The organism is Agrobacterium sp. 16-2014-1-2a, from assembly GCF_053522705.1.
Genome location: NZ_JBNWBX010000001.1, coordinates 1,229,055 through 1,343,547, shown reverse-complemented (window position 1 = coordinate 1,343,547; position 114,493 = coordinate 1,229,055). Strand labels below are relative to the sequence as shown.

The 114,493-nt window shown below is 59.0% G+C and carries 106 protein-coding genes and 1 tRNA gene (2 of these 107 only partly in view); 67 read left to right on the top strand and 40 right to left on the bottom strand.

Features of this window, described 5'->3' with window-relative positions:
• From ACQZ45_RS06740 to ACQZ45_RS06660, 17 genes are all read right to left on the bottom strand, one after another.
• Positions 1-65 carry the start of a flagellin N-terminal helical domain-containing protein gene (locus tag ACQZ45_RS06740; protein WP_003515057.1) on the bottom strand. The gene continues 1,273 nt to the left of window position 1, outside the view, so 65 of the gene's 1,338 nt are visible here — the first part of the coding sequence; the start codon lies at positions 63-65; its stop codon lies beyond the left edge, outside the window.
• Positions 66-327: 262 nt separating this feature from the next.
• Positions 328-1,671 carry a flagellin N-terminal helical domain-containing protein gene (locus ACQZ45_RS06735; RefSeq protein ID WP_035252026.1) on the bottom strand — a complete coding sequence of 448 codons (1,344 nt, stop codon included), beginning with the start codon at positions 1,669-1,671 and terminating at the stop codon, positions 328-330.
• A gap of 591 nt (positions 1,672-2,262) precedes the next feature.
• Complete coding sequence (locus ACQZ45_RS06730) at positions 2,263-3,273, bottom strand: flagellin N-terminal helical domain-containing protein (protein ID WP_003515059.1); 1,011 nt, start codon at positions 3,271-3,273, stop codon at positions 2,263-2,265.
• A 372-nt stretch (positions 3,274-3,645) separates the two neighbouring features.
• Positions 3,646-4,383: a flagellar type III secretion system pore protein FliP gene (fliP, locus tag ACQZ45_RS06725; protein WP_003515060.1), complete on the bottom strand. Its 738-nt coding sequence runs from the start codon at positions 4,381-4,383 to the stop codon at positions 3,646-3,648.
• A complete protein-coding gene (locus ACQZ45_RS06720) occupies positions 4,380-4,880 on the bottom strand; it encodes a flagellar basal body-associated FliL family protein (RefSeq protein ID WP_111799329.1) in 501 nt (166 codons plus the stop codon). The genes fliP and ACQZ45_RS06720 overlap by 4 nt, the downstream gene beginning before the upstream one ends.
• 28 nt (positions 4,881-4,908) lie before the next feature.
• On the bottom strand, positions 4,909-5,625 hold the full coding sequence (gene flgH / locus ACQZ45_RS06715; protein ID WP_003515062.1) for a flagellar basal body L-ring protein FlgH: 717 nt from the start codon (positions 5,623-5,625) through the stop codon (positions 4,909-4,911).
• Positions 5,622-6,158, bottom strand: coding sequence for a MotE family protein (locus ACQZ45_RS06710; RefSeq protein WP_003515063.1), 537 nt, complete (start codon positions 6,156-6,158; stop codon positions 5,622-5,624). The genes flgH and ACQZ45_RS06710 overlap by 4 nt, the downstream gene beginning before the upstream one ends.
• Positions 6,155-7,276, bottom strand: coding sequence for a flagellar basal body P-ring protein FlgI (locus ACQZ45_RS06705; protein WP_003515077.1), 1,122 nt, complete (start codon positions 7,274-7,276; stop codon positions 6,155-6,157). The genes ACQZ45_RS06710 and ACQZ45_RS06705 overlap by 4 nt, the downstream gene beginning before the upstream one ends.
• The gene (gene flgA, locus ACQZ45_RS06700; RefSeq protein ID WP_013635474.1) at positions 7,273-7,761 is read right to left on the bottom strand and encodes a flagellar basal body P-ring formation chaperone FlgA; all 489 of its coding nucleotides are present in this window, start codon (positions 7,759-7,761) and stop codon (positions 7,273-7,275) included. Before flgA ends, ACQZ45_RS06705 begins: the two co-directional genes overlap by 4 nt.
• A gap of 20 nt (positions 7,762-7,781) precedes the next feature.
• Entirely contained in the window at positions 7,782-8,570 is a 789-nt protein-coding gene (flgG, locus tag ACQZ45_RS06695; RefSeq protein ID WP_003515079.1) for a flagellar basal-body rod protein FlgG, read from the bottom strand.
• 122 nt (positions 8,571-8,692) lie between these two features.
• Positions 8,693-9,028, bottom strand: a complete 336-nt coding sequence (locus ACQZ45_RS06690; RefSeq protein ID WP_003515080.1) for a flagellar hook-basal body complex protein FliE — start codon at positions 9,026-9,028, stop codon at positions 8,693-8,695.
• Positions 9,025-9,444: a flagellar basal body rod protein FlgC gene (flgC, locus tag ACQZ45_RS06685; RefSeq protein WP_003515081.1), complete on the bottom strand. Its 420-nt coding sequence runs from the start codon at positions 9,442-9,444 to the stop codon at positions 9,025-9,027. Before flgC ends, ACQZ45_RS06690 begins: the two co-directional genes overlap by 4 nt.
• Before the next feature lie 3 nt (positions 9,445-9,447).
• On the bottom strand, positions 9,448-9,840 hold the full coding sequence (gene flgB / locus ACQZ45_RS06680) for a flagellar basal body rod protein FlgB (protein ID WP_003515082.1): 393 nt from the start codon (positions 9,838-9,840) through the stop codon (positions 9,448-9,450).
• A gap of 238 nt (positions 9,841-10,078) precedes the next feature.
• Positions 10,079-10,651 carry a hypothetical protein gene (locus ACQZ45_RS06675; RefSeq protein ID WP_013635475.1) on the bottom strand — a complete coding sequence of 191 codons (573 nt, stop codon included), beginning with the start codon at positions 10,649-10,651 and terminating at the stop codon, positions 10,079-10,081.
• A 3-nt stretch (positions 10,652-10,654) separates the two neighbouring features.
• On the bottom strand, positions 10,655-12,061 hold the full coding sequence (gene fliI, locus ACQZ45_RS06670) for a flagellar protein export ATPase FliI (protein WP_003515084.1): 1,407 nt from the start codon (positions 12,059-12,061) through the stop codon (positions 10,655-10,657).
• An 11-nt stretch (positions 12,062-12,072) separates the two neighbouring features.
• On the bottom strand, positions 12,073-12,807 hold the full coding sequence (gene flgF / locus ACQZ45_RS06665) for a flagellar basal-body rod protein FlgF (RefSeq protein WP_003515085.1): 735 nt from the start codon (positions 12,805-12,807) through the stop codon (positions 12,073-12,075).
• A gap of 1 nt (position 12,808) precedes the next feature.
• The gene (locus ACQZ45_RS06660) at positions 12,809-13,588 is read right to left on the bottom strand and encodes a DUF1217 domain-containing protein (protein ID WP_003515087.1); all 780 of its coding nucleotides are present in this window, start codon (positions 13,586-13,588) and stop codon (positions 12,809-12,811) included.
• A gap of 184 nt (positions 13,589-13,772) precedes the next feature.
• Here ACQZ45_RS06660 and motA point away from each other — a divergent pair, with 184 nt between their 5' ends.
• The 29 genes from motA (at position 13,773) to folD (ending at position 41,160) form a co-directional block, all read left to right on the top strand.
• Positions 13,773-14,645: a flagellar motor stator protein MotA gene (motA, locus tag ACQZ45_RS06655; protein ID WP_003515090.1), complete on the top strand. Its 873-nt coding sequence runs from the start codon at positions 13,773-13,775 to the stop codon at positions 14,643-14,645.
• Positions 14,642-15,601: a FliM/FliN family flagellar motor switch protein gene (locus ACQZ45_RS06650; protein ID WP_003515092.1), complete on the top strand. Its 960-nt coding sequence runs from the start codon at positions 14,642-14,644 to the stop codon at positions 15,599-15,601. The genes motA and ACQZ45_RS06650 overlap by 4 nt, the downstream gene beginning before the upstream one ends.
• A gap of 64 nt (positions 15,602-15,665) precedes the next feature.
• Positions 15,666-16,205, top strand: coding sequence for a flagellar motor switch protein FliN (gene fliN / locus ACQZ45_RS06645; RefSeq protein WP_003515093.1), 540 nt, complete (start codon positions 15,666-15,668; stop codon positions 16,203-16,205).
• 27 nt (positions 16,206-16,232) lie between these two features.
• The gene (gene fliG, locus ACQZ45_RS06640) at positions 16,233-17,276 is read left to right on the top strand and encodes a flagellar motor switch protein FliG (RefSeq protein WP_003515095.1); all 1,044 of its coding nucleotides are present in this window, start codon (positions 16,233-16,235) and stop codon (positions 17,274-17,276) included.
• A 126-nt stretch (positions 17,277-17,402) separates the two neighbouring features.
• Positions 17,403-18,485 (top strand): flagellar biosynthesis protein FlhB, encoded by a 1,083-nt coding sequence (flhB, locus tag ACQZ45_RS06635; RefSeq protein WP_003515096.1) that lies wholly within the window; start codon positions 17,403-17,405, stop codon positions 18,483-18,485.
• A 5-nt stretch (positions 18,486-18,490) separates the two neighbouring features.
• On the top strand, positions 18,491-18,928 hold the full coding sequence (locus ACQZ45_RS06630) for a hypothetical protein (RefSeq protein ID WP_003515097.1): 438 nt from the start codon (positions 18,491-18,493) through the stop codon (positions 18,926-18,928).
• A gap of 306 nt (positions 18,929-19,234) precedes the next feature.
• Positions 19,235-20,527 carry a flagellin N-terminal helical domain-containing protein gene (locus tag ACQZ45_RS06625; protein WP_065703820.1) on the top strand — a complete coding sequence of 431 codons (1,293 nt, stop codon included), beginning with the start codon at positions 19,235-19,237 and terminating at the stop codon, positions 20,525-20,527.
• A 251-nt stretch (positions 20,528-20,778) separates the two neighbouring features.
• Complete coding sequence (locus ACQZ45_RS06620; protein ID WP_019564304.1) at positions 20,779-21,429, top strand: hypothetical protein; 651 nt, start codon at positions 20,779-20,781, stop codon at positions 21,427-21,429.
• Positions 21,426-22,712: a MotB family protein gene (locus ACQZ45_RS06615; RefSeq protein ID WP_065688344.1), complete on the top strand. Its 1,287-nt coding sequence runs from the start codon at positions 21,426-21,428 to the stop codon at positions 22,710-22,712. The genes ACQZ45_RS06620 and ACQZ45_RS06615 overlap by 4 nt, the downstream gene beginning before the upstream one ends.
• Positions 22,709-23,986, top strand: coding sequence for a chemotaxis protein MotC (gene motC, locus ACQZ45_RS06610; RefSeq protein ID WP_113291989.1), 1,278 nt, complete (start codon positions 22,709-22,711; stop codon positions 23,984-23,986). Before ACQZ45_RS06615 ends, motC begins: the two co-directional genes overlap by 4 nt.
• Positions 23,983-25,338 (top strand): flagellar hook-length control protein FliK, encoded by a 1,356-nt coding sequence (fliK, locus tag ACQZ45_RS06605; RefSeq protein WP_113291988.1) that lies wholly within the window; start codon positions 23,983-23,985, stop codon positions 25,336-25,338. Before motC ends, fliK begins: the two co-directional genes overlap by 4 nt.
• Positions 25,286-25,852, top strand: a complete 567-nt coding sequence (locus tag ACQZ45_RS06600; RefSeq protein ID WP_019564301.1) for a lytic transglycosylase domain-containing protein — start codon at positions 25,286-25,288, stop codon at positions 25,850-25,852. The genes fliK and ACQZ45_RS06600 overlap by 53 nt, the downstream gene beginning before the upstream one ends.
• A gap of 282 nt (positions 25,853-26,134) precedes the next feature.
• The gene (gene rem, locus ACQZ45_RS06595) at positions 26,135-26,806 is read left to right on the top strand and encodes a transcriptional activator Rem (RefSeq protein ID WP_003515107.1); all 672 of its coding nucleotides are present in this window, start codon (positions 26,135-26,137) and stop codon (positions 26,804-26,806) included.
• A 104-nt stretch (positions 26,807-26,910) separates the two neighbouring features.
• A complete protein-coding gene (locus ACQZ45_RS06590) occupies positions 26,911-28,191 on the top strand; it encodes a flagellar hook protein FlgE (protein ID WP_112674063.1) in 1,281 nt (426 codons plus the stop codon).
• A 22-nt stretch (positions 28,192-28,213) separates the two neighbouring features.
• A complete protein-coding gene (flgK, locus tag ACQZ45_RS06585; protein WP_003515109.1) occupies positions 28,214-29,692 on the top strand; it encodes a flagellar hook-associated protein FlgK in 1,479 nt (492 codons plus the stop codon).
• 3 nt (positions 29,693-29,695) lie between these two features.
• On the top strand, positions 29,696-30,799 hold the full coding sequence (locus tag ACQZ45_RS06580) for a flagellar hook-associated family protein (protein WP_003515111.1): 1,104 nt from the start codon (positions 29,696-29,698) through the stop codon (positions 30,797-30,799).
• Positions 30,800-30,833: 34 nt separating this feature from the next.
• Entirely contained in the window at positions 30,834-31,178 is a 345-nt protein-coding gene (flaF, locus tag ACQZ45_RS06575) for a flagellar biosynthesis regulator FlaF (protein WP_003515112.1), read from the top strand.
• Positions 31,175-31,624, top strand: coding sequence for a flagellar biosynthesis repressor FlbT (gene flbT / locus ACQZ45_RS06570; RefSeq protein ID WP_003515113.1), 450 nt, complete (start codon positions 31,175-31,177; stop codon positions 31,622-31,624). The genes flaF and flbT overlap by 4 nt, the downstream gene beginning before the upstream one ends.
• Positions 31,615-32,085, top strand: a complete 471-nt coding sequence (gene flgD / locus ACQZ45_RS06565) for a flagellar hook assembly protein FlgD (protein WP_003515114.1) — start codon at positions 31,615-31,617, stop codon at positions 32,083-32,085. The genes flbT and flgD overlap by 10 nt, the downstream gene beginning before the upstream one ends.
• A 49-nt stretch (positions 32,086-32,134) precedes the next feature.
• Entirely contained in the window at positions 32,135-32,401 is a 267-nt protein-coding gene (locus tag ACQZ45_RS06560; RefSeq protein ID WP_003515115.1) for a flagellar biosynthetic protein FliQ, read from the top strand.
• A gap of 159 nt (positions 32,402-32,560) precedes the next feature.
• Positions 32,561-34,648 carry a flagellar biosynthesis protein FlhA gene (gene flhA / locus ACQZ45_RS06555; RefSeq protein WP_003515116.1) on the top strand — a complete coding sequence of 696 codons (2,088 nt, stop codon included), beginning with the start codon at positions 32,561-32,563 and terminating at the stop codon, positions 34,646-34,648.
• A complete protein-coding gene (gene fliR / locus ACQZ45_RS06550; protein ID WP_003515118.1) occupies positions 34,645-35,400 on the top strand; it encodes a flagellar biosynthetic protein FliR in 756 nt (251 codons plus the stop codon). Before flhA ends, fliR begins: the two co-directional genes overlap by 4 nt.
• Positions 35,401-35,415: 15 nt before the next feature.
• Positions 35,416-35,835 carry a hypothetical protein gene (locus ACQZ45_RS06545; protein WP_003515120.1) on the top strand — a complete coding sequence of 140 codons (420 nt, stop codon included), beginning with the start codon at positions 35,416-35,418 and terminating at the stop codon, positions 35,833-35,835.
• Positions 35,836-35,950: 115 nt separating this feature from the next.
• Positions 35,951-36,508, top strand: coding sequence for a rod-binding protein (locus ACQZ45_RS06540; RefSeq protein WP_003515121.1), 558 nt, complete (start codon positions 35,951-35,953; stop codon positions 36,506-36,508).
• Positions 36,509-36,537: 29 nt separating this feature from the next.
• The gene (locus ACQZ45_RS06535; RefSeq protein WP_003515122.1) at positions 36,538-36,906 is read left to right on the top strand and encodes a hypothetical protein; all 369 of its coding nucleotides are present in this window, start codon (positions 36,538-36,540) and stop codon (positions 36,904-36,906) included.
• Positions 36,906-37,442, top strand: a complete 537-nt coding sequence (locus ACQZ45_RS06530) for a hypothetical protein (protein WP_113291986.1) — start codon at positions 36,906-36,908, stop codon at positions 37,440-37,442. The genes ACQZ45_RS06535 and ACQZ45_RS06530 overlap by 1 nt, the downstream gene beginning before the upstream one ends.
• Positions 37,443-37,619: 177 nt before the next feature.
• Positions 37,620-38,294: a WecB/TagA/CpsF family glycosyltransferase gene (locus ACQZ45_RS06525; RefSeq protein WP_112496696.1), complete on the top strand. Its 675-nt coding sequence runs from the start codon at positions 37,620-37,622 to the stop codon at positions 38,292-38,294.
• 113 nt (positions 38,295-38,407) lie between these two features.
• Entirely contained in the window at positions 38,408-40,183 is a 1,776-nt protein-coding gene (locus ACQZ45_RS06520; RefSeq protein ID WP_113291985.1) for a GumC domain-containing protein, read from the top strand.
• A 77-nt stretch (positions 40,184-40,260) separates the two neighbouring features.
• Positions 40,261-41,160, top strand: coding sequence for a bifunctional methylenetetrahydrofolate dehydrogenase/methenyltetrahydrofolate cyclohydrolase FolD (gene folD, locus ACQZ45_RS06515; RefSeq protein ID WP_003515126.1), 900 nt, complete (start codon positions 40,261-40,263; stop codon positions 41,158-41,160).
• Between the two features lie 8 nt (positions 41,161-41,168).
• On the opposite strand, the gene ACQZ45_RS06510 is transcribed toward folD, so the two are convergent.
• A complete protein-coding gene (locus ACQZ45_RS06510) occupies positions 41,169-42,194 on the bottom strand; it encodes a LacI family DNA-binding transcriptional regulator (RefSeq protein WP_003515127.1) in 1,026 nt (341 codons plus the stop codon).
• Between the two features lie 275 nt (positions 42,195-42,469).
• On the opposite strand from ACQZ45_RS06510, the gene ACQZ45_RS06505 reads away from it, so the two are divergent.
• From ACQZ45_RS06505 to ACQZ45_RS06480, 6 genes are all read left to right on the top strand, one after another.
• Positions 42,470-43,831: an ABC transporter substrate-binding protein gene (locus ACQZ45_RS06505; RefSeq protein ID WP_038489846.1), complete on the top strand. Its 1,362-nt coding sequence runs from the start codon at positions 42,470-42,472 to the stop codon at positions 43,829-43,831.
• 106 nt (positions 43,832-43,937) lie between these two features.
• Positions 43,938-44,951, top strand: a complete 1,014-nt coding sequence (locus tag ACQZ45_RS06500; RefSeq protein ID WP_003515131.1) for a carbohydrate ABC transporter permease — start codon at positions 43,938-43,940, stop codon at positions 44,949-44,951.
• Position 44,952: 1 nt separating this feature from the next.
• On the top strand, positions 44,953-46,113 hold the full coding sequence (locus ACQZ45_RS06495; protein WP_003515133.1) for a carbohydrate ABC transporter permease: 1,161 nt from the start codon (positions 44,953-44,955) through the stop codon (positions 46,111-46,113).
• Positions 46,114-46,149: 36 nt separating this feature from the next.
• A complete protein-coding gene (gene bglA, locus ACQZ45_RS06490; RefSeq protein ID WP_113291984.1) occupies positions 46,150-47,805 on the top strand; it encodes a beta-galactosidase BglA in 1,656 nt (551 codons plus the stop codon).
• 21 nt (positions 47,806-47,826) lie between these two features.
• A complete protein-coding gene (locus ACQZ45_RS06485) occupies positions 47,827-48,915 on the top strand; it encodes a sn-glycerol-3-phosphate ABC transporter ATP-binding protein UgpC (RefSeq protein WP_113291983.1) in 1,089 nt (362 codons plus the stop codon).
• A gap of 253 nt (positions 48,916-49,168) precedes the next feature.
• The gene (locus ACQZ45_RS06480; protein WP_034501827.1) at positions 49,169-49,525 is read left to right on the top strand and encodes a hypothetical protein; all 357 of its coding nucleotides are present in this window, start codon (positions 49,169-49,171) and stop codon (positions 49,523-49,525) included.
• A gap of 21 nt (positions 49,526-49,546) precedes the next feature.
• Here the strand turns inward: ACQZ45_RS06480 and ACQZ45_RS06475 are convergent, their stop codons facing one another.
• The 7 genes from ACQZ45_RS06475 to ACQZ45_RS06445 form a co-directional block, all read right to left on the bottom strand.
• A complete protein-coding gene (locus ACQZ45_RS06475; RefSeq protein ID WP_113291982.1) occupies positions 49,547-50,911 on the bottom strand; it encodes a bifunctional metallophosphatase/5'-nucleotidase in 1,365 nt (454 codons plus the stop codon).
• Positions 50,912-51,104: 193 nt separating this feature from the next.
• Positions 51,105-52,925 carry a phosphogluconate dehydratase gene (edd, locus tag ACQZ45_RS06470; protein ID WP_003515140.1) on the bottom strand — a complete coding sequence of 607 codons (1,821 nt, stop codon included), beginning with the start codon at positions 52,923-52,925 and terminating at the stop codon, positions 51,105-51,107.
• A gap of 123 nt (positions 52,926-53,048) precedes the next feature.
• Complete coding sequence (gene pgl / locus ACQZ45_RS06465; protein ID WP_448742221.1) at positions 53,049-53,747, bottom strand: 6-phosphogluconolactonase; 699 nt, start codon at positions 53,745-53,747, stop codon at positions 53,049-53,051.
• 10 nt (positions 53,748-53,757) lie between these two features.
• Positions 53,758-55,233, bottom strand: coding sequence for a glucose-6-phosphate dehydrogenase (gene zwf / locus ACQZ45_RS06460; protein WP_003515142.1), 1,476 nt, complete (start codon positions 55,231-55,233; stop codon positions 53,758-53,760).
• A 120-nt stretch (positions 55,234-55,353) separates the two neighbouring features.
• Positions 55,354-55,671, bottom strand: a complete 318-nt coding sequence (locus tag ACQZ45_RS06455) for a hypothetical protein (protein WP_333704049.1) — start codon at positions 55,669-55,671, stop codon at positions 55,354-55,356.
• A gap of 74 nt (positions 55,672-55,745) precedes the next feature.
• Positions 55,746-57,032, bottom strand: coding sequence for an NAD(P)/FAD-dependent oxidoreductase (locus tag ACQZ45_RS06450; RefSeq protein WP_003515145.1), 1,287 nt, complete (start codon positions 57,030-57,032; stop codon positions 55,746-55,748).
• Positions 57,033-57,042: 10 nt separating this feature from the next.
• The gene (locus tag ACQZ45_RS06445; RefSeq protein ID WP_013635499.1) at positions 57,043-58,479 is read right to left on the bottom strand and encodes a glutamine synthetase family protein; all 1,437 of its coding nucleotides are present in this window, start codon (positions 58,477-58,479) and stop codon (positions 57,043-57,045) included.
• Positions 58,480-58,608: 129 nt separating this feature from the next.
• Here ACQZ45_RS06445 and ACQZ45_RS06440 point away from each other — a divergent pair, with 129 nt between their 5' ends.
• Positions 58,609-59,790: a BaiN/RdsA family NAD(P)/FAD-dependent oxidoreductase gene (locus ACQZ45_RS06440; protein ID WP_065688334.1), complete on the top strand. Its 1,182-nt coding sequence runs from the start codon at positions 58,609-58,611 to the stop codon at positions 59,788-59,790.
• A gap of 109 nt (positions 59,791-59,899) precedes the next feature.
• Here the strand turns inward: ACQZ45_RS06440 and ACQZ45_RS06435 are convergent, their stop codons facing one another.
• Complete coding sequence (locus ACQZ45_RS06435) at positions 59,900-60,247, bottom strand: hypothetical protein (protein WP_115063767.1); 348 nt, start codon at positions 60,245-60,247, stop codon at positions 59,900-59,902.
• Between the two features lie 83 nt (positions 60,248-60,330).
• On the opposite strand from ACQZ45_RS06435, the gene ACQZ45_RS06430 reads away from it, so the two are divergent.
• Entirely contained in the window at positions 60,331-61,203 is an 873-nt protein-coding gene (locus tag ACQZ45_RS06430) for a LysR family transcriptional regulator (RefSeq protein ID WP_113291981.1), read from the top strand.
• 6 nt (positions 61,204-61,209) lie between these two features.
• Here the strand turns inward: ACQZ45_RS06430 and ACQZ45_RS06425 are convergent, their stop codons facing one another.
• Both ACQZ45_RS06425 and aceA read right to left on the bottom strand, forming a co-directional pair.
• Complete coding sequence (locus ACQZ45_RS06425; RefSeq protein ID WP_003515151.1) at positions 61,210-61,467, bottom strand: SMc00767 family acetate metabolism repressor; 258 nt, start codon at positions 61,465-61,467, stop codon at positions 61,210-61,212.
• 83 nt (positions 61,468-61,550) lie between these two features.
• Entirely contained in the window at positions 61,551-62,840 is a 1,290-nt protein-coding gene (aceA, locus tag ACQZ45_RS06420; protein WP_013635503.1) for an isocitrate lyase, read from the bottom strand.
• A gap of 254 nt (positions 62,841-63,094) precedes the next feature.
• Between aceA and ACQZ45_RS06415 the strand changes: the two genes are divergently transcribed.
• The 5 genes from ACQZ45_RS06415 to ACQZ45_RS06395 all read left to right on the top strand — a co-directional run bounded on the left by ACQZ45_RS06415 (position 63,095) and on the right by ACQZ45_RS06395 (position 68,833).
• Positions 63,095-64,510, top strand: coding sequence for a short-chain fatty acyl-CoA regulator family protein (locus ACQZ45_RS06415; RefSeq protein WP_113291980.1), 1,416 nt, complete (start codon positions 63,095-63,097; stop codon positions 64,508-64,510).
• 151 nt (positions 64,511-64,661) lie between these two features.
• A complete protein-coding gene (locus tag ACQZ45_RS06410) occupies positions 64,662-65,759 on the top strand; it encodes a polyamine ABC transporter substrate-binding protein (protein WP_003515154.1) in 1,098 nt (365 codons plus the stop codon).
• A gap of 179 nt (positions 65,760-65,938) precedes the next feature.
• The gene (locus tag ACQZ45_RS06405) at positions 65,939-67,096 is read left to right on the top strand and encodes an ABC transporter ATP-binding protein (RefSeq protein ID WP_013635505.1); all 1,158 of its coding nucleotides are present in this window, start codon (positions 65,939-65,941) and stop codon (positions 67,094-67,096) included.
• An 11-nt stretch (positions 67,097-67,107) separates the two neighbouring features.
• Positions 67,108-68,016, top strand: coding sequence for an ABC transporter permease subunit (locus ACQZ45_RS06400; RefSeq protein ID WP_003515156.1), 909 nt, complete (start codon positions 67,108-67,110; stop codon positions 68,014-68,016).
• Positions 68,017-68,020: 4 nt separating this feature from the next.
• A complete protein-coding gene (locus ACQZ45_RS06395) occupies positions 68,021-68,833 on the top strand; it encodes an ABC transporter permease (RefSeq protein WP_003515157.1) in 813 nt (270 codons plus the stop codon).
• Positions 68,834-69,144: 311 nt separating this feature from the next.
• Here ACQZ45_RS06395 and ACQZ45_RS06390 read toward each other — a convergent pair whose 3' ends face one another.
• Positions 69,145-70,803, bottom strand: coding sequence for an ABC transporter permease (locus ACQZ45_RS06390; RefSeq protein ID WP_065688331.1), 1,659 nt, complete (start codon positions 70,801-70,803; stop codon positions 69,145-69,147).
• 85 nt (positions 70,804-70,888) lie between these two features.
• On the bottom strand, positions 70,889-74,635 hold the full coding sequence (locus tag ACQZ45_RS06385) for an ATP-binding protein (RefSeq protein WP_113291979.1): 3,747 nt from the start codon (positions 74,633-74,635) through the stop codon (positions 70,889-70,891).
• 361 nt (positions 74,636-74,996) lie between these two features.
• Here ACQZ45_RS06385 and ACQZ45_RS06380 point away from each other — a divergent pair.
• The 3 genes from ACQZ45_RS06380 to ACQZ45_RS06370 all read left to right on the top strand — a co-directional run bounded on the left by ACQZ45_RS06380 (position 74,997) and on the right by ACQZ45_RS06370 (position 77,608).
• Positions 74,997-75,073, top strand: a tRNA-His gene (locus ACQZ45_RS06380).
• Positions 75,074-75,239: 166 nt separating this feature from the next.
• A complete protein-coding gene (locus ACQZ45_RS06375) occupies positions 75,240-76,871 on the top strand; it encodes a Ppx/GppA phosphatase family protein (RefSeq protein ID WP_162736224.1) in 1,632 nt (543 codons plus the stop codon).
• Positions 76,868-77,608, top strand: coding sequence for an RlmE family RNA methyltransferase (locus ACQZ45_RS06370; protein ID WP_003515161.1), 741 nt, complete (start codon positions 76,868-76,870; stop codon positions 77,606-77,608). Before ACQZ45_RS06375 ends, ACQZ45_RS06370 begins: the two co-directional genes overlap by 4 nt.
• Here ACQZ45_RS06370 and ACQZ45_RS06365 read toward each other — a convergent pair whose 3' ends face one another.
• A complete protein-coding gene (locus ACQZ45_RS06365; RefSeq protein ID WP_003515163.1) occupies positions 77,609-79,006 on the bottom strand; it encodes an MDR family MFS transporter in 1,398 nt (465 codons plus the stop codon).
• Between the two features lie 193 nt (positions 79,007-79,199).
• Between ACQZ45_RS06365 and ACQZ45_RS06360 the strand changes: the two genes are divergently transcribed.
• From ACQZ45_RS06360 to ACQZ45_RS06340, 5 genes are all read left to right on the top strand, one after another.
• Positions 79,200-80,201 (top strand): MBL fold metallo-hydrolase, encoded by a 1,002-nt coding sequence (locus tag ACQZ45_RS06360; RefSeq protein WP_003515164.1) that lies wholly within the window; start codon positions 79,200-79,202, stop codon positions 80,199-80,201.
• A 284-nt stretch (positions 80,202-80,485) separates the two neighbouring features.
• On the top strand, positions 80,486-81,991 hold the full coding sequence (gene guaB, locus ACQZ45_RS06355; protein WP_003515165.1) for an IMP dehydrogenase: 1,506 nt from the start codon (positions 80,486-80,488) through the stop codon (positions 81,989-81,991).
• A gap of 114 nt (positions 81,992-82,105) precedes the next feature.
• Positions 82,106-82,507: an MAPEG family protein gene (locus tag ACQZ45_RS06350; RefSeq protein WP_003515166.1), complete on the top strand. Its 402-nt coding sequence runs from the start codon at positions 82,106-82,108 to the stop codon at positions 82,505-82,507.
• A gap of 149 nt (positions 82,508-82,656) precedes the next feature.
• The gene (adhP, locus tag ACQZ45_RS06345) at positions 82,657-83,685 is read left to right on the top strand and encodes an alcohol dehydrogenase AdhP (protein WP_003515167.1); all 1,029 of its coding nucleotides are present in this window, start codon (positions 82,657-82,659) and stop codon (positions 83,683-83,685) included.
• 110 nt (positions 83,686-83,795) lie between these two features.
• Positions 83,796-84,674, top strand: coding sequence for a dienelactone hydrolase family protein (locus tag ACQZ45_RS06340; protein WP_019564276.1), 879 nt, complete (start codon positions 83,796-83,798; stop codon positions 84,672-84,674).
• 44 nt (positions 84,675-84,718) lie between these two features.
• Here ACQZ45_RS06340 and moaB read toward each other — a convergent pair whose 3' ends face one another.
• From moaB to ACQZ45_RS06320, 4 genes are all read right to left on the bottom strand, one after another.
• Positions 84,719-85,264: a molybdenum cofactor biosynthesis protein B gene (moaB, locus tag ACQZ45_RS06335; protein ID WP_003515169.1), complete on the bottom strand. Its 546-nt coding sequence runs from the start codon at positions 85,262-85,264 to the stop codon at positions 84,719-84,721.
• Positions 85,265-85,290: 26 nt separating this feature from the next.
• Complete coding sequence (locus ACQZ45_RS06330) at positions 85,291-86,175, bottom strand: 4-(cytidine 5'-diphospho)-2-C-methyl-D-erythritol kinase (RefSeq protein ID WP_113291978.1); 885 nt, start codon at positions 86,173-86,175, stop codon at positions 85,291-85,293.
• 6 nt (positions 86,176-86,181) lie between these two features.
• Entirely contained in the window at positions 86,182-88,026 is a 1,845-nt protein-coding gene (locus tag ACQZ45_RS06325; protein WP_113292029.1) for a tetratricopeptide repeat protein, read from the bottom strand.
• Positions 88,027-88,217: 191 nt separating this feature from the next.
• Complete coding sequence (locus ACQZ45_RS06320) at positions 88,218-89,234, bottom strand: polyprenyl synthetase family protein (protein WP_026330625.1); 1,017 nt, start codon at positions 89,232-89,234, stop codon at positions 88,218-88,220.
• Between the two features lie 111 nt (positions 89,235-89,345).
• Here ACQZ45_RS06320 and ACQZ45_RS06315 point away from each other — a divergent pair, with 111 nt between their 5' ends.
• From ACQZ45_RS06315 to ACQZ45_RS06260, 12 genes are all read left to right on the top strand, one after another.
• Complete coding sequence (locus ACQZ45_RS06315) at positions 89,346-89,576, top strand: putative signal transducing protein (RefSeq protein ID WP_113291977.1); 231 nt, start codon at positions 89,346-89,348, stop codon at positions 89,574-89,576.
• Between the two features lie 6 nt (positions 89,577-89,582).
• Positions 89,583-90,383 (top strand): methyltransferase, encoded by an 801-nt coding sequence (locus tag ACQZ45_RS06310; protein ID WP_113291976.1) that lies wholly within the window; start codon positions 89,583-89,585, stop codon positions 90,381-90,383.
• 87 nt (positions 90,384-90,470) lie between these two features.
• Positions 90,471-91,340 carry a S49 family peptidase gene (locus ACQZ45_RS06305; protein WP_025592532.1) on the top strand — a complete coding sequence of 290 codons (870 nt, stop codon included), beginning with the start codon at positions 90,471-90,473 and terminating at the stop codon, positions 91,338-91,340.
• A gap of 20 nt (positions 91,341-91,360) precedes the next feature.
• The gene (locus ACQZ45_RS06300; protein ID WP_003515179.1) at positions 91,361-91,555 is read left to right on the top strand and encodes an NfeD family protein; all 195 of its coding nucleotides are present in this window, start codon (positions 91,361-91,363) and stop codon (positions 91,553-91,555) included.
• Between the two features lie 100 nt (positions 91,556-91,655).
• Complete coding sequence (locus ACQZ45_RS06295; RefSeq protein WP_162736222.1) at positions 91,656-92,618, top strand: glycine--tRNA ligase subunit alpha; 963 nt, start codon at positions 91,656-91,658, stop codon at positions 92,616-92,618.
• A 78-nt stretch (positions 92,619-92,696) separates the two neighbouring features.
• Positions 92,697-93,248, top strand: a complete 552-nt coding sequence (locus tag ACQZ45_RS06290; RefSeq protein WP_025592535.1) for a LemA family protein — start codon at positions 92,697-92,699, stop codon at positions 93,246-93,248.
• A gap of 84 nt (positions 93,249-93,332) precedes the next feature.
• Positions 93,333-94,610: a 3-phosphoshikimate 1-carboxyvinyltransferase gene (locus ACQZ45_RS06285; RefSeq protein ID WP_111804409.1), complete on the top strand. Its 1,278-nt coding sequence runs from the start codon at positions 93,333-93,335 to the stop codon at positions 94,608-94,610.
• 23 nt (positions 94,611-94,633) lie between these two features.
• A complete protein-coding gene (locus ACQZ45_RS06280; RefSeq protein ID WP_113291975.1) occupies positions 94,634-96,571 on the top strand; it encodes a DUF2207 domain-containing protein in 1,938 nt (645 codons plus the stop codon).
• Between the two features lie 98 nt (positions 96,572-96,669).
• On the top strand, positions 96,670-98,823 hold the full coding sequence (glyS, locus tag ACQZ45_RS06275; protein ID WP_113291974.1) for a glycine--tRNA ligase subunit beta: 2,154 nt from the start codon (positions 96,670-96,672) through the stop codon (positions 98,821-98,823).
• 41 nt (positions 98,824-98,864) lie between these two features.
• Positions 98,865-99,209, top strand: coding sequence for a type II toxin-antitoxin system RelE/ParE family toxin (locus tag ACQZ45_RS06270; RefSeq protein ID WP_003515189.1), 345 nt, complete (start codon positions 98,865-98,867; stop codon positions 99,207-99,209).
• A 1-nt stretch (position 99,210) separates the two neighbouring features.
• Positions 99,211-99,525, top strand: a complete 315-nt coding sequence (locus ACQZ45_RS06265; RefSeq protein WP_003515190.1) for a helix-turn-helix domain-containing transcriptional regulator — start codon at positions 99,211-99,213, stop codon at positions 99,523-99,525.
• Positions 99,525-100,010 carry a 2-thiouracil desulfurase family protein gene (locus ACQZ45_RS06260; RefSeq protein WP_174061602.1) on the top strand — a complete coding sequence of 162 codons (486 nt, stop codon included), beginning with the start codon at positions 99,525-99,527 and terminating at the stop codon, positions 100,008-100,010. Before ACQZ45_RS06265 ends, ACQZ45_RS06260 begins: the two co-directional genes overlap by 1 nt.
• Positions 100,011-100,069: 59 nt before the next feature.
• Here the strand turns inward: ACQZ45_RS06260 and ACQZ45_RS06255 are convergent, their stop codons facing one another.
• From ACQZ45_RS06255 to purD, 3 genes are all read right to left on the bottom strand, one after another.
• A complete protein-coding gene (locus tag ACQZ45_RS06255) occupies positions 100,070-101,893 on the bottom strand; it encodes a methyl-accepting chemotaxis protein (protein WP_025592543.1) in 1,824 nt (607 codons plus the stop codon).
• 327 nt (positions 101,894-102,220) lie between these two features.
• Positions 102,221-102,733 (bottom strand): plant virulence effector HPE1-like domain-containing protein, encoded by a 513-nt coding sequence (locus ACQZ45_RS06250; RefSeq protein ID WP_113291972.1) that lies wholly within the window; start codon positions 102,731-102,733, stop codon positions 102,221-102,223.
• A 157-nt stretch (positions 102,734-102,890) separates the two neighbouring features.
• A complete protein-coding gene (gene purD, locus ACQZ45_RS06245; protein ID WP_113291971.1) occupies positions 102,891-104,162 on the bottom strand; it encodes a phosphoribosylamine--glycine ligase in 1,272 nt (423 codons plus the stop codon).
• Positions 104,163-104,363: 201 nt separating this feature from the next.
• Here purD and ACQZ45_RS06240 point away from each other — a divergent pair, with 201 nt between their 5' ends.
• The 4 genes from ACQZ45_RS06240 (at position 104,364) to ubiA (ending at position 110,221) form a co-directional block, all read left to right on the top strand.
• The gene (locus ACQZ45_RS06240) at positions 104,364-106,688 is read left to right on the top strand and encodes a Tex family protein (protein WP_003515195.1); all 2,325 of its coding nucleotides are present in this window, start codon (positions 104,364-104,366) and stop codon (positions 106,686-106,688) included.
• 167 nt (positions 106,689-106,855) lie between these two features.
• Positions 106,856-108,112 carry an SAM-dependent methyltransferase gene (locus ACQZ45_RS06235; RefSeq protein ID WP_003515197.1) on the top strand — a complete coding sequence of 419 codons (1,257 nt, stop codon included), beginning with the start codon at positions 106,856-106,858 and terminating at the stop codon, positions 108,110-108,112.
• 234 nt (positions 108,113-108,346) lie between these two features.
• A complete protein-coding gene (locus ACQZ45_RS06230) occupies positions 108,347-109,147 on the top strand; it encodes a MipA/OmpV family protein (protein WP_003515199.1) in 801 nt (266 codons plus the stop codon).
• 120 nt (positions 109,148-109,267) lie between these two features.
• Positions 109,268-110,221: a 4-hydroxybenzoate octaprenyltransferase gene (gene ubiA / locus ACQZ45_RS06225; RefSeq protein ID WP_003515201.1), complete on the top strand. Its 954-nt coding sequence runs from the start codon at positions 109,268-109,270 to the stop codon at positions 110,219-110,221.
• Between the two features lie 77 nt (positions 110,222-110,298).
• Here the strand turns inward: ubiA and ACQZ45_RS06220 are convergent, their stop codons facing one another.
• Positions 110,299-110,865 (bottom strand): DUF6101 family protein, encoded by a 567-nt coding sequence (locus tag ACQZ45_RS06220; protein ID WP_003515202.1) that lies wholly within the window; start codon positions 110,863-110,865, stop codon positions 110,299-110,301.
• A gap of 366 nt (positions 110,866-111,231) precedes the next feature.
• Here ACQZ45_RS06220 and ACQZ45_RS06215 point away from each other — a divergent pair, with 366 nt between their 5' ends.
• Positions 111,232-113,670, top strand: a complete 2,439-nt coding sequence (locus ACQZ45_RS06215) for a DUF1217 domain-containing protein (RefSeq protein ID WP_003515203.1) — start codon at positions 111,232-111,234, stop codon at positions 113,668-113,670.
• An 80-nt stretch (positions 113,671-113,750) separates the two neighbouring features.
• Here ACQZ45_RS06215 and ACQZ45_RS06210 read toward each other — a convergent pair whose 3' ends face one another.
• Positions 113,751-114,493 carry the 3' portion of a LysR substrate-binding domain-containing protein gene (locus tag ACQZ45_RS06210; RefSeq protein ID WP_003515204.1) on the bottom strand. It continues 208 nt past the right edge of the window, so the window shows 743 of its 951 coding nt (coding positions 209-951); its start codon lies off the right edge, out of view — the gene reads right to left on this strand; its stop codon occupies positions 113,751-113,753.

Sequence of the window (114,493 nt, the reverse complement as noted above, 5' to 3'; positions counted from 1 at the left end):
CTGCCGATTGCGCGGAGGGTCTGAAGGGCGGCCATTGCCGCGACGTTCGTCAAAATGCTGGTCATAATTATTTGCCCCTTGATTGGCTTAAATGAAAAGGGACATTCCGGATTGCCGCCGGTAACGATCGCGCGGCTTGATGCCTGTTAACCTCTTTTTCGTCTTGGTTAACCAATCGTTTCGATGGCTAGGTTTTAGGGCCCGAATGGTTAACAAAGCCTAAACTGTTGTTAATAAAAATTAGGAAATAATAATTTCTCTTAACCATGACGGAAAAAGCCGCACCCTTTCGGATGCGGCTCGATTTTTTGGCGATGTCTTTTCCGATTAACGGAAGAGCGACAGGATGCTCTGCGAGTCGTTGTTGGCGATCGACAGGGCCTGAACAGCCAGCTGCTGCTGGGTCTGAAGAGCCTTCAGCTTCGTGGATTCTTCGTTCATTTCAGCGTCGACGAGACGGCCGATGCCCTTGTCGAGCGAGTCGGTCAGCTTGTTGACGAAGTTTTCCTGCAGTTCGATGCGCATCTTGACCGAGCCGAGGTCGGCAGCGGCGGACGTCATGCTCTGGAGCTGCTTGTCAACGAAGGAAACCATGGCGTCGAGGTACTGGTTTTCCGAGACTGCCGAGCCGTCGCTGTTCTTGAACGTGCCGGTCAGGTCCTTGGTGATGTCCAGAGACGTCAGGGAGTAGGTGAGCTGCGTTGCGAGCTGGGCGGTTGCGCCTTCTTCCAGGTAGATCTTGGTGGTGCCGTCGAGGCCAACGGCAATGTTGGTCTTGGTTGCCGGCGAGGTCGGCGCAGTCGTGTTGATTTTCACATACTGGTCGTTGCCAAGATTGAAGTAGGTGCCGTTGACGTCGGGGGCTGTCGCATCGGCGTTAGCGATCGTGACGATACCCGTTGCAGCAGCGGTGGTGAAGGTGACGGCGGTGCCGGCAGTTGCTTCCTTCAGACCCTTGAGCTGGGCTTCAGTGTAAACCTTGGCTGCTGCAACCTTGGTCACCGGCTGGGCGGCGCCTACGCCGTCCGAGTCATTGGTGATTTCGAACAGCTTGTAGCTGCCCGTGGAAGAAAAATAGGCGTAGGAGTCGAGGACGCCCTGCTTGTCCTTTGCAGCGCCCGAAGACGTGTCGAAAAGCACCGTGTTACGGCTCAGGTCAACGTTGACGGTCTTTACGGACACGTTGCCGGCAGCGTCGCGGATGAAGGAGCCAACGATCTGCTTGGTGACGTTCTTCAGTTCGCCAGCACCGTTGCTGACGGTTGCCTGCAGCCAGTTTTCACCGGAGAAAGACGAGGAGCTGGAGATCGACTTCAGCTGATCCTGCAGCTGGGTGATTTCTTCCTGGATCTTGGACTTGTCGACACCGGGTTCGCGGGCGGCAACCAGCTTGTTCTTGATTTCCTTGACGACGTCGATGGAGGATTCCATACCCGAATAGGCAGTGTCGACCTTTGCGGCGCCGAGGCCGAGGGCGTCCTGAACAGCGGAAAGAGCGCCGTTGTCGGAACGCATCGTGGTCGCGATCGACCAGTAAGCGGCGTTATCGGAAGCTTCGCCGACGCGCTGGCCGGAAGACACGCGGTCCTGCGTCGTTTCCATGTTCTGGCCGATGGAGCGCAGGGTCTGGAGTGCAGACATAGCTGCTACGTTAGTGAGAATGCTCGTCATAGTAAATTTGCCCCTTGAATGGCTGATTAAAGAAGGGACATTCCGGTCTCACCGGGAACAGCGCACAGCATCATGCCTGCTAACCTGCTGATTTTTAATGGTTAGCTCGCCGTTTCGATGGCTCTAGCTAACCTCCATATGGTTAATGAAGAGCTAAGGGTCGCAAAAAAATGCACACGCTGAGATTTTATTATGCAATCTTCGCGCGCATGCGCGCGTAGCCTGAAATGTTTAAAAAATAATAAAGCCGCACCCGTTTCCGGATGCGGCTTTGGTAAAAGGGCAATACGCTTGGGTCAGCCTCCGTCACGTTTGCCTGTTTCACGCAATTGCAAGACAGTCAGCCTCCGCTTGCGATCCTGCGTGTTGTGTCATTCAGGCCAGCGGCTATCCGCCTGTCCATGCCCAAAATCTGACAGCCGGTGCTTTCCAATTCCCTAATTTCAGGGCGCTCCCGGCGCTTCGCTCAAATCGTGGTAAATGCTTTCAAAGCAAGGATGGTAAACGAAATCTTCCCGTTTGCGGAGCACTCCACAAATGCAAAACCGCGCCCTTTCGGGCGCGGCTCGACTTTTGTAATTTTCGGTCCGATTAACGGAAGAGCGACAGGATGTTCTGCGAGTCGCTGTTGGCGATCGACAGAGCCTGGATTGCCAGCTGCTGCTGCGTCTGCAGAGCCTTGAGGCGGGTCGACTCTTCGTTCATGTCAGCGTCAACCAGACGGCCGATACCCTTTTCCATCGTTGCCGTCAGCTTGGAAACGAAGTCGCCCTGCATCGAGATGCGGTTGGAGACCGCGCCCAGATCGGCAGCAGCGCTGTTGAGGGTTTCAAGCTGCTTGTCAACGTGGGTGATGAGCTTGTCGAGGATGTCGTTGTCCGTTGCAGCGGCAGTGCCGAGCATGGTGGCACCAGCGCCCTTGTAGATGCTCAGGTCGGAAATATCGAGGTTCGAAACCGACTGCTTAACGCCATCTGCGACAGCTGCCTTGTCGAGGATGCCCGTACCCTTGCCGTCTGTTACAGCGCCGGTATCGAACAGAACGTTCGAGCCGCTGAGCTGCAGATCGACGCGCTGAACCTTGACGGCGCCAGCGGAGTCACGGGTGAAGGAAGCAACAACCTGCTTCTTCAGGTTGGCAATAGCCGCATCGTCAGTACCGGCAGCAAATGCTGCGCCGTCGTTGGATGCTTTCGTCTTCAGCCAGTTTTCACCGTTGAAGGTCGCGGAGTCGGCGATCGACGTCAGCTGCTTCTGGAGCTGGCCGATTTCCTTCTGGATCTTCTTCTTGTCGGCAGTCGGGTCCTGGGCAAGGATCAGCTTGTCCTTGATTTCCTGAACGACCTTGATCGTCGCTTCCATGCCGGAGTACGCGGTGTCGACCTTGGCTGCGCCGATGCCGAGTGCGTCAGAAACGGTGGAGAGCGCCGAAGCGTCCGAACGCATCGTGGTCGCGATGGACCAGTAAGCGGCGTTGTCGGAGGCGGAGCCTACCTTCAGGCCGGTCGAGATACGACCCTGCGTGGTCTCCATGTTGTTGCCGATCGAACGCAGCGTCTGGAGAGCAGCCATAGAGGAGGCGTTGGTGAGAATGCTTGCCATAGTATTTTGTCCCTTGTTTTTACGAGATACTGGAGTTGGGGACATTCCGGACTTTGTATTACCGGTCACAACGTTTCGGCTTCATGCCACTCGGTTCCGAATTACTTGCCTTTGGAAACCAAACCCGCTGCGTGTAGGGAGAATTTGGCAGCAAAGAATTGCCCAATTGTTAATTTGAGCATTAAGAAATACTAGAAAATACTTATGGTTACTGCGAAGTATATTTAATTGGTAAGTTTTTAATTTAAAATTATAGTTATCCGACCCCTAGCAAAAACGGTAACCAAAGGGTTAAAACGCGAAAACCCCGCAGCCGTGGGGCTGCGGGGTTAACAAACAGGATTAACGAAGATTATTTCGGCACAGTTGCCGTCAGTTGAACGATCTCACAAGGCTGCCGACCAGCAGGTTCCAGCCGTCGATCAGCACGAAAAAAAGGATCTTGAACGGTAAGGAAATCGAGGTGGGTGGCAGCATCATCATGCCCATGGCCATGGTGATGGTGGCGACGATGAGATCGATGACCAGAAACGGCAGGATGATCAGGAAACCGATCTCGAAACCGCGCCGGATTTCCGAAAGCATGAAGGCCGGAACGAGCACGCGGTAGTCGACCACATTGTCGGTCATCACGACCTGTCCGCGCTCGCGGGCGATATCGACGAACAGCTTCAGATCCTTGTCGCGCGTATTGGCGTTCATGAACGTACGGAAGGGTTCGGCGATGCGCCCAATCGCCTGCTGTTCGTTGATCTGGTTCTGCAACAACGGCTGCACGCCGTCTGTCCAGGCTTTATCGAAGGTCGGCGACATGACGTAGAAGGTCATGAACATCGCCATGGACAAGAGAATCATGTTCGACGGGGTCGAGGCAAGCCCCATGCCGGAGCGCAGGATCGAAAAGGCGATCACGAAGCGCGGAAAGCTCGTGACCATGATCAGGATGCCCGGCGCGACTGACAAGACCGTCAAAAGGCCGAAGGTGCGGATGATCCATGCGGCGACGGATCCGTCTATCTGTGTATTGAATAGATCGGTCGGAAATTGCTGGGCGTTGGCAAGGCCCGGCAAAGCCAGAAGAACAGCGATGGTAACAAGAAATCGAATCATTCGATGACAAAGGTCCGGAACATGACCTTGGATACGCGCCCTTGAGAGCGCAGGTCAACTCGTTCCTGAATGTCATCCTTAAGATATTGAAAGCCGCGTGGCCCTTCCAGCTGCTGAAGGGAAACGGTGCGGACGTAGGCCATGATATCCTGATGGATATCCTCCGCGAGATTGACCTCTACCGGACCCTTGAACATCAGCGCCACTTCAAGCCGCACCCAGTTCGTGGAGGGGTATGCAAGGTTGGTGGTGATGGGATCGAGCTGGACGATACCGTTAGCCTCTGCCGGGATTTTATCGATGCCCTCGCCCTTCTTCTCGCCATGCTCGCCGGCGGCAGCCGGGGCATGCGCCTCGGCGCCGGCGATCTTCGGGGCGACCATGCCGCCCACGAACCAGCCGCCGCCCGCACCCAGCAGGGTGAGGATTGCAACGCCAGCGATGGTCATGATCATCGGCGAGGATTTTTTCTTGCCCTCAGTCTGTTCGTTTTCCATGGGTCAGTCCCGCTTTCGCATGTCGGCGTCAGAGCGGCGAGAACAGGTCGACGACCTGCTGACCGACCGGGGGCTGCTGCACTTCCGTCAGGCGGCCGCGGCCACCGTAGGAGATGCGCGCCTCGGCGATGCGCTCGTAGGAGATCATGTTCTGCGCATCGACATCCTGCGGCCTGACGATACCGCCGACGTTGAGGATGCGGATTTCGTGATTCACGCGCACTTCCTGCGAACCGCTGATGATGAGGTTGCCGTTTTCGAGAATGCCGGTCACCACGGCCGCCACCATCAGCGTCAGCTTTTCGGAACGCTTGGTCTTGCCCTTGGCCTGGGTGTCTGTATCGGAGCCGTATTTGATGTTGGAATCTGCCTCCGGCGTCCAACCTAAGATTTCCGCCTTTGCCTTCCAGTTCAGGCCGCTGGAATTAGTACGGTTGCGCTCGGTTTCGTTGTCGAAATCGGCCTTGTCGTTGATCTGGATGTTGACGGTCAGGATGTCGCCGATGTTAAGCGCACGTAGATCCTTGAACAGCGCACCCTGGCTGTCGCTCCACAACGAATAGCCGCTCGCCATGTGCTTTGGCTGCTTCGGATACATGCCCATCTGCGGCGTCTGGCTGAATTGCAGGCCGCTGCCGATCGGGCTCATCGCGGGAGCGTTGCCGATTTCCTTCAGGGTCTGGTTGTTCTGGCAGCCGGCAAGCAGGGCAAGCGGCAGGAGGAGGGCCGGAAGACGCGGGGTCATGAAGGATCCTTCGAAGTGTTTTTGTCGATTGCCTGCGACATGATGCCGGCGACGATTGCGGCTTTCTGAGCATCCATTTCACTGAGGATGAGGCCCGATTGGCGCGGCGGAAGCTGCATGATGATGGCAGCCGCGATTTCCACATGCATCTTCTCGAGCTGCGGTGCTGCGGCATCCGCCTTCATCGTCTTGTAGATATCGACCAGATTGCTTTTCGCCTGCTCGAGGAAATGATTGCGGCGTGCCAGCCAGTCCTCATATTCCGCCTTGCGGTCCTGCAACGCGGAAATGCGCTCGTTGACGTCAGCCTGAAGCTTTTCCAGCTCCTGCTTCTGCATGAGATAGCGCTGGTCGCGGGCCGCATCGGCAATATTGGTGCAGAATTTCTGGATTTCATCCTGCGTGCTGAGTTCGGACACCACGTTTTGCTGGCTTTCGGCGCCGGCGGCGGGCAGCAGGAAAAGCAGCGAGGCAATGGCCGCGAACCGGGTAAAGCCGTTCCTGAAAGCAGTTTTCTTCTGAAGTTCCATCATTGCAGCACGAGCTCCGCCTGAAGGGCGCCGGCGGATTTGATGCCTTGCAGAATGGCGATGATGCCGTCCGCCTTGAGCCCGATGCTGTTGAGACCGGCAACCAGCGTGCGAAGGTCAGGGCCTTCGACGATGGCGACCTTGCTGCCTTCCTGCAGTGCCATGATATCCGTCTGCGGTTGCACCGCCGTCTCGCCGCGCGAGAAGGGCGCCGGCTGGATGACCTGCGGCGATTCCGTCACCTGCACGGTCAGCGTTCCATAGCTCACCGCCACGCGGGAAATACGCACATCCGCGCCGATGACGATCGTGCCCGTGCGCTCGTTGATCACGACTTTCGCCGGCGTATCCGTCTGGACCGTCAGGTTTTCGATTTCCGCCATCAACCGCGTCAGGTCGGCGGTGCGAGGCTTCTGCACCGAGATTTCCTGCGAATCGCGCGGTTCGGCGATGCCGTCGCCGTAACGGGCGCGGGCAAAGGCGTTAACGACATCGGCGACGCGCACCGCGGTCGAAAAATCGGGATTGCGCAGCTGAAGGACCAGATTGACCGAATCCTTGAATTTCGACGGCAGTTCCCGCTCGATGATCGCGCCGTTCGGCACGCGCGCCGAGGTCGTGACGCCCTGCGTCAACGTCGCTGCATCGCCCTGTGCCGAAAAGCCGTTGACGATCAGTGCTCCCTGCGCGACCGCATAGATCTGCCCGTCTGCACCGGAAAGCGATGTCATGATGAGGTTGCCGCCGCGAAGCGAGGAGGCGTCGCCGAGCGAGCTGACCGTCACGTCTACACGGCTGCCGGGGCTGGCGAATGGCGGCAGGTTGGCCGTCACCATCACGGCGGCGATGTTCTTGGCGTTGGACTGGCCGCCCTGCGTGGTGATGCCGAGGTTCTGCAGCATGGCGCGCATGGACTGTTCGGTGAAGGGTGAAGAGCGCAGGCTGTCGCCGGTGCCCTGTAGGCCCACGACGAGACCATATCCGATCAGCTGGTTGTCGCGTCCGGCCTGCAGGGATGCGATATCCTTGATACGGGACGTGTCTGCCTGGGCTGGCGGCGTCGAGATGAAGGGCAGGGCCGAAATAACCAGAGCCGCACAGAGGATACGAAGCACTTTCATTTCGCCATAACCTGAATGGTTCCGTCCTTCATGACGGTACCGCTGACCATCACGCCGGAATCGATGTTGCGTACCCTTACGACCTCGCCGAGCGAGCCGTCGCTCATGGGCGTTCCGGACGCCATCAGCGTCATGTTGCCGATGTGGAAAACGAGTTTGACGCTCGTGCCGCGCACCACAAGTGACGGTTCACGAAGCGCTGCAATGGGGATCGTGCGGCCGGGAAGCAATGTCTGCTTGGAGATCATGCCTTCCACTTCGCTGATATCGCTCGCGTAACCAGCGGAAATGTTGGGGTTGGTCACTTCCACCGGCTTCACCTGTTCGGGCGTGATCGTCTCGCCCGGATAGATCGTGCGAGTAGGAACCAGCGCCGTCGGTGCCTGTGCAAAAGCGGGTGCCATGGCACCCAGTGAAAAGGCAGACGCAAGGCACATACGGACGAGTGCCGTTCTGCAGCTGCTATGTTTCCGGCCAAACCTCATGTCCGCCTGCCTTTCCGTTCTTACTTCAGGTTCTTGCTGACAATCGAAGCCATTTCGTCAGCGGTGGTGATGACCTTGGAATTCATCTCGTAGGCGCGCTGCGCCGTGATGAGGTCGGTGATTTCCTTGACGGCATCGACGTTCGAGCCTTCGAGGTAGGATTGCTTGATGTAGCCGTAGCTCGGATCGTCAGGCACGCCGATAACGGCGGCGCCGGAGGCCGGCGTCTGGGAAAAGAGGTTGTCGCCGAGCGGCTTCAGGCCCGCCTCGTTGGCAAAGTTGGCGATGGTCAACTGGCCGAGTTCAGTGAAATCCGCAGCGTTGCCGATGCGGGCGGTCACCTGACCCGTGCGGGTGATGGTGATGTCCTGCGCGTCGGTCGGGATATTGATGTTCGGGATGACATTGTAGCCATCAACCGTCACGAGGTTGCCGTCAGCATTCTTGTTGAAGGCGCCGGCGCGGCTGTAGAGCGTCGAACCGTCGGCCGCCTCGATCTGAAACCAGCCCTGGCCGATGATTGCCACGTCGAGCTTGTTGCCGGTTTCGATCAGGTTGCCCTGGGTGTGGATGTTGCGCACCGCGGAAGTCTGCACGCCGAGGCCGATATTCGCTCCCTCAGGCACGATCGCCTGGTTGGCACGGTTCGGCACACCCTGCATGCGTTCGGTCTGGTACAGAAGATCGGTAAACTCTGCACGCGCGCGCTTATAGCCGGTGGTGTTGATGTTGGCGATGTTGTTGGCAATGACTTCCAGATTGGTCTGCTGGGCGTCCATACCGGTGGCAGCGATGGCAAGAGCTCTCATGTCATTTTTCCTGCGGGGCTAGAGCATTTCCAGTAAAGGCGCGGAGCGGTTCTACGTCCGGAAAGTGCTTAAAAACAAAGGCCTAGAGCGCGGCCAACGATTGGCTTCAAACCGGACGCGCTCTAGATCTGCATCTTGGTAATGTCGAGATAGGCCGACACGATCTTGTCGCGGAACGCGATGGCCGTTTGCAGCGACTGCTCGGCCGAAAGCACGGCATCGACCACTTCGCGTGTGTTTGCCTTGCCCTGAATACCTTCGAAGGAGGCCACTTCCGCCTTCTTCAGGTTGTTCATCGCATCCGTTGACATATTGCCGAGAACGCTTGCGAAGCTTGCGCCCGTCTGCTGGGCGGGCGTCGTCTGCTGGCTGCCGAAAATGCTGTCGGTCAGCGAAGAGACGTTGCTCGTGCCACGCGTGAGCGAGAGGGAACCGAGTTGCTTGATGCCGTCGATCATTGCGATGCTTTCAGAAGGTCGATGGTGGAGGCGACGAGGTCGCGTGTCTGGCGGATGACCTGAAGGTTGGCGTCGTAGCTGCGGTTGGCTTCGCGCATATCCGCCATTTCGATCAGAACGTTGACGTTCGGCATCTTGACCATGCCGCTGGTGTCGGCGGCCGGATTGCCGGGGTCGTATTCATGGACGAAATCGCCGCGGTCGACGCCAAGCTTCTTTACCGTCACGCGCTGCACGCCGCTTACGCGGTCAAGCTCGGAGCCGAATGTCACGGTCTTGCGGCGATAGGGGTCGGCGCCAGGCGTGTCGCCGGTCGATCTTGCGTTGGCAATGTTTTCCGAAACGATGCGCAGTCGGGTGGACTGCACTTCCAGGCCGCTGCCCGCGATCTTGCTCGCCGCACTCAAAGGATCCATGGTTTACCTCTTTACCGTCATCAGCATCATGCGATGGAAGGATTTGACGAGACTGGCGTTCAGGTCGTATTGCCGCTTGATCTCGCCGGTCTTGGTCATTTCCTCGGCAAGCGCGACCGAATTGCCGGACTCCTGCATGCCGATCTCGTTATTGATCGGGTTGTCGCGCACCGCGATATTTTCGCTGAGCTCGCTAGCACCGAAATGAGCGGGATGGGTCTTCGCCATGCCGACCTGCTGGCTGGTGGCCTGCATGACCGCTTCGAAAGGACTGACATCCTTGGCGTGAAACTTGGGTGTGTTGGCGTTGGCGATGTTGGTCGCCACGACTTCCTGCCGCACGCTCAGCCATTCCGCTTGGCGGGAGGCCAGATCGAACAGTTGAATCGGTTGCATAGACTTCTCCATCTCGTATGGCCCGAACCTACGGTGCTAATCTTGCGTCAGACTTGCGGTGAGGGGCGCAGGTGCGGAAGCACTGGAGAATCTGATCCCGAAGGCGATTGCGAAAACAAAAATGGCGCGCCGGCAAATGCGGCACGCCTTGGGATCGAATAGTGAATTGCGAAGACGTCTCCGTCCTGCCTGACTGGATCCGGCGACGGCAGCAGACTTCAGCAGAGTGCCGGTCTGACTACTTCTCGGGATGATAGGTTTTACCGGAAGAAGTCTCTATCATCCACTCGCCGTCGCGCTGCTCGATTTTGGTCAGGCGCGCATTGTCGGGCAATGTGGAGCCCACCCGCACCATATACATGCCCGATCCGTCCTCGATGAGGGCGCGGCCGTTGGAGACATGCAGCAGGCGGAAGGAGGTCTGGCCCGGGAAGGGCTGGTCTTCAAGCCCTGCGGCGAGATTGTTCTGTTTTTCCTTACCCTTTTCGCTGACCGTCGCCGTCGTCAGCATGTCCGGCAATTCGCCGGGGGCTGGCGCGTCTTCCTTGTTGCGATTGGTCATGGCCAGGGGCGAAACGCTGAAGACTTCACGCGGACCGGTATGGGGCAGGTCGCGCGTGCGGTCGCCGTCTGCCACTCTCATTCCAAACTTGTCCTCGTTGAAGAACACGTACCAGGGGAAAAATGCGGCGGCGGCGGCAAGTCCTATTCCCGTCCACGCCAAAATACGGTCGGGCGTGAAGAAGGGAGGCTGCGGCTGTACGTTCTCGAGGTCGCTATCGTCGATCTTGTCGATCTGTTTCTTTTTCACGGGTCAGCCTCTCATTCTCGGGTTTACCTGTGGCTGATTATTTTGCACTCCACCGCGCAACGCGGTCGCCAGATCGGCGTAGGCGTCCTGCGCCGCCGGTTCATTCGGAAGCTGTTTCAGCGTTTCATAGATGATCGGAACCTGTTTCACCGCCATGTCGAGATCGGGATCGGTGCCGGGTCGATAACCGCCGATGAGGCGCAGATCCCGCGTTTCCTCAAAGCGGTGCACCAGCGCTTTCAGACGCGACACCAGCTTTTCCTGATCCGGTGTCCATGCCTTCTTGGCGAGACGCGAGATCGAGGCCAGAGGATTGATCGGAGGATAGCGGCCTTCTTCTGCAAGGCTGCGATCCAGCACGATGTGGCCGTCGAGAATACCGCGGGTCGAATCGGCAATCGGATCGTTGTGGTTGTCGCCGTCCACCAGAATGGAGACGATGGCGGTGATGGTACCGCTGCCTTCGGCGCCGGGTCCCGCCCGCTCCAGAAGGCGCGGCAATTCGGTGAAGACCGAGGCCGGATAGCCGCGTGCCACCGGCGGTTCACCCGAAGCGACCGCCACTTCGCGGATCGCATGGGCAAAACGGGTCACGCTGTCAATGATAAGAAGGACGTTGTCGCCCCTGTCACGGAAATATTCGGCAATGGTGACGGCCGAAAGCGGCGCCATCTTGCGCAGCATCGGACTTTCGTCGCTGGTCGCGACAACGGCGACGGACTTGCCCATATTCTCGCCCATCGTATCCTCGATGAACTCGCGCACTTCGCGACCGCGCTCGCCGACAAGTCCGATGACGACCTTGTCGAAGGCATCGGCCTTGGCAAGCATCGATAGGAGCGTGGATTTGCCCACGCCTGAGCCCGCAAAAATGCCGAGACGCTGGCCAAGGCAGAGAGGCGAGAAAATATCGATTGCCCGGACACCCGTCTTGAATGGCGTCTCCACCCGCTTGCGCGTCATCGACGGCGGTGCATTGCTGGAAATCGGACGGCGCTCCGTGCCTGATGCAAGCGGACCCTTGCCATCGATGGGTTCGCCAAGCGCATTGATGGTGCGGCCGCACCAGCTGTCGTCAGGCGCAACGCGGAAGGCACCCTTGCGGATGACGGTGTCGTGAATGCCAATCGGCTCGCCCGGTTCGATGGGGCAGACGTAGCAGATATCGGGTTCCACGCGCACGACTTCGCCGAGATGGATACCGGTCGCGCTGCGATGGGCGACGAACTCGCCCAGCCTCACATGCCGCGACAGGCCGGAAACCGTGTAGTGTCCGGCGGCGATGGTGCGGACATGGCCGCCCGGCGCCACCGAAAACTCCGGATCGGCATAGTGTCCGGCAAGGCTGGCGAGCTGGGCGAGCTTCGGTGAAATCGCCTCGACCGTGAGCGTGGATTCCGGCATTGTCATCGCTCAGTTCCTTAACGTGCGCCGCCAAGCGTCTTGATGGCATCGCCGAAAGTGGATTCGGTATCGCGCATCAGCGACGAAATGCTCTCGAAGGCCCGGTTGACCTGAATGAGCTGCGTCATCTGGGAAATGCCGTTGACGTTCGACTGCTCGAGATAACCCTGAACGACGCCGACCTCGTGATTGTTGACGACCGGCGTCGGCGGGGCCACGGGCTTCACGCCGCTATTGGGATGGCGCAGGAAGCCTTTCGAGAAATCCGCCTGGAAGATACCGAGCGTGGCGACGATGTTGTCGTTCTGCCTGATCGCACCATCGAGACTGACGGTGATCGGGCCACCATTCGCATTGAGCTGGATCGGACCGCCGCCGGCGTCGAGAACCGGATAACCGCTTGAGGAGATGAGTGCGCCGTCCGGGCGCATGGTGAAACGCCCGTCGCGGCTCAGGATCTGGCCGTCGGGTGTGTCCATCGCGAACCAGGCATCGCCCTTGATGGCGAAATCGAAACTATTGCCAGTCTGTTCGAAGGCGCCCTGACGGGTGGAGAGATAGTCGTTACCCTGCGACACGAACGCCACCTTGGCATTCATGTCATTGTGGTTCTTGGCGACCATTTCGTCGAATTTCACTTCGGAACCGCGGAAACCCACCGTGTTCGCATTCGCCATATTGTCGGAAATGGTGGTGAGACGACGCTCCAGCGCAATCTGCGAGGAAAGGGCGACGTATAGTCCGGATTGCATATCATTTGCCTCCGAGTTTCAGGGAGTTGATGGAGATCAGCAGGTCCGGGGAAATGCCGTAGCCGCTGGAGGAGCCGAAAACGGCCAGAGGATCATAGGTCGTCGAGGGATTTTGCATTTCCCACATGATGGTGAAACGCTCGAGCAGCTTGCCGACCTTTTCAGGATTTTGCAGATCCTTGATATTGATGGATTTTTCGATGAGCGCGGCCTGTTTTTCGACGCTTCCTGCCGCAATTTCGTCAGGCAGGTTGTAGGCGGTGCGGAACACCTGTGCGAGCGCGTCGTCGGCTAGAAAATCGAGACCCGATTTGATCGTTGGTGCCTTGCGCTCGAAGTAAAGAGCAAGCCGGACACCGTTATTGTCGCCGCCCGCCTCCTGCTCCAGCGTCTGGCGGGTGTATTTGCTGATGATGCCGGACTGGGCCGCTTCGGTCGCAGTTGCCGCTGCACCGAGACTTGCAAAGTCGAGCGATTTCGCAAGGTCCGAATAGCGGCTGTCGGAAAGCTTGTTGGCGAAGGCGTTCTTGTCGGCCGTGCCTTCGGTCAGCACCTTGCGGATGAAGGCTTTCGCATAGGCCATGTCCTCGAGGCCGTTAGCTTTCAGCGCATAATTGTAAAGACGGGTATCGGCCATGAAGTCGTCGACGGATTTCACGCTGCCGATCTTCGACCGGTAATATTCGGTTTCGCGCGCCACGTCGGGTTGCTTCGACACACGCTCAAGCGATTTGCCGATGTCCTGACTGATCAGTCTGTAGCTGGTGTAGGTGGAAGTCACTGAACCGCCGCTCTCGTTTGATCCCGATACCAAGGCGCACGTCCGCCTTTGTCGGGATAATGCCGGATGTTGCTTGTGCGAAACTGGCTGCAGTGACGAGGGACAGAGGCTCCGCGGACAGGTTCACGCAAGCCACATTTTCTAGAGATGGCGGCATGGAACACTGTTCGGGCGTGGTCGATCAATGAATATTGTAATTGGACTTATAATCACCTTCGGCTGCATCATCGGCGGCTACATGGCGATGGGCGGCCATCTGGACGTGCTGGTTCAGCCGTTCGAATTGTTGATTATCGGCGGTGCCGGCCTCGGCGGCTTCATCATGGCGAACCCGATGAAGGTCGTGAAGGATTCGGGCAAGGCGCTCGGCGAGGCCTTCAAGCACTCGGTCCCGAAGGAGCGCAACTATCTCGACGTACTCGGCGTACTTTATTCGCTGATGCGCGACCTGCGCACGAAATCGCGCAACGAGATCGAGGCGCATATCGACAATCCGGAAGAATCCTCGATCTTCCAGAGCGCACCCTCGGTGCTGAAGAACAAGGAGCTGACGTCGTTTATCTGTGACTACGTCCGCCTCATCATCATCGGCAACGCGCGCAGCCACGAAATCGAAGCACTGATGGACGAGGAAATCGAGACCATCCTGCACGACAAGCTGAAACCTTACCACGCGATCACCACCATGGGCGATTCCTTCCCCGCCATCGGTATCGTCGCGGCGGTTCTCGGCGTCATCAAGGCCATGGGCAAGATCAACGAATCACCGGAAGTGCTGGGCGGCCTCATCGGCGCCGCACTGGTGGGCACCATGCTCGGCATCATCCTGTCCTATTCGATCTGCAACCCGCTCGCTTCGCAGGTCAAGATCGTCCGCACCAAGCAGCACCGTCTCTACATCATCGTCAAGCAGACGCTGATCGCCTACATGAACGGCTCGGTGCCGCAGGTCGCGCTTGAATACGGGCGCAAGACCATCTCCAACTACGAGCGGCCGTCCATCGACGCCGTCGAACAGGAGATGATGAACCCCGGCGGCGAAAACAAGGCGGCATGACCATGGCTAAAGCTGCACAGCAAAGAGCACCCGTCATCGACACGTCGCTGCTCGCGAAACTTACCGGCGGGCTTTCCGACCGCAAGACAATCGCGAAGGTCGGCTCCGATATCGGCCATCTCTACAGCGAATTCCTGCCTGATATCTTTCACAGCGAGACCGGCATTGCGATAGACGTCGAATATATCGGCTCCGAATCGGGGCTGATGACCGATCTCATCGCCAATATCGGCGGCAATTTCTCGGTTGCGGATTGTTCTCTGCGCAACTGGTGCCCCAATTTCATGATGGCGGTCGGCAACGGCTTCGTCATCGCGCTCATGGAGCGCATGCTGGGCGCCGCCGCCGACACCATCGGCGAGCCGGACGAGCGCAGCCTGTCCCACATCGAACTCGACCTGGCGGCCATGGTTCTCGGGCGCATCGGGGGTGTCCTGCGGTCGGGCGTCAACGCGCCGGGCGGTTTCGAGGCGACGATCGACCCGCCCTTTACGGCCAATGGAAAAAGCGCCTTCGAGGAGATGATCGCCGGCCTCTACGGCGTGACAGTCCGCATGAAGATCGCCATCGGCAAGGTTTCTTCGGAATTCGCGCTGATCGTGCCGCAGCGGCCCCTGCTCAAGACCTCCATCGCCGCTCCCAAGGCTTCAGCCCAGGCGCTGAAGAAGCAGGCGGAATGGGTGGATTTGATCTCTGAGCAGGTGAAGAGATCGCAGGTAACGCTTGAGGCGCGCATCAAGCTCGAAACCTTGACCCTGCGGACGATCTCCAGGCTGGTGGCCGGCGACGTCATTCCGTTTCAGGATCTGAAGCAGGACGACATCGGCGTCGAGGTCAGCGCCAACGGCTCCAAGCTCTATAATTGTGAATTCGGCAAGTCCGGCGACCGCTACATGGTTCGGGTAAAGAACAATGTCAGCACGGACGACGAGATCTTGCGACATCTGATGGGTTAAAACCTGTCCACCTTTTTTGGGTTCTGGGCAGGCTGACGCAAGTTTCAAAGGGAATAATCAGCGCATGGCTACGAAGAAAACACCTGTGACCGATGATATGGCGCTGCCGTCGCTTGAAGATGGCGGTGAGCTCGACCAGGCTATCGGCGATCTGCGTGGCGTCCTCAAGACGGATGCGGAAGGTTCGCTGTCCGACTTTGGCGACTTCGGGGATTTCGGGAGCGTTGACGACGCTTCCGCCGACAGCGACCTTTCCGCCTTCGGTGGTGGAGCGGGCGATTTTGCAATGAACGATTTCGCGGCCACCCCACAGGTCGCGGGCATCAAGGCGCCGCTCGGCAGTGGCCTGTCCGACAATATGGACCTGATCATGGATATCCCGATCGATGTCCAGATCGTTCTCGGCACCAGCCGCATGCTCGTCTCGGGTCTGATGAGCCTTGAAGAGGGTGCAACGATCGCGCTTGACCGCAAGATCGGTGAACCGGTCGAGATCATGGTGAATGGCCGCCGTATTGCGCGCGGTGAAATAACGGTACTTGAAGACGACGATACGCGCTTCGGCGTAAAATTGATTGAAGTAATGAGTACGAGAAAAGCCTGATCCCTGTGGGGACGGAGAGGAAAGACCATGATGGACTTCGAGGATTTCGGTAACCCGCTGGCAGGGAAGCCGTTGTCTCAGGCCGACAAGGCGGCCGCGGTGCTTCTTGCCATGGGCAAGGGCGTCGCCGGCAAGCTGCTGAAATTTTTCACGCAGCACGAATTGCAGATGATCATTTCCTCGGCCCAGACGCTGCGTGTCATTCCCCCTGACGAACTCGCCCAGATCGTGGCGGAGTTCGAAGACCTGTTCACGGAAGGAACGGGTCTGATGGACAATGCCAAGGCGATCGAAAGCATTCTCGAAGAGGGCCTGACACCGGAGGAGGTGGACAGCCTTCTCGGCCGTCGTGCAGCCTTCCAGGCCTATGAAGCGTCGATCTGGGATCGCCTGCAGGAAGCGGAGCCGGAATTCGTCGGCAAATTCCTGCTGCGCGAGCATCCCCAGACCATCGCCTATATCCTCTCCATGCTGCCCTCGTCCTTCGGTGCCAAGGTCCTTCTGACCATTCCCGAAGAGCAGCGCGCCGATATCATGAACCGCACGGTGAACATGAAGGAAGTCAGCCCCACGGCTGCCCAGATCATCGAGAAGCGCGTGGTCAACCTCATCAACGAGATCGAAGCAGAGCGCAATGCGGGCGGCTCCACGAAGGTTGCCGACCTGATGAACGAAATGGAAAAGCCGCAGGTCGATACGCTGCTCAGCTCGCTCGAAACGCTCAGCAAGGAAGCTGCCAACAAGGTCAAGCCGAAGATCTTCCTCTTCGACGATCTCATGTTCATGCCGCAGCGCAGCCGCGTCCTGCTGCTCAACGATGTCTCGGCGGACGTTCTCACCATGGCGCTGCGTGGCGCAACCATGGAAATCAAGGAATGTGTGCTGTCCAGCATCAGCCCGCGCCAGCGCCGTATGATCGAATCGGACCTCGCCGTGCCGCAGGCTTCCATCAACACCCGCGAAGTGGCGATTGCACGCCGCGCCGTGGCGCAGGAAGCGATTCGGCTGGCCAATTCCGGTCAGATTCAGCTGAAGGAAGCCTCCACAGAGGAACAATCCGCAGCAGCCTGAGCGGAAGCCGGTTGATAACCCGCCTTACAGGCAATGCCGGCCATTGCGATGGCCGGTCTCGGGCGCTAGTTTCGGAATGACGGCCTGCCGCGATCGGCGGGCCTTTTTTTATCCCGGGAACGTGCCTTGGCAGACGATCAGGACAAGGACAGTAAAACAGAAGACCCAACGGAGAAAAAACTCCGTGATGCGGCGGAAAAGGGCAATCTTCCCTTTTCCCGCGAGGTGCCGATCTTTGCTTCGTCACTCGCCTTTTACTGCTATCTGGTTTTCTTTTTGCCCGACGGCGCCGGTCGCCTCGGCGTAACGCTGAAGGACCTGTTCGGCCAGCCCGAACAATGGAACCTCAGCACCAGGCCGGATGCCCTGTCGCTGCTTTATTTCCTCGGCACGTCCATGGCCTATCTGCTCATGCCGGCCATGATCATGTTCATCGTCTTCGGCCTTGCCTCCTCGTTTTTCCAGAACCTGCCGTCGCCGGTGCTTGAGAGGGTGCGTCCGCAATGGTCGCGCATCTCGCCTGCAAAGGGGTTCGGCCGCATCTACAGCAAGCAGGGATTTGTGGAATTCGGCAAATCGCTGTTCAAGATCTTGATCGTTTCGATCATCATGTTCCTGTCTCTGCGCGGCGATTTCTACAGTCTCATCGACCTGATGTTCTCCGACCCGCAGGTCATTTTCGTCAGGGTTGTCGAGCTCACCAAAAAGATGATGGTCGTGATTCTCTTTTCGACCGCGCTGCTTGCCGCCGTCGACCTTTTGTGGACGCGCCACCACTGGTTCAGCCAGCTGAAAATGACGAAGCATGAGGTGAAGGAAGAATACAAGCAATCGCAGGGCGACCCGGTGGTCAAAGCCCGTCAGCGTTCGGTCGCCCGTGACCGCGCCCGCCGCCGCATGATCGACAATGTGCCGCGCGCGACACTGGTGATTGCCAACCCGACACACTTTGCAGTGGCGTTGCGTTACGTTCGCGAAGAAGGCGACGCGCCTGTCGTCGTTGCCAAGGGTCAGGACCTTATCGCATTGAAAATCCGCGAGATTGCGGAAAAAAATAATATCCCCGTTTTTGAAGATCCGCCGCTCGCACGCTCCATGTTTGCGCAAGTCTCGATCGATAGTGTGATTCCACCAGCTTTTTACAAGGCTGTAGCTGAGCTCGTTCATCGGGTTTACGCCATGAAGTCATCGAAAATACGGGTTCAATAAAACCAATGAAAAAATCCGCCTATTCTGAAAAGCGGGAAATGATCGTCGCAGAGGCGATCAACCCGATCGCCACCGAACTGCGCCTGCTCGATCCGGCCGACCTGATTTCATTGCTCAGATTCGAGTGCTACGGCAGCATTGCCGACCTCGTCTCGTCGGCCGCGGAGCTTTATTATCATCCGGGCACGATCAATTTCGGTGCCGGTGGCGAATACAGGCTCGAATGGGAAGGGGCGCCGGAGATCGTCCTCGATCTCGAACTGAAACCGCACGGCGCGACGGTTTATGCGCAATTGATTCTGGCCAACGAGCATGCTGCGGTCGAGATCAATCATGTTTCGTTTCAGAACCCTTCGGAAAATCCGGACGAGAACACCGAATTTCTCCGTCAGAGCCTGACGGCTGCCCGATTCGTGTCGGCCCGCCAGGGCGAAGCTGCCTGAACCAGTCCAGCGGACATTTTCATATATTATCCATTGCGCCTTCCGAATTCGCGGGCGCGATGGCTTCATTCGGGCACTTTTTCACCCGACCTTGCCTGAAGCGTGTCGGTTTATGCAAAACCGGCCTGTGAAGGCAAGGAACGCCTTGCAAATCAGCGTTGTTGTTTGGTACCTATCGAATTAACGATTTGTTAACGAACGGCAGGTCGCGGTGGCTCTTTTTACCATCGCTGATGCGCATGATGCCTCTGCTCGTTTTCGGCGCAGCGCCGGATTTTTCCTGACAGTACCAATTGGGTGGACCCAATGACCAGCATTTTGACCAATGCGGCGGCGATGGCCGCGCTGCAAACCTTGCGCATGATCGACAAGAATCTCGAGACGACGCAGGCGCGTGTGTCGTCCGGCTACCGTGTCGAAACAGCGGCGGACAATGCCGCCTACTGGTCTATCTCCACAACCATGCGCTCCGACAATGCAGCGCTCTCGGCCGTGCAGGATGCATTGGGACTTGGCGCCGCCAAGGTTGATACGGCCTATGACGCCCTTGCGAACTCGATCGAGGTCGTCAAGAAAATCAAGGAAAAGCTTGTCGCCGCCTATGGCGTCGGGGCTGACCGCGGCAAGATCCAGGACGAAATCAAGCAGCTTCAGGAACAGCTGAAGAGCACGTCGGAATCTGCCTCCTTCTCCGGCGAGAACTGGCTGCAGGCCAGCATCAGCAATGGTGGCACGCCGCCGGTTGTAGAACCCATCACCAAAAAGGTCGTCGCGTCCTTCACGCGCACCGGTTCGGGCAATGTCGGCGTCACCACGGTTGACTATGTGTTGGACGGCAGTGCCGTGCTTTTCGACCTCAGCGGCGGAAAACTCGGTATTCTCGACAAGAGCGCCGTTTTTGTCGCGAAGACGGAACAACAGATCACCCAAACATCGACGACAGCCGGCGTGACCACCAATGCGGGTTACGTCGTCAAGAAATTGACGGACGCGGAAATCGGCACGCTGAATGCGGCGACGCCGGATACGAATACCGACCCGAGCGTCTACAGCAACGGAACGGTGAATTATCTTCGTTTGTCCGAGAATACCTGGGTCAAGGTGACGGCGACCAACCCTTCGAGCGGCACCACCACCGTCGCGGCGGCCTATCGGGACACAGGCAGCAACGATTGGTTCTATGACACGACCGGTGCGCCGACCTCCGTTGCCAGATCCCTCGGTCTTTCCGTCTCCACGCTCGATCTCGACAATCTTGATGTCGTGGCGGCAGCCATGAGCGGTTTTTCCGGTGGCACCACGAACTACACCGCTTCCGACGCCATCGATGTGATGATGAGTTTTGTCGACAAGCAGCTCGAAGCCATGACCAGTACGGCCTCCAGCCTCGGCTCACTACAGAGCCGTATCAACATGCAGGAAAACTTCGTCTCGAGCCTGATGGACGTGATCGACAAGGGTATCGGCCGTCTCGTGGATGCGGATATGAACGAGGAATCGACCAGGCTGAAGGCTCTGCAGACACAGCAGCAGCTCGGCATCCAGGCGCTCTCGATCGCCAATGCCAACGCGCAAAACATCCTTCAGCTCTTCAAGTAAACCGGCGTCGGTCCGGCGGGTTCGGGGGAGTTGGTTGCAAGGTTTCTGAAAACGGGGCCCGCCTTCATCCTCGCACAAGTTTGAACACCTAACGTCGGGGCAATATCGGGTGGATCGCATGGCGTGATCCGGCCGGAAACAATTGAAGAGACGGGCAGGGTAGCAAGGATGACGGTGGTGCCGCCAAACGGCTTTGATCGCAGGCAACGAAACATGTTTCGCCCTTTTGGCCCGTTTTTCCGGGGGCGGGCATGAGCGCGTCCATTGCAAGATATCTCAAGGATTTCGGTGACGTGCAGCCCGCGGGACTGACGTTCGGCGAACCGTTGGCGGATGTCGACGGCATTTCCGGTTTTGGCGATATTGCATCCGGTTTCGATGAATTCGAGCCGCTCGACGTCGAAAGCGAAAAACAGGCCGCCTATGCCCGTGGTCACGAGGATGCGACCCGCGAGATCACGGAGAAAATGCAGGCCGAGCGCGAGGAGCTTCTTGCCGCTCATGCCGCAGAACTCGAAGGCTTACGTTCCGTCTATCTGGAAGAAATTGCCGTTTTCCTGTCGCTGAGACTGCGTGAAGGCATCGATGCGATCGCCACCAATCTCAGCGAACAGACCGCCAATATCCTTGCCCCGGTTCTGACCGAAGAGCTGTCGCTGAAGGCGGTTTCGGCGCTTGCGGATGTCGTTCGCGCTTCCATGCCGGATGGCGAGGCCGTGACCCTTGTCGTGAAAGGCCCGAAAGATTTGTTTGAGCAGCTGAAGACGCAGCCGGGCTTTGAAGAAGAGACGATGAAATTTACCGAGACGGCAGATATCGATCTCTCCGTTGAGTTGGGTGAAAGCGTGTTCGTCACGCGCATGTCCGCCTGGGCGTCCAGTCTTCGCAAGGTGATGAAATGAGTGAAGGCGAAAATCACCACCACGGCAAGAACGAGATCATCATCGTCAAACGCCACAAGGGCGGGCACGATGGCGCCCATGGCGGCGCGTGGAAGATCGCTTATGCCGACTTCATGACGGCCATGATGGCGTTCTTCCTCGTCATGTGGCTGGTCAACGCCGCAAACGAGGAAACCAAGGCCTCGGTCGCCAGCTATTTCAATCCGATAAAGCTGTCCGATGAAAAACCTTCGTCCAAGGGGCTGGAAAAGCCGGTGGACAAGGAAGAGGGCGTCGAGAAGAAAGACCAGTCCAACATAAAGGCGGAAAAGGTCACCCAGGGTTCGGCCGCTGCGACAGGTGAAGACCTGACCTCGCAGACCGGGGAGCAGTCGAACTTCTCAGAAGCGGACTTTTTCGAGAATCCCTATTCCGTTCTGGCGGAAATTGCCCAGCAGGTCGGGCAGCAGGCCAATGTCAGCGCCAAGGGCGAAGGTGGTGCTGCCGATTCCGGCCCGGCGACGGGTGCGAGCGGCGGTGAGGCTTACCGCGATCCCTTCGATCCCGATTTCTGGACCCAGCAGGTGAAGATCACACGTGCGGACCAGCAGCAAAATCCGGTCGAACAGCAGCAATCTGCCGAGAACAAGCAGCAGGACGCTGCCAAGGATAATGAAGCGGTTGCGGCTAAATCGTCTCAGCAGCCAGCCGATGGTGCAGATCACGGCAAGGCCATGGAAGTCGCCGCCGTTGTGCCGCAGCAGCGGCCGGGTGCTGCAGAGCAGGCAGCACTTACGCAGCCTCAGCCGGAGCAGCAGCAGCAAGGTACTGCGGCGCAGAAGGAAGAGGCCAAAGAGCTGCGCCAAGAGATCGAGAAGCAGATATCCGGCATCAGCGGTAAGCTCGCCGAAGGTCTGGTGGTGACGCCCGCCGAAGGCGGATTGCTGTTGACCATTTCCGACCAGACGGAAACGCCGATGTTCAATGTCGGATCGGCTGTGCCCCGCGGCGAAATGGTCCTGGCCATGGAGAAGATCGGCAAGTTGCTTCAGGAGCGTGGCGGCAGCGTGGTGATCCGCGGCCATACCGATGGACGCCAGTTCAAGGGTGAGGCCAATGACAATTGGCGGCTTTCCATGGACCGCGCGCATAGCGCCTATTACATGCTGGTTCGCGGCGGCCTGTCGGAAGAGCGGGTGAAACAGGTTTCGGGTTTTGCGGATCGCAGATTGCAGGTGCCGGCAGACCCGCTGGCGAATGCGAACCGCCGTATCGAAATCCTGCTTGAGGCCGATCGGGGGTGAGTGTGACGAAATCCTCGAAACGTTGGATTTTTCTTGCGGCGACACTGTGTGGTCTCGGTGCCGAACCGGCGAAGGTTTTTGCGCAATCGCAAGACAACCTCATGCCCTATGCCATGTTGCGTTCCCTGCAGTTCGTGCAGGATTCGGTCACCATGGGAGACCATTCGGCAACCGAAATGCAGCGGTTTCTGCTCCAGACGATCGACGAGCGGCTTAAGAGCGCACCTTCGGCGATCTTCAAGGATCCGCGCAATGTCGATGCGGCGCTTGTCTACGCGATGAGCGGCGGCAATCCGGACACGCTCGAATTGCTCGTCGCGCGGGATGTGGACGGCAATTTCGACAGCCGCGTCGCCGATATTCTGCGCAAATATCTGTCCGGCAAGGGAACGCTGGTCGCCCAGAGCATCGCTGCCATGGTGCCCGAGTATCGCGGCACGAGAATTGGCGCCTATCTTGCACTGATCGGCGGCAATGTGACGATCCCCCGCGATCCGGTGGCTGCCCTCGGTTTCTATGACATAGCCCGGCTCGAAGCGCCCGGTACCATCGTGGAGGAGGCTGCACTCCGCCGCTCGCTTGCTATCGCCGTTGAAGACGGAGATGCCGGGCGTGGCGTCGAATATGCACAGCGTTACGCGCGGCGGTTCCTGCATTCGCCCTATGCCAGCCAGTTCGCGGACCTTCTGGTCTCACTGGTGGTCAAACGTGTCGATTCCATCGGGCACGACACGATAGAGGAAACATTCGCCATGATGGACGCGGAGAGGCAGAAGGAAGCTTATCTGCGCCTATCCCGTCTCGCGGCGATCAGCGGCAAGGACTCGCTGGCGCGCATGGCGGCGTTGAAGGCGAAAGCGCTGTCGCCGGATATGCCGGACCAGCCGCAAGTTCAGGCAAATCTCTATGAAAGCCTTTCCAATATCGGCACGCCCGATGTGGTGAGTGCGATTGAAACAATCGGGCAAATTCCCGAGGCCCAGCTTTCGGATCGCGACAGGGCCCTGCGGGACGCGGCAAGGGCAATCGCCGACCAGGTGGTTCGTCCGCCTTCCCCGCAGCCTGGCGCCGATCCCGGTGTCACGGCAGGGCAGGGGGCCGGGTCGGGCGCGCCCGCGAATGAGGCGGCCAGTTCCGATACCAAGGGCATATGGAGAGTTGAAAACCACAAGGCTGAGGATGAGGGCGAGAACGTCCGGCAACTCGTGACGAGCGGCCGCAGTAAGCTCGATGAAATCGACAGCCTTTTGAAGAAAGGCGAGGGGGCACCATGATCGACGCAACCATCAACGCGATAGTGAATGCGCCATATAACGATCCGCGCGCTGGCAGCGCCAGTGTGAGGGACGACGCCAAAGGCGGAAGTTTCGGCGACACCCTCGCGACGGTCAGGGAAGAGCGCCCGCCGCAGGCAACGCATTCGCGTCATCAGCAGGAAGCGGGATCGGCTGAGGAGCAGAATGTGCAACCGGATGACGATGCTGAAAAGACGGATGTGCCGGTCAAGCGGCCTCCGAGCTTCCTGAACGTGATCGTCAAGGACCATTCCGGAGAAGGCCATGGTCACGAGGCGCTGGCGGAGCTTCAGAATGCGATTAAGACGGCGCACACATCGCCTGAAAACGGCAAACCTGGCAAGAAGGTCAAGGACGCCGACAAGGAGAGCCAGACGGCGGCGGATGCAACCGATCCGAAGCTGGCAGAGTTGCAGACGCTCACGGCCAATGTCGGCGATATCGTGACAGCCAAGACGCCCCTTGAGGAAATTGCGCAGGCGATTGCCGGTAAGGCCGATGTCAAATCCGAAAAGGTTGAAACTGTCAGGGGTAAGGCTGAGCCTCTGGCGAAGGACATGCACGCACGGACCGAGCTTGCCGGAAACGAAGCCGGATCCGGATCGGGCACTGAAGGCGACGCCTCGGCATTCCGCTTCGCATCTCCTCGTTCCGGCACGGCCCGCGCTCTCGATATGAGTACGGTTCAGCGGGATGGCCGCGTCGAGTTCGATGCCCGGGAAAGCAGCGGCAAGGCGACCGAGACGATTACCGTTCTCGATTCGCGGCGGTTCATTGGTCTGGCACCTTCATCCAACGCCTCGGCTCTGACTGGCCTCATCGCCAATGATTCTGAATGGGTTAGCGCCATGCAGCCCGGCTCGTCGCTGTCCAATGAGGCGGCCCAGAGCAGCACCGGCAAAGTCGTCCATACGCTGAAGCTGCACATGACGCCAATCGAGCTGGGATCGGTGACGATGTCGTTGCGTCTTGCCGGCGATGAGCTTGCCGTTCACATGACGGTGGAGAACGTGGCCGCCTACAAAAAGCTTCAGCAGGACAGCAAGAGCATCCTCGAGGGCCTCAAGGCGCAGGGTCTGACGGTCGATAACATCACGATCAGCATTGCTTCTTCTGACAAGAGTGACCAAACGGGCACACAAGCCAACAATCAGCAAAATCAGCAGGCGCAGCAGCAAGGCCAACAGGCCGCCGCAGGGCGCAACCGTGACGAGTCCGGCACACGCGGCGGACGGCAGGGCAATGGTGATAATTTGGGGGTGCATAATGAAGGCATGGATGGCGCTCTTGGCTCTGCCCGCACTTCTGCTGACAACGGCGTTTACCTCTGAAAACGCCTCCGCTTCGGCAACGTCAGGTGTCTGTGAAAGGGAAATTCAGTCCGCCGCCCGCAAATACGGCGTGCCGGAGGGAATTCTCTATTCTGTCGGCCTGACCGAGACCGGTCGCAAGGGTCGGCTTGACCCCAACGCCATGAATATTGAGGGAAAACCGGTATTTGCCTCCTCCACCGAGGAGGCATTGACCACTTTCGAGACGGCAAAGCGGAACGGCGCCAAGCTGATCGACCTCGGATGCATGCAGATAAACCACTATTTCCATGGCGAAAACTTCACATCCGCGCGTGAAATGTTCGATCCGCGCCGCAATGTCGAATATGCCGCCATGTTCCTGCGCAATCTCCACAACAGGCACGAAACCTGGACCATGGCGGTCGCCCGCTATCATGCCGGGCCCAACAACGACCCGGCTCAAAAGAAATATGTCTGCCGGGTGATCGCCAATCTGGTGGCGACAGGCTACGGAAAATGGACCGCCAACGCGAAAAATTTCTGCGACGGATAACAACCATCGATTGTTTTGATGCGGTCAAGGACTCGCAATTTGAAATGTGGCGAGAGAAAGCCCTAAAAAAGGCGTCGCAAGCGATTTTTTCGGATTTTTGAAATTTTTACACAAAAATTTTGTACCGTATATGGTTAACAACCACTATATATAGATCAAATCGGCACAAAATGGTTAATCAATTATTAATAACTATCGATGATTTCCTACAGTTGTCGCTGAATCCCCCGATTCGTACCAATGCCGCATTGGAAAACACCACACTGATTCGGAGGCGGACGAATGATCGTAGTGGTTGATGAGCGCGAGCTCGTTAAAGACGGCTATACTTCTCTATTTGGGCGTGAGGGCATCCCCTCGACCGGTTTCGATCCGGTCGAATTCGGGGAATGGGTCTCGACGGCAGCGGACAGCGATCTGGCGGCCGTAGAGGCATTCCTGATCGGTCAGGGCGACAGGAGCTTCTCCTTGCCCAAGGCGATCAGGGATCGCACGACGGCACCGGTGATCGCGGTCAGCGACCAGCCCTCACTGGAATCGACGCTGGCGCTGTTCGACAGCGGCGTCGACGATGTCGTGCGCAAGCCGGTTCACCCCCGTGAAATCCTTGCGCGTGCGGCGGCGATCCGTCGCCGCCTGCAGGTTATCTCGAATTTCACCGATGCGGGACCGATCCGGGTTTTCTCAGACGGTCGTGATCCCGAAGTCGGTGGCGAGGTCTTTGCCTTGCCGCGGCGCGAGCGCCGCATCCTTGAATATTTGATTGCCAATCGCGGACGCCGCGTTTCCAAGGCGCAGATTTTCAATGCCATCTACGGCATCTTCGATGATGACGTCGAAGAGAACGTCGTGGAAAGCCATATCAGCAAGCTGCGCAAGAAGCTTCGCAAGAAGCTCGGCTACGATCCGGTCGATTCGAAGCGTTTCCTCGGTTACAGCATTGATTGGCAATAATATTCATTCATCCGCGTGGTCTTTTTCAAACGCGGTATTTCAGACAGCTTCACGCAAGCCAAACGCTTTACCTTCTCCCTGAAGATGACCACGAGGGTTTTTGAATGAGTATTTTCGGCACTATGCGAACCGGTGTGTCCGGCATGAATGCACAGGCTAACAAGCTGGGAACCGTTGGCGACAACATCGCTAACGCAAGCACCACCGGCTACAAGCGCGCATCGACGTCGTTCTCCTCGCTCGTTCTGCCCTCTTCGTCGGGCAGCTATGCCTCCGGCGGCGTGCAGTCCAACGTTCGCTACAGCATTTCAGAGCAGGGCAACCTGTCCTACACCACGTCGAGCACCGATCTTGCCATTCAGGGCAACGGCTTCTTCGTGGTTCAGGATGGAGCAGGCACGCCTTACCTCACAAGAGCCGGCTCTTTCGTGAAGAATGCGGAAGGGTATCTGGAAAACTCTGCTGGCTTCCAGCTGATGGGCTACCCTTATGGATCCAACCCGCCAGCTGCCGTCGTCAACGGTTTTACCGGTCTCGAGGCTATCAATGTCAACAACTTCGGCCTGACGGCATCGGCGTCCACACAGGGTAGCTTCCCGGCCAACCTGAACCGCGATGAAGATCCGGTTGCTGCGGGTTCGCGTCCGAGTAACAACGTCGCCACTTCGACCATCGGTGCCAAGACCTCTCTGACAGCGTTCGATAGCGGCGGTGCAAAGGTACTCTACGATTTCTACTATACCAAGACCGCTGCAAACACCTGGGAAGTGGCGGTTTATCGTCAGGACCAGTCCACGAATGGTGGTTTCCCATACACGGCAACAGCACCTGCTACGCTGGTCCAGGGAACTGTGTCGCTGACATTCGACCCGGCCACCAACAAGCTTACGACTGCGTCTCCCAAATCGATCACCATCAACGATAGCAACAGCGGCGTTGCACAGTCGATCGATATCGACCTGTCTGATATGTCGCAGTTCTCATCGAAGTTCACGCCCGGCACCGCGATCCTGAACGGCAATGGTCCGAGCCAGATCAAGGACGTCGAAATCGGCAAGGACGGCGTGGTGACTGCAGTCTATCAGGATGGTGGCCGCCGCAACATCTACCAGCTGGCGCTGGCAACGGTGCCGAGCGTCGACAATCTCAGCCCGCAGAACGGCAACGTTTATCTGCCCAGCAACGAGTCGGGTGTCGTCACCATCGGCTTCGCGCAAACTGGCAGCTTCGGTTACATCCAGAAGGGTGCGCTTGAGGGCTCGAACGTCGATATCGCCAGCGAACTCACCGACATGATTGAATCCCAGCGTATCTATACAGCGAATTCGAAAGTCTTCCAGACCGGGTCGGATTTGATGGATGTCCTGATCAATCTGAAGAGATAGTAATTCTCACGAGGACAAATGAATGTCGCTCACGTCAGCAATGAATACTGCGCAGTCGATCTTCAACAATACAGGTAAGCAGACGGACGTTACTTCGAAAAACATTGCCAATGTGGGTAATGCGAACTACGTCAAGCGAACCGCCATTCTCGGCACGACCATGTCAGGTGCAAGTATTGTCGCCAACGGCCGTGCCCAGAATGAGAGCCTCCTGAGGCAGACGATCTCCAGTGCATCCCTCGCTTCCGGCCAGAAAACCGTTCTGACCGGGCTCGAGGAGATGAAAAGCCTTTTCGGCGGCAACGATTACGAGAGTTCGCCTGCCACCTATATGAAGGAACTGCTGAAGAGCCTCGACGGTTACGCCTCAAAGCCGAGCGATTCCGCGCTTGCTGCGACTGCGGTTACATCAGCCGTGGACGTCGCCAATTCCCTGAACAAGGCTTCGTCCGAGTTGCAGGCGATGCGCCTGCGTGCCGACAAGGAAATGTCCCTTCAGGTCGACAAGCTGAACGGCCTGCTCGCGAAATTCGAGGAAGCCAATAACGAGGTCAAGGCGCAGACCGCGATCGGCGGCAATCCAAGTGATGCTCTCGACCAGCGCGAGACGCTGCTGAAGGACATTTCGTCCATCATCGGGATCAATGTCGTCAATCGTGAAAACAACGACGTGGCGCTCTACACGGCGGATGGCGCGACCCTGTTCGAAGTCGTGCCGCGCAAGGTTACTTTCAAGGCGCAGCCGGGCTACGACGCGACGGTCACGGGGAACGCGATCTACGTTGATGGCGTCGCGATCAAGGCGAGCAGCGGCAGCAACACGACAGCGGAAGGTTCGCTTCAGGGTCTGATGCAGGTTCGTGACGACCTGGCGCCAACCATGCAGAGCCAGCTCGACGAAATTGCGCGCGGCCTCATCACCATGTTTGCGGAAAAGCCGGCCAGCCCCACCAGCACGCTGCCGAAGATGCCAGGCCTCTTCACCTACGGCTCCCCTGCGGCCACAACCATTCCGGCAAGCGGTGTTGTCTCTCCCGGGCTCGCTGCGAGCATTACCGTCAACCCTGCGTTAATTATTTCCAAAGGTGGAAACCCGGAATTGTTGCGCGACGGCGGTATCAACGGTACCGCTTATGTAATCAACAGCACAACTTCAGGCGGAACCGGGTTTTCCGCACTGATCGACAGCTATGTCACTGCTTTTGACGCGCCCATGAATTTTGCCGCGTCGACACGTATCGATACGAATACAAGCATCCTGAAATACGGCACCAACTCGGTAGGGTGGCTCGAACAGGAACGATCCGGCGCAACTTCGGCAAACGAAGCGAAAAGCGCGCTCTATGAGCGCTCCGCCACCTCCTATTCGAACAATACTGCCGTCAGCCTGGATGAGGAGCTTTCGCTGCTCATGGATATCGAGCAATCCTACAAGGCCGCCACGAAGCTGGTGACCACCATCGACGACATGCTCAAGTCGCTGATGGATATGGTGAGGTAATAGATGAAAACGTCCTTCATTTCATCGCTGGCGATGCAGAACAGCATGCGCAGCACCATCCTCAAGGCCCAGCTTGAGATGACGAACCTCAATACCGAGCTGACCACGGGCAAACATGCGGACCTGGGCGTGACGCTGGGTGCCAACACGGCCCGCAGTCTTGACCTTAATCGCGATGTCGATCGTCTCTCTTCGCTCGTCAGCGTCAATTCCATCGCCACGCAGCGCCTCAAGTCCTCTCAGGCGGCACTTGATGGCATGGCAAAGGCTGCCCAGGAAATTCAGAAGGTTCTTGTTCCGAATACCAGCAGCGCAGCACCAACGCTGGCAACGGTCGCCAAAACCATTTCGAATGCGTTCAACACCTTCACCGGTTTTGCCAATACGGCAGTCAGTGGCGAATTTCTGTTTTCCGGCATCAATACGGATGTGAAGCCTATCGATGACTACTTTGCCGAAGGATCGACGCTGAAGGCAGCCTATGAGGTTGAGCTGAACGCGTTCATGGCGGCACAGACACCTGCGGTCGGTAACATTGCCGACCTGTCCAAGGATCAGGCCGCGGCGTTCATGACCCGTATCGAAGGCGTGTTCAACGGTACTACGCCGGTTACGAACCCACCGCACAGCGATCTGACGGCCGGCCAGAATTACGATTTCTGGACGACCTATGGGTCGAAGGCGAGCGACACGAACATGACGAGCCGCATCAGCCAGAACGAGGTGGTCGAGACATCGACCAACAGCAACTCGCAGGGCATGCGTTATTTCGCGATGACAGCAATGACGGCGATGACGTTCCTTGATGACAAGGTCCCAAGCGACGTTCGCGAATTGGTGGCGACCAGGTCGGTGACCAATATAGGCACGGTCATTAGTGGTTTGAACCAGCAGCAGAGCCAGCTCGGCCTTTCCGAAAGCCGTGTTTCGAAAGCGAACGACTCGCTCGCCGCCCAGAAAAAGATCATCGAGACTCATCTGCTGGATATCGAGGGGATCGATACCTACGAGGTGAAGACACGCCTGGATCTGCTCCAGCAGCAGATTGAAATTGCCTACAGCCTTACGTCGCGTCTGCAAAAAATGAGTCTGGTAAACTACCTCTGATGAACAGGGGTGGCGGCAGATAAAGGATACATGAATGTACCAGTTTTCCTACGCCGAAATCATGGAGGATGGTGTCGCAGACGCGAAGGATCGCGAGCGGCAGGCGTTGACAAAATCGATCGATCTGCTGGTGGAGGCAAAGGATTCCTCTTCCCAGCGCCACACGATCGAAGCGCTTTTTTACACTCGACGGGTCTGGATCCGCTTCATTGAGGACCTCAAGCAGCCCGAAAACCAGCTGGCCATGGAACTCAGGGCAAATCTGATTTCGATCGCGATCTGGATTTTGAAAGAGTGCGAACTGATCCGGAAACGTCAGTCGACGAATTTCCAGGGTATAATTGACGTGACAACCATCATCAGGGATGGACTGAAATGAAAAGTACACTTCGAATCTCGCTGAAATCGGGCGAAAAGATTTTCATCAACGGCGCGGTTTTGCGGGTGGATCGCAAGGTGGCCCTCGAATTCCTGAACGATGTCACGTTCCTGCTTGAAAACCACGTCCTGCAGCCGGAGCAAGCGACGACGCCGCTCAGACAGCTTTATTTCATCGCCCAGATGATCCTCATCAACCCGGAAGGACGCGAACAGTCGACGAACCTGTTCCGTAAATCCGTGAGCATGCTGCTGAATTGCTTCCAGCATGAGGAGATTCTGGCCGAACTCAAGCGTATCGACGGTCTGGTTGCCTCGGGTAAGGCTTTCGAAGCGCTGAAGGCCATTCGTGGCCTGTACCCGACCGAGGAAAAGATCCTCAACAATCAGGAAATGACCCCCGCAACGATCGAGCAGATTCGCAAGGAGATCGCACCATGGCGGTAGATGCAGTCACGTCGGCAGCCTCTAACCCCTGGGCAAATGCCGGGGCGAGCAGCAACGACAAAAGCGCGGCCTCGCTTAACTACGACAGCTTCCTGAAGCTTCTCATCGCCCAGATGAAAAACCAGGATCCGACCAGCCCGATGGATGCCGGCCAGCAGATGTCGCAGCTTGCGAGCTTCTCGCAGGTTGAGCAGACGATCAAGACCAACACCCATCTGAAGAGCATGCTGCAGGCCGAAGCCCTGACACGCGCTTCCGACCTGGTTGGCAAAACGGTCAAGAGCGCCGACGACAAGGTCACCGGCGTGGTAAAGGAAGTCGAAGTCTATTCGGACGGCGTCGTCGCCATCACAGAAGCTGGTGACAAAGTGCTGCTGCAGGCCGGTGTGACCTTCTCGAACGGTCCGATCGCGACTACACCTGATAGCGGCACCGATTCGGACGTGCCTGCAGGTTCCTGACATTGAAGAGGCGGCATGATGCCGCCTTTCCGGAATAAAGGATGCGACGATGAACGAGGCCGATGCGCTTGATATCATGCAGGCGGCAGTCTGGACGGTTCTCGTCGCGGCCGGTCCCGCCGTTCTCGCGGCCATGATCGTTGGTGTCGCCATCGCCTTCATCCAGGCCCTGACCCAGGTTCAGGAAATGACGCTGACCTTTGTCCCTAAAATCGTAACGATCATGATCGTTCTCGGCGTTGCCGCCCCGTTTGTGGGCGCGCAGATCGCCCTTTTTTCCAATCTCGTCTTTTCGCGGGTTCAGTCGGGCTTCTGACGCCCGTACCGTCTGGATGCCATCCTCGCGCAAGCTTCAGCGACTAGGGATAGGCTGAAGCATCGGGCTGAATTGCGTCAGCGATTTTAGAAAACCGGTGCCGCGGAACCGTGCGGCGGCTTTTCCGTCGCCCTTCTCATGAAGAGACAGGACGATTTTATGGCGCAACCACCAGTCATTTCCTTGCCCAAGGTAAGCCCGAGCATGCGGGATGTCGGTTTCGCATTGGGCATCGTGTCGATCCTCTGCGTGCTGTTCCTGCCCATTCCGGTCGTTCTGGTGGATGTCGGTCTGGCCTTTTCCATAGCACTTTCGGTCCTCATCCTCATGGTGGCGCTCTGGATTCAGCGTCCGCTGGATTTCTCGTCTTTTCCAACCGTGCTGCTGATCGCGACCATGATTCGCCTGTCGCTGAACATTGCGACGACGCGTGTCATCCTTTCGCACGGCAACGAGGGGCCGACGGCGGCGGGCGGCGTGATTGCGGGCTTCTCCAGCCTCGTCATGTCCGGCGACTTCGTGATCGGTCTGATCGTCTTTCTGATCCTGATCACCGTCAACTTCATCGTTATCACCAAGGGTGCCACCCGTATCGCCGAAGTCGGCGCGCGCTTTACGCTGGATGCCATTCCCGGCAAGCAGATGTCGATCGATGCGGATTTGTCCGCCGGCATCATCGATGAAAAGGAAGCGCAACGCCGTCGCCGCGAGCTGGAAGAGGAAAGCTCGTTCTTCGGCTCGATGGACGGTGCCTCGAAGTTCGTACGCGGCGACGCGATCGCCGGCCTGATCATCACCGCGATCAATATTTTCGGCGGCATCATCATCGGTTACTTCCGCCACGGCATGCCGATCGGCGAGGCTGCCGATGTTTTCGTGAAGCTTTCGGTCGGCGACGGTATCGTTTCGCAGATCCCGGCCCTTATCGTGTCGCTGGCGGCCGGCCTTCTGGTGTCGCGCGGCGGCACCTCGGGATCGACGGATCAGGCCGTCATCAATCAGCTGAGCGGATATCCGCGCGCCTTGATGGTCGCAGCCATGCTGATGGGGCTTCTTGCCGTCATGCCGGGATTGCCCTTCCTGCCCTTCACGCTTTTGGGCGGCATCATGGCCTTCGGCAGCTGGTATATTCCGCGCCAGGTCGAAGCGGAAAGCGCGCAGCGTCGTCAGGAAGAGGAGGACAAGGTTCTCCAGACCAACGAAGCGGAAAAGGACTCCGTCAAGCAGGTCCTCAAGACGTCCGAAATCGAACTTGCCCTCGGCAAGCAGGTTTCGACCCGCCTCCTCGGCGCGCATCAGGAACTGGCTTTCCGTGTCGGCAAGATGCGCAAGAAGTTCGCGACCCAATACGGCTTCGTCGTGCCGGAGATCAAGGTCTCCGACGACATCATGATCCCGGAAAAGGCCTACCAGATCCGTGTCCATGGCACGACGATCGCGTCGAGCAATCTGCGCGTTGGCGATGTTCTTGTCGTGACGGGGGCAGGGCGCAAGCCGAGCATTCCGGGCGACGAAATCCGCGAACCCGCCTTCGGCATGCCGGCCGTTTCCATTCTCGAGACATTCACCGAGGATTTGAAGCGCGAAGGTTTCCACCCGATCGACAATGTCTCTGTGGTGCTGACGCATCTGAGCGAAGTCATTCGCAACAATCTGCCGCAATTGCTGTCCTACAAGGACGTCAAGATCCTCATCGACAGGCTGGACCCGGAATACAAGAAGCTTGCCGACGAAATCTGCTCGTCGCACATGTCCTATTCCGGCCTGCAGGCCGTGCTGAAACTGCTGCTCGCCGAACGTGTGTCGATCCGCAACCTGCATCTCATTCTGGAAGCGGTCGCCGAACTTGCCCCGCATGTGCGCAAGACCGAGCAGATCGTCGAACATGTACGGGTGCGCATGTCGCAGCAGCTCTGCGGCGATCTTGCCGACAATGGCGTATTGCGTGTGCTTCGCCTCGGCAACAAATGGGACATGGTCTTCCATCAGGCGCTCAAGCGCGATCAAAAGGGCGAAATCGTCGAATTCGATATCGATCCCCGCCATCTCGAGGAATTTTCCGAGCAGGCATCGAAAGTTATCCGTGAATTCATGGATCGCGGACTACCCTTTGTCCTTGTCACGTCGCCGGAAACACGGTCCTATGTGCGCATGATCATCGAACGACTCTTTGCGACCCTGCCGGTTCTCTCGCATGTGGAACTGGCCAAGGGGCTGGAGATCAAGATTCTGGGCGCCATTTCATGATAACCGACCCGCAAGGGACAATTATCGCATTGTTCCTTGCAATTTGCCGTATCGGCGCCTGCTTCATGACCATGCCGGGCTTTTCCAGTTCGCGCATCTCGCCGCAGATACGCATTCTCCTGTGCGTTGCGGTGTCCATGGCGCTTCTGCCGGTACTGTGGGATACGATCTATCCGAAAGTCTCCGGCGCAAGCCAGGGCGCCGTTGTCGGCCTCATCTTCACCGAGATCGTCATTGGCGCAATGTACGGGCTGATCGCGCGGTTTTACACGCTCGGCTTCCAGTTCACGGGCGCGCTCATCGGCGCATCCATCGGGCTTAGCGCTCCCGGCGGAGCGGATGCCGTTGAAGACGTGCAGGAAAACCAGATTTCGAACTTCATCACCTTCGGTGGGCTCATGGTGCTGTTCATCCTGGATTTCCACCATATTGTCCTGCGGGCGCTGGTCGATTCCTACGCCACGACACCGGTCGGCGCGCTCATCAGCGGCCAGAAGATGCTGATAACCCTGACAGACACGCTGCGCGCCTCCTTTTCCATCATGCTGCGGCTTGCCAGCCCCTTTGTAATTTACGGTCTGATGTTCAACGTTGCGGTCGGCCTCATCAACAAGCTGGCGCCGCAAATCCCGGTCTACTTCATATCGACGCCTTTCGTTCTCGCGGGCGGTATTTTCATGCTTTACCTGTCGATCGCGGCCCTCATCCGGCAATTCGTGGATGGTTTCGGCCCGGTCTTCATCGGCTTCTGATCTGGAGAAAATGCCATGGCTTCGGACAAGCGTTCGGCCAAACTCAAGCGCCTGGTAACGGTCCAGCGCCACATGGAGAAAATGGCCGAGGTGGAACTGGCCGACACCACCCGCGTGCGTGCCGAAGTGGCGCAATCCATGGAGAACGTGCTTGAAGCGATGAGTTCCATGGAGCCGGTCCACCAGACGTTCTCCAGGCACTATTCGGATCGTTACGGCCGCCTTGTCGTCAAGGACCGTCAGCTCTCCGGCGTGCAGCAATTGCAGGAAAACAAGGTGCTCAAGGAAAAGACCAAGGCCGACCGGCTGGAGGACAGGATGCATCTCGCCCGCGATCTCGAGGATCGTGAGGCCGACGACAATGCAATCTATGATCTGTTAGAAATCACGAACGCATCTCGGACACCAGCCTCCAGCAAGGTTGGCGATCCATAGTCTGTCCCGTTGTTGCATCGTTGGGCGTCCAGAGAGACGTATTCAGCGGTGTTTCTTGATTGAGCGAACGCCCCGGTTTTAATGCCGCCCGTTCGTCAGCTCGGGAGTTCTGGACGTGGCGATATCGGTTATAAGCGATCTGGTGATGGATGTGGTTCGCGCTGCGGACCCTCAGGAAGTGCAGGTCGCTCAGGAAAAATTGAAGGCGAACAAGGCGGCTTTCGCTGCGACGAGCCTTGCCGATTCGGGCAAGGGCTTTGGCGCTGCCATTGATATGCTTGACAGCGCCACTTCGAAAGCAGGTCTCGGCAATACCAACATCCGCTCTGCCCGTACCGAAGTTCCGGAAACATATCGCAAGTATGAGGCTTCCGTGCTTCAGACCTTCGTTGCCAACATGCTGCCGAAAGACAGCGAGGAGGTCTACGGCAAGGGCAACGCCGGCGAGATCTGGAAAAGCATGATGGCGGAACAGTTTGCCGACACGATTTCCAGAAATGGCGGCGTTGGCATTGCAGAACAGGCCTACAAGGATGCGTTGCGGAAAGCCGAGAGCAAAGGCATTACCGACGTATCCATGAATGACAAAGACCATAATGCTGCAATTCGGATGGTGGCGGAGTTCGAAAGGCAGGTCCTCGGCGTTTCCAATGATAAAACGGACGAGGCTTGAGCATGATAAATCATAACGAGGAGACAAGCATGGACCTTATGTCGAACGACCACCGCATCAAATCCGTTCTCGGCCGTCTTGAAATGATCATCGACAATGAGAATGACAATATCGGTAAGGACCCGCAGTTCGATTTCAAAGTCTCCAATGCCCATAAAAGCCGTTGCCTCTATGAGTTGACGATGTTGTTCCGCGATACGCCCCATGAGGAAATCGCCGCCGGACATCTCGATCAGGTGCAGGGCATCAAGTCCAAGCTCGCGACCAATGCCAGCCGCGTCGAGGCGCATCTGAATGCGGTTCGCGCTGTTGCGGATCTTCTCAAGACCGCGATTCAGGAAGCCGATACGGACGGCACCTATTCCCAGGAACAGTTCATGTACGGCGCAGCCTCCTGATGTTGAAGCTTCTTCTCAGCGGCGTCTGGGTTTGCGCCGTCACGCTCGGCGCGGTGTATTTCTCCGTCCAGATGGCGACGGCCCCCTCGTCGGGAGATGAGGCGGGGGCGAAAAAGGCAAGTCTGCAACTGGTCAAAGGCGAAAGCATCACCATCCCCGTCATCAATGACGGTGGTGTGAACGGTTATTTCCTCAGCCGCATTTCCTTGCGTGTCGACAAGGACAAGATGGCGAAGATCGAACTGCCCGCAACGCAATTGATGACCGACGAACTCTTCACGCTTCTGGCGGGTTCTTCCATGGTCAACATCGCCAATATCTCCACCTTTGACCCTGATGTCTTCAAGCAGCGCATCCGAGAGGGGCTGAACAAGAAACTTGGCGACGAGGTGGTCGGGGACGTCCTGATCGAGCAGCTCGATTATCTGTCTAAGGCCGATATTCGCGAGCAAAAGGGCAACGGCTCGCCCCGTTCGGTCAAGCTTGTCGAAGGTGAGAAAGTCGACACCGGAAAAGAAGCGGCCCCAAGCCACTGACGGCGGCGCGATGCAGGCCACCGGTCTGGTTAATCGCCCCTTTCTATTTTCCGGAATATTCGATCGGTTGCCTTCAGGGTAAATTCAACCAGCACCTGTATAAACAGACCCATGAGCTGCCGTCCCGCAAACCATGCGCCGGATTGGCGGCGGTGGATTTGGCATTCGGGGGCTGGCATGAATTTCGCGGCAGATTTTGCGCGGACGGGATCGCAACGGAATATTCACGGACTGCGCGTCTGTGATCTGGACTGGAACGGGGCGCTGGAAATGGTCAGCAGCCAGGCTTCGGCTTGTGATGGCCACACGATGCTCTCGTTTCTTACCATCCAGAATGCCAGGCTGTCCCTCAAGGACATTGCTTACAGGCAGATTCTGGAAAGCTGTCTGCTTCTGCCGCAGGGCAGGGGTATGAATGCCGCCGCACGCGCCGAACACGGCAAGCCTCTGCCCGAGACCATCGATGGCGTTGCCTTCGTCATGGCACTTCTGACCTATATGGCGGTGCCGAAACGTATCGGCGTTGCGGGGGATGATGCAGCACAAGTCGGAGAGGTCCTCGCCAAGCTGCGCGCACATGCGCCGTGGCATGATTTCGTCATGCTGAACCGGGATACTTCGGGCGTGAAGGTGGATGTCGTGCTGGCGGGCATGCTTGCGGAAAACCAGGAGAAATGGCTGCATCGCAGCATCAATCGCGATGATGCGCGTCTCGCCATCGCGGTCGGTCCCCTGTTCAAGGTGCTGGCGTCCGAAGTGGCTGGCATGCCCGAAATCTTTCGCAAGCTGCATATGAGCTGGCTTTACAGCCTTTGCGCCGAGCCCTGGCACATCGCGCTCGGCAAGGGCTGAGGCGGGTCGGCAAGGCCCGCGTTAACCATTTGTTTGCCACGATCCTTTAACTTCCCGTAAGGTTTTGAAAGCCGCCTGTTGCGGGCGGCGCCGAGCGTGGCAGACGGCTTCAGATGGTTGATCACAGTCCCGATATGATGGCGACGCGCCCTGATGAGGATGGTGTTGCCGTGCCTGCGTCGCAATTTCGCAAACATTGTCTGCGGCTTCTGACAGCCGGTTGCGTAGCCGCCGCCACCGTTGTGGGGGCTGCACTTCCGCTGCTGCTCATCGATTCCGGTTTTCGCGGATATGTTTCGCAGGCGCATGTCGAGGTTACCCAGACCGGCTACGACGCACCCGATGCGGCACGCTTTCTTGCCATGGCCCGCCGCACCCTGCTTTCTCCGTCCGGTCTGGACCGTATAACGGGCGACCTCAAATTGAAGCCCGCTGACATGGTCGGCGTTCGCAATCAGGGCGAACTTGGCCTGCTTTTCGACCTTTTGACCGGGGCGGATACCCGTTCGCTTTCCCCGCGTGAAGCATTGAACGGTGCTGTGGGCGAGGCGATCCGTCTGGAACTGACGCCGGATGAAAACACGCTGATTGTAACCTCGAAGGCAGCGACGCCGGAAACCGCGATGCGGCTTACGGATTATCTTTCGATGCGTGTCATGGCGGATGGCAAGGCCGGCACCATGACGCCCGCCATGCGCGAGACGGAGCGGGCGCGCACCCGGTTGGACGAGGCGGAAGCCGCCTTGAACGGTTTCCAGATGCGCCACGGCGAGACCGTCCTGGCGGAAGTGCAGCAACTCGAGCAGCAATTGCGCGATCTCAATGACAGCCTTGCGGGGACGACCCAGCAGCAGCAGTCGCTTCAGACGGATCTGGCGGTGGCCACCGGCCTCAAGCCGAGTGACGTATTGTCAAAGCCTCTGCCGTCAGGCGCTGCTTTCTCTGTGCTTGAGGACATCAGGCAAAGACATGCAAGTGCCAGCATGGCGCTTTCAGGCATCTCGGTCGATTACGGCCCGAAACATCCCCGCCGCATCGCCGCCCAGAATGCCGTAGATGCCGTGCAGGCGCTTGTCGCTCCCGCATTGCGTCAGCTGGTCGATGGCTTGCGCGCCGATGAGAAGCGCGTCGCACAGGAAGTTGCAACCGCGAACGCCGAACGAACGAAACATCTCGACCGCCTGAGCAGCCTTGGTGTCACGCCCGGTGAATTATCCAGATTGCAGGGTGAACTGGAAACGGCGCGAAATGCCTATCTTGAGGCGAGCGAGCGTCGGGACATGTCCTCATCCACCACAACCGCCGTTGAGACCCGCCTCACCAGGAAGGCCGGACCGGGCGAACTGTCGCGCGACCTCACACAAGCCGCTATGCTGGCAGGCGGTGGCGCGTTGCTCGGCCTGCTGGGCAGCCTGTATCTCCTGAGCTACCGTCGCCATGACGAGGAGGAGGCACTCGTCTTTGATGATGCGCACGTTCTGCCCTCCGAAAAAACGCCTGAGCAATCCATGCAGTTTCCCGAGTTCGAGCCGATCGAGCCGGATGTGTTCGATGATCTTGAAGAACTGGCCGCGGATAGCGAATTCGAGCCGGAGGCTGAGTTCGTGGACTATTACGCCGGGGCGGCGAACGATAGCGGATTCGATACCGATGACATTCCGCTGGACGAGCGTGTGCGGCAGGTTCTGATGGGCAACCGCACCGTCAGGAATACCCCCCAGACGACACCGGAGCTGCCGCCCTTGCTCAGTGAAGCCCTTGCCGGGCATTTCGACCATGAGCAGGCCGAAGCCGAGGAATTGGCGGAATTGAGACGCGAGTTGGCGCTCTTGAGGGAGCGCCTCGCCGATTACGCCGAGCATCGCGACGACTACCGCAAAACTGCCTGACGAAGCTGCATTTTTGCTTGCATTCCTGCAAAGTCGGCACCATACGGGGCCAACGTAATCCAGCAGGAGCAGGACGCATGGCAGTTGTGATTGACGGAAAGGCAAAGGCGGCTTCGGTAACGGAGGCGGTCCGCAAATCGGCAGAAACGCTTGAGGCGGAACAGGGTGTGAAGCCCGGTCTCGCGGTTGTCATCGTCGGCAACGATCCGGCCAGCCACGCTTACGTGAATTCCAAAAGCAAGACAGCCAAGCAATGCGGCTTCAATTCCGTTCAGCACACGCTGCCGGAGGAAACAACTCAAGATCAGCTTCTGAAGTTGGTCGGCGAACTGAACGCCGATCCCTCCATCCACGGCATTCTGGTACAGCTTCCTTTGCCGAAACACTTCAATTCCGATGAGATCATCCAGTCGATCCTGCCCGAGAAGGATGTGGATGGCCTGAGCGTGCTGAACGCCGGCAAGCTGGCGACCGGCGATCTCGCAACCGGCCTCATCTCCTGCACGCCAGCCGGCGCCATGCTTCTGGTGCGCAGCATTCACGGCGAAGATCTTTCCGGCCTGAACGCCGTGGTCATCGGCCGCTCCAACCTCTTCGGCAAGCCGATGGGCCAGCTTCTCCTGAATGCCAACGCCACGGTGACGATGGCGCATTCGCGCACCAAGGATCTCGCCACCGTCTGCAAGACGGCCGATATTCTCGTGGCGGCGGTGGGTCGCGCGGCAATGGTGAAGGGCGATTGGGTAAAGCCCGGCGCGACCGTCATCGATGTCGGCATCAACCGCATTCCCGCTCCGGAAAAGGGTGAAGGCAAATCGAAGCTGGTCGGTGACGTCGCCTATGATGAGGCAAGCGCAGTCGCTGCTGCCATCACCCCCGTTCCGGGCGGCGTAGGCCCGATGACGATTGCCATGCTGATGGCCAACACCGTCATCGCCGCCTATCGCGCGCTTGGAAAGACCGCACCGAAGTTCTGAAATCGGTATTACTCTTTCGGAGCCGGTCCTGTGGAGGCGCGGACGACAAGTTCCGCCTTCCAGAGTTCCTGATGAGGTTCGGTCTGGTTAAGCTTGATCCGGTTGATCAGGCGCTGCCCGACACGCACCCCCGCCGCCCGCAAGGATGAGCGGGTGGTGGTGAGAGGCACCGAGAAATTGTCGGGCTTCAACAGCGGCAACACATCGTCATGGGCAATCAGCGAAATATCCTTGCCCGGTTTCAAGCCGCGCTGGTTGAGCGAGCGGATCACGCCGAGTGCCAATGCGGTACTCGCGCATACAATGGCGGTTGGTCTTTCCGGCTGTGACAACAGCGCCTCCATGCCGAGATAACCCTCCTCGTCGGTCATGCTGCTGTGTCTTGTATTTTCCGGGCGCAATGTCAGCCCGTTTGCCGTCAGCGCTTTTTCCACCCCGAGACAGCGGCGGAAGGTGAAGTCGTAGCCCTCCGGCCCGTTCAGAAGCCCGATCCGCTTGTGGCCAAGCTGAAGCAGCAGCTGGGTCGCATCGCGAAATGCGGCCTCATTGTCCACGTCGAGAAAGGGATAATCCTCTTCCACGCCGATGGAGCGGCCATGGACGAGGAAGGGCAGGGAAAGCGATTGCATCATGGCGATGCGGGCGTCGTTCTTCTTCATATAGGCGAGGTAGATGCCATCAACGCTGCCGCTCGCCGCCAGCCCCCGCAGGGCTTCCCGTTCCTTTTCCGGCTCCGTGGGCGTGATGACGAGGTGAAATCCGCTGCGAGCCGCTTCTTCGCCTAGACCGCTCAGGAATTCGCCGAAATGCACATCCGAGCGGTGGTGCTCGCCAACCGGCATGACCAGTCCGATGGAGCCGACCTTGCCGGTCGCCAACCGTTGCGCCGCGGCATTCGGGCGATATCCGGTCTTTTCGGCGGCTTCCATGACGCGGCGGCGCGTCTCTGCGCTCACCTCGGGATATCCGTTGAGCGCTCTGCTGACGGTTGTCTGAGAAATCCCCAGCAGTTGCGACAACTGTTTCAGGTTCATGTCTGTTTTTCCTCCATGCGCGCGCATCGGAAATGGCAAAAGCCTCTCCTCTAACTCCCAAAGCGCTTTAGTTTTTTACCAGTCCCTGCCGGTTTTCTCAATCGAAAACGATAGCCGCCTTTCTAAGTAAGTATGACTATTCATACGACAATGCGGCATGTCCAGCGAAAGAGCCTCTTGACTCCTTCTCAATGACAATGAGATGAATAGGCAGCCAAAGCGCTTTGATTTATGGGAGATGCTTTGAGCCTTTTATGTGATGGGAGGTAAATCACATGCAGAAGACCTTTTTGGCGACGGCGGCTTCTATAGTGCTGCTGTCGGGTTCGGCCTTTGCCGCCGATCTGAAATTCGCGCCCGGTCAGGATGCCAAGTTCAACTGGAAAAGCTACGAAGACTTCAAGGCGGCCCATGCCGACCTCAAGGGTCAGACGCTGACGATTTTCGGGCCCTGGCGCGGCGAGGACGAGGCGCTGTTCCAGACGGTGCTGGCCTATTTCTCCGACGCGACCGGCGTGAACGTCCGCTATTCCTCCTCGGAAAACTACGAACAGCAGATCGTCATCGACACGCAGGCGGGTTCTCCGCCCAACATCGCCATCCTGCCGCAGCCCGGTCTTCTGGCCGATCTCGCCGCCAAGGGTTTTCTGGTTCCGCTCGGCGATGAGACCGCAAGCTGGGTTAAGGACAATTACGGCGCTGGCCAGTCCTGGGTTGATCTCGGCAGCTACAAGGGCAAGGACGGCAACAAGGCTTACTTTGCATTTCCCTTCAAGGCCGACGTGAAGTCGCTCGTCTGGTACGTACCTGAGAACTTCGAGGAAGCGGGCTATAAAGTGCCCGAGAGCATGGAAGACCTGTTCAAGCTGACGGACCAGATCGTTGCCGATGGCGGCACACCCTGGTGCATCGGCCTCGGTTCCGGCGGTGCGACCGGCTGGCCGGCAACGGACTGGGTGGAAGACCTGATGCTGCGCACGCAGCCACTCGACGTCTATCAGAAATGGACGACGAACGAGGTGAAGTTCACCGATCCGGCCGTCGTTGCGGCAATCAATGAATTCGGTAAATTCGCCAAGAACGAAAAATATGTCAGCGGCGGCGTTGCGGCTGTGGCCTCCACCGACTTCCGCGACAGCCCGAAGGGTCTCTTCGACATTCCGCCGAAGTGCTACCTCCACCATCAAGCGTCCTTCGTGCCGTCCTTCTTCCCTGATGGTACCAAGGTCGGAACGGATGTGGATTTCTTCTATATGCCGACCTATGCCGCAAAGCCGGAACTCGGCAAGCCGGTTCTGGGCGCCGGCACGCTCGTCACCATCACCAAGGAAGCGCCCGCCGCCAAGGCTTTCGTCGATTTCCTGAAAACCCCGATCGCCCATGAAGTCTGGATGGCACAGTCCAGCTTCCTGACGCCGTATAAGGGTGTGAATGTCGATACCTATGCCAATGAGCAGATGAAGCGCCAGGGTGAAATCCTCACCTCCGCGACCACCTTCGGCTTTGACGGTTCCGACCTGATGCCGGGCAAGATCGGCGCGGGTGCATTCTGGACCGGCATGATCGATTTCGTCGGCGGCAAGTCGGCCGATCAGGTCGCTGCCGATATCCAGAAGGCCTGGGACGGCCTGAAGTAACCTCAACAGAGCTTGGCCCGGCGGTGATGCCGCCGGGCCTTTGCCAACGGAACGGCCGTCGACCGCATAAAATCAGCGCGGCGCGGAGAGGATCAAGGGAGGGAGCATGGCTCAACAACTCGTTTCTGCCATCGGCGTCATGGTGGCCGGCGTTTTTGCCTGCGCTGCCTATTATTGGCTATCCGACAAACTGTTGCAGGTAATCTTTCCCGTCCGCTCGGGAGACGTGTTGCAGGCATCCCGCAACCTCAACCGCCGCGCGTCGGTCAGGCCCTGGCTGTTCATCGGCCCCGCTCTTCTCCTTCTTCTCGTCTATCTGGTCTATCCCGTCATCGCGACGCTCATCCTCTCGTTCTATGACCGGACCGGCGCCGAATTCGTAGGTCTTGCCAATTATCGCTGGGCATTTTTCGATGCCGGCTTCCGGCAATCGATCTTCAACAACATCCTCTGGCTGGCCGTGGTGCCGGCCGCCTGCACCTTCTTCGGCCTCGTTATTGCCGTCATGACCGACCGCATCTGGTGGGGCAACATCGCCAAATCCATCGTCTTCATGCCGATGGCGATCTCCTTCGTCGGTGCCTCCGTCATCTGGAAATTCATTTACGAGTATCGCGCCGAAGGTCAGGTGCAGATCGGCCTCCTCAACGCCGTCGTCGAGTTTTTCGGCGGCAGCCCGGAGGTGTGGATTTCCATGCCCTTCTGGAACAACTTTTTCCTGATGGTCATCCTCATCTGGATTCAGACCGGCTTTGCCATGGTCATCCTGTCGGCAGCGCTGCGCGGCATTCCGGAAGAGACAATCGAAGCGGCCGTCATCGATGGCGCCAATGGCTGGCAGATCTTCTGGAAGATCATGGTCCCGCAAATCTGGGGCACCATCGCCGTCGTCTGGACGACGATCACCATTCTCGTTCTCAAGGTTTTCGACATCGTGCTGACCATGACCAACGGTCAGTGGAACACCATGGTTCTCGCCAACCTCATGTTCGACTGGATGTTCCGCGGCGGCGGTGACAGTGGCCGAAGTGCGGTCATAGCGCTCGTCATCATGGCGGCCGTCACGCCGATCATGGTCTGGAACATCCGCCAGGCGAACCGTGAGATGGAGGGCCGCTGAGATGGATATCGTAAAACGTCTGCGCCGCGTCGGCCTGCCGCGCCTCATCGTCCATGCCAGCGTGCTGGTCGTCGTGCTTCTCTGGCTTCTGCCCACACTCGGTATTCTCGTAAGTTCCCTGCGCGACAAGGACCAGATCACCGTGTCGGGCTGGTGGACGGCCTTTTCCAGTTCTGAGCAGACCGCGGCGGTTCGCCTTGCCGACGCTGCCGTGCAGAAGCAGGACGGGAACCGCTACGTCATATCAGGTAATGTTTTTGAAAGCGGACAGGGGGGCAAGGTTGCAGCCTTCGGCGTTCGCGTGCAGGAGCCGACGGCCTTCAAAGCCGGTGAAGCGGCAGATATCGGCGACGGGGAAACGCTGCTCGTCAATACGGACGGCACCTATGAATACAGCAAGGCCTCAAGCTTCGAGGGCTCTCGCGGCAAGCGCGTCTATATTTCCGTCGCGACACCGCCGGTCTTCACACTCGACAATTATCGAACCGTCCTGACCTCGGAAGGCATCGGCCAGTCCTTCGTCAACTCGCTGACAGTCGCCGTTCCGGCAACCGTCATCCCGATCCTCATCGCCGCCTTTGCCGCCTATGCGCTGTCATGGATGAGCTTTTCCGGCCGCAATTTTCTGATTGCGATGGTGGTGGGCCTGATCGTCGTACCGTTGCAGATGTCGCTGATACCGCTCCTGAAACTCTACAACGAAATCGGCAATATCTTCGGCGTTCCGTCCAAGACCTATGCCGGCATCTGGCTGGCGCACACCGCCTTCGGTCTGCCGCTCGCCATCTACCTGTTGCGCAACTACATTTCCGGCCTGCCGAAAGAGATCATCGAAAGTGCACGTGTCGACGGCGCGAGCGATTTCGAAATCTTCGTCAAGATCATCCTGCCGCTATCCTTCCCGGCGCTCGCCTCCTTCGCCATCTTCCAGTTTCTGTGGACCTGGAACGACCTGCTCGTCGCCATGGTCTTCCTCGGCACGCAGAAGGATGAGCTGGTGCTGACCGGTGCGCTAAACGCGCTGCTCGGTTCGCGCGGCGGCAACTGGGAAATCCTCACCGCCTCGGCCTTCGTTACCATTGTCGTGCCGCTCGGCGTTTTCTTTGCCCTTCAACGTTATCTCGTGCGTGGCCTGCTCTCAGGCTCCGTCAAGGGAGGCTGATTATCCATGAACGCCCATACCAGACAGGATGAGACTATGACCGCTCCGGTGACTTCCGCTTTGACGCCCAACAAGGATTGGTGGCGCGGCGCCGTGATCTATCAGATCTACCCGCGCTCCTATCAGGACTCCAATGGCGACGGCATCGGCGATCTCAAGGGCATCACCGACCGGTTGGCGCATATTGCCGGTCTCGGTGCCGACGCCATCTGGATTTCGCCCTTCTTCACCTCGCCGATGAAGGATTTCGGTTATGACGTCTCGAATTATGTCGATGTCGATCCGATGTTCGGCACGCTTGCCGATTTCGACGGCTTGATCGCGGAAGCGCACCGTCTGGGTATCCGCGTCATGATCGACCTCGTCATGTCGCACACGTCTGACCAGCATCCGTGGTTCGTGGAAAGCCGCGCCAGCCGCAACAATCCGAAATCGGACTGGTACGTCTGGTCGGACAGCAAGCCGGATGGCACGCCGCCCAACAACTGGCTGTCGATCTTCGGCGGCTCCGGCTGGCAGTGGGACCCCACCCGCATGCAATATTATATGCACAACTTCCTGACCTCGCAGCCGGATCTCAACCTGCATAATCCGGAAGTGCAGGAAGAACTGCTCAATATCACCCGCTTCTGGCTGAAGCGCGGCGTCGATGGTTTCCGCCTCGATACCATCAACTTCTATTTCCATGATCTGGAATTGCGCGACAACCCGGCGCTGGCGCCGGAGCGCCGCAACGCCTCCACGGCACCTGCGGTCAATCCCTACAATTTCCAGGAACATCTCTACGACAAGAACCGCCCCGAAAACATCGCCTTCCTGAAACGCTTCCGCGCCGTGCTGGACGAGTTTCCGGATATCGCCGCCGTTGGCGAAGTGGGCGACAGCCAGCGCGGACTCGAAATCGTCGGTGAATACACCTCCGGCGACGACAAGATGCAGATGTGTTACGCCTTCGAATTCCTGGCGCCGGATGCGCTCACGCCGCAGCGTGTTGCCGATGTGCAGGCGGATTTTGCCAGGGCCGCACCGGAAGGCTGGGCCTGCTGGGCTTTCTCCAACCACGATGTCGTTCGCCATGTCAGCCGCTGGGGCGAGCATGTCGAGGATAAGGATGCTTTCGCCAAGGTGCTCTCGGCGTTGTTGATGACGCAGCGCGGCTCCGTCTGCATCTATGAGGGTGAAGAGCTGGGCCTTACTGAAGCCGATATTGCTTTTGAGGATTTGCAGGACCCCTACGGCATCCAGTTCTGGCCGGAATTTAAAGGCCGCGACGGTTGCCGCACACCGATGGTGTGGGATGCGGGCCATGCGCAGGCCGGCTTCTCGACGTCGGACAAGACCTGGCTGCCCATTCCGGCCGAACACAAGCAGCGCGCCGTCAGCACCCAGCAGGGCAATGAGGCATCCGTGCTGGAGCACTACCGCCGCTTCCTTTCCTTCCGCAAAAAGCATCCCGCCTTTGCCAAGGGCGGCATCGAATTCCAGCCAGTGGAGGGCGATGTGCTGAGCTACACCCGCACGCTCGGCAACGAAACCGTTCTGTGCCTCTTCAATCTGTCCGCGACACCGGCAAAGGCGACGCTGCCGGAAGGGAACTGGGAGGTTCTCGAAGGGCACGGCTTTGCAAGCGGTGTGGACGGCAGAAGCGTAGAACTTCCGGCATGGGGCGCTTTCTTCGCCCGTTACGCCTGATAGAGCAGGGAGGAACAACCCATGACAAGTCTCGTTCTCAAGGATATCCGCAAATCATACGGGCAGGTAAAAGTCCTGCACGGCATCGATCTGGAGATCGAACAGGGCGAATTCATCGTTTTCGTCGGGCCGTCCGGCTGTGGGAAATCGACGTTGCTGCGCATGATTGCGGGTCTGGAGGAAATCACCGGCGGCGAAATGTTCATCGACGGCCAGCTGGTCAATGAAATCCCGCCCTCGCGTCGCGGCATTGCCATGGTGTTCCAGTCCTATGCGCTTTATCCGCATATGACTGTTTACGACAACATGGCCTTCGGCATGAAGATCGCCAAGGAGAACCGTCAGGAGATCGACCGTCGCGTGCGCGCCGCTGCCGAAATCCTGCAGCTGACGCAATATCTGGAGCGTTTGCCCAAGGCTCTTTCTGGCGGCCAGCGCCAGCGCGTCGCCATCGGCCGTGCCATTTGCCGCAATCCCAAGGTGTTCCTGTTCGACGAACCCCTGTCGAACCTCGATGCCGCGCTGCGCGTCGCAACCCGCATCGAGATCGCCAAGCTCAATGAGCAGATGGCAGACACGACGATGATCTACGTCACCCACGATCAGGTGGAGGCGATGACGCTGGCCGACCGTATCGTCGTTTTGAATGCGGGTCGTGTGGAACAGGTCGGCCCGCCGCTGGAACTTTACGAAAACCCCGCCAACCTCTTCGTGGCGCGGTTCATCGGCTCGCCCGCCATGAACATCATTGCGGCAAAAATTGCCGTAACCGGGGAGCGGACTTCGATCGAACTTGCCGGAGGCAAGACGCTGAACATCGTCGTTCCCACGCCTGCAACCGAGCAGGGCAAGGTCGCGAGCTTCGGTGTCCGGCCGGAGGATTTGAGCATCGTCACCGGCGACGATTATCTTTTCGAGGGAAAAGTCGCGATCGTCGAGGCTCTCGGTGAAGTGACCCTGCTTTATCTCGAAGCGCCCAAGGGGCAGGAGCCGATCATCGTCAAGGTGCCGGGCATCGTATCCGTCGCCAAGGGTCAGACCCTGCGTTTTGCGGCACCGCAGGCAAAGCTCCACCTCTTTGATGCCGAGGGCAAGAACTACCGCAGATAGTTGCGGAGACAATGGCCGTGAGCTTCAGGAAACATGCCCCGGAACGTCCCGTTCCGGGGTTTTTTCATGATATTTTGCCGCTGTGGAAAAATGCCAAAAATGTTCCGTCTTCGGTCTGTTTAAGGTGACGCTGATATGAATTGTTAAAGACTACGTTTTAATCTTGGAGACGTTGAAAGAGCATGGAGGTCAGGGCGTGCAGAGCAGTGCGGGTGTTATCAAGAACAGTTACCTGACCAAGGAAGAATCCTTCATGTACGACCGCGAAGGCCGGTTTCGCATGGAAGACACCATGAATGCGGCGCGCATCGAATATACCGAGAAGGCCGTCATGCATATGGCCGCTCGCCGTTGCGACGTCATTCGCATTTCCCAGACCGAGGCCGTGCTGGCGCTGCTGACGAAATACAATCTTCCGAACCAGTTCTATCTGGATATTCCCGACGCCCGCATCACCAAGATCGGCTGCGTTATGTTGCGCGTCAACGCCAACAACACCATCCACGTTCGTTTCCTGCGCATGTTGACGCAAAAGGAACTCGACCGCATTTTCGTGTTCAGCACGCATCCGGCGCATAAGGACCGGAAGCTCGATATCCGGTCCTTCTGAGGGGCTGGAGAATCTCCGGCTTCAGGAAAGCCCACCCAGAACCGTCTGCTTCAGCTTCACATCCGGCACTTCCGCAAAGTCGAGATCGCTGCGGCCGAAATAGGATTTCTGGTTGGTGGCGGACCAGTCGTTGCAGACCAGTTTGTAGCGCTCTCTCGCGACCGGTTTTTCCGGCATGGCGTAGAGATAATCGCCGGTGCGGTCAGCAAGCGGAATGTCGCCGTCCTGGTTGCAGCGCTTCAGGATTTGCGCAAGCGCTTCGCCATCCACTTCCGTCACCATCAGCTTGCCGTCGAAACGCAGCGAGGCGTTGAAATCGTAGCGGCGGATATCACCCTTTGGCAAACCAGCGCCGAAGGAGGTGTGGCCGATGAAGCCGACATCCGCGCCTGTTTTTGCGGCGATCAGTTGCGCCACACGGCGTCCTGCCTCGTCAACTGTCATCGCCTTTTCCGTTTTGCCGACAACCGCCTTCTCTTCTGCCGTCAGATGTTTGTCGAGCGTCTGTTCGATCAGGCCTTTGAGCGCCGGGGAGGAGGGGGCGTCGCTGTCGATGGCGACGGTCTCGATCGTCGGCGCCTTGCCAGCAGCTTCGATCGTCGCAATGGCCATGGAGGTGCACCATGAACCCGTGTGGACATAGCGCGTCGCACCCTGTTCATGCACGAAGTTCAGGTGATCGTGGCCGCCGACCAGCAGGGTGCCATCGGGCAGCAACGGCAGGATATCGCGGTCGGCAACAACACCGGCGTGGCTGAGAACGATGTTGATCGCCTCCGGCTTGACGATTGCCGGCAGATTCGCCTTGGCCCATTCCACAGGCTGTGGAATATCCAGCATCTCACGCGTCGCCTTCGGATAGGTATTGATCGCGTTGGTGGCAAGGCCCGCAACGACGACCGTCCGTCCGCCCACACTCACCTCCACACTGGCCGGTGCATAGGGTGCGCCGCTGCGCTTGTCGATGATGTTGGACAGCACGTTGATGCCGAGCGCGCGGGCACGACTGACGAAATTGGCGAGGTCGTTATCGATATCCGGTTCGTGGTTGCCGATATTGATGACGGAGGGCGCGAGCCTGGTGAGCGCCGAGAGGAACGTCCACTCGATTTCGCCGGACGACCGTGTCGCCACCGCATTGCCGGTTTCGAACAGGTCGCCGTTCAGAAGAATAATGTGGGGTGCCTTGTCAGCCGCGATGCGCATTTCTATGGCTGCTAGGAGCTGCCCGATGCGCTCATAGGCCGAATGCAGGTCGGAAATCACGATTGCACGCAGGGCCACATCCTGCGCCTCCGCCGGCGTTGCCACCACCATCAGCGGCAGTATGGCGGTGCCAGCCATAAGCTTCAGCACGTCACGGCGTTTGCTTGAGAAAATCGTCATGTCTGGCCCCATCATCTTGAAATGCGTCATCGTCCCGCGGCTGGCTGAGAAGCCCCTATAGGGCGATCATCACAGCCGCATGACAAGTTTGGCGTTTAAGAGACGGGAAATAAAGCGGTTTCAGCGCGGGTTATGCGGGTCATGCCAAGAGGGTGCGGAGGCGAGGCCGAATCCGGCCTTCGCCTCCGGACGATCAATGGAACAGAACGCTGGCGCCCTGGTCTGCAGGGCCGACATTACGGCGGAACGGGGCGAAAAGTTCGCGGCCCATGCCCCATTCGTTGGCGGAAAGGTCGGCGCGCGCCGGTTCGCGCTTTGCCAGCTCTGCGGCTGGAACAAGCACTTCAAGCGTTCCGGAAATGGCGTCGAGACGGATGATGTCGCCATCGCGGATGAGCGAGATCGGGCCGCATTCGGAAGCTTCCGGCGTGACATGGATGGCGGCCGGCACCTTGCCGGAAGCGCCGGACATGCGTCCGTCCGTCACCAGCGCCACCTTGAAGCCGCGATCCTGCAGCACGCCAAGTGGCGGTGTCAGGCGGTGCAGTTCCGGCATGCCGTTGGCCTTCGGACCCTGGAAGCGGACGACAGCGATGAAATCGCGGTTGAGCTTGCCGTCCTTGAAGGCATCCTGAAGCTCCTGCTGGTCGTTAAAGACGATCGCGGGCGCTTCGATGATATGGCGTTCGGGCTTGACGGCGGAGATCTTGATGACCGATTTGCCGAGATTGCCGGTCAGCATTTTCAGACCGCCGGTCGGCTGGAACGGCGTTTCAATGCTGGCGAGAACCTTGGGGTCGTGGCTCTGCTCGGGAGAAGGCTCGCGGGTCACTGCGCCGTTTTCGTCAAGCTTTGCATCCACGGTGTAGGCTTCGAGCCCCTGTCCGAAGACGGTGCGGACATCGTCATGCACGAAGCCCTGTTTCAAAAGCTGCTTGATGAGGAAGCCCATGCCGCCTGCGGCGTGGAAATGGTTCACATCCGCAAGACCGTTGGGATAAACGCGCGCAAGCAAAGGCACGGTATCCGACAGATCGGAAATATCCTGCCAGGTGAGGATGATGCCGGCTGCGCGCGCCATGGCGATCAGGTGCATGGTGTGGTTGGTCGAGCCGCCCGTCGCGTGCAGGCCAACGACGCCGTTGACGATCGAGCGCTCATCGATCATTTCGCCCGCAGGCGTGAATTCGTTGCCCTGCGCGGTGATGGCGAGCGCCCGCTTGGCGGCCTCGCGTGTCAGCGCGTCGCGCAGCGGCGTGCCGGGATTGATGAAGGAAGAGCCGGGCATGTGGAAACCCATGATCTCCATCAACATCTGGTTGGAATTTGCCGTGCCGTAGAAAGTGCAGGTGCCGGGACCATGATAGGATTTGGACTCCGCCTCCAGCAGCTCGGCGCGCCCAACCTTGCCCTCTGCATAAAGCTGGCGAATACGGGATTTCTCGTCGTTCGGCAGGCCGGTGGTCATAGGCCCGGCGGGGATGAAGATGGAGGGCAGGTGACCGAAGGAAAGCGCTGCGATGACGAGGCCGGGAACGATCTTGTCGCAGACACCGAGATAGACGGCGGCGTCGAACATGTTATGTGACAGGCCGATGCCGGCAGCCATGGCGATGGCATCACGGGAGAATAGCGAGAGCTCCATGCCCGGCTGGCCCTGGGTTACGCCGTCACACATGGCAGGCACGGCACCCGCGACCTGCGCCACGCCGCCGGCTTGCGCTGCGGCCTCGCGGATGATTGCCGGAAAGGTCTCGTAGGGTTGGTGCGCCGACAGCATGTCGTTATAAGCGGTGATGATGCCGAGATTACCAACCCGGTCGCCGGCAAGGAGGTCCTTGTCGGCGGGGGAACAGACAGCAAATCCATGCGCGAGGTTACCGCAGGAGAGAGTGGAGCGATGAACCCCCTTCGAAACCTGCAGCCGCAGCCGCTCGAGATAGGTCTCGCGGTAAGGCTTGGAGCGTTCGACGATGCGGGCGGTAATGGCCTGAATGCGGGAATCGGCGGACATGAGCGTTCATCCTGTTCGTTGGTCGAGAACCGGTGTTCCGGGAGATGAAGGACCGGTTATCGTGTTTTCGTCTTGTGTCGTCGGGCGCTGTCGCGGGGCCGCTTGCGCGGCAACCGCATCCAGTTATGGCGCCCAGTAAATATCCACGGCGGTTTCTGCCCGGTTCAGCACGGCGCGGATCGGCATTTCGTCCTCATCCTCGCCCGACTGTGCTTTTTCAAGCGTCGCCTTTTTTGCTGCACCTTCGATGTGGAGCACCAGAAAACCTGCATCGTGAAGGCTGGAGAAGTTGAACGTCAACCGTTCTTCCCCCGCGGTTTCCGCCGCCATGGTCAAAACGCCGCGCGGTTCGTCAAGGTCGAGCGCTTCGTAGAGATTGTCGCCACCGGGAAAGAACGATGCCGTATGCCCATCCGTTCCCATCCCCAGCACGACGACATCAAAAGGATCGCAGATCGCTTCGGTCTTGACGGTCGCAAGCGTCGCTGCATCCTCAGGCGAGGCCGCGGGCTGAAACAGCGGCACGAAATAGGCCGCCTTCGCCTTGTCCTGCAACAGGTTCTCGCTGACCAGCCGGTGGTTCGAGCGCTCGCTTTCTGGCGGCACGAACCGTTCGTCCACCAGCGTCACGCTGATGTTGCTCCAGTCGAGATCATGATGGGAAAGCGCCTGGAAGAACAGCTTGGGCGTTGAACCGCCCGAAACGGCAATGCTTGCCGTTCCGTATTCTTTCGTTGCCGCGTCGAGACGCGCGGCAACATCCGCCGCCAGGGTTTTCGCCAGTTCAGCGGCTGTGACGAAGACATGGATTGTTTCGCTCATACCCGCGCCCTCAGTCAGCGTCGTGCCAGGTGCGGCCGTCGCGCTCGATCAGTGCGATCGAGCCGCTCGGACCCCAGGTTCCGGCAGTATAACCCTGTACGCCCTGTCCCAGTTCTTCCCAGCTCTTGAGGATCGGATCGACCCAGTCCCATGCCGCTTCCACTTCGTCGCGGCGCATGAACAGTGTCTGGTTGGAGCGGATGGTATCCATCAAAAGCCGCTCATAGGCATCGGGGCTGCGCACATTGAAGGCTTCGGCAAAGCTCATGTCCAGCGAAACCTGACGCAGGCGCATGCCGCCCGGGCCGGGATCCTTGATGAGCAGCGACTGCTTGACGCCTTCGTCCGGTTGGAGGCGAATGACCAGCTTGTTGGCTTCGATCTTGCCGGCCGCATCGTCGAAGATCGAATGCGGGATCTGCTTGAACGTGACGACGATTTCCGAAACGCGGGTCGCAAGGCGTTTTCCCGTGCGAATGTAGAAAGGAACGCCTGCCCAGCGCCAGTTGGCAATTTCGGCCTTGATGGCGACGAAGGTTTCCGTGTTGGAAACGCCGCCCTCCAGCTCCTCCAGATAACCTTTTACCGGGCCGCCTGCGGAAGCGCCGGCGCGGTACTGGCCGCGAACCGTCAGCTTTTCGACATTGCTGGTGTTGATCGGCTTGAGCGAGCGCAGGACCTTGAGCTTTTCGTCACGCACGGCTTCCGCGTTCATGGAAGCGGGCGGCTCCATGGCAACGAGGCAAAGCAATTGCAGAATGTGGTTCTGCACCATGTCGCGCAACGCACCGGCCGTATCGTAATATCCGGCGCGACCCTCAAGGCCGACAGCTTCTGCGACCGTGATCTGCACGTGGTCGATATGGGCGGAATTCCAAAGCGGCTCGTAAAGCGCGTTGGCAAAACGCAGTGCCATCAGGTTCTGCACCGTCTCCTTGCCAAGATAGTGGTCGATGCGGAAGATCTGTTCTTCCTTGAAGACGTGGCCGATGGTGTCGTTGAGTTCCTGCGCCGAGGCAAGGTCGCGGCCGATCGGCTTTTCAACGACGATGCGGGTCGAGCGGGTAATAAGCTTGTGTTCGCGGATCTTGTCGGCGATATCGCCGAAAATGCCGGGCGCAACAGCGAGATAGAAGGCGCGTATGCGCTCCTTGCCCTCATCGAGCAGCTTCTTCAACACGTCCCATCCGTTGCCGGATTTTGCGTCGACGGGAACGTAGAAAAGCCGGTTGAGGAACAGCGCAACCTGCGCATCATCATATTCGCCCGCCTTCAGATGCTCCTTCAGCGCGTCCTGCGCGAATTTGCGATATTCCTCATGGCTCATGACCGAACGCGACGCGCCGATGATACGGGTCGGCTCCGTGAACTGGCCTTCGACCTGACGGTGATAAAGGGCCGGCAAAAGCTTGCGCTCTGCCAAATCGCCTGTGCCGCCGAAAACGACACAATCAAAAGCTTCAACAGGAATGATCTGACTGCTCATATCGATACTCTCGATCTTCAAGGGTTGGGGCATCCATAATCTAATCGATTTAAAAATGCCAGTCTCAGTTATGTGAAATTATGAATTTTGGTTTCACGGGTCGAAAACCCGTACCGATTGTCATTGAGTGATGCCGGCTAGAAAGCAGGGTTCTTGAACAAGCCTTTGGCCGGCGGCGGAACGGAAAAAAAGAAAAAAACGACGATTTGCGATTTTCCCCATCCATAATCGCGGTGATGGCTCATCGACCTTGTGCGAGGCATCTATACTGTCCAGCAGCAGTCTTGCCTCATGCCGCTGCCACTCCGGCACCCGGATTTCCATGCCTCCGAAAGCGACCGTCAAATGCCAGTTCACGGAAACGATATGGGCCGAGGGCACGGTGGTGTGGATGCCATAGGCGCGCAGAAACGAACACGTCACGGCGGTTTCCGCCATCCCGTAACCGGTCGCAATCGTAACAAGCCTGTCGCTAGGTCTTTCCATCAGATCTCCAGAGGTGGGCGGATTTCCTAAAACCTGTCTCGCAACGCGTACCATGAGAGCGCCAGGAAAAGCAGCGGTGCCCGCAGCGATGCACCGCCGGGGAACGACGGAACCTTCAACCGCGCGAATGGCGCCAGCATATCCTGTCTGCCGAGAACGAGATCGGCATAGAGCTTGCCGCAATAGTTCGACAGCATCACCCCGTGTCCGGAATAACCGCCGATGGAAGTGACCCCTGGCATGACTTCCCGCACGAACACCCGCCTTGGCAGGGTGATGCCGACGGAGCCGCCCCAGGAATGGGTGATCTCGACATTTCCGAGTTCGGGATAGATTTCCGCGATCTGCCGGCGAATATGGCTGGAAATGTCGCGCGGCGTATCGGCCGTATAGGCCTCGCGCCCGCCGAACAGCAGCCGGTTGTCGACCGTCTTGCGGAAATAGCGCACCACGAAACGGGAATCGGCCACGGCTTCCTTGCCGGGAATAATGTCAGGATAAGCGTCAAGCGGTGCAGTCGCGCCGATGAAGGAGCGGATGGGCATGATATGGGCCGCCGTCACCGGTTCCAGATTGCCGATATAGGCATTGGTCGCAATCAGCACCCGCGTTGCGGTCAGCGTGCCGGAGGGCGTTTCGATGATGGTCTTGCCGCCCGCCTGGCGTATGGATTTGGCGGGCGTCATTTCATGGATGCCGGCGCCCGCCTCTTTTGCGGCTTTCGCAAGCCCGACCAGCAGCTTCAGCGGATGGATATGGCCGGTGCCGGTATCGCGTGTGCCGCCGAAATAATGGCTGGAGCCGACACGTCTGCGTGCGTCCGCCCGCTCCATGTAGGAAATATGCGGATAGCCGTAGCGATTGTTCATCGCATCGACGCTTTTGCGGTAATCGTCTTCGTAAGCAGCTTTGTGAGCCACATAGAGCTGCCCCGGCAGATACTCCATGTCGATGCCGTGATCGCGGGCGAAGTTGAGGACGTAGTGCTTGGCATCCTCGGCGATATCGAACAGTACCTTCGACTGCTCGAAGCCGATCTCGTCTTCCATCTCGTCGGGAAACGAGCGCTGCCCGGTGCCGAATTGCCCGCCGTTGCGGCCGGATGCGCCGTCGCCGAAACGATGCGCCTCGATCAAGGCGACGGAGACACCGTTGGCGGCAAGATTAAAGGCGGCCTGAAGCCCGGTATAGCCACCGCCGACGACCGCGACGTCCACTGCTTTCGACCCGTCGAGCGCCGGATATTGCGGCCGCTCCTGGGCGCTTGCCTGATACCAGGAAATCCCCGGCGCTATCGGGCTTTGCCACGTCATGCTTCAGACCTCACACGTTGAGAAGCAGGAATTCCCGCTCCCATGGGCTGATGACCTGCATGAATGTCTCGAATTCCCCGCGCTTCAGGCCCGCATAAAGGCCGACGAATTCATGGCCGAACACCCGCTCGAACTGTTCTTCGCCTTCCAGCAACGCCACGGCTTCCAGCAGCCCGCGCGGCAGGTCGATGGAGCCTTCATTGGCCGTATCGGCGGTCGGTTCGGTCGGCTCGATATTGTTGACGATGCCGAGCCAGCCGCAGGCAAGCGAAGCTGCAAGCGCGAGATAGGGATTGGCATCCGAACTCGGCAGGCGGTTTTCGACACGCCTTGCCTGCGGGCTGGAAATCGGCACGCGGAAAGCCGTCGTGCGATTGTCGTAACCCCAGGCATTGTTGACCGGGCAAGCCATGTCAGGCGTCAGGCGGCGATAGGAATTCACGTAAGGAGCAAGCATCACCAGCGCGTTCGGAACATAACGCTGCATGCCGCCGACGAAGGCGAAGAACTCCTTGGACGGGCCGCCGTCCTTGTTGGAGAAGATATTGCGGCCGCTGTCGATCTCCACCACCGACTGATGGATATGCATGGCCGAACCCGGTTGACCCTGCATAGGCTTGGCCATGAAGGTGGCGTAGATGCCATGCTTCAATGCTGCTTCACGGATCGTGCGCTTGAACAGGAACACCTGGTCGGCAAGTTCGATCGGATCGCCATGGCGCAGGTTGATTTCCAGCTGGGCCGGGCCTTCCTCGTGGATCAGGGTATCGATCTCGAGGCCCTGTTTTTCGGAGAAGTGATAGATATCGTCGATCAGTTCGTCGAACTCGTTGATGCCGGCGATGGAATAGCTCTGCCCACCGACGATGGAGCGTCCGGAGCGGCCCTTCGGCGGATGAAGCGGATAGTCAGGGTCGTCATTCATGGCGACCAGGTAGAATTCGATTTCCGGCGCGACGACCGGCTTCCAGCCTTTTTCGGTGTAAAGCGAAAGCACGTTTTTCAGCACGTTGCGCGGCGTATAGGGAACGAAATTACCCTCGGCATCCACGACATCGCAGATCACCTGCGCGGTCGGGTCGCTTTCCCATGGCACCACGGATAGCGTGGAAAGATCAGGCACAAGCTTCAGGTCGCTGTCGCGCGGCTCATAGCGGAAGTTTGCCGTCTCATCCGGATATTCGCCCGAGATCGTGTGGCGATAGAGCGCGGAGGGCAGGGCAAGCGAGGTGTCGCCCGTAAATTTCGCCGTCGGCATCATCTTGCCACGCGCAACCCCGGCAAGATCGGGTGTTATGCATTCAATATCCTCAATACCGCGCGCCCTCAACCATTGCGAAGCTTCGCGCCAGGAGGAAACGCCACGGGTAGAGGAAAGGTCGAGGGGAGGTTTCTTTGCCATGGTTGCCTGTTTCTTCGGGCGGAGCATGGTTTTCTTCGGGGGCATGTATCACCGGGTCTGTGTTTCGACTGGCGCCATCATAACCGGAGTTTGGCAATTGGCGAGGGGGAAAGCGCCATTGACAACGGGCGACACTTCGAAAAGAGGAAAGGGAGAAGCAAACGGAAAACAACTATGGCAGACAAATGTGACGTGCTGATTTTGGGGGCGGGGGCTGCCGGCATGATGTGCGCCATCCGCGCCGGCCAGCGCGGCCGCTCCGTCATCATCCTCGACCATGCCAAGGCGCCGGGCGAGAAAATCCGCATCTCCGGCGGCGGCCGCTGCAATTTCACCAACATCCACGCCGGGCCGAAGAATTATCTCTCCGCCAACCCGCATTTCGCCAAATCCGCACTTGCCCGTTACACGCCGCGCGATTTCATCGCTCTGGTCGAAAAACATCGTATCGCCTGGCATGAAAAGACGCTTGGGCAGCTCTTCTGCGACGATAGCGCCAAGGACATCATCCGCATGCTGCTTGGCGAAATGCAGGCTGCAAAGGTGAAATTGAGGCTCGAAACCGCCGTTTCTGATGTCGCCCATGATGCCGGCCGGTTTCGCGTGACGACCTCCGGCGGCGTCATCGAGGCGGAAAGCCTTGTGGTCGCAACGGGCGGCAAGTCGATCCCGAAAATGGGTGCGACCGGTTTTGCCTACCAGATCGCCGAGCAATTTGGCCTGTCGCTCATCGAGACGCGCCCCGGCCTCGTGCCGCTGACGCTTGATCCTGCGGCACTGGAAAGACTGAGCCCCCTTGCCGGTGTTGCCGTGCCAGCCGAAATTTCCCATGGCAAAACGGCTTTCAACGAGGCACTGCTGTTTACCCATCGGGGCCTGAGCGGCCCCTCAATCCTGCAAATCTCCTCCTATTGGCGGGAGGGCGATACGATCCGCCTGAAACTTGAGCCTGCGCGCGATATCGTCGCCTTGCTAAAGGAAGCGAAACAGAAGAACGGCCGCCAGTCGGCCCAGACCGCTCTTGCGGAAATCCTGCCGAAACGGCTGGCGCAGCATGTCGTCGAAAAATCGGGGCTGACCGGCAACCTTGCCGATATGTCAGACAAGGCTCTGGCGACCTTGGCAAATGAGGTGCAGGACTGGCAGATCAAACCCGCCGGTTCCGAGGGATATCGCACGGCGGAAGTCACGCTTGGCGGCGTGGATACGACCGGCCTCGATTCCCGCAGCATGGCAGCGAAAACCGTGGCGGGCCTCTATTTCATCGGCGAATGTGTTGACGTGACCGGCTGGCTGGGCGGCTATAATTTCCAGTGGGCCTGGGCCTCCGGTCAGGCAGCAGGTGAATTCGCCTGAAACCGCTCGTATTAACACCTTGTTAATGGGCACGGGTCATCCTGACAGAATGCCAGCAAAGCCGGATCGCGTTGTGGTTCCGCTGTACATGATGTCATGCTGGAGGCTCTTAACAGGGCATGGGTCGGTTGAGTTTTTCGTCAGGAGCCCGCGCATGAACAGATCCGCACATCGCCGCCCTCGCGCCATTGCCATCGCCCGCGCCGAAAGCGAGAGCAGGCAGTTGGCCTTTCGCCTGACTGCAATCGCAGCCGGTGCCGTGGCTGCCCTGATCGCCCTTTTTTACTAAGGTCGGGCTCTTCGCTTTCGCCCTTGCAGCAATCGCGGTAAACAGCCGCCACGGCCAGGATGCCTCGGCCATATCGGCATAGAATTTCTCTTCTTGCCGGATGGCTTCCCGCCGCGTGCGCGGCGTCTGGTTTTCGATGATGGCCAATGCTGAATAAAATACGTGCATGTCACTCTCCATGTTGCGGAGGGCCATGATGCACGCCGTTTTTTGTTTTATCTGCGCAAGAAAATGCGCTACGTTTTTCATAAATGAAAAACGTCACCTGGGATTCATACCAACTTTTCCTCGATGTGTCACGCAGCGGCGGCCTTACGGGTGCTGCGGCGCTGACGGGTTTGAGCCCTGCGACTATCGGGCGACGCATGATCGAATTGGAGGAGCGCATTGGCAAGGCGCTGTTCCAGCGCAGCCAGACGGGATACGCGCTGACACCGGATGGCCGCGCGCTGTTTGACCGCCTTCAGGCGATGGAAAACGCCGCAAAGGATATCGAGGGATGGCAAAAGGCGTCGTCGGCCTCTTCCGTCGTGCGCATTGCCGTCGGCACCTGGAATGCCTGGCTGCTGGCAGTAAATTTCTCTGCCATCTGCACGGATCGCGACGATTTCCGCATCGACCTTTTCATAGCCGAACAGAGGGCGTCTTTGGCGCACCGTGAAAACGACATCGGCATTCGCGCTTTCGAGCCCGAGGAACGCAACCTCGCTGCCGTCAAGACGGGGGAGGTGGCCTATGCGCCCTACAGGTTGCGCAACGCCGCCAGCTCCGTTTCAGACCGGTGGTTGGCGGTGGCGGAAGAAAACGCCATTTCCGCCTACCTGCGCTGGCCGCATGAAAACCGTGGTAATGAGATCGTGGTGACGGTTAGCAGGCCGACGGCACTGCTCGATCTGGCACTGGCCGGAGCAGGGGTTGCCGTGCTGCCGTGTTTCGTGGGCGATGCCGATGCGCGGCTGATGCGTGAGGGTGACGAAATCGAAGCGCTTCGTCACAATCAGTGGATCGTCATGAACAATGACGATCGCCACCGCCGTGATATCAGGACGGTGGCGGACCGGATGACGCGTCTCATCAAGCGACATTCCGATTTGTACGCCGGACGAAAAAGCCGTCCGGCATGAGAGGTGTCACGCGGCAGCACTTCCCTGCGCGACGATGACCGGGATCAGAAGATCGCCCCAGTTGCCGCCCCCGCCGTGATGGCGGGCTGAGCGGACGAGTTCAACGGAAACACCGGCCTCAACTGCCTTCATGACGGCCTGGTTGAGGCGGTGCAGATCGTTGGCCAGCATGCGGATGGCGACCTGTTGATCCTGCGTCATGGCGGAGGACTGCTCCTCGGCGCGTTCCTTGACGTGGGTCTTGATGGGGTTATGGGCATTCATGGCATTTCTCCTCTCTTTATTGGTTGGGGTTCTTGATGCGATTTGCAAGCCCTTCCCGTTCAAGGGAAGGGCAGTTTTCCAGTTTATTCCGCCGCCGGGCGGAACTGGTCGTGCTCGGTGGATTCCTTCATGGCGGTGGTCGAAGACGTGCCGCCCGAGATTGCCAGCGACACGGCGTCGAAGTAGCCGGTGCCGACTTCGCGCTGGTGTTTGGTGGCGGTGTAGCCGTTAACCTCGGCCGCGAATTCCGCTTCCTGAAGCTCGGAATAGGCCGCCATCTGCCGCTCCTTGTAGCCGCGCGCCAGTTCGAACATGCCGTAATTCAGCTGGTGGAAGCCGGCCAGCGTGATGAACTGGAACTTGTAGCCCATTGCCCCGAGTTCGCGCTGGAACTTGGCAATCGTCGCGTCGTCGAGGTGCTTTTTCCAGTTGAACGACGGCGAGCAATTGTAAGCGAGCTTCTTGCCGGGATGCACCTTGTGCACGCCCTCGGCAAACCTGCGCGCCTGCTCGAGATCCGGCTTGGAGGTCTCGCACCAGATCAGATCGCAATAGGGCGCATAGGCCACCGCACGGGCGATGCAGGGTTCAAGACCGTTCTTCACCTGATAGAAGCCCTCGACGGTGCGGCCGGCATCGTAATCAACGAAGGGCTGGTCGCGCTCGTCAATATCAGAGGTCAAAAGCTTGGCTGCCTCCGCATCGGTGCGGGCGATGACCAGCGTCGGCACGCCCATGACGTCGGCTGCAAGTCGCGCCGCCGTCAGGTTGCGAATATGCGCCGCCGTGGGGATCAGAACCTTGCCGCCGAGATGGCCGCACTTCTTTTCAGATGCCAGCTGGTCTTCATAGTGAACACCGGCTGCACCGGCCTCGATGAATGCCTTCATGATCTCGAAGGCGTTGAGTGGTCCCCCGAACCCGGCTTCCGCATCGGCAACGATAGGCGCGAACCACGTGTCGACCGAAAGGCCCTTGCCCTCTGCCGTCTCGATCTGGTCTGCCCGTTGCAAGGTGCGGTTGATGCGCTTTGCAAGCTCTGGCGCCGCATTGGCGGGGTAGAGCGATTGGTCCGGATACATGGCGGAGGCCGTGTTGGCATCTGCCGCAACCTGCCAGCCGGAAAGATAGATCGCCTTCAGCCCGGCGCGAACCATCTGCATGGCCTGGTTGCCGGAAAGCGCGCCGAGCGCATTGATGAAATTCTCTTCGTTGATCAGCTTCCACAGCCGGTTGGCACCCATCTCGGCGAGCGAATGGCGGATTTCAACGGAGCCGCGCAGCCGCTCCACGTCGGCGGCGGTATAAGTGCGCTCAATGCCGTCGAAGCGTCCCTGCGGTGCGCCCGGAACAAGTTTGTAAAAATCCGTCATACTTCTCTCTCCCATGACAAATGCGGTTTCAGAAACGTGCTGTCTTCAACTGTGTGAAGCGCCGTTCGATGTGACTACATTTACATTTTCATGAGTTTGAGCGCCAGAACAAACATAAAAACAGTGACTTGAAAGAGGTTATGCTGTAGTGTGTGTGACAGGCTGGAGCTGTAAAATTGTAAATTTTGTAAAAGCCTCATGCCCGGCGATTTTGTAACAGGCTTGTATGAGTCTTTCGATGTGAGGTTGAGGCTGTGTCGGAAAACAAGATTTTTGCTGGCCCGCGCGTACGTCGTATTCGTAACGGTCTGGCGCTGACGCAGACGGCCATGGCCGAGGCGCTGGCGATCTCGCCTTCCTACCTCAATCTCATCGAGCGCAATCAGCGGCCGCTGACCGTGCAGCTGCTCTTGAAGCTCGCTTCAGTCTACAAGGTGGATCTGGACGACCTGCAAGGCGAGAGTGCCAATTCCGCCGGGCAATTGCGCGAGGTCTTCGCCGATCCGCTCTTGGTGGGCGAGGTGCCGTCGCCGCAGGAGCTGATCGAGGTGGCAGATGCCGCGCCCAATGCGGCAAGTGGCGTCGTCAAGCTGTACAGGGCGTATCGGGAACAGGCGCAGCGCCTTTCCGACCTCTCGGATCTTCTGGCGCGCGAAGGACATGAGGCGGTGCTTTCCTCCACCCGACTGCCGATCGACGAGGTGCGGCACGTCTTTGAAAACCGGCCGGCCTATGTCCATTCCATCGATGCGGCGGCAGAAGAACTCCACAAGCAATTGTCGGCGGGCGAAGATCTCGCCGCGGGCCTTCGCGCATGGCTTCAGAAAAACCACGGTATCGTGGTCAGAACTCTGCCGGTCCATGCCATGCCCAATCTGCGGCGGCGTTATGACCGCCATTCCATGCGGCTGTTTTTGTCCGAGCGCCTGTCGCAGCCGGATCAGCTCAGGGAAATGGCGATGGAAACCTGTCTTCTGGCGCTTCGCGACGAGATTAGCGTGGAGCTGGAGACGCTTGGCCTGAAGGGGGAGGAGGCGCGGCGCATCGCCCGCTTCGAGCTGGCGCGTTATGCCGCCCACGCCCTGATGATGCCCTATGGTGCGTTTTTGAGTGCCTCCCAGCGCGCGAAATACGATCTCGATGTCCTGCGGTCGCGCTTCAATGTGTCGTTCGAGCAGGCCGCCAACAGGCTCGTCAGCCTGCAACGGCCGACGGCTGCGGCAATCCCGTTCTTTTTGATGGAGACTGACAATGCCGGCAACCATTTCCGTCTTGCGGGCGCTGGTGGGTTCCCGCGGGCACGGTTTGGTGGCCTCTGTCCGCGTCTTAATATCCACGCAGCTTTTGCCCAGCCGGGGCAGGTGCTGGTGGAGCCGGTGGAGATGCCTGACGGTGACGCCTTCCTGACTGTGTCGCGCACGCTTGAAGGCCCGCAGGCCGGTTTCGGCGAAAGGGTGCGGCGAACGGCCGTGCTTCTGGGCTGCGATCTCGCCCAGGCCGGGGAGACGGTTTATGGGGCTGCCGGCGCAGGTGGGCCGACCATTGCCATTGGTCCCTCGTGCCGGCTGTGTGAAAGGCAGGGCTGTCTGTCGCGGGCGGAGGCCCCGCTGACGAGGCCGCTCGGCCTGGACGAAATGGTGACCGGTCTTAGTGTTTTCGACTTCCAGTAGAGGTTTCGCATCACTTTTTTTCCGGTGGAACACATTCGGTTGAAAATGCTGTGCTGCACATTTCCCGCTTGCTCCCTTTTGTTTTCCTTTCTAGTCTCACTAAAAAAGGGGATCACGCTTCCGTCACGAGGATGCGTTAACAGGAGAAATCATGAAAAACCGTTCGCTCCGTTTCACTTTGGCTCTCACGACGGCGCTCGTTGCTGCAGGCTCGGCAATGGCCCAGGAGAAGGTCGTTCACGTCTTTAACTGGTCGGATTATATCGACGAATCGATCCTTACCGATTTCACCAAGGAAACCGGCATCAAGGTCGTTTACGATGTATTCGACAGCAACGAACTCGTGGAAACGAAGCTTCTGGCCGGCAGCTCCGGCTACGACGTGGTGGTGCCGACTGGCCCCTTCCTTGCCCGCCAGATCAATGCCGGTGTTTTCCAGAAACTCGACAAGTCCAAGTTGCCGAATCTGAAGAACATGTGGCCGGATGTCTCCGAGCGTCTGGCAAAATACGACCCCGGTAACGAGTATGCCGTGAACTACATGTGGGGCACAACAGGCATCGGCTATAACGTCGCCAAGGTGAAGGCGGCTCTCGGTGATGTTCCGGTCGACAGCTGGGATATTCTCTTCAAGCCGGAAAATGCCGAAAAGCTGAAATCCTGTGGCATTAATATTCTCGATGCATCGGACGAGACCTTCGCCATCGCGATGAATTACCTCGGCAAGAACCCGGACAGCAAGGAAACGGCCGATCTGGAAGCGGGCGGTGCCGTCTATTCGAAGATCCGTCCCTTTGTGAAGACCTTCAACTCTTCCGCCTATATCGACGAGCTGGCAAATGGCGACAGCTGCATCACGATCGGCTGGTCGGGTGACATTCTTCAGGCGAAAAAGCGTGCCGAAGAAGCCAAGAATGGCGTCGAGGTGAACTACGTCATCCCGAAGGAAGGCACCTATATGTGGTTCGACAACCTTGCCATCCCGGCGGATGCCAAGAATGTCGAGGAAGCTCACACCTTCATAAACTACCTGATGCGCCCGGAAGTCATCGCCAAGGCGTCCAACTATGTTCAGTATGCGAACGGCAACCTTGCCTCGCAGGCGCTGATGGATCCGTCGGTTGCCAAGAACCCGGCGGTCTACCCCAATGCCGAGACGATGAAGAAGCTCTTCACCATCTCACCCTACGGACCGAAGGAACAGCGCGTCTTGAACCGTGTCTGGACGCAGATAAAGACCGGTAGCTGATAGCTCCGCGCGCTGGTTGAGAAACGGCCGGCGGGCCTGTTTCTCTGATACCTTGCCGGCAGGTCACGCAACCTGCCGGCGCTGCCCGCCTCATGGCATCGGACCGAAAAGTGTGACGCGGTTTTCGGGAAATCCGATGCTCAAATCTACAAAATCAACGGGATTTGAGGGTAGGGTGAATGGCGAAAACTCTGGGGCCGGTCAAACGCAAATTTAGCCCTTGGGACAATCCCGATGCGGTTCCCTTCATCCGTTTTGAAAACGTCACCAAGCGGTTTGGCGATTTCGTCGCCGTCGATAATCTGACGCTCGATATTTACGAACGGGAGTTCTTTTCGCTGCTCGGTCCTTCCGGCTGCGGCAAGACCACGCTGATGCGCATGCTGGCCGGTTTCGAGGAACCGACCAACGGGCGTATTCTCCTTCAGGGCAAGGATATTTCCGGCGTGCCGCCCTACAAGCGCCCGACCAATATGATGTTTCAGTCCTACGCCCTTTTCCCGCATATGTCGGTGGAGAAGAACATTGCCTTCGGTCTGGAGCAGGACGGTCTGCCCAAGGCAGAAATTTCCTCGCGGGTCGAGGAAATGCTGCGGCTCGTCAAGCTCAGCGAGTTTGCCAAGCGCAAGCCGAGCCAGCTTTCGGGCGGCCAGCGGCAGCGCGTGGCGCTTGCCCGCTCGCTTGCCAAGCGGCCGAAGGTGCTTTTGCTGGATGAACCGCTCGGTGCACTCGACAAGAAGCTGCGCGAGGAAACTCAATTCGAGCTGATGGACATCCAGACCAATCTCGGCCTCACCTTCCTGATCGTCACCCATGACCAGGAAGAGGCAATGACGGTGTCGGACCGGATCGCGGTCATGGACAAGGGCATTGTGGTGCAGGTGGCAACGCCTGCCGAGATCTACGAGGCGCCGAACAGCCGTTACGTGGCGGATTTCATCGGCGACATAAATATTTTCGACGCCAATGTCGTCACTAACGCGTCCGATATCGGCAAGCCGGGACTGGTGACACTCGATTGCGACGGGCTGACAGTTGCCGTGGAGCAGGAATGCGCCGCGGTCACCGGAAGCCGGGTGGCTTTCGCCATCCGCCCGGAAAAGGTCCGCATCTCGCTCGATCAACCCACCGACAGCGCCGTCAATTCCGCTTATGGCGAAGTCTGGGATATCGGCTATCTCGGTGACTTCTCGGTGTTCATCGTCAAGCTTGCCGATGGCCGTGTCATCCGTGCAGCGCAGGCGAATGTCTCGCGTCTCGTGGATCGCCCGATCACCTTCGGCGATATGGTGTGGTTGAACTGGAAACAGGATTCCGGTCTTGTGCTAACGCACTGAGGGAGGCTTTTATGGCGATCACCACTCCTGAAAACCGGCAAAGTCCCTGGCGATGGCTGGTCGTCGCCGTTCCCTATTTCTGGCTGATGCTGTTTTTCGCAGCGCCCTTTTTCATCATTTTCAAAATATCGCTTTCGGATACGGCGATATCCATGCCGCCCTATACGCCAGTCTTCGAAGGGTTTTCGAAGCTTGGCGCGTTCTTCTCGCAGCTGGATTTCGAAAACTACCTGTTTCTGACGGAAGACCCGCTCTACATCGACGCCTATCTCTCGTCGCTGCGCATCGCATTCATCTCCACCTTCCTGCTGTTGCTGATCGGTTATCCCATGGCTCTTGCCATGGCGCGTTCGCCGTCATCCATCCGCCCGACGCTGGTGATGCTGGTCATCCTGCCGTTCTGGACCTCGTTCCTTATCCGCGTTTACGCCTGGATCGGTATTCTGAAGCCCGAAGGTCTGCTGACGGTGCTGTTCCAATGGCTCGGTTTTCTGGGGCCGGACCAGCAGGTCAATATCTTCCGCACCGAGACGGCGATCTTCATCGGAATCGTCTATTCCTATCTGCCGTTCATGGTGCTGCCGCTTTATTCGGCGCTGGAAAAATTCGACAATACGCTTCTGGAAGCGGCGGCCGATCTGGGTTGCCCGCCCTGGAAGGCCTTCTGGAAGATTACCTTCCCGCTGTCGCTGCCGGGCGTGGTGGCCGGGTCGATGATCTGTTTCATCCCGATAACCGGCGAATTCGTCATTCCCGATCTGCTTGGCGGTGCGCAGACGCTGATGATCGGCAAGACCCTCTGGACTGAATTCTTCGGCAACCGCGACTGGCCCCTGGCATCCGCCGTTGCGGTGCTGCTTCTACTGTTGCTGGTGGTGCCCATCGCCATCTTCCAGAACCAGCAGAAGAAAGTCGGGTGAGGCCATGAAACGCGGAAAATTCGACATCACCGTCCTGACCCTCGGTTTTGCCTTTCTCTACATCCCGATCATCATCCTGATCGTTTATTCCTTCAATGCCTCTAAGCTGGTCACCGTCTGGGGCGGATTTTCGCTGCAATGGTACAAGTCCATGTGGTCGAACCAGGGGCTGATGGATGCAGCCTGGGTGACGCTTCGTGTCGGTATTTTGAGTGCCACTATCGGCACCATCCTCGGAACGCTGGCGGCGCTGTCTCTGACGCGCTTTGCGCGCTTTCCGGGACGCGTGCTGTTTTCGGGCATGATCTATGCGCCGCTCGTCATGCCGGAGGTCATTACCGGTCTGTCGCTGCTGCTGCTGTTCGTGGCCGTCGGGGTGGATCGCGGCTTCTGGACGGTGGTCATCGCCCACACCACCTTCACCATGTGTTATGTGGCAATCGTCGTGCAGTCGCGCCTGTTGACCTTTGATCGCAGCCTTGAGGAAGCAGCGCTCGATCTCGGTTGCCCGCCCGTCAAGACCTTCTTCAAAATTACCCTGCCGCTGATCTTCCCGGCCGTCATCGCCGGCTGGATGCTGGCGTTTACGCTGTCGCTCGATGATCTCGTGATCGCAAGTTTCGCCACTGGTCCGGGTGCGACGACGCTGCCGATCAAGATTTATTCGCAGGTTCGTCTTGGCGTCACACCTGAGATCAACGCCATCTGCACGATCCTTATCGGGCTTGTCACAATCGGCGTGATTGTCGCTTCCATCGCCTCCAAACGCACGGAACTCCAGCGGATGAAGGACGAACACGCAGCCGCGCGCAACTGATCGAATATTCCTCTCCGATTTCTACGCGTTACTGTTGAGGCGTCGATAAAATTAGAAACCTGTAATTTAGTTTTCGACTTTTACGGTCTCAAAATAGGAATTATCGTCGGTAATTGATCGATTTTGGTTTTAACCGCTTGTTAATAGGAGTTGGCGGAAAGTAAATCCCAACGCAGGGCTGTCAAATTTTCGATAGCCGGGATTGATAATTTCCATATGGCGAGGTTGTCCCCCTTTCTCTCGTTAAAAAAGCACAACTAATACAGGCGGCCGAGAGGCCGCCTTTCTTTTTGCCGCCATGCGGGTTGCCTTCAGCGGTTTTCCGGATGATCCATCGATTTCGACACGAGAAGCACGGGGATAAGCCCGGCAATGATGATGATGATCGCCGGCACGGCGGCATCCTGCACCCTTGAGCGGGACGCGTCTTCATAGACCAGCGTGGCGAGCGTATTGAAGCCGAAGGGCCGCAGCAGGATCGTCGCCGGCAGCTCCTTCATGGATTCGATCAGTACCAGAAGAAAGGCTGTCAGCGCCGCAGGCCGCATATTCGGCAGCAGCACCTTGAACAGTGTCTGCAACCGGTTGCGCCCAAGCGTTCGCGAGGCCATGTCGATATGCGGCGAGAGCTTCTGGAACCCGGCATCAAGCGTTCCCTCCGCCATGGTCATGAAGCGCACCGAATGGGCGTAGATGATGGCAAAGGCAGTGCCTGACAGCAGCAGGCCGCTCGAAAATCCGAAATGGGAGCGGACAAACCCGTCTACGTGATTGTCGAGACCGGCCAGGGGAATGAGCACGCCGATGGCGAGCACCGTTCCCGGCACGCCATATCCCATGGAGCCAAGTCGCGCGGCCACCTTTGACGTCCGCGAGCGCTCGGTGCGGATGGCATAGGAAAACACGAAAGCCGCAATCAGAGTGACGAAGGCGGCGGAAAGCGAGACCTCAAGACTGTGACCGAGTGCTTTCAGCAGCTTCGGCGCAAACAGCGCATCCAGCCTTTTTGCGGCGTAACCGCCAAGAACGATGACGGGAATGAGGAAACCACTCGCCACGGGAACGATGCAGAAGAGGCTTGCAGACCAGCGCCGCCAGCCGCGAAGGCTTTTCAACCGGTGGCGTTGCGCCATGGTCGTGGCTTTTGGAGCGGCAAAGCGCTGTTTTTCGCGGGCATTGCGTTCGATGAAGATCAACGCGCCGACGATGAGCAGAATGACGGCGGCGATCTGTGTGGCATTGGCAAGATTGCCGCGATTGAGCCAGGTCTCGTAAATCGTGAAAGTCAGCGTCTGGACACCGAGATATTCGACAGCGCCAATATCGTTCAGCGTTTCCATCAGGACCAGCGAAAGACCGATGGCGATCGCCGGCCGCGCCATCGGCAATTGAACGGAAAAGAATACACCAAGCGGTTTCGCACCAAGCGTGCGCGCAGCTTCGGCCGCAAACCGTCCCTGCATGGAAAAGGCGGCGCGGGCCGAGAGATAGACATAAGGGTAAAGCACCGAACTCAGAACCACCACGGCGCCGCCAAGCGAGCGTACGTCCGGAAACCAGTAGTCGCGGATGCTGTGATAGCCGAAGGCGGCGCGAAGGGCGCTTTGTACCGGGCCGGTGAAATCGAGGAACTCGCCGAAAGCATAGGCTGCCAGATACGAGGGAATGGCGAGCGGCAGGACAAGTGCCGCCGACAATACCCGCCGCAAAGGGAATTCGAATGTGGTGACGAGCCAGGCGCAGACAATGCCGAACAATGCCGTCGTTGCGGCCGTCATCGCCAGCAGCAGGAAGGTGCGCAACCCGGCGCGCGGCAGAACATTGGCTAGAAGGTGTTGCCATCCTTCCGTGCTGCCGGTCAGCGCCAGCCAGAAGACTGCCAGAACAGGCATGGCGGCGATCGCTGCGACGATGACCGCCGTGATGGGCAACAATGAAACGCGTCTTGTTGCCGGAATGGAAACCGTCATGGAAATGCCAGCCTGATGTCCTGCGAAAGCCTCAACCGGCTGTCCGTTTAGCCGGCGGTTCCCGCATTGCTACGCCCGCATGGCCTCAGTTGGCAAGAACCCGCTGCGACGGAAAGGTAATTTCCACCAGCGTTCCCTCGTTCGGTGTCGAGGTGATGGAGAAGTTCGCCCGGTTGGCGTCCACCATCGCCTTGGTCAAGGGAAGGCCGAGCCCGGTGCCATCGCCGCGCACGCGCTTGCCCGATGACGCCACCTGCCGGAACGGCTTCATGGCCTGTTCCAACTCAGCTCGGGTCATGCCGATGCCGGTGTCGCGGATACGCAGCGCGACGCTGCCATTGGCCTCATAGGCGGTGGAAACCACGATCTGGCCGCCTGATGGCGTGAAGCGGATGGCGTTCGACAGGATGTTGAGCACGATCTGCTTGATCGAGCGCAAGTCGGCAACGATCTGTGGAACGGATTGCGAAAGCGCCGTGCGGATGATGACACGCTGATTGTTGGCCTGCGGTTGCACCAGCGAGACCGCCTCGGCCACCGTCTCGTTAAGCGGAACCGCGATGAAATCGACATCCATCTGCCCGGCTTCGATCTTTGAGATGTCGAGGAGGTCGTTGACGATATCGAGCACATGCCGGCCCGAACGTCCGATATCATTGGAATATTCCACATAACGCGGATGACCGATCGGCCCGAAACGCTCGGTCGCCATCATGTCCGCGAAGCCGATGATGGCGTTGAGAGGCGTGCGGATTTCGTGGCTGACACGCGCAAGAAAATCGGTCTTGTGCGCATTGGCGGTTTCCGCCGCGCGCTTGGCGTTGCGTAACTCTTCTTCCGTGCGCTTCCACTGGGTGATGTCACGGATGACCACGCAATAGCCGTGCGAGGATTTGAGCCGCCCGATCGTCATGAACAGCGGCAGAAAACCGCCGGATGCCTCGCGGCCAATCACCTCGCGGCCATCGTTCAGCACGCTGGCGACACCGTTATTGGCTAGGCCGGAAAGATAGTCCAGCACCGCGCGCTGGCTTTCATGCGCAAACAAGGTGACGAAGGGCTTTCCTGCGATTTCGCCATTGTCGTAGTTGAATAGCGCACTGGCGGAGCGATTGAGCGAACGGATTTCGCCGTCGTCTCCCAAAAGCACCACGCCATCCGTTGCCGTTTCCAGAATGGAATGCAGTTCTTCGACTTCGCCCTGCAATACGGAAACGCTGCCTGCGTCGGCATTCGCCGTTTCGTCCGCTGACGTATTCTCGTTGGCTGCCGTAACCGGTGCCTGCTTTTCTTCCAGCGGAACCAGCGACAGCATCAGCGCCTTGGTGTCTTCCCAGCGGATGGATTGCAGCCGTGCCTTGACCGGAATGATGTCATTTTCGGCGCTGACGACGACCATGCCGCCTTCGTTATCAGGCATATCCTCAAGCTCCTGCCGTTGCAGCAGGGCTTCCAGTCCACCGACCTCGTCCAATTCATCAAGAGAGCCGTAGCCCGTCAGCCGCAGGAAATCCGGATTGGCATGGATCAGCCTGTCACCGGCATGCACCAGCAGTGCCACGGGCATCTGGTCCAGCGTTTCGGCGCTCAGCGCATCGGCGGGGCGCAGCTGTGGGCTAACCATCGCAGCGGCGATATCGGCCGCCGGTACCACCTCGGTGAAGGCGACTGTCTTTTCTTCGATCTGGATTTCATCGGCAGGCTTGTTCGTGGCCGCAGGACGTTCGCCGCGAACATAGTCCGCGAAGAGATCGTCTTCCTCAGCCGGTTCTGCGGCATTAACGTCTTCTTCCAGCACGGGCGGCAGGTCCACCTCTGTTACCGCGTCGATATCGTCTTGGATGTGCTGTGCAGCCGGATCGGTAGAAGGAGCGTCTTCTTCCGCCTTCGGGCCTTCGTCTGAAACGGCATCTACGGGTGCCAGCGTCCGGCCGATTTCGCGGAAGGCGGCCTGCTCGCCTGCGGTCAGGCCCTCGCGGGAGCGCCAGCGGCGCTCTTCCAGATGGACTACTTTGTCGGAGTAGGTTGGCTCCGGCTCTGGTTCCGGGGTCGGTTCGATTGCCAAGTCCGGCACTTCGAATTCCGGCGGGCTGTAATCGTGGGGCCGCTCTTCGTCCGAAATCTCGGCTGGCGCATCTTCAGCGGCCGGGGTTTCGTCATCGAGCTCATCGAGAAAAGCCAGCAATTCCTCGTCTTCATCCTCGGCAGCCGGCTGCGGCAAAACCTCGGTTTGAAGGATGTCTTCGCCGTGCAGGAAGGTGAGGCCGGTAGCGTGCGGATCCTCTGCGGCATCGGCCAGCCGCACGATGCCGAAACCACGGAAACCGTCAAATTCGCGCGAGCGCGTATAGGTGGGAAGGGCGGCGAGATCGATCGGCACCATCAGAGAAGTGCCTTCAACCGGCCAATAGATCGTCTTGCCAGACCAGGTATCACGGCGGCCGAGAAGCTCGCGAATCTTGCCTTCCGGATCGAGATTGAACAGTGCCGCCACATCGGCAAAACTCATGCCTTCGACAGCTGCCGCCTTCGCGCCCACAGCCTCCGCAAATTCGTGCGAGATCGAGCTGAAGCGGCCCTCGGCATCGATTTTCCAGACGAAACGGGATGCACGCGCACCGGCGTTGAAGACAAAAGGCCGGGGTTCGTCGGTCGGTTCCACGGCCGCCGGGAGATCCTCTTCAACGGGTGCAGCGTCCTGCGCCGCTATTGTTTCAGCGACCTCATCTTCCGCCTCTGCGCGCTCCACGTCCGGGGCCTGTTCGGTATGGTCTTCGCTGGAAGCCTGACCAGCTGCCGGAACCTCTGCATCATTCGCATCCAGTTCGAAGATATCGGCAATATCGTCCGTCATAGCCGCATTCGCAGCCGTATCGGCATCCTCCAGCGGGACATCCGCCGGAGCATCCGTTTCTTCTTCTGCTGCAAGCAATGGCAGGACGGTTTCCTCATCCTGTTCCACCGTCACTTCGTCTTCGACGTCGGAAGGCAGTTCCGGCACGTCCTCCACATCTTCTATCCCGGCGACGGCGTCGAGCACGGAATCGAACGAGGCAGCCGTTGCGGCAACAGGCGCGGTCTCGGCGACCGGCAAAGCCGGTTGGGCGGCGGCCGGGGTTTCCTGCGGCTTGTCTTCGGCAAAGCCGTTAACGGGATCGAGCGTCCCGAGCGCGGTTTCGACCACGAACAACAGATTGAGTTCTGGCGATATCGTGATCTGGCCGGCGGCGGCGGGCATGTAACCCTTGCCGGTCGGCACGGGCCGTTTGACGAGGTGGCCAGCCTGACCTGCGGCCATCCTAACCAGCGTCCTTGCCGTATGCGGCGTGATGCCGAGCGACACAAACTTGGCCGAGGCGGCAACGACCTCGTTATCGCCATTGATGACAGCGATATGGATATCGGGATCGTCAAAGCCTTCAATCATGCGCCTTGCGCATTCCGCCGTGTCAGGTGCGGCCTGATCGGTGAGGGCGGAAAACAGAATAGCAGGCTGGCCCGGTTCGGCCTCGATGATTTCCACCTTGGCGGTAACGGCAAGGCTGCGGAAGCCCGCATTGATACGAATGGTAAACGGCAGGCTGTCGCCCGTCTTCGAAAGACGCGCCGCCGTCGCGGCCAGCTGCCGGAAGGTCACGTCCTGCCGTTTGGGTCCCTGTTCCAGAAAATCATAGACCATCGGCGTGCCGAACAGCGCTGCACCGCGCCCATTGGCCCAGAGCGCACTCTGAAGATCGAGCGAGAACAAAGCCATCGCCTCGCCGCGCCCGAAACCTTCGCGCACCCGTTCATGCACTGCGATATCGATAAAGGGATACTGGACGGCGGGCATGTCGAAACCTATTCTGGCACTACCGGACCTTGCGAGGCTTTCGGCTTCCTCATGAAGCTGAAACGTAAACCCGCTGAGGCACCACGTTAACAGAATTTTAAATAACTTCACAGGGCGGCGCGGTCCACCGCCGCCTGAATGAATCGCCAAATAGAGTTAACATGAACAGGCCCGGCGAGACCCGTTCTGGCCCCGTTCCAGATTGCAAGCGGTATACCCGGCTATCGACTGTTGCCAGCTCTGGGGCCATGAAAACGGCTTGCCTTTCCAAGCCTTTTTTCGCAAAATTCGCTGAAGGACTTGCAAATAGCGAAAACACCTTTTATGTCACCCCCCGTGGCGCCGGTTCGGCGTTTGATGTGCGGTTGTAGCTCAGTTGGTTAGAGCGCAGGTTTGTGGCACCTGAGGTCGGAGGTTCGAGACCCCCCAACCGTACCATCTCCAATTTCCTAAAATTCCTGAAAATCATTGCAGCGATTTCAAACCCGATTTGGGTTATCGCAAACGCATGTCTTTGCTGCGCGTCGACGGTGCGGTTTCCTCGCTTCCAAAAACCATTTGGCTAAAATCTCTTGCGCTGGTATTGTCCGCCCAACGAAACCTTATGAAAGCCAGCAGCATAGCGTCTACGCTTGTGCGCGGCGAAATGGACAAGACAGTGATCGACCCCGGAAACGGCCCAAAGCCGTCGGAACAAGGGGCGTCGGTGGCAAACAAAGGGAAAGCGAAGCGATCCCGTCGTGGCAAGAAAAACAGGCGTGACGGTAAACCCCGTGACGTTGCTGTGCTGTCGCATGATGTTGCCGCGGATGTTCCGGCCGGTTCCCCCTATGTATCGGCTCTCGAGCCGGATGCCGAACCGCGCAAAAGAAAGCGGCGTCGGCGTTCCCGTGGCAAAGGCACCTCCCATCAGACGCCGCCTGCTGCCAGTGAACAGGCAGAGGCTGTCGTCGCAACGGATGCCACCAATCCATCCTCCGTGCCGCCTGCCGGTGGTCGCAAGTCGCGTAACCGCAAGCGGGCTCACCGCGATCCGCGCAGCCGCGATCCGCAGGGTCGCCCGCTGGTTCCCTCCCATGCGCCCCGACATGTTGGCAAACAGAACGGTCGCGCCAATGGGACGGCTCAGGAACCGCACCGGCAACAATCCGAAATGTCCGCCCGTCACGGCGCCCGCCATCAAGAGCATGGCTCCGAATTCGCAACGGACATGTATGCGGCGCTCGATCTCGGAACCAATAATTGCCGACTGCTGATCGCGCAGCCGACACGGCCCGGCCAGTTCCGGGTCGTCGATGCCTTTTCGCGCATCGTCCGGCTGGGCGAGGGGCTGGTATCGACCGGCCGTCTTTCAGACGATGCCATGGATCGCGCGGTGGAGGCTCTCAAGGTCTGCTCCTCGAAACTTGCTGGACGCCCGATCAGGCGTATGCGCCTCATCGCCACCGAAGCTTGCCGGGCAGCAACCAATGGCGAGGAGTTTCTGGAGCGGGTTACCCGGGAAACCGGGCTCAAGCTTGAGATCATCAGCCGCGAGACGGAAGCGCGTCTCGCCGTTTCGGGTTGCGCCTCCCTGGTCGGGCGTGAAGCCCGTTCGGTGGTGCTGTTCGATATAGGCGGCGGATCGTCGGAAATCGCGGTCATCAAGGTCGGCGAAAACCGTTCCAACCGGCTCGCCAACCACATCACCCACTGGACATCGTTGCCGGTCGGCGTAGTTACCCTCTCGGAACGCCATGGTGGCCGCGATGTGACGCCGGATGTGTTTGCCGCCATGGTGCGGGAAGTCGAAGGGCTGCTGGATGCCTTCCAGTGCCCGCCTCTGGCGCCGCTTGCGCATCACGAGGATTTTCACCTGATCGGAACCTCGGGTACGGTGACGACGCTTGCGGGCGTTCACCTCGACCTGCCGCGCTACGATCGCCGCAAGGTGGATGGCCTCTGGCTTTCAGATACCGAGGTGACGGCGATGCAGGACAAGCTTCTGGCATGGGATTTTGCCGGCCGCGCCGCCAATGCCTGCATCGGTCCTGACAGGGCCGATCTGGTTCTGGCTGGCTGCGCCATCCTCGAGGCTATTCGCCGTCGCTGGCCGGCGCGGCGCATGCGTGTGGCCGATCGCGGGCTGCGCGAAGGCCTGTTGACGGATATGATGGCGGATGACGGCGCATGGCGGCGTAACCGGATAAGGCGCATGCAGATGGCACGGCAGGACAGAACGGAAGGTTTGACATGAGCAAGGCGCCCACAAGCACCAATCGCACCGGCCGAAAGATCGGTCAGAAGGTCAAGAAGACCAAGCTCAAGGCCTCATCGCGCCGCTGGCTGGAACGTCATATCAACGACCCCTATGTGCAGCGCGCCAAGCTGGAAGGCTATCGCGCCCGCGCCGCCTTCAAGCTTCTGGAAATCAACGACAAGCACCAGATCCTGAAGGGCGCCACCCGCATCATCGACCTTGGTGCGGCACCCGGAAGCTGGTCGCAGATCGCTTCTAAGGTTACCGATTCCACCGAGGATGATATCCGCGTCGCCGCTATCGATTTTCTCGAAATTGATCCCATCCCCGGCGTGAAGATCCTGCAGCTCGACTTCCTCGATCCGACCGCACCGGACCAGTTGATGGAGGCCGTTGGCGGCACGCCGGATCTGGTACTGTCCGACATGGCCGCACCAACCACGGGCCACCAGAAGACGGACCACATCCGCACCATGCATCTGTGCGAAGTCGCGGCCGATTTCGCGGTTCAGGTGCTGGCGGAAGGCGGCCATTTCCTCGCCAAGACCTTCCAGGGCGGCACGGAAAAGGCATTGCTCGACATGCTGAAGAAGAACTTCAAGCAGGTCCTGCATATCAAGCCGGCGTCCTCGCGCTCGGAATCGGTCGAAATGTTCCTGCTCGCCAAGCATTTCAAGGGCCGGACCGCCGAAACGCAGTCCGTTATGCACGTGGATGAGGCGGACGAAGACTAATCATTCTGCCGGTTGCGAGACCTTGCCGCGGTGGCCGGAAACGGCCGCGCCCGCTTGCGCGTCCATGCGGATGATCGGCACGATTGCAAACAGCGAAACGAGCGCCACGATGGTGAAGGCAACGTGGAAATCGGCGAGCTGCAGATGCGAGCCGGATAACATGCTGCTGACTTCCAGGATGGCGGCTGCGAAAGCCACGCCGAGCGCAAGGCTGATCTGTTGCAGCACGGATGCCATCGAAGTTGCCTGACTTGCCTGGCTGTCGTCTATATCGGAATAGCTGAGCGCGTTGGATCCAGTAAAGAAGAAGGAACGGGCAAAGCCCGCCGTGACCAGGCAGATCATGATAAGTGGGTAAGGCGTTTCCGGCGTGAAGAAGCTGTTGGCGAGCGTCGTGAAGGCACCGACGATGCCGGCTCCGATCAGCGTTGATCTGAACCCCGTTGCGGCAAAGACCCGCTTGGCCATGAATTTCGTGGTGATCGCGCCGATTGCCCCGGCAAAGGTGATCATGCCTGATTGAAACGGGTTGAGCCCGAAACCGATCTGCAACATCAACGGCATCAGGAAGGGAATCGCGCCCGTGGAAATGCGGAAGGCGGTGCCGCCAACGGTGGCCGCCCGGAATGTCGGGTTGCGGAAAATGCGGAAATCCAGAATGGGAGCAGGATGGTTTGCCGCGTGGCGCACATAAAGAAAGCCGCAGATGAAACCGATGACCGTCGAGGCGATGCCGATGGCGGGCGGCAGTGCCGGAAGGCTGACGACCGACACGCCGAAAACCACGCCCGATGCTGCAAGACCGGATAACACGAAACCCTTGCCGTCCATCGGTGGCGGATTGGTGGTCTCGATTTCCGGCAGGAAGATCGTCGACAGCCAGATGCCGATAACGCCTATGGGCACGTTGATGAGGAAAATCCAGTGCCATGAAAAATAGGTGGTGATGAAGCCGCCGATCGGCGGGCCGGTCAGAGGCCCGACAAGTGCCGGTATCGTCAAAAGCGCCATGGCGGAAACCAGCTCGCTGCGTTGCGTCGTCCGCAGGAGGACGAGGCGGCCAACGGGCGTCATCATCGCCCCGCCCATGCCTTGCAGGAAGCGCGAAACGACGAATTCGAATACCGATGACGAGACTGCGCAGCAGATCGAACCGACGACGAAGACGCCGATGGCGAAACGGAAGATTTTCTTCGCGCCGTATTTGTCGGCCATCCAGCCGCTGATCGGAATGAAAATCGCCAGCGACACCATATAGGCCGTCAGTGCGAGCTTGAGCGTGATCGGACCCACGTGGAGATCGGCCGCGATGGCCGGAAGCGATGTGGCGATGACGGTGGAGTCCATCTGCTCCATGAAGAGAGCGACTGCCAGGATCAGGGGAATGATGCGGTTCATGAGGCTGCCTGCGGCTCTCCGCTGCGACAATGGTATCGCAGTTCCTCCTACGCCTGATGGGCCGACCTGCCAACACGTTAATTATCAATTTCTGAAGTTCCGATCAAACCTGCGTGAGGCCGGTTTTCTTGCAACTTTCTCGCTCTATTGTCCGTTGGGCAAAGTGACATTGGCGAGAATCGGGAGAAAAATGATGACTCAATCCTTGAGCATGAGCAGACGCGGCCTTATCGGTGTGGCGGGAGCAAGCGTTCTCGGCGCGCCGCTTCTGATGGCGCGCACCGCAACGGCGCAGACGAACCAGCCGCAAACTTCCATGGAGATCAAACACGCCATGCCGCCTGAAACCAATCGCTTCAAGCTTGGTACTTTCGAAGTGCTTGTCGTGAAGGACGGCGCGCGCGCCGCGCCCAATCCGGGCGAGACCTTCGGCACCGATCAGTCGGCGGAAACCGTCGGCAAGCTGCTGGAAGACAATTTTCTGCCGAAGGAGCAATTCGTCAATTCCTTCTCGCCGGTTCTCGTAAATACCGGCACGGACCTCGTGCTGTTCGACACGGGTTTCGGCGAGTCCGGCCGTGGCGCTGGTAATGGCCGTCTTATCGAAGGCATGGCGGCTGCCGGTTACTCTCCTGACGACGTGACCGTGGTGGTGCTGACCCACATGCACGGCGACCACATTGGCGGATTGATGGAAAAGGGCGCGCCGGCCTTCCCCAAGGCGCGTTATGTTTTCGGCCAGGCGGAATATGATTTCTGGACGGACGAGAAGCGGGTTGGCACGCCTGCCGAAGGCGGCCAGAAGGGCGTCATCGCCAACGTCAAACCGCTGGCGGAAAAGGCGACCTTCATCGGCGACGGCGCTGACGTGGTTTCCGGCATCACCGGCATTGCGGCGTTTGGCCATTCGCCGGGCCACATGATCTTCCGTGTCGAATCGGAAGGCAAGCAGCTGATCCTGACGGCTGATACGGCCAACCATTTCGTCCTGTCGCTGCAAAAGCCGGATTGGGAAGTGAAGTTCGACATGGACAAGGCGGCGGCCGCTGCAACCCGCAAGAAGGTCTACGACATGATCGCCACGGACCGGCTGCCGTTCCTCGGCTATCACATGCCTTTCCCGGCTGTCGGTTACGCGGAAAAGCTGGATACGGGGTACCGTTTCGTGCCGAAGTCCTACCAGTTCGACATCTGATGCATATCGCGCAAAAGCGTTAAGCGGTTTTGCGATAACGACATGCGTAAAAACAAGCAGTTAAAGCGCGTCGTGCGGAACAGGGATCCACAGGACGCTCTTTAACGCCTGCTGCAATGCAGCAACAGAATAAGCCCGGAAGGTCATTCCGGGTTTTTTCTATTTCCTTCCTGTCATGAACGTGTTACCAGCCCTCGCCAACTTCCAAGCAATCCTTGCAGGGCGCCGGGGTGAACTTTTCGTTCCGGGACGGCCACGCATTTTCATTATGAAGGAATTTGGTCATGGCACGCATCATTCAAACACCCACTGGTTTGGACGCCCTCACATTTGACGATGTGTTGCTGCAACCCGGACATTCCGAGGTTATGCCGGGACAGACGAATATCGCCACCCGCATTGCCCGTGATATCGATCTCAACCTGCCGATCCTCTCTTCCGCCATGGACACGGTCACGGAAGGCCGTCTTGCCATCGCCATGGCGCAGGCCGGCGGCATCGGCGTCATCCACCGCAACCTCACCCCCATCGAACAGGCCGAAGAAGTCCGGCAGGTAAAGAAGTTCGAGAGCGGCATGGTCGTCAACCCGGTCACCATCGGCCCGGATGCCACGCTGGCAGAAGCACAGGCTTTGATGAAGGCGCACGGCATTTCCGGCATTCCGGTGGTTGAAAACGGCGGTGCCGGCGGCCACAAGAATGGCCGTCTCGTCGGCATTCTGACAAACCGCGACGTGCGTTTCGCATCCGATCCGCAGCAGAAGATCTATGAACTGATGACCCGCGAAAACCTTGTTACGGTCAAGGAAAGCAGCGTCGATCAGCAGGAAGCGCGCCGTCTGTTGCACAAGCACCGCATTGAAAAGCTGCTGGTGGTGGATGGAAAAGGCAATTGCGTCGGCCTCATCACCGTCAAGGATATGGAGAAGTCGCAGCTCAACCCCAACGCCACCAAGGATGCGCAGGGCCGTCTTCGCGCCGCTGCCGCCATCAGCGTCGGTGCCGATGCCATCGAGCGCGCAGAACGCCTCATCGATGCCGGTGTTGACCTTCTGGTCGTTGATACCGCGCATGGCCATTCGCAGCGCGTGCTCGATGCCGTTTCGGTGGTCAAGAAGATGTCGAATTCCGTTCGCATCATCGCCGGCAATGTTGCGACCGCTGACGGCACCAAGGCACTGATCGATGCCGGCGCCGATGGCGTCAAGGTCGGTATCGGCCCTGGTTCCATCTGCACCACCCGTATCGTCGCCGGCGTTGGCGTTCCGCAGCTTGCTGCGATCATGGCCTCGGTCGAAGTGGCCAATGCTGCAGATATTCCTGTCATCGCCGATGGCGGCATCAAGTTCTCGGGCGATCTGGCGAAGGCTATTGCCGCCGGCGCCTCCGCCGTCATGATCGGCTCGCTTTTGGCCGGCACGGATGAAAGCCCGGGCGAAGTGTTCCTCTATCAGGGCCGTTCCTTCAAGGCCTATCGCGGCATGGGTTCCGTTGGCGCCATGGCGCGCGGCTCCGCCGACCGTTATTTCCAGGCGGAAGTGCGCGACACGCTGAAGCTCGTTCCGGAAGGTATCGAAGGTCAGGTTCCCTATAAGGGTCCGGTCTCCGGCGTCCTGCACCAGCTGGCCGGTGGCCTGAAGGCTGCCATGGGTTATGTCGGCGGCGGCACGATCAAGGAATTCCAGGAGCGCGCCACCTTCGTGCGCATTTCCAGCGCGGGCTTGCGCGAAAGCCACGCCCATGACGTGACGATCACCCGCGAAAGCCCGAACTACCCCGGCGCGGTTTGATCTTTCGAACCGAATCCGCAACAACATAGTCTCAGTATTTGGCGCTCCCCGATTCACGCCGGATCGGGGAGCGTTATTGTGATTGGAGGAGAAAGCATGTCACCAACGACCGCAATGTTCTGGCCGATGATAGCCCATGCATTTCTCGTGTTCGTTCTTTACGCCCTACTGCTTTACCGCCGCAAAAAATACACGCTGACGGACCGTGACACCGCGCTCAGATATCGCGATACGGGACAGGAAGGGCGCGAAAGCTATCTGGTCAACCGAAACATTGCCAACCAGTTCGAGCTTCCGGTTCTCTTCCACCCCGTCTGCCTGCTGCTTTATATTACCGACGCGGACAATATCGTTACCGTCGTTCTGGCCTGGCTGTTCGTGATTTCCCGTTATGCGCACTCCTTCGTTCACGTCACCAGCAACCGTCTGCGTTATCGTGCGCCGTTGTTCGCGATTGGTTTCGCGCTTCTCGTCTGCCTCTGGGGCTGGCTCGCCATCTGGTTGGCGCTGGAGTGAGATGGCACCGTAAGGTTGCTTCATAAGTGAGACAATCGCGCTTCTAAAATGCTGCGATTTGCGATGGGTCAATTCCGTGACGCCCCATCCCCGGTAGTCTCTGCCTCGCCGTCGAGAATTTCAGGCGAGCAGAGATTAGGGAGTATGTCATGGCTAAAACAATGAAGGCCGCGGTTGTCCGCGCATTTGGCAAACCGCTGACCATCGAGGAAGTGGCGATACCGGATCCCGGCCCGGGTGAAATTCTCATCAATTACAAGGCGACCGGCATTTGCCACACGGACCTGCACGCCGCAACGGGCGATTGGCCGGTCAAACCCAATCCACCATTCATCCCCGGCCATGAAGGCGTCGGCTACGTCGCCAAGATCGGCGCTGGCGTGACCGGCATCAAGGAAGGCGACCGCGCCGGCACGCCGTGGCTTTATACCGCCTGCGGATGCTGCATTCCGTGCCGTACCGGCTGGGAAACTCTTTGCCCAAGTCAGAAGAACTCGGGTTATTCCGTCAATGGCAGCTTTGCGGAATACGGGCTTGCCGATCCGAAATTCGTTGGCCGACTTCCCGACAATCTGGAATTCGGTCCCGCTGCACCCGTGCTCTGCGCCGGTGTCACCGTCTACAAGGGTCTCAAGGAAACCGAAGTGAGGCCCGGCGAATGGGTGGTAATTTCGGGCATTGGGGGGCTTGGTCATATGGCCGTGCAATATGCCAAGGCCATGGGCATGCATGTCGTTGCCGCCGATATTTATGACGACAAGCTGGAGCTTGCGAAAAAGCTGGGCGCGGATTTTACCGTCAACGGTCGGGCGCCGGATGCGGTGGAACAGGTGCAGAAGGCGACCGGCGGCGTCCACGGCGCGCTCGTGACGGCGGTTTCGCCCAAAGCCATGGAGCAGGCCTACGGTTTCCTGCGCTCCAAGGGCACGATGGCACTTGTTGGCCTGCCGCCGGGCTTCATCTCCATTCCGGTTTTCGAAACGGTGCTGAAGCGCATCACGGTGCGTGGCTCCATCGTCGGCACAAGGCAGGATCTGGAGGAGGCGCTTTCCTTCGCTGGTGAAGGCAAGGTAGCCGCCCACTTCTCCTGGGACAAACTCGAAAACATCAACGACATCTTCCGTCGCATGGAAGAGGGCAAGATCGACGGCCGTATTGTCGTGGACCTTGCCGCCTGAGACAGATGACCAGCGGTGGCGCTCACGCAAAAGTGTGCCGCCGCTTGTTCACCGGGCGACGATCTGCGCTATCCTCCCTGTGCATCTGCGCGTTCAGGGAGAAGAGAGCGATGGACGACAAGCCGAAGATTACGCAGGCCATGATCGACGCTTACGATGAATATACCCATCTCAGTCTCGATCGCCGCAAATTCATGGAAAAGCTCAGCCTGCTTGCCGGGTCCGGCGCAGCTGCTGCCGCAATCGCGCCGCTTCTTTCGGCCAACAGCGCCCGTGCGGCAATCGTCGCGCCTGATGATGCGGGTATCGTTGCGGAAGAGGTGACCTATCCCGCCCCCGGTGGCGAGATGAAGGGCTATCTCGTCACGCCGAAATCGGTTTCCGGCCCCATTGGCTCGGTTATCGTCATCCATGAAAACCGGGGCCTGAACGACCATATCCGCGATGTGGCAAGACGCGTGGCGCTTGCGGGGTTCAGGGCGCTTGCGGTTGATTTCCTGTCGCCGCAGGGCGGCACGCCTTCGGATGAAGATAAGGCACGGGAGATGTTCAGTGGCCTCGATATGGAGGCAACAGTCGCCAATGCCGAAGCCGGTCGGGTGTGGCTCGCTGCAAGGCAGGGTGCGAACGGCAAGGTTGGTGCGGTCGGTTTCTGCTGGGGCGGCGGGCTGGTCAACCGGTTCGCCACCAAATCGGCAGGCCTGAATGCCGGTGTCGCCTATTACGGCCAGCAACCGCCGGCGGCCGATGTGCCTGCTATCAAGGCGCCCCTGCTGTTACAGTATGCCGGTCTGGATGAGCGCATCAATGCCGGTATCGACGCCTATAAAAAGGCGCTGGAGGAAAACGGCAAGACCTTCGAAATCTTCGTTTATGACGGCGTCAACCACGCCTTCAACAACGATACGTCCTCGGCGCGATACGACAAGGCCGCTGCCGATCTCGCCTGGGGCCGGACGACGGAGTTCTTCAAAAAATATCTGGCGTGATGGGGTTTTGGTCCGCTGTGACGGACAACCCCTGAAATTCCACTCTATACGCCGCCAGCCCCGCGTTTCAAATGCTCATCAAGCCGGGGCATGATCTCAACGAAATTGCAGGGCAGGTGGCGGTAATCGAGCTGGGCTTTGAGAATACCGTCCCAGGCATCCTTGCAGGCGCCGGGAGAGCCGGGCAGCACGAAGATGAAGGTGGCGTTTGCCACGCCGCCGGTCGCCCGTGACTGGATGGTGGCGGTGCCGATCTTTTCATAGGAAATGCGATGGAAGATGGCGGAAAAGCCGTCCATGCGCTTTTCAAACAGGGGTTCCAGCGCCTCGGGTGTCACGTCGCGGCCTGTAAAGCCGGTGCCGCCGGTGGTGATGACCACATCCACGCTCCCGTTGAGCGTCCAGTCGCGCACGGTGTTGAAAATAGCAGCCTTGTCGTCTGCCACGATGGTGCGAGCGGCGACCTTGTGTCCGGCTTCTTCTATGCGTGCGACTAGCGTGTCGCCGGACTTGTCATTCTCAAGCGTGCGGCTGTCCGAAACGGTCAGAACCGCGATGCCGAGGGGAATGAAGGGTCTTTCGCCTGCCATGGCCTTATCCTCGAATTGTGTTGTCTTCAGATGGTCCGCGTCGCCTGAAAATACCAGCCGGGGCGCTTGTTTCGAAGCGATGTTTCCGCTTTTCGGGCGGCCTCGAAGGAATGAAATAGTCCAAAACAGGTGGCACCCGAACCGGACATGCGCACAAGGGAAGCACCTTCCTGCGACAGCATGCCGGCGATTGCGCCGATCTCCGGCAGAAGCGCCTTCGCGGGGACTTCCAGATCGTTTCGGCTTTGCGCCAGAAAATCCATCCAGCCACCTTCTTTCCGCTCCGGCAGGGGCGGGTTGGCCTTGTCGAGCAATCGCCGAAAAATCTCCGGCGTCGAGACCGCTTTCAGAGGGTTGGCCAGCACCAGAAAGAATTCCGGCAGATCGGAGACCGGCTCGATATCCTCGCCGATACCTCGTGCGATGAGTGGGCGGCTTTCAAGGCACATCGGCACGTCAGCGCCAAGCGCAAGCGCGATGGGTGCGAGATTTTCAGAAACAATCCCGGCATTCCAGTGCCGCAACAGCGCCCGCAGTGTCGCCGCCGCATCCGCTGAGCCACCGCCAATGCCGGAGGCGACCGGCAGGTTCTTTTCGAGATGGATGGCAACCGGGCGTGCCGATTGACCTGCCGCCACAAGCGCATCACGCAAAAGGTCTCTGGCACGGACGACGAGATTGTTGCCGCCATCGCCTGCGCGCAGCAGATCGCCAAACGGGCCGGAGATGGAGAAAGTGTCGGCATCGGCATCGCGAACATGGATCGCGTCGCCTGCTTCGGTGAAGGTCACCAGCGTCTCGAGCAGATGATAACCATCTGCCCGCTGACCGGTTACATGCAGTGCCAGATTGATCTTGGCCGGGGCCGCCTCGGTTGTTTCGACAGCCCCGGTAATGTCATCCGCGCGCATGTCGCGTCAGGATTTCTTGTCCGGGGCAGGGGCAACAGGGGCCGGTGCTGGCGGAGCCGGCGGCTGCGGCGCGGCCTCCTTCTTGGCGGTGTTTTCGGCGTCCTTTTCCAGCGGCGGCAGGCCGTTGGCAATCTTTTCCTTCACCTTGGCCTTATCCAGATCGTCATTGTCGCCAATCAGCGCGCGGTTCCACTGATACACGGCCTCGATCTTGCGACCGACACGCCAGTAGGCATCGCCCAGATGATCGTTGATGGTCTGATCGCCGGCCTTTAGCTCGATTGCCCGCTCCAGTTCGGTCACGGCCTGGTCAAATGCGCCCAGCCGGAAATGCGCCCAGCCAAGCGAATCGACGATATAGCCGTCATTCGGCCGAAGCTCGACCGCGCGGCTGATCATCTTCATCGCTTCGTCGAGGTTGATACCCTTGTCCACCCAGGAATAGCCGAGATAGTTCAGCACCTGCGGCTGTTCCGGGTTGAGTTCGAGCGCACGCTTGAAGTCCGGCTCGGCCTTGTCCCATTCCTTCAGGCGCTCATGGGCGATGGCGCGCTGGAAGAACACGGTCCAGTCCGACTTCTGCGGCATGGCACCGATCACCTCGACAGCTTTGTCGTAGTTTTCGGCCATGGCCTTGTAGTCCTTGGCGTCGGAAAGCACGCTGCCATAGGCGAGGTAAGAACGGATATCCTTCGGATCGGATTGCAGCAGGGATTGCAGGTGGTTGCGCGCTTCCTCCACCTTGCCCGTCTGCGCCAGCGTCAGCCCGAGCTGCAGCTCGGAGATGCGGTGCATCGGCGAATCCTTCGGCACGTCGCGGTAGAAGGCGATGGCGCGGTCGGGCTGTTTCATCGCCTCGGCAAGTCCGCCGAGAAGGATCAGCGTATCGGCGCTTTGCGGATCGAGCGCCCGCGACGTCTGAAGGTAAAGCGTGACGATCTCTTCGGCACCTTCGCGGTTCAGCGCACCCGCGATGGAAAACATCACGGAAGCCGCGCCTTCAACGGCATTGGTGATCTGCTGCGGCGGCTTCTCGCCCTTCTCGATGGATTGGCGAAGCGCTTTGAGCGGCGCATAGTTCGGCGCAAAAGTGTCGCCGACCGCAATTGCGTCCAGCGCCTTCTGCTTGTTGCCGGCTGAAGCCTCCAGCCGTGCAAGCGCCATCACCGCGCGCATATAGGTGTCGGAAGCGGTTGCCCCGCCTTCACGATCCGTCACGGCCTCATTGAGGCTCTTGCGGGCAGCATCTGTGTTGCCGGAGACAAGGGCGATCGCGGCGGCATTGTATTTCTGGAAAATCGAAATCCAGCCCGGACCCTTCATGTTGTTGACGAGGGCCAGCGCTTCCTTGGGTTTGCCTGAACCGGCGCGCGCCCATGCCGTCAGAAGCGTGTTGACCATGCGGTCGAGATCGTTCGGGCCGGTATACTTCAGGATTTTCTCGGCTTTGACGAATTCCTTGTCCTTGATGGCGTCGAGGCCGCGCACGATGGTCGTCACGCGTTCGACGGAGGTATCGTCCTTCATCGAATCGGCAATCTTGGCGCCAGCCTCGAAATTGCCGCTCAACAGTTCGGCGATCATCAGGCGCTGGCGGATTTCCGAATTGGCCGGATCGAATTCCAGCGCCTTCTTGTAGAGCGAAATCGCGGTGGGGTAATCCTGATCGACATCGGCATTGCGCGCGGCAAGGAATGCGCCGGAGAAGGTATTTACCTTGGCAGGATCGAAAGTAACGGCCTTGGCTTCCGTTTTCGTCTCCGCAAAGCCGGGGCTTGCACCCGCGCCAAGTGCGAGAGCGGCGGCAAGAGCCGCGCTGCAGAGAAGACGAAGTGCTGGTTTACGCCGCATGAGGGAACCTTTGCCTTTGTGCAGAAGCACGGAAAAATCAGTTTCCATTGTTTGGTCACGATAGAATGGCTTTTTTGAAGCAACCCCGCAAGAAATTATGGCCCGCGCCACAATCTACCCTTGCGGGACACCCAGTCCGAAACAGCGGCGGACGGTCTTGTCCATCCGCCGTTTGCCTGAGGCCTCCAGCGTCAGTTGAGACGCTCGATGCAGAAGTCGATGACTTCCAGAAGCGCGTTTTTCCACGGGCTTTCCGGCAGCGGTGCAAGCGCATCGCGGGCAATGGTGCCGTAATGCGTGGCGCGGCCGATCGTATCGCCAAGACCGTTGTATTTGGTGATGAGGCCGAGCGCCTTTTCGAGGTTCTCGTCGCTGCTTTCACCCTTTTCGATGGCGTTGCGCCAGAAGGCGCGCTCATCCTGCGTGCCGCGGCGATAGGACAGGATGACCGGCAGGGTTATCTTGCCCTCACGGAAATCGTCACCCGTATTCTTGCCGAGATCGGCGGATTTGCCGCCGTAATCCAGCACGTCGTCAACGAGCTGGAAGGCAAGGCCGAGATTCATGCCGTAGGATTTCAGCGCGCTGCGGCTTGCCTTGTCGGTTTTGGCGACGATGGGGCCAACTTCCGCGGCCGCTGCAAAAAGGGCGGCCGTCTTGGCGCGAATCACCTGCAGATAATCGTCCTCGGTCGTTTCCATGTTCTTGGCGACCGAAAGCTGCAGCACTTCGCCCTCGGCGATGACCGAAGCGGCGGTGGACAGCACATCGAGCGCATCCAGCGAGCCGACGTCCACCATCATGCGGAAGGCTTGGCCGAGCAGGAAGTCGCCGACGAGAACGCTTGCCTGATTGCCCCAGATGGTGCGGGCGGTGGACTTGCCACGGCGCAGATCGCTTTCATCCACCACGTCGTCATGCAGCAGCGTCGCCGTGTGCATGAATTCCACGCTGGTGGCGAGCTTGATATGGTGGTCGCCCTCGTAACCGAACATCGAGGCAGAGGCCAGCGTCAGCATCGGCCGCAGGCGTTTGCCTCCGGACGAGATCAGATGGTTGGCCACCTCAGGTATCATCTGGACATCGGAACCGGCTCTGGAAAGGATAAGCTGGTTCACCCGTTCCATGTCGGCACGGGTCAGGTCGACAAGCGGCTTGACGGATGCGAGTTTGTTTTTGCTTTCTTCAAGCGGTATGACGACGCCCAAGGGACAGGACTCCTGTTCGAATTTGAGTTCGACAATAAAAACTGGCGCCTGTCGCGGCAAGGGGCGAATTGCCGCTAGCCATTCAAAAAAATGGGAATTTGGGGCTTATCCATGCGTGAACTGATCCGTACCAACGATGCCGTGCTGTTATCCTTCGCCGAAAGCCTGATGAAGGACGCTGGCATCCATTGCCTTGTCGCCGATCAGGCAATGAGCATTCTGGAAGGTTCGCTCGGTCTTTTGCCCCGCCGGTTCCTGGTGGAGGAAGACCGCGCCGGTGAGGCCCGCCGCATTCTCGTGGATGCCGGTCTGGGCGACGAATTGCGCAACCAAGAGGCGTAAACGAACGTGGGCGGCGAGATTTCGGAAACTTTGGATGCGTTTCACCGGGGCCGTTTTCACATTCTCCAGCCCAAGGGCAGGGGGCACCGCGCCGGCATGGACGCCATGCTTCTTGCCTCGATGGTAGCGGACGAGCGCGCCTGCCATATAGCCGATCTCGGCGCGGGCGCGGGCGCGGCAGGTTTCGCGGTCGCCACGCGGCTTGAAAAGGCCGAAGTGACCCTGTTCGAACGTTCGCCGGAAATGGTGGAATTTGCCCGCCGCAGCCTGGCATTGCCGGAAAATGCCGCTTTTTCCGCCCGTATCAGCGTGTGTGAGGCCGACGTGACACAGCGTGGCAACGCGCGCGTCGAGGCCGGACTGCCGGACGGGCATTTTCACCACGTCATCATGAACCCGCCCTATAATGATGCAGGTGACCGCCGCACGCCCGATGCGCTGAAGGCTGAGGCCCACGCCATGACGGAGGGCCTGTTCGAGGACTGGATCAGGACCGCAGGTGCGATCACGGTTCCAGGCGGGCAGCTTTCCCTTATTGCACGGCCGCAATCGGTGGCGGAGATCATTGCCGCCTGTGGCAGCCGTTTCGGCGGCATCGAGATCACACTCATCCATCCACGCCCCGGCGAGGACGCGGTGCGCATGCTCGTAACGGCGATCAAGGGGTCACGGGCGCGGCTGTCGTTCCGGGCGCCGCTCGTCATGCACGAGACCGGCAGCCATGCTTTCACGCCCATCGTGGATGACCTGAATAATGGCCGCACCGCCTATCGCCGTAATGTAAAGGCAATCGGGCCTGGCCTATAAATTCGCCGTTCCTCCGGCCGCAAACCATTGTGTTTTGCAGGGCAATACATACATCCGTGACGAACAGGCAAATGCTGCGAGGAGTGAATTGTGGGTTTTCTGAAGTATCTGGTGCCGAAACGCTTTCGCAAAAAAGAACTCGTCATCCCGGTTGTGCGCATGCATGGCGCCATCATGGCTGGCGGCAACCAGTTCCGCCCCGCTCTCAATCTTGCTTCCTATGCACCGCTGCTGGAAAAGGCCTTTGCCATCAAGGACGCGCCAGCTGTTGCCATTTCCGTGAATTCTCCCGGTGGCTCGCCGGTGCAGGCGCGAATGATCTATAATCGCATCCGCCAGCTTGCCGAGGAAAAGGACAAGAAGGTCCTGATCTTCGTGGAGGATGTGGCGGCCTCCGGTGGCTACATGATCGCGCTTGCCGGCGACGAGATCATCGCCGACCCCACCTCCATCGTCGGTTCGATCGGCGTCGTTTCCGGCGGTTTCGGTTTCCCGGAAATGCTGAAGAAGATCGGGGTGGAGCGCCGTGTCTATACCGCCGGCGAGAACAAGGTCATCCTCGATCCCTTCCAGCCGGAAAAAGAGGGCGACATCGAATATCTGAAGTCGCTTCAGGTCGAAATCCACAATGTTTTCATCGATATGGTCAAGATGCGCCGCGGTGCAAAATTGAAGGGCGATGAGACGGTCTTTTCCGGCCTGTTCTGGACCGGTATGCGTGGCCTGGATCTCGGCCTGATCGACGGCTTGGGCGACATGAGGGAAGTTCTGCGCCGCCGTTACGGGACGAAGGTCAAGCTTCAGCTCGTCACCGGCGGGCGCTCGCTGTTCGGCAAAAAAGTGCCGGGCGTGAATGCGGCACTCGGCCTCAATGCCGAAAGGCTTGCGGCAGGCGCCGTCTCGGGACTTGCGGAAGTTGCCGAAGAAAAGGCATTGTGGTCGCGTTTCGGTCTATGATGTCGCAGGAATAGGGCCTTATGGCGCAGCTTATTACAATTGTTCTTCTGGTGGTGGGATCCGTCATCCTCTACCGCCGCTTCGTTCGCGATGCGGAAAAGCTTTCGGCAAAATCGAAGCAGCGCGAAAAGGAACGCGAAACCGGCGCCATCGGCACGCTGATCAAGGATCCCGAAACCGGCGAATACCGCGTGAAGCGTGAGGATGAGACGTAAGCCGGTGTCTCCACGCATAAATCCTTGACCCCTTCGCCATGCCGTGGCACCAGTCCGCATCCGAAGTAAGTCAGTGCTTACTTATCCTCACAACGCCGCGATGACTGCAATGACCGATATTCCAGACCATATGAACCCCAAGCGTTCCTTTCAGGCGCTGATCCTGACGCTGCACAATTACTGGGCCGACAAGGGCTGCGCGGTATTGCAGCCCTATGATATGGAAGTGGGCGCTGGTACGTTTCATCCGGCAACGACGCTGCGCGCGCTGGGCCCGAAGCCGTGGAAGGCTGCCTATGTGCAGCCCTCGCGCCGGCCTTCCGATGGTCGCTACGGTGAAAACCCCAACCGTTTGCAGCATTATTACCAGTATCAGGTCATTCTGAAGCCCAACCCTTCCAACCTTCAGGAACTGTATCTCGGTTCGCTGAAGGCGATCGGTCTCGATCCACTGCTGCATGATGTGCGCTTCGTCGAAGACGACTGGGAAAGCCCGACGCTCGGCGCCTGGGGTCTCGGCTGGGAGTGCTGGTGCGACGGTATGGAAGTGTCGCAATTCACCTACTTCCAGCAGGTCTGCGGCATCGAATGCTCGCCGGTCGCTGGCGAACTGACCTACGGTCTGGAGCGTTTGGCCATGTATGTTCAGGGCGTCGACAATGTCTACGACCTCAACTTCAACGGCCGCGAGGGTGAAGAGAAAATCTCCTATGGTGACGTCTTCCTGCAGGCCGAGCAGGAATACTCCCGCCATAATTTCGAATTTGCCGACACCGGCATGCTGCATCGCCATTTCATCGACGCGGAAAAGGAATGCCAGGCGCTTCTTGCCGCCGGTGCGCCGGGTGATGATGACAATCAGCGCCTGCATAAATGCGTGTTCCCGGCCTATGACCAGTGCATCAAGGCAAGCCATGTCTTCAACCTGTTGGATGCGCGCGGCGTGATCTCGGTGACGGAACGCCAGAGCTATATCCTGCGCGTGCGCACGCTGGCAAAAGCCTGCGGCGAAGCCTTCCTGCTCACGGATGCGGGCGGGTTGAACTGGAACAGGGCCGCCTAAACCTTTATGTAAGGCGGGGCAACAGTCTAACGTGCGGGTGCCGTTGCGGCGCTCGCGCCTCTTGAGGAGGGGTCGGGAATGTTCATCACGCTGGCAATCATCGCGGCAATCGCGCTCTATGTCGTCTTCATCTATAACGGCCTCGTCAAGGCGCGGCAGATGAAGGAAGAGGCGTGGTCGGGCATCGATGTGCAGTTGAAACGCCGCGCCGATCTCATTCCCAATCTCATCGAGACCGTGAAGGGTTACGCGGCGCATGAAAAAAGCACCTTCGAGGAGGTGATTGCCATGCGCAACCGGGCCCAGGCCGTACCGGCTGGCGATGTCGAAGGCCGCGCCCAGGCGGAAGGCATGCTGTCGCAAGCGCTCGGCAAGCTCTTTGCGCTCGCTGAAGCCTATCCCGATCTGAAAGCCAACACGAACTTTCTGGAATTGCAGCGCTCGCTGGAAACCATCGAGGGCGAACTGCAGATGTCGCGCCGTTATTACAATGGCGCCGCGCGCGATCTGAACGTCAGGGTGGAAAGCTTCCCATCCAATCTGATCGCCGGCCAGTTCGGTTTTGCCAAGGCACCCTATTTCGAGATCGACAACCCGGCAGACCGCGCCGTGCCGACCGTGAAATTCTAAGGCCACCGTTCCCCGGGTCCAAATCCTCCCGCCGACATTCCTGTATCCCGGCTCTCTGCCGCATTCTTTGACAAGACGACGATCATGATCGAACTGACCATCACCCCGCCCGGCCACCCGCTTTCCGGCAAGGTAGAGCCGCCCGGCTCCAAATCCATCACCAACCGCGCGCTTCTGCTGGCTGGCCTCGCCAAGGGAAAAAGCCGCCTAACCGGCGCGTTGAAGAGCGATGATACGCTCTATATGGCCGAAGCCCTGCGCGCCATGGGCGTTAAGGTGACAGAACCTGACGCCACGACCTTCGTGGTGGAGGGTACAGGCGTGCTTCAACAGCCGGAAAAGCCGCTTTTTCTCGGCAATGCCGGCACAGCCACGCGGTTCCTGACTGCGGCTGCAGCACTGGTGGATGGCGCCGTCATCATCGATGGCGACGAGCACATGCGCAAACGCCCGATCATGCCGCTGGTGGAAGCGCTGCGCGCCCTCGGCGTCGAAGCGGATGCGCCGACCGGCTGCCCGCCAGTTACCGTGCGGGGCAAGGGCATGGGTTTCCCGAAGGGCAGCGTCACCATCGATGCCAACCTCTCCAGCCAGTATGTGTCGGCACTTCTGATGGCGGCCGCCTGCGGTGACAAGCCTGTCGATATCATCCTCAAGGGCGAGGAAATCGGCGCGAAGGGTTATATCGATCTCACAACATCAGCCATGGAAGCCTTCGGCGCAAAGGTGGAGCGAGTTAGCAACGCCATCTGGCGCGTGCATCCGACAGGTTACACCGCGACCGATTTCCACATCGAACCGGATGCATCCGCCGCCACGTATCTCTGGGGCGCGGAACTTCTGACCGGCGGTGCGATCGACATCGGCACGCCCGCCGACAAGTTCACCCAGCCGGATGCCAAGGCCTATGAGGTCATGGCGCAGTTTCCGCACCTGCCCGCTGAAATCGACGGTTCGCAGATGCAGGACGCCATTCCGACCATCGCCGTTCTCGCCGCGTTCAACGAAACGCCAGTACGTTTCGTCGGCATTGCCAATCTGCGCGTCAAGGAATGCGACCGCATCCGCGCCGTCTCGCTCGGCCTCAACGAAATCCGCAACGGTCTGGCGCATGAGGAAGGCGACGACCTGATCGTGCATGCCGACCCGGCGCTGGCTGGTCAGACGGTCGATGCCTCCATCGATACTTTTGCCGATCACCGCATCGCCATGAGCTTCGCGCTGGCGGCTCTGAAGATCGGCGGCATCGCCATCCAGAACCCGGCCTGCGTTGGCAAGACCTATCCGGGCTACTGGAAGGCGCTCGCCTCGCTCGGCGTCGACTATACCGAAAAGGAAAGTGCTGCCGAGCCGCAGCACTGAAACCGGCTGGAGGAGACCGCCCCGTGAAGACCATCGCCGCAAGACTTCTCGCGCTGCTTGTCTTCCTGGGCGCGGCATGCCCGGCCTTTGCGGAAGAATTCATCCGCTCCTATCATTCCGTCGTCGAGGTTGCGAAGAGTGGCGAACTGACGGTGACGGAAACCATCACCGCCCGTGCTGAAGGTCAGAACATCAAGCGCGGCATCTTTCGCGATTTCCCGCTTTATGCGCTGGATGCGAATAACCGACGCACCAAGGTGGATTTTAACGTCGTTTCCGTGGAGCGCGATGGCGCGCCGGAGAACTGGCGCACCGAGAATATCGATGGCGGCATCCGCATTTATACCGGCAGCGCCGATCGTTTTCTTCCGACCGGCGAGCATATCTTCCAGATCACCTACACCACCGCCCGGCAGATCCGTTATTTCAGCGACTATGACGAACTCACCTGGAATGTCACCGGCAATGGCTGGCAGTTTCCGATGGGTGAGATTTCCGCCACCATCACTTTGCCACAAGACGTGAAGGCCATCGATACTGCCGTTTTCACCGGTCCACTCGGTGCCAAGGGCAAGGATGCGCGCATTTTGAGCGAAGGCAACGAGGTGTTTTTTGCCTCTACCCGCCCGTTTTCAGTGGGCGAGGGCATGACAGTTGCCGTGAAGTTACCGAAGGGCGCCATTGCCGCCCCCGACTCCTCCCAGGAGGCAGGTTGGTGGCTACGTGACAATCTCGCCATCCTGCTTTCGGGCGGCGGGCTTTTCGCAGTGCTGCTCTATTATCTGCGAGCATGGTTCGCGGTCGGCCGTGATCCGGCCAAGGGTGTAGTCGTGCCGCGCTGGGATGCACCGGAGGGGCTTTCGCCGGCTCTGGTCAATTACGTTGATAACAGGGGTTTTTCCGGCGCAGGCTGGACAGCGCTGTCCGCCTCCGCCCTTGATCTGGCGGTCAAGGGTTATGTCGTTCTGGAGGATCTGAAGAACTCCATCGTCATCCGCCGCACGCAAAAGCAGGCTGGGGCGGAGTTGCCGAGCGGGCAGAAGACGCTGTTGTCCTCCATCGGCGGTCCGGGCGAGACGCTCACCATCGACAAGGCGCATGGAACGGAAGTCGAAAAAGTCGGCAAGCAGTTTCGCGCGGCGATAGAGAAAGAGCACCGCGGCAAATATTACCGCAGCAATGCTGGTTACATCGTTTTCGGCATCTTCTTCAGCGTCGCCATCATCGTCGCGACGCTGGTGTTCGGTGATCTCGATGAGAGCGCCATTGCCGCCGTGCTGGTCTTCGGCTTTTTCGCCTTCTTCTTCAGCATCCTGTCGATCGGCATCGGTCGACAGTTCTCGCGTGGCGCGTCGTTGAGCAAGCGCATCGGCGGCATCGTCATGCTGGCCTTTGCCGGTTTTGTGGCTTTTTCGGTCATTGGCGGCATTGCCACGCAGATCCTGCTGGATGTGACGCATGACACCAAGTCGCTGGCGCTGGCCGCCATCGGCGGCATCGTGCTTACCAACGCGCTGTTCCTGTTCCTGATGGGTGCGCCGACGCCGCTCGGCCGCAAGCTGATGGACGGCATCGAGGGCCTCAGAACCTATCTGACGCTGGCGGAAAAGGACCGGATGAATATGGCGGATGCCCCCGCCATGTCGCCGCAGCATTTTGAGACATTGCTGCCCTATGCGGTCGCGCTCGGCGTGGAAAAACCCTGGAGCCGCACCTTCGAGACCTGGCTTGCCACGGCTGCTGCCGGTGCCGCCGCGGCAAGTTATGCGCCCGGCTGGTATTTGGGCAGCAATTACGGCAGCTTCGGAGACCGGATTGGTGGGTTCTCCACTTCCATGGCGAATACAATCGCTTCCACCATTCCCCAGCCTGTCAGCTCATCTTCCTCCAGCTTTTCAGGTGGCGGTGGCGGTGGTTCTTCCGGTTCGGGCGGCGGCGGCGGTGGTGGTGGCGGCTGGTAACGTCCACCGGCGGTAATTTAACCGATAGCTGATGACTTTTGCCGCTGGTCTTGCTAAGTCCGCGACACTCTTTTGCAACAGATTAAAGTCCTTATCCCATGCCCGATCTTCTGCTTGAACTTCGCTCCGAGGAAATCCCCGCACGCATGCAGCGCAAGGCGGCGGGCGATCTGAAGAAACTCGTCACTGACGCCTTGGTGGAGAGAGGGCTGACCTATGAGGGTGCGCGCGAATATTGGACGCCGCGCCGCCTGACGCTGGATATTCGCGGCCTCAATGCCCGCTCCGCCGATGTGCGTGAGGAAAAGAAGGGTCCGCGCACCGATGCCAACGAAAAGGCGATTGAGGGCTTTCTGCGCGGCGCTGGCCTTAATGATGTCTCCGAGGCTCAGGTCGTTTCCGATCCGAAGAAAGGCGATTTCTACATCGCCATCATCAACAAGCCCGGCCGCCCGGCGGAAGAGATCATCGCCGAGGTGATGCCCGGCATCATCCGCTCCTTCCCCTGGCCGAAATCCATGCGCTCCGGCCCGGCCTCCATGCCGAAGGGTTCCAGCTACGCCGGCATTGAAGGTAAGGGCTCGGAGAGCCTGCGCTGGGTGCGCCCGCTGCAATCCATCGTCTGCCTGTTCGGCCCCGAACATGACGAAACCCAGGTCATTCCCTTTGTCATCGACGGCATCGTCGCTGGCAACGTCACCTATGGCCACCGTTTCCATGCGCCGGGTCCGATCACCGTGCGCCGCTTCGAGGATTATGTCTCCAGCCTTGAAAAGGCGAAGGTCATTCTCGATGCCGACCGCCGCAAGGATATCATCCTGCACGATGCCAAGGATCTGGCATTTGCCAACGGCCTTGAGCTGGTGGAAGACGAAGGCCTGCTGGAAGAAGTCTCCGGCCTTGTTGAATGGCCGCAGGTGCTGATGGGCACTTTCGAGGAGGATTACCTGCAAATCCCGGCGGAAATCATCCGGCTGACCATCAAGACCAACCAGAAGTGTTTTGTCACCCGCAATCAGGGTGCGGAAGAGGGTCTTTCCAACCGCTTCATCCTCATCTCGAACATCGAGGCAAGCGACGGCGGCAAGGAAATCATCCATGGCAACGGCAAGGTCGTCCGCGCCCGCCTGTCGGATGCCCGCCATTTCTGGAACCGTGACCAGGGCGATCTGCCTGATCTGGAGACGCTGAAGGATTCGGCTGCGAAATTTGGCCTCGATCTCAAGAAGCCGCTCGACCAGCGCATGGCCAAGCTCGATGCGCTGAACGTTACCTTCCATGCCAAGCTCGGCACTCAAGGGCAGCGTGTGGCCCGCATTCGCGAACTGGCCAAGGCTCTGGCCCCCGTCGTCGGTGCCGATGCTGCTCTGGTGGACCGCGCCGTGGTGCTGGCGAAAGCCGACCTGCGCACCGAAGCCGTCGGCGAATTCCCCGAGCTTCAGGGCCTGATGGGCCGAAAATACGCAACCTTGCAGGGCGAAAACGAAAGTGTCGCCGCGGCGATCGAGGATCACTACAAGCCGCAGGGTCCCTCCGACCGCCTGCCAGCCGACAAGGTGGCGATCACGGTTGCTCTCGCCGACAAACTCGACACGCTCGTCGGCTTCTGGGCCATCGATGAAAAGCCTACCGGTTCGAAGGATCCCTTCGCACTGCGCCGTGCGGCGCTGGGCGTGGTTCGCATTCTGCTTGAAAAGAACGTGCGCCTGCCGCTCTTGAGCGTCGCGAAGGATACTGACCTCCTCTCCTTCTTCCACGACCGCCTGAAAGTCTATCTGCGCGACCTCGGCGCCCGTTACGATCTGATCGACGCCGTCCTGACGCCGGAATCCGACGACCTGCTGATGATCGCCCGCCGTGTCGAGGCGCTGACCGCCTTCATCACCGGCGAAGATGGCCGGAACCTGCTGGCCGGTGCAAAGCGCGCCACCCAGCTTCTGGCCGCAGAGGAAAAGAAGGGCACCGTGGTTGCGAACAGCGTTTCAGAAAAACTGCTGAAGCTCGACGCCGAAAAGGCGCTTTACGCGGCGATCAAGACCGCTTCCGCCGATGCCGCAAAGGCCGTCGAGACGGAAGATTTCCGCTCCGCCATGCAGGCGCTTTCGACGCTTCGCGCGCCCGTCGATAAGTTTTTCGAGGATGTTCTCGTCAACGACGAGGACGCGGCCATCCGCGCAAACCGTCTGGCGCTGTTGAAGGCCATTCGTGAAGCCACCGGAACGGTTGCGGATTTCTCGAAGATTACGGGGTGAGGCAGGGTTGCCAATGGTAATGTTTATGTTACTATTTCTCCATGAAGGTCGTTGAATATCTGGACCCTAACGGATCGAGCCCATTTGAGCGATGGTTCGTGAAGATCGACGCGCGTGCAGCGTCGAAGGTAACGATGGCCGTGACCCGGATGGGGCAGGGCAATCTCTCCAACGTAAAATCCGTTGGCTCCGGTGTTCTCGAATACCGGATCGATTATGGCCCCGGATATCGTGTCTATTTCGGGCGTGACGGTGATGAGCTGGTGATATTGCTGATTGGTGGAACCAAGGCACGGCAGCAGAACGATATCGAAGCGGCCAAGGCCTTTTGGCAGGATTATAAATCCAGAAAGGGCGCCCACAAGGGTGCCGGGATGGGTGATTGACATGGCGCTAACGCGGGAATTCAAACAGACAGTCAAGGCGAGGGCGGAAAAAGACCCAGCCTTCCGGGCGGCTCTCTTGTCGGATGCTGTGGAACTGTTGCTGGAGGGAGATGTCGAAACCGGCAAGTCGGTATTGCGAGATTTCATCAACGCCACGATCGGTTTCGAGACTTTATCCAAACACGTGGATGTGCCTGCGAAAAGCCTGATGCGCATGTTCGGCCCGAAGGGAAATCCCCGGGCCGATAATCTGTTTAGTGTCATTCAAGCGCTTCAGAAGAACTCGGGTATACATCTCGCTGTCGCAGCGGCCTGATGATCACCAAAATCCTAATCAGCGCCTGTCTCCTCGGCCAGGCGGTCCGCTATGACGGCAAGGGCAAACCTCTCGTACACCCGGCGATAGACCGCTGGCGGGATGAAGGCAGGCTGGTGGCGATCTGTCCGGAAATGGCGGGCGGGATGCCCGTGCCGCGCCCGCCGGCGGAAATTGAGAATAGCGCTTCCGGTCTCGATGTGCTGGAAGGCCGCGCCCGGGTGCTGGAAGTAACCGGCGGCGATGTCACAGCGGAATTTATTGCCGGTGCGGAAAAGGCGTTGGCCCTCGCTAAAGCCAATGGCTGTACGCACGCGCTGTTGATCGACGGCAGCCCGTCCTGCGGATCGGTCGCGATCTATGACGGCTCGTTCTCCGGCATCAAACATGCGGGCAATGGTGTGACGGCGGCACTGCTTGAAAGAGCGGGAATTGCGGTCTTTTCGCCTGCCGATATCGACCGGCTGGATACTTCGACACGTTGAAACAAAAAAACGCCGGAGTTTCCTCCGGCGTTTTCGTTTATCCATCACCTCGGCGTATATCACCCCGCCATGCGCATCTGCTCTGCCATGCCGTGGAGTTGGTTGCCGGAGGAGACGCGGAAGCCGCGGATGAGGTTCAGTAGCTCTTCGGTATCGACGGCCAGCGCTTCCGCCGAAGCCGTGGTCTCTTCCGCCATCGCCGCATTGTGCTGGGTGGCGACGTCGAGTTGGTTGAGCGACGTGGAGATAGAGCGCAGCGTCGTGTCCTGTTCGGCCGCCGAATGGGCGATCTTGCCGACGATCTCGTTGGCGGATTTGATCTGGTCCGAGATGCGTTTCAGCGCGTCACCGGCTTCGCCGACAAGACGCACGCCGTTTTCCACCTGGTTGGAAGAGCGGGCGATCTGGTCCTTGATCTCCTTGGCGGCGGCGGCGGATTTCTGCGCCAGTTCGCGCACTTCCTGTGCCACCACGGCAAAGCCCTTGCCCGCTTCCCCGGCACGCGCCGCTTCCACGCCCGCATTCAGTGCCAAAAGATTGGTCTGGAAAGCGATGTCGTCGATCACGCCGATGATGTTCGAAATCTGATCGGAAGATTGTTCGATGCCGCTCATCGCCGCAATCGCTTCTTCCACCACCCGGTCGCTGCGCATTGCTTCGGAACTGACTGTCGTGACGCGCTTGGCGGCGTCGGCTGCACCTTCAGCCGTCTGGCGCACCGCAACCGTCAATTCGTCAAGCGCGGCAGAGGTTTCCTCTAGATTTGCCGCCTGGCGTTCGGTGCGCTGCGAAAGCTCGTTGGAGGCCTTGCGGATTTCTTCCTTCGAGCCGCCGATATCGATGCTCTTGGAATTCACCTTGGCCATGGCGGCGTCGAGATGGGTCAATGCCTCGTTGAAGTTGTCGCGCAGCGCGGCGTAACGGTTGCCGAGATCGGCGCAACGCACGGTCAGATCACCGCCGGCGAGTTTTTCCAGCGCCTCGCCAATGGTGGTGACGACACGCGCCTGCAATGCGGCCTCGTCGCGCTGCATGTCGAGGTTGTTCTGGCGCTCGGCGTTGAGCTGCTGCTGCTGCTCTTCCTCCCGGCGCTGCATGGCGTGGCGCTCCCGCACCTTGTCCTGAAGCGAGGCCGTGGCCTTCGCCATCATGCCCACTTCGTTGGTCAGCCCGGTATGGGGTATGGTGAGCGAGACGTTCTCATTGGCGACTTCACCCAGCGCCCTGTGAATGTCGCCGAGCGGCTTCGAGATCCCCCGGATAACGTAGAAGGCGGCGGCAAGTGCCAGCACGAAGATGGCGGCACCGATGGACAGCGCCCTCATCACCTCGCCACGAACCTGGGCATTCAGATCATCGATGTAAACGCCGGTCACGACCACCACCTGCCATGGCTCGAAAGCAAGGGCGTAGGAGCTTTTGGCGTAGTCATTGCCTTCCATGCCGGGCTTCGGACCGTAGAAATCCGTCTGGCCGCCGCCGTTGCGGCCAAGCCGTACGAGCTCGTCACGATACTGGAAGCCCTTGCTGTCCGGCTTGCCCTTGTAGTTCTCGCCGACACGCTTCGCGTCGGGATGGAATTTCATCGTCACGTCGTAGTCGTAACCGAACAGATAGCCATCCGGGGTGAACCGCATGGCGCTGACGGTGGCGAAGGCCTGCTTCATGGCGTCTTCGCGTGAAAGTGTCCCGGCCTTTTCCTTGTCGTGGAAGGATTGCAGGATGGAAATGGCGGATTGCACCTGTGTTCGCAGCATGCCGTAGCGTTCTTCATAGATCGCGTCGGTGGCGGATTTCAGCTGGTAAAATGTTGCTGCTGCGAAGGCGGCCATAAGGGCCACCACGAGCACGATCAGCTGACGGGAAATGGAAAGATTCTTCATGGGCGCTCACAAGCTTTTGCGTCGCGAGCCGGAAAAAGCCGCGCGCTGCCGAAGTTTCGAAAATGGGAAGGCGCCTGATGCGCTGTGAGCAGCCTGAAAGCGAAAGTCCGCTCCAAGCCCTCATGTCGTGCTGCATCGCACTATGAGGTCACTTAGCGGCAAAAAATTTGAATAAATATTTAATTAGCAAAAGCTTTATGAGCGTGCTTGGCAGAATAATGGATGCATAATTTATTATTCACCGGATGGTTGCTGTGCACTTCGAAAAATGCAGCGATGACGCGATTATTTGACTTTTGTCATCAAAGACGCCGCCGACACTGTCGGTCAATTGCCGCGCAATTTGAAATCCTGGAAATCGGGTGCCGCCATTGCTGATGCGCTTGACGGTGCCGTGGCATTGGCCGCCGAAATTGTCTTCGTCGCTGCCGTGGTCGCGGTCATGTCTATGCCTGCTGGCGTGGCTGCCGTTTCCTCGGGGGGAGTGCCAGCTTCACCCTTATCATAGGTGGCAATTGCGGTGCCGGGGGTTTCCTGCGGCATCCAAGCGGGATTGGTGCTGACGAAGGTGACGGGCGCGCCGCCAAGCCAGGCCTCGGTGCGCACCAGCGTGCGCTTACCCTCGATTTCACGCATTTCCGTGTGCTGCGTGCCCGGCTCGATGGAGGGGACGGCAAAGCCCTCGGGGGCAGGGTTGTCCTTCACGGGCTGGCAGCGGGCGCAGTCGAGACGAACGAAGCTGCCATTGCTGGTGTGGGTGCCGTTTACATATTCGATGGAAGACGCCATCGCAGACCCGCCGGTCAGCGCGACAACCGCTGTCAAAAGAAGATGACGCATCGAAAAACCCCCGAAATGACGGCGCAGCCTCACGATCGAGACAGAATGCGCCCTTCAATGTTCGGCAGATATTATCGGTCTTTCGTTTCCATCAGGTCAGCAAACTTGGTAAAAATTGAGCGAAATCTGCGCCCCGGCCGCTGTATGCCTTGAATGGTCAGACTTTTTCGCGCGCCACGGCCTGCCAGCCGATATCGCGACGGCAGAAGCCGTTTTCCCATTCCACCTTGTCCGCCAGCGCATAGGCGCGCGCCTGCGCTTCCGTCACGTTCTTGCCAAAGGCGGTGACGTTCAGCACGCGTCCGCCCGTCGCCACCAGTCTGCCGTCCTTCAGCGCCGTCCCGGCATGGAACACCTTTGCCTCTTCGCTGGCATCGGGAATATGGGCGATGGGCGTGTTCTTGTCGTAGGCACCGGGGTAACCCTTGGAAGCTAGAACAACCGTCAGCGCCGCATCGTCGCGCCATTCCGCTTCTACCTTGTCCAGCGTGCCGGTAGCAGTGGCGTAGAGAATCGGCAGCAGGTCGCTCTTGAGGCGCATCATCAGCACCTGACATTCCGGATCGCCGAAACGCACATTGTATTCGATCAGCTCGGGGCCTTTGGCGGTGATCATCAGACCGGCGAAAAATACGCCGGAGAAGGGATTGCCGTCTTTCGCCATGCCAGAAATCGTCGGTTCGATGATTTCTTTCATGGTGCGCTCCACCATGGCTGGTGTCATCACCGGGGCGGGGGAATAGGCGCCCATGCCGCCGGTGTTGGGGCCGGTGTCGCCATCACCCACGCGCTTGTGGTCCTGGGCTGTTGCCAACGCCAGCGCGGTTTTGCCATCGGAAAGGCAGAAGAAACTGGCTTCCTCACCGTCGAGGAAAGCTTCCACCACAACCTCGGCGCCGGCAGCGCCAAAAGCGCCGTCGAAACAGTCGTCGATGGCGGCAAGCGCTTCCGCCTCGCTCATGGCAACCGTTACGCCCTTGCCGGCGGCAAGCCCGTCGGCCTTGATGACGATGGGTGCGCCCTGTTCACGGACATATTGCTTTGCGGGTTCGGCGGTCTTGAAACGCTGATAAGCCCCGGTTGGAATATCGTAACGGGCGCATAGATCCTTCGTGAACCCCTTGGAACCCTCAAGCTGAGCGGCTGCTTTCGAAGGCCCGAAGGTGGCAATATCAGCCGCACGCAGATCATCTGCCAGACCGGCAACCAGCGGCGCTTCCGGTCCGACGACGACGAAGTCGATCGCCTTTTCCCTGGCAAAGGCGATAACGGCGGCGTGGTCTTCCACGTCAAGCGAAACGAGTGTCGCATGGTCGGCGATGCCGGGATTGCCGGGAGCGGCATAAAGTTCATCGAGCAGGGGAGACTGGGCGATTTTCCACGCCAGCGCATGTTCGCGTCCGCCGGAACCGATCAACAGAACTTTCATGGTCAACACCCCTGCAAATTCGCCTGTAACCTTGTTTGAGGGGCGTTAAGGGCAGGGGGGCGAAAGGTCAAGGAGAAAGCGCCTCAAATGCCCGTCTTTCCCTCGAACTCAGCCTTTCCTGTGGAATCGTTGCCGCCTCTTGTTGTCACGCCACAATCAGACATTATGTTCGCCGCTCCAGATGTGACATCAGAGAACCCCATGACCGCAGATAATGCCCGCCTCGCCACGCTCATCGCCTCCGAAATCAACGCCCGCGCCGATCAGGTGAAGGCGGCAGTGGCGTTGCTGGACGAGGGAGCGACCGTGCCCTTCATCGCCCGTTACCGCAAGGAAGCGACGGGAGGGCTGGATGATACCCAGCTTCGAACGCTTGCCGAACGCCTCGTCTATCTGCGTGAACTCAATGCGCGCCGCGCCTCCATTGTTGATACCATCAACGGTCAAGGCAAGATGACGGACGCCCTGATGGTCAAGATCATGCAGGCGGGCACCAAGGCGGAGCTGGAAGACCTTTATCTGCCCTACAAGCCGAAGCGCCGCACCCGCGCCGAAATCGCCCGCGAGCGCGGTCTCGGTCCGCTGGCCGAAGCGATCTGGGCAAACCGCGCAGCCGATCCGGCAAAGCTTGGCGAGGCCTATGTGCAGGGCGAGGTGGCGGATGTGAAGGCAGCGCTTGAAGGCGCGCGTGACATCGTGGCGGAAACCATGACGGAAAACGCCGATCTTCTTGGACGCCTGCGCGACTATATGCGCCAGAACGCCATTTTCCGCGCCAAGGTGGTCGACGGCAAGCAGGCGGCAGGCGAAAAATTCTCCGATTATTTCGATCATTTCGAGCGCTGGGCGACAGTGCCGGGACACCGCGCGCTGGCCATGCTGCGCGGCTGGAACGAGGAAATTCTGACGCTGACCATCGATGTCGATGCGGATGATCCCTCTCCGGTCAAACCCGCGCAGCGTACCGTCGCGGCCGCCTTCGATATCCGCAATGCCGGCCCCGCCGATCAATGGTTGATGGAAGTGGCAGGCTGGACTTGGCGGGTGAAGCTCTCCATGTCGCTTTCGCTCGATCTCATGCGCGAATTGCGCGAACGTGCGGAGGAAGAGGCGATCAACGTTTTCGCCCGCAATCTCAAGGATTTGCTGCTGGCCGCACCGGCGGGCTCACGCGCCACCATGGGGCTCGATCCGGGCATCCGCACCGGCGTCAAGGTGGCCGTGGTGGATGGCACCGGCAAGCTGCTCGACACCACGACGGTCTATCCCTTTCAGCCGAGGAACGACGTGCGCGGCGCGCAGGCGGAACTCGCCATGCTCATCCGCAAGCACAATGTCGAGCTGATCGCCATCGGCAACGGCACGGGCAGCCGTGAGACGGAAAAGCTGGTCGCCGATCTGCTGACACAGATGCCGGCTTTGGCTTCCGGCGCAAAGCCCACCAAGGTCATCGTTTCGGAGGCGGGCGCGTCAGTCTATTCCGCGTCGGAACGGGCGGCGGCGGAATTCCCCAATCTCGATGTGTCCCTGCGTGGCGCGGTATCCATCGCCCGCCGCCTTCAGGACCCGCTGGCCGAACTGGTGAAGATCGAGCCGAAATCCATCGGCGTCGGGCAGTATCAGCACGATGTCGATCAGGGCCGTCTCAGCCGTTCACTCGACGCGGTCGTGGAAGATGCGGTGAATGCCGTCGGTGTCGATCTCAATACCGCCTCCTCGCCGCTTCTGGCGCGGGTTTCCGGCCTCGGTGCTTCGATTGCCGATGCCATCGTCGCACACCGCGACCAGACCGGCCCCTTTGCCAGCCGCAAGGAGCTGTTGAAGGTGCCGCGCCTCGGCCAGCGCACCTTCGAGCAATGCGCCGGCTTTCTGCGTATTCCCAACGGCAAGGAACCGCTGGATTCGTCCTCCGTGCACCCCGAAGCCTATGGCGTTGCGAATAAGATCGTTGCCGCCTGCGGTCGCGACCTGCGCACGCTGATGGGTGACAGCGCCACGCTGAAGGGGCTTGATCCGAAGCGCTTCATCGACGAACAATTCGGCCTGCCCACCGTAAAGGACATCATCGCCGAACTGGAAAAGCCCGGCCGAGACCCGCGCCCAAGCTTCAAGACGGCGACCTTTGCTGACGGCGTGGACGAGATCACCGATCTGAAACCGGGCATGTTGCTGGAAGGTACCGTCACCAATGTCGCCGCCTTCGGCGCTTTCGTGGATATCGGTGTGCATCAGGACGGGCTCGTGCATGTCTCGCAGCTGGCCGACCGTTTCGTGAAAGACCCGCATGAGGTCGTGAAAGCGGGTGATGTCGTCAAGGTCCGTGTCGTGGAAGTGGATGTGAAGCGCAAGCGTATTGCCCTCACCATGCGCAAGGACGGCGGCGAGGCGGCACCCCAGCCAATGCGCGAAAAGGGCAATGCGGGCGCCATGCGCCACGCGAATTCCAAACCGCAGGGACACAACGAAGGGTCGCAATCCGGTGGTGCTCTTGCTGCGGCTCTGGCCGAAGCGATGAAGCGACGCTGACCTCCGGTTGAAATGATTTCTATGGAAAAGCCCTGCCAGAAACCCCGGTGGGGCTTTTTGCTTGATGAAATCGTTCAATTTTTTTGAAATAAGACTATCTTGAAACTTGTGCCGAAAGGAATACGGTCAGAAAAATTGATAAGTGAGACTTAGCAATTGGGGGTGCCATGGCGTCGTCTCTGCATGTTCTTCTCGAAAAGATAATCAAGAACGGTAATCTTGTCGTCAATAGCCCGGGTGGTAGCCGTACATTTGGTAACGGTACCGGAACAAGGGTGGTTCTGAATTTCACCGACGAAGCTGCCATGCAGGAGATCGCTGCCGATCCTGCGCTGAAACTCGCCGAAATTTATATGGAAGGCCGTATGCAGGTCGTCGAGGGCGACATCTACGACTTTCTGGCGCTGGTTAAAAGCAACACGCTAAGCGAGGCGCTGTCCTTCGGCATGGTTTGGCGTGGTATGGCCCGCATCATCGCCGCCCGCATCAGGATGCATCTGCCGGTAAACCACAACAAGAGCAACGTCGCCCATCACTATGATCTGAGCGCCAAGCTGTTCGACATCTTCCTTGATGAGGACTGGCAATATTCCTGCGCCTATTTCAATCCGCCGGGCATCAGCCTTTATGAGGCGCAGGTCGCCAAGAAGCGGCACATCGCTGCCAAGCTGATGACGGAGCCGGGCCAGAGCGTACTGGAGATCGGATCCGGCTGGGGCGGCATGGCGATGTATATTGCCGAAAGTGCGGGTGCCGATGTGACCGGGATCACGCTCAGCGAGGAGCAACTGCGCGTTTCCCGCGACCGTGCAGCAAAACGTGGGCTTGCCGGCAATGTTCGTTTCGAATTGCAGGACTACCGTTACCTGCCTGCCTCGAAGAAATTCGACCGTATCGTCTCGGTCGGCATGTTCGAACATGTCGGGCCGACCCATTACCGCGATTATTTCGACAAGGTGGCGGAGGTTCTGGACGACAAGGGCGTGATGGTGCTGCATTCCATCGGCCAGCCCAGTCCGGCACTGGCGACCAATCCCTTCATCGAAAAATATATTTTCCCCGGTGGTTACATCCCCTCGCTCGCTGAGGTGCTGCCAGCCATCCAGAAGTCGGGGCTGCTGGTGAAGGATATCGAAATCCTGCCCATGCATTATGCGCATACGCTGCGGCACTGGCGCGAACGTTTCGTGGCGCGCAAGGCAGAGGCCGTAGCACTTTATGACGAGCGTTTCTTCCGCATGTGGGAATTTTATCTAGCGGGGTCCGAAATGGCCTTTACCCACGAAAATTTTCATATTTTCCAGATCCAGCTCGCCAAGGATCGCGACGCCGTTCCGCATAATCGCGATTACATTGCCCGCAACGAGGAAAAGCTGCTGGAGTTCGAAAAGACGCGGCCGCCGCTTGAGAAGGTTATGTTCTAAGGCTTGTCCATTCGCCACCGTCATGTCGGACCTGATCTGGCATCCAGCCAGCCCAAGTCCTCGGGCTGAAAGAAGGCTTCCTGCCGCGCAGACGCGCGACGGCTGAATTCCGGCTCAGGGCCGGAATGTCGGAAGATCTAATCGCCGCCTTCTCGCGCTGGTTAATGGAATGGAAACGGAATCCCTCTAATTCTACGCTTACCTGTTTGTATTGCGTTTCCTGGGGTTATTTTCATGTTCAAGCCATCAGCGGCCGTCGCCGCTTGTGTTTTATCGCTTTTTGCCGTCGGTAACGCCCATGCCGATGGCTGGTTTTCCGGCGACTGGTATTTGAAGCTCGGCGGTTCGGGTTTTTCTGCGCCGAAATATCAGGGCGACAACAAGAACGAATTCGGCTTTTCGCCCATCATTTCTCTCGGCCGTCAGGGTCAGGGCGCGCGTTTCACCTCGCGCAACGACAGCGCCTCGATCTCGCTGCTGGACAATGGCCCGATCAGCATGGGTCTTGCGGGAAAGCTGGTGTCTCCGCGTGACCAGAAGGATTCGGCCGATCTGAAAGGCATGACCCGCATCAAGCGCGGCGGCGAGCTTGGCGGTTTCGCCGAGGCTTATCCCACCGACTGGCTGCGTATTCGCGGCGAAGCCCGTCAGGGCATCCGCAGCCATAGCGGCGTGGTCGCCGATCTCTCGGCCGACGTCTTCACCGATATCGCCCCCGGTATCCAGATTTCCGCCGGCCCGCGCGCCACATGGGTCAGCAGCAAATACAATGAACGCTATTACGGCGTGAGCGCCGCGCAGACAGCGGCCGGCGCGCCATCGCCCTACAGCCCCGGCGGCGGCCTGCATTCCGCCGGCGTCGGCGCCGCCATCACCTGGAAAGTCACGGAAGCCGCTGAAGTTGGTTCCTTCGCCGAATATCGCCGCCTGACGGGCGATGCCGCCGACAGCTCGCTGGTGCGGGAGCGCGGCTCCAAGAACCAGTTCGTCGTCGGCGTCCAGGCAAGCTACAAGTTCGGCTTCACGCTGCCCTGAGGCGCGGCGAATATGCCCACCCCAAGCCCCGCCGCGAAAGCGTTGCGGGGCTTTTTTGTGTCTGCGGCCAAGTGCTGAAATCGATTCCGATTCGCCTGCCGATGCTGTAGAACCATCCCCATGGTTCACCACAGCGATTTGTCAGACCGCGTCTCCGACGCACCATCCAACAACTGGGTCTATCGGATTTTGCCGAGACCCCTCTGGCCCTATGCGCAGCTGGCAAGATGGGACCGCCCCATCGGCTGGCAATTGCTCATGTGGCCATGTTTCTGGTCCGCAGCACTCGCGGCCAATGCCGCGGTAGCAAGCGGCGGTTTTTCCTGGGGCACGCTGATCTGGCATTTGGCGCTGTTTTTCATCGGATCGGTGGCGATGCGCGGTGCAGGCTGCACCTATAACGATCTTGCGGACCACAAGATCGACATGGCCGTGGCGCGCACGCGCTCGCGGCCGCTGCCATCTGGTCGCGTGAGCAGGGCGCAGGCGAAGGTCTTCATCGTGTTGCAGGCGCTCGCCGGACTCGTGGTGCTGTTGCAGTTCAACGGATTTGCGATTGCCACCGGCATATTCTCGCTGGTCTTCGTGGCAATCTATCCCTTCGCCAAGCGCTTCACCAACTGGCCGCAATTTTTTCTCGGCCTTGCCTTTTCCTGGGGTGCGCTGATGGGCTGGGCCGGGCAGTTCGGGTCCATCGCCTGGCCTGCTGTCCTGCTTTATGTCGGCTCCATCGCCTGGACGATCGGTTATGATACAATCTATGCCCATCAGGACAAGGAAGACGACACGGCAGTGGGCATCGGTTCAACTGCGCTGCTGTTTGGAGACAACACACATCGCTGGCTAGTTTTTCTTTATGGCACAGCCCTTGTCATGATCGCCCTGTCCTTCTGGGGAGCGGGCGTTAACCTGATCGCCTATAGCGGCCTTGCCGCCGCCGCCATCATGCTTTTCCGGCAGGTCTGGGTGCTCGATATCGACGACGTGGCGCAATGCCTTGTGCTGTTTAAATCCAACAACCGCGTCGGCGTGCTGATTTTCGCCGGCCTCATTCTGCCGCTTCTGTTGGCGTGAGGTTGTTGAAAGGTAGATGCAAAAAAGCCCGGCCGCGATATCCGCGCCGGGCTTTTTATTGTTTTGTCTGAAGATTATCAGCTGCGGGCGATGATTTCCTTGCCCTCGATCTTCATGCTCATGCCGAGAGAACCGGTGGAGCGGCGCACGAGGAAGCGCGGGCGACGATCCGCGAAATAGGAGTGCCGGCGACGGGGGCGGCTGTTCTTGGTGCGCACCTTGCCGAGATGTTCTTCCAGCGGACGGGCGACGCCATCGGCCTCCACCATCAGCATCGGAATGCGGTAGGCTTCCGACCAGCTGCGCCAGTCGGCGGCGATATCGCAAAGATCATGGGCGACGAGAAGTGGAACGCAAAGTTCCGGATCGTCGTGGTGAAGCTCCAGCGTCACCGTCACCTGTCCATCACCATGGTCGATGGCGCGGGCGGCAACGCCCTTGAAAGCGCGGGCTGGCAGGGCGAAGGACAAAGGCAGGCCGGAAGAGGACAGGACCTTTCGCAGAACGGCGCCCCGTTCATCGAGCGTGACGGCAACATCGGTTGCGCCATTGCCCCTGCCATAGGTGACCTGTTGCGGAAAACGTGCCGGGTCGAGTCTGAGTGTGGCGACGGCCCAGTCGGGCTTCAGAACGGTCTTGGTCATGTTTATTCTACCCTTGTTTTACCTGAGAGCCGGTTTCCGGTCTTCTCATCGGGACTTTTCGTCCTCTGATGTCAGGAGAATATCCGCCGCATGTTCGAGACTGCTTAAAAATCGCGGTTAAGAAAACTTTGCATTCCCAAATGGTTAGCAAAACCCACCGTGGCATGGTTTCGCTGAGGTAAAGCCGATTGAGACAATGCGATTTTTCTCGGTCCCGAAACTGTGCTCTTTCAAGCTCCGGGCAAGGCGCGTCATGCACAGTCGCGCCAAGGCCTGCCGTGCGTCCGGATGGAGGTGTGGTGGGCGAATTCAAAACCGGAGCCGGCCGTATCCAGCGTGATGCGCGGTGCTCCAGGGGGCATTCGCATGGTATCGACTTTTCTGAGCTACGACCTCATCAACCGCGATATGAAGGCAAGCATTTCACGCGTGTCGCAGCAGGGGATCGTCGAGCGGCAGACGAAATATTACAAGGAAAACATCGGCAATGTAAAAAGCGTCGACGAGTTCCTCAATAACTACCAGCTCTATTCCTATGCCATGGATGCCTTCGGTCTCGGCGAGATGACCTACGCCAAGGCCTTCATGAAGAAGGTGCTGGAAAGCGACCTGAACGACCAGAACAGCTTTGCCAACAAGCTGACCGATGAACGTTATCGCGAATTTGCCGCATCCTTCAACTTCACGCAGTCCACGACCACGGTGCAGACGGAGGCGCAGCTCGACAAGATGATCGGGCTTTACGACACCTCGATCACCAACCTCGATGACAGCCTGTCCGAAGAAACCCGTTATTATAAGGCGATCATCGGAACGGTCACGAACGTCGACCAGCTGCTTCAGAACGATAGAACCCGCGCCTACATCTTCGAGGTCTTCAGCATTGATGAGAAGACCTACAGCTATTCCCACATCAAGGGATTGATGACGAGCGATATCGATGACCCGAACAGCTATCTGAACCAGAAGTTCGGCGCGGCCTATTCCGCTGCCGTGGAAAAGCTTACGACCAAGGGCAATATCGAGTTGCATGGGGATGTGACGGATCGGATAACGGCCATCGATACCGCGCTGGCTGATACCACGCTGACCGCCGAACAGCGAACCGCCCTTGAAACAGAGAAAACCACCCGGCAGGATCAGCTCACCCAGCTTGAAGCCGTGCTGCCGCCGAAGGACCAGTGGGCGGCGACCCTTGCCTCCATCACGGCGGAGCAGACCCAGCTCTCCAATACCGTCTCGCAATATAATACGATGGCGCAGATGGCCCAGGCTTTCGAATTTGCCAATGACGGTAGCGTTGCGGCCGGCCAGGCGCAGACGGCCGACAACGTCAAGATCCTGACCCAGGCCTATGTAGGCAGTGCCCCGCGTGTGACCCCGACCGTTGCCACCTTGAACAGGGATTATTTCGAATCGAAGATCGGTTCGATCAAGACCGTCGATGAGTTAATGGCAGACCCGCGTCTGGTGAATTACATCAAGGTCGCATTCGACCTGAATGACTTGACCATAGTCAATGCGACGATCGAGAACATTTTGACCAGCGATCTCAGCGATCCCAACAACTATATCGCCAAGTTCGGCAATGGCGACAAACGTTACATCGCATTGCGCGAAGCGTTCAATTTCAAGGCGGATGGAACGCTGCCGGACGGCACGGCACCACAGACGACGACCCAGACCGTTACCACGACCAACGGGTACATGAACCATTATAACGACAAGGACGAAGCCGCTGACGAAAACGCTTTGAAGCTGTTCAAGAGCGATATTGCCAACGTCAAATCCGTTGCGGACTTCCTGGAAAGCAGCGCGGTTTACACCTATGCGCTCAAGGCGGTCGGCCTCGATCCGACGAAGGTGAATATTGCGGACGTTCGTAGAGCCTTGACCAGCGACCTGCTGGACAAGAAGAGCTACGTTTATGCGCTGAAAGACGACCGTTACGTCAAACTCGCGGAACTCTTCAACTTCAAGTCTGACGGATCGCCAGGCTCTCCGGTTCTTGCGCAGTCCGAACTTGAAATTCAGAGCATGTCGGTCGACTACATCAAGAAGAAATCAGCCTTCGGAACAGACCAGGAAAAGGAAGCCGCCAAGAAGGAGGCGGAATTTTTCCGTTCGGAGCTACAGAAGGTCAAGACGCTCAGCGATTTTCTGGGGAATGATCGCCTGACGAAATTCGCGATGGAATCGCTTGGCATCGACCCGACGAAGGTCACCAAGGACCAGCTGCAAAAAATGTTCACGTCCAATCTGGATGACAAGGACAGCTATCTCAACAAGGAGATGGACCCGGCTTTTCGCCGTCTCGTCACCGCGTTCAATTTCGACACGGACGGTAATATCCTGCGCGAGGATCGAAGCTCCATCCAGACGCGTCGCGGCCTCTACGAGACGCTGGACAATTATCTGACGCAGACGCTGGAGACGCAGGCAGGTGAAGAAAATGCGGGCGTGCGTCTGGCGCTCTATTTCAAGCGAATGGCGGCGGGAACAACGTCCTATTACTCCATTCTTGCCGACACCGCGATCCAGAACTTCATCACGACCACCTTTGGCATTCCCGATGAACTCGGCAATGCCGGGGTCGATACGCAGGTGGCGATGATGAAGAAATATTTCGACATCGAGGACTTTCAGGACCCCGATAAGGTCAAGAAGCTGATCGCCCGTTTTACCATCATGTACGACGACAAGCAGAACACCACCAACCCGATCATGATGCTGTTCAACGGCAGCGGCTCGGTGGGCATCAGCGGCGACACGCTGCTGGCTGTCGCATCGCTGCGTGCGCGGTAGGTTGCAACGCGAAGACGGACGATGGAAAGGCCGAGCTTACCCGGTTAAGGCGTCTCACACGCCCGCATTTGCGCGCCCATTCACCAGCCGGGCAGCATGTGCCCGGCGCGCAGGCGCGGCATCTTCGGGTAGGTCTTCACATCGTTATCCAGCTCATCGGCGACGTTCATCGGAGAGATGTTGTCGAGGCAGGCGGTGATGTGGTCTGTAATGGCGTTCACCAGCGAGGGCGACAGGCCGGGCCGTTTCATCAGGCCGATCTGGACCGGCGGCAGCGGTGGGAAACCGTCCGAGGCGGTCAAAACCTTCATGCCGGTACGCAGCGCCGATTCCGGCAGCACGGAAACCGCCATGCCTGCCAGCACGGCGGCGGCAACCACGGTGGAAGACCAGCTGGTGAACAGCACCTGATAATCCCGCCCGTCGGCATCGAGCGCCGAGCAGGCAAGTTGGCGCCAGTGACAGTCGCGTCGGCCGACAGCCAGCGGCACTGGCGCATCATCCTTCAGCGGATGGTTCGCGGAGGTGACCCAGCAGAGTGGCTCGGTGCGCACGACATCGGAGGAGCGGGCGCGGGGATTGTGGGTGACGAGTGCTATATCCAGCTCGCCGCGCGCCATTTTTTCGGCAAGGCTCACCGAAGGTTCGCAGACGATGTAAAGCTCGACATTCGGATGCGTCTTGGCGAAACGCCCGATGATCTCTGGCATGTAGCGGTCGGCATAGTCGTCCGGGGTGCCGATACGCAACGTGCCCTCGAGCCTGTTGTCATCGAAGGCCGCAATCGCCTCGTTGTTAAGGCGAATGATGCGGCGGGCATAAT

What these genes read in the sequence shown, in the direction of transcription:
- ACQZ45_RS06735 (WP_035252026.1), bottom strand. Translation starts at nt 1,671, where the DNA reads ATGACGAGCATTCTCACTAACGTAGCAGCTATGTCTGCACTCCAGACC.
- ACQZ45_RS06730 (WP_003515059.1), bottom strand. Translation starts at nt 3,273, where the DNA reads ATGGCAAGCATTCTCACCAACGCCTCCTCTATGGCTGCTCTCCAGACG.
- fliP (WP_003515060.1), bottom strand. Translation starts at nt 4,383, where the DNA reads ATGATTCGATTTCTTGTTACCATCGCTGTTCTTCTGGCTTTGCCGGGC.
- ACQZ45_RS06720 (WP_111799329.1), bottom strand. Translation starts at nt 4,880, where the DNA reads ATGGAAAACGAACAGACTGAGGGCAAGAAAAAATCCTCGCCGATGATC.
- flgH (WP_003515062.1), bottom strand. Translation starts at nt 5,625, where the DNA reads ATGACCCCGCGTCTTCCGGCCCTCCTCCTGCCGCTTGCCCTGCTTGCC.
- ACQZ45_RS06710 (WP_003515063.1), bottom strand. Translation starts at nt 6,158, where the DNA reads ATGATGGAACTTCAGAAGAAAACTGCTTTCAGGAACGGCTTTACCCGG.
- ACQZ45_RS06705 (WP_003515077.1), bottom strand. Translation starts at nt 7,276, where the DNA reads ATGAAAGTGCTTCGTATCCTCTGTGCGGCTCTGGTTATTTCGGCCCTG.
- flgA (WP_013635474.1), bottom strand. Translation starts at nt 7,761, where the DNA reads ATGAGGTTTGGCCGGAAACATAGCAGCTGCAGAACGGCACTCGTCCGT.
- flgG (WP_003515079.1), bottom strand. Translation starts at nt 8,570, where the DNA reads ATGAGAGCTCTTGCCATCGCTGCCACCGGTATGGACGCCCAGCAGACC.
- ACQZ45_RS06690 (WP_003515080.1), bottom strand. Translation starts at nt 9,028, where the DNA reads ATGATCGACGGCATCAAGCAACTCGGTTCCCTCTCGCTCACGCGTGGC.
- flgC (WP_003515081.1), bottom strand. Translation starts at nt 9,444, where the DNA reads ATGGATCCTTTGAGTGCGGCGAGCAAGATCGCGGGCAGCGGCCTGGAA.
- flgB (WP_003515082.1), bottom strand. Translation starts at nt 9,840, where the DNA reads ATGCAACCGATTCAACTGTTCGATCTGGCCTCCCGCCAAGCGGAATGG.
- fliI (WP_003515084.1), bottom strand. Translation starts at nt 12,061, where the DNA reads ATGACAATGCCGGAATCCACGCTCACGGTCGAGGCGATTTCACCGAAG.
- flgF (WP_003515085.1), bottom strand. Translation starts at nt 12,807, where the DNA reads ATGCAATCCGGACTATACGTCGCCCTTTCCTCGCAGATTGCGCTGGAG.
- motA (WP_003515090.1), top strand. Translation starts at nt 13,773, where the DNA reads ATGAATATTGTAATTGGACTTATAATCACCTTCGGCTGCATCATCGGC.
- ACQZ45_RS06650 (WP_003515092.1), top strand. Translation starts at nt 14,642, where the DNA reads ATGACCATGGCTAAAGCTGCACAGCAAAGAGCACCCGTCATCGACACG.
- fliN (WP_003515093.1), top strand. Translation starts at nt 15,666, where the DNA reads ATGGCTACGAAGAAAACACCTGTGACCGATGATATGGCGCTGCCGTCG.
- fliG (WP_003515095.1), top strand. Translation starts at nt 16,233, where the DNA reads ATGATGGACTTCGAGGATTTCGGTAACCCGCTGGCAGGGAAGCCGTTG.
- ACQZ45_RS06630 (WP_003515097.1), top strand. Translation starts at nt 18,491, where the DNA reads ATGAAAAAATCCGCCTATTCTGAAAAGCGGGAAATGATCGTCGCAGAG.
- ACQZ45_RS06625 (WP_065703820.1), top strand. Translation starts at nt 19,235, where the DNA reads ATGACCAGCATTTTGACCAATGCGGCGGCGATGGCCGCGCTGCAAACC.
- ACQZ45_RS06620 (WP_019564304.1), top strand. Translation starts at nt 20,779, where the DNA reads ATGAGCGCGTCCATTGCAAGATATCTCAAGGATTTCGGTGACGTGCAG.
- ACQZ45_RS06615 (WP_065688344.1), top strand. Translation starts at nt 21,426, where the DNA reads ATGAGTGAAGGCGAAAATCACCACCACGGCAAGAACGAGATCATCATC.
- fliK (WP_113291988.1), top strand. Translation starts at nt 23,983, where the DNA reads ATGATCGACGCAACCATCAACGCGATAGTGAATGCGCCATATAACGAT.
- ACQZ45_RS06600 (WP_019564301.1), top strand. Translation starts at nt 25,286, where the DNA reads ATGGCGCTCTTGGCTCTGCCCGCACTTCTGCTGACAACGGCGTTTACC.
- rem (WP_003515107.1), top strand. Translation starts at nt 26,135, where the DNA reads ATGATCGTAGTGGTTGATGAGCGCGAGCTCGTTAAAGACGGCTATACT.
- ACQZ45_RS06590 (WP_112674063.1), top strand. Translation starts at nt 26,911, where the DNA reads ATGAGTATTTTCGGCACTATGCGAACCGGTGTGTCCGGCATGAATGCA.
- flgK (WP_003515109.1), top strand. Translation starts at nt 28,214, where the DNA reads ATGTCGCTCACGTCAGCAATGAATACTGCGCAGTCGATCTTCAACAAT.
- ACQZ45_RS06580 (WP_003515111.1), top strand. Translation starts at nt 29,696, where the DNA reads ATGAAAACGTCCTTCATTTCATCGCTGGCGATGCAGAACAGCATGCGC.
- flaF (WP_003515112.1), top strand. Translation starts at nt 30,834, where the DNA reads ATGTACCAGTTTTCCTACGCCGAAATCATGGAGGATGGTGTCGCAGAC.
- flbT (WP_003515113.1), top strand. Translation starts at nt 31,175, where the DNA reads ATGAAAAGTACACTTCGAATCTCGCTGAAATCGGGCGAAAAGATTTTC.
- flgD (WP_003515114.1), top strand. Translation starts at nt 31,615, where the DNA reads ATGGCGGTAGATGCAGTCACGTCGGCAGCCTCTAACCCCTGGGCAAAT.
- ACQZ45_RS06560 (WP_003515115.1), top strand. Translation starts at nt 32,135, where the DNA reads ATGAACGAGGCCGATGCGCTTGATATCATGCAGGCGGCAGTCTGGACG.
- flhA (WP_003515116.1), top strand. Translation starts at nt 32,561, where the DNA reads ATGGCGCAACCACCAGTCATTTCCTTGCCCAAGGTAAGCCCGAGCATG.
- fliR (WP_003515118.1), top strand. Translation starts at nt 34,645, where the DNA reads ATGATAACCGACCCGCAAGGGACAATTATCGCATTGTTCCTTGCAATT.
- ACQZ45_RS06545 (WP_003515120.1), top strand. Translation starts at nt 35,416, where the DNA reads ATGGCTTCGGACAAGCGTTCGGCCAAACTCAAGCGCCTGGTAACGGTC.
- ACQZ45_RS06535 (WP_003515122.1), top strand. Translation starts at nt 36,538, where the DNA reads ATGGACCTTATGTCGAACGACCACCGCATCAAATCCGTTCTCGGCCGT.
- ACQZ45_RS06530 (WP_113291986.1), top strand. Translation starts at nt 36,906, where the DNA reads ATGTTGAAGCTTCTTCTCAGCGGCGTCTGGGTTTGCGCCGTCACGCTC.
- ACQZ45_RS06525 (WP_112496696.1), top strand. Translation starts at nt 37,620, where the DNA reads ATGAATTTCGCGGCAGATTTTGCGCGGACGGGATCGCAACGGAATATT.
- ACQZ45_RS06520 (WP_113291985.1), top strand. Translation starts at nt 38,408, where the DNA reads ATGGTTGATCACAGTCCCGATATGATGGCGACGCGCCCTGATGAGGAT.
- folD (WP_003515126.1), top strand. Translation starts at nt 40,261, where the DNA reads ATGGCAGTTGTGATTGACGGAAAGGCAAAGGCGGCTTCGGTAACGGAG.
- ACQZ45_RS06510 (WP_003515127.1), bottom strand. Translation starts at nt 42,194, where the DNA reads ATGAACCTGAAACAGTTGTCGCAACTGCTGGGGATTTCTCAGACAACC.
- ACQZ45_RS06505 (WP_038489846.1), top strand. Translation starts at nt 42,470, where the DNA reads ATGCAGAAGACCTTTTTGGCGACGGCGGCTTCTATAGTGCTGCTGTCG.
- ACQZ45_RS06500 (WP_003515131.1), top strand. Translation starts at nt 43,938, where the DNA reads ATGGCTCAACAACTCGTTTCTGCCATCGGCGTCATGGTGGCCGGCGTT.
- ACQZ45_RS06495 (WP_003515133.1), top strand. Translation starts at nt 44,953, where the DNA reads ATGGATATCGTAAAACGTCTGCGCCGCGTCGGCCTGCCGCGCCTCATC.
- bglA (WP_113291984.1), top strand. Translation starts at nt 46,150, where the DNA reads ATGACCGCTCCGGTGACTTCCGCTTTGACGCCCAACAAGGATTGGTGG.
- ACQZ45_RS06485 (WP_113291983.1), top strand. Translation starts at nt 47,827, where the DNA reads ATGACAAGTCTCGTTCTCAAGGATATCCGCAAATCATACGGGCAGGTA.
- ACQZ45_RS06480 (WP_034501827.1), top strand. Translation starts at nt 49,169, where the DNA reads ATGTACGACCGCGAAGGCCGGTTTCGCATGGAAGACACCATGAATGCG.
- ACQZ45_RS06475 (WP_113291982.1), bottom strand. Translation starts at nt 50,911, where the DNA reads ATGACGATTTTCTCAAGCAAACGCCGTGACGTGCTGAAGCTTATGGCT.
- edd (WP_003515140.1), bottom strand. Translation starts at nt 52,925, where the DNA reads ATGTCCGCCGATTCCCGCATTCAGGCCATTACCGCCCGCATCGTCGAA.
- pgl (WP_448742221.1), bottom strand. Translation starts at nt 53,747, where the DNA reads ATGAGCGAAACAATCCATGTCTTCGTCACAGCCGCTGAACTGGCGAAA.
- zwf (WP_003515142.1), bottom strand. Translation starts at nt 55,233, where the DNA reads ATGAGCAGTCAGATCATTCCTGTTGAAGCTTTTGATTGTGTCGTTTTC.
- ACQZ45_RS06455 (WP_333704049.1), bottom strand. Translation starts at nt 55,671, where the DNA reads ATGGCGGAAACCGCCGTGACGTGTTCGTTTCTGCGCGCCTATGGCATC.
- ACQZ45_RS06450 (WP_003515145.1), bottom strand. Translation starts at nt 57,032, where the DNA reads ATGACGTGGCAAAGCCCGATAGCGCCGGGGATTTCCTGGTATCAGGCA.
- ACQZ45_RS06445 (WP_013635499.1), bottom strand. Translation starts at nt 58,479, where the DNA reads ATGCCCCCGAAGAAAACCATGCTCCGCCCGAAGAAACAGGCAACCATG.
- ACQZ45_RS06440 (WP_065688334.1), top strand. Translation starts at nt 58,609, where the DNA reads ATGGCAGACAAATGTGACGTGCTGATTTTGGGGGCGGGGGCTGCCGGC.
- ACQZ45_RS06435 (WP_115063767.1), bottom strand. Translation starts at nt 60,247, where the DNA reads ATGCACGTATTTTATTCAGCATTGGCCATCATCGAAAACCAGACGCCG.
- ACQZ45_RS06430 (WP_113291981.1), top strand. Translation starts at nt 60,331, where the DNA reads ATGAAAAACGTCACCTGGGATTCATACCAACTTTTCCTCGATGTGTCA.
- ACQZ45_RS06425 (WP_003515151.1), bottom strand. Translation starts at nt 61,467, where the DNA reads ATGAATGCCCATAACCCCATCAAGACCCACGTCAAGGAACGCGCCGAG.
- aceA (WP_013635503.1), bottom strand. Translation starts at nt 62,840, where the DNA reads ATGACGGATTTTTACAAACTTGTTCCGGGCGCACCGCAGGGACGCTTC.
- ACQZ45_RS06410 (WP_003515154.1), top strand. Translation starts at nt 64,662, where the DNA reads ATGAAAAACCGTTCGCTCCGTTTCACTTTGGCTCTCACGACGGCGCTC.
- ACQZ45_RS06405 (WP_013635505.1), top strand. Translation starts at nt 65,939, where the DNA reads ATGGCGAAAACTCTGGGGCCGGTCAAACGCAAATTTAGCCCTTGGGAC.
- ACQZ45_RS06400 (WP_003515156.1), top strand. Translation starts at nt 67,108, where the DNA reads ATGGCGATCACCACTCCTGAAAACCGGCAAAGTCCCTGGCGATGGCTG.
- ACQZ45_RS06395 (WP_003515157.1), top strand. Translation starts at nt 68,021, where the DNA reads ATGAAACGCGGAAAATTCGACATCACCGTCCTGACCCTCGGTTTTGCC.
- ACQZ45_RS06390 (WP_065688331.1), bottom strand. Translation starts at nt 70,803, where the DNA reads ATGACGGTTTCCATTCCGGCAACAAGACGCGTTTCATTGTTGCCCATC.
- ACQZ45_RS06385 (WP_113291979.1), bottom strand. Translation starts at nt 74,635, where the DNA reads ATGCCCGCCGTCCAGTATCCCTTTATCGATATCGCAGTGCATGAACGG.
- ACQZ45_RS06375 (WP_162736224.1), top strand. Translation starts at nt 75,240, where the DNA reads ATGAAAGCCAGCAGCATAGCGTCTACGCTTGTGCGCGGCGAAATGGAC.
- ACQZ45_RS06370 (WP_003515161.1), top strand. Translation starts at nt 76,868, where the DNA reads ATGAGCAAGGCGCCCACAAGCACCAATCGCACCGGCCGAAAGATCGGT.
- ACQZ45_RS06365 (WP_003515163.1), bottom strand. Translation starts at nt 79,006, where the DNA reads ATGAACCGCATCATTCCCCTGATCCTGGCAGTCGCTCTCTTCATGGAG.
- ACQZ45_RS06360 (WP_003515164.1), top strand. Translation starts at nt 79,200, where the DNA reads ATGACTCAATCCTTGAGCATGAGCAGACGCGGCCTTATCGGTGTGGCG.
- guaB (WP_003515165.1), top strand. Translation starts at nt 80,486, where the DNA reads ATGGCACGCATCATTCAAACACCCACTGGTTTGGACGCCCTCACATTT.
- ACQZ45_RS06350 (WP_003515166.1), top strand. Translation starts at nt 82,106, where the DNA reads ATGTTCTGGCCGATGATAGCCCATGCATTTCTCGTGTTCGTTCTTTAC.
- adhP (WP_003515167.1), top strand. Translation starts at nt 82,657, where the DNA reads ATGGCTAAAACAATGAAGGCCGCGGTTGTCCGCGCATTTGGCAAACCG.
- ACQZ45_RS06340 (WP_019564276.1), top strand. Translation starts at nt 83,796, where the DNA reads ATGGACGACAAGCCGAAGATTACGCAGGCCATGATCGACGCTTACGAT.
- moaB (WP_003515169.1), bottom strand. Translation starts at nt 85,264, where the DNA reads ATGGCAGGCGAAAGACCCTTCATTCCCCTCGGCATCGCGGTTCTGACC.
- ACQZ45_RS06330 (WP_113291978.1), bottom strand. Translation starts at nt 86,175, where the DNA reads ATGCGCGCGGATGACATTACCGGGGCTGTCGAAACAACCGAGGCGGCC.
- ACQZ45_RS06325 (WP_113292029.1), bottom strand. Translation starts at nt 88,026, where the DNA reads ATGCGGCGTAAACCAGCACTTCGTCTTCTCTGCAGCGCGGCTCTTGCC.
- ACQZ45_RS06315 (WP_113291977.1), top strand. Translation starts at nt 89,346, where the DNA reads ATGCGTGAACTGATCCGTACCAACGATGCCGTGCTGTTATCCTTCGCC.
- ACQZ45_RS06300 (WP_003515179.1), top strand. Translation starts at nt 91,361, where the DNA reads ATGGCGCAGCTTATTACAATTGTTCTTCTGGTGGTGGGATCCGTCATC.
- ACQZ45_RS06295 (WP_162736222.1), top strand. Translation starts at nt 91,656, where the DNA reads ATGACTGCAATGACCGATATTCCAGACCATATGAACCCCAAGCGTTCC.
- ACQZ45_RS06290 (WP_025592535.1), top strand. Translation starts at nt 92,697, where the DNA reads ATGTTCATCACGCTGGCAATCATCGCGGCAATCGCGCTCTATGTCGTC.
- ACQZ45_RS06285 (WP_111804409.1), top strand. Translation starts at nt 93,333, where the DNA reads ATGATCGAACTGACCATCACCCCGCCCGGCCACCCGCTTTCCGGCAAG.
- glyS (WP_113291974.1), top strand. Translation starts at nt 96,670, where the DNA reads ATGCCCGATCTTCTGCTTGAACTTCGCTCCGAGGAAATCCCCGCACGC.
- ACQZ45_RS06270 (WP_003515189.1), top strand. Translation starts at nt 98,865, where the DNA reads ATGAAGGTCGTTGAATATCTGGACCCTAACGGATCGAGCCCATTTGAG.
- ACQZ45_RS06265 (WP_003515190.1), top strand. Translation starts at nt 99,211, where the DNA reads ATGGCGCTAACGCGGGAATTCAAACAGACAGTCAAGGCGAGGGCGGAA.
- ACQZ45_RS06260 (WP_174061602.1), top strand. Translation starts at nt 99,525, where the DNA reads ATGATCACCAAAATCCTAATCAGCGCCTGTCTCCTCGGCCAGGCGGTC.
- ACQZ45_RS06255 (WP_025592543.1), bottom strand. Translation starts at nt 101,893, where the DNA reads ATGAAGAATCTTTCCATTTCCCGTCAGCTGATCGTGCTCGTGGTGGCC.
- ACQZ45_RS06250 (WP_113291972.1), bottom strand. Translation starts at nt 102,733, where the DNA reads ATGCGTCATCTTCTTTTGACAGCGGTTGTCGCGCTGACCGGCGGGTCT.
- purD (WP_113291971.1), bottom strand. Translation starts at nt 104,162, where the DNA reads ATGAAAGTTCTGTTGATCGGTTCCGGCGGACGCGAACATGCGCTGGCG.
- ACQZ45_RS06240 (WP_003515195.1), top strand. Translation starts at nt 104,364, where the DNA reads ATGACCGCAGATAATGCCCGCCTCGCCACGCTCATCGCCTCCGAAATC.
- ACQZ45_RS06235 (WP_003515197.1), top strand. Translation starts at nt 106,856, where the DNA reads ATGGCGTCGTCTCTGCATGTTCTTCTCGAAAAGATAATCAAGAACGGT.
- ACQZ45_RS06230 (WP_003515199.1), top strand. Translation starts at nt 108,347, where the DNA reads ATGTTCAAGCCATCAGCGGCCGTCGCCGCTTGTGTTTTATCGCTTTTT.
- ubiA (WP_003515201.1), top strand. Translation starts at nt 109,268, where the DNA reads ATGGTTCACCACAGCGATTTGTCAGACCGCGTCTCCGACGCACCATCC.
- ACQZ45_RS06220 (WP_003515202.1), bottom strand. Translation starts at nt 110,865, where the DNA reads ATGACCAAGACCGTTCTGAAGCCCGACTGGGCCGTCGCCACACTCAGA.
- ACQZ45_RS06215 (WP_003515203.1), top strand. Translation starts at nt 111,232, where the DNA reads ATGGTATCGACTTTTCTGAGCTACGACCTCATCAACCGCGATATGAAG.